Annotated in this window: 105 protein-coding genes and 2 pseudogenes (2 of these 107 only partly in view); 59 read left to right on the top strand and 48 right to left on the bottom strand. The window is 64.4% G+C overall.

What is annotated here, in order from left to right; all coding sequences use genetic code 11:
* The 8 genes from PMI20_RS17715 to PMI20_RS17680 form a co-directional block, all read left to right on the top strand.
* Positions 1-257 carry the 3' portion of an LLM class flavin-dependent oxidoreductase gene (locus PMI20_RS17715; RefSeq protein WP_007932823.1) on the top strand. Its footprint begins 1,162 nt before the window's first position, so 257 of the gene's 1,419 nt are visible here — the last part of the coding sequence; its start codon lies off the left edge, out of view; it ends in the stop codon at positions 255-257.
* A gap of 177 nt (positions 258-434) precedes the next feature.
* Positions 435-1,424: an AMP-binding protein gene (locus tag PMI20_RS17710; protein WP_007923896.1), complete on the top strand. Its 990-nt coding sequence runs from the start codon at positions 435-437 to the stop codon at positions 1,422-1,424.
* Positions 1,421-2,197: an ABC transporter ATP-binding protein gene (locus PMI20_RS17705; RefSeq protein ID WP_007923895.1), complete on the top strand. Its 777-nt coding sequence runs from the start codon at positions 1,421-1,423 to the stop codon at positions 2,195-2,197. The genes PMI20_RS17710 and PMI20_RS17705 overlap by 4 nt, the downstream gene beginning before the upstream one ends.
* A complete protein-coding gene (locus PMI20_RS17700) occupies positions 2,197-3,078 on the top strand; it encodes a branched-chain amino acid ABC transporter permease (protein ID WP_007923890.1) in 882 nt (293 codons plus the stop codon). The genes PMI20_RS17705 and PMI20_RS17700 overlap by 1 nt, the downstream gene beginning before the upstream one ends.
* 4 nt (positions 3,079-3,082) lie before the next feature.
* Positions 3,083-4,132, top strand: a complete 1,050-nt coding sequence (locus PMI20_RS17695; protein WP_007923888.1) for a branched-chain amino acid ABC transporter permease — start codon at positions 3,083-3,085, stop codon at positions 4,130-4,132.
* A 26-nt stretch (positions 4,133-4,158) separates the two neighbouring features.
* Positions 4,159-5,499 carry an ABC transporter substrate-binding protein gene (locus PMI20_RS17690; protein WP_007923886.1) on the top strand — a complete coding sequence of 447 codons (1,341 nt, stop codon included), beginning with the start codon at positions 4,159-4,161 and terminating at the stop codon, positions 5,497-5,499.
* A gap of 3 nt (positions 5,500-5,502) precedes the next feature.
* A complete protein-coding gene (locus PMI20_RS17685) occupies positions 5,503-6,270 on the top strand; it encodes an ABC transporter ATP-binding protein (protein ID WP_007923885.1) in 768 nt (255 codons plus the stop codon).
* A gap of 14 nt (positions 6,271-6,284) precedes the next feature.
* A complete protein-coding gene (locus PMI20_RS17680) occupies positions 6,285-7,721 on the top strand; it encodes an FAD/NAD(P)-binding protein (protein ID WP_007923884.1) in 1,437 nt (478 codons plus the stop codon).
* Positions 7,722-7,827: 106 nt separating this feature from the next.
* On the opposite strand, the gene PMI20_RS17675 is transcribed toward PMI20_RS17680, so the two are convergent.
* The 5 genes from PMI20_RS17675 to PMI20_RS17655 form a co-directional block, all read right to left on the bottom strand.
* Entirely contained in the window at positions 7,828-8,934 is a 1,107-nt protein-coding gene (locus PMI20_RS17675; protein WP_007923883.1) for a Gfo/Idh/MocA family protein, read from the bottom strand.
* Positions 8,935-9,131: 197 nt separating this feature from the next.
* Positions 9,132-12,863, bottom strand: coding sequence for an autotransporter domain-containing protein (locus PMI20_RS17670; protein ID WP_007923882.1), 3,732 nt, complete (start codon positions 12,861-12,863; stop codon positions 9,132-9,134).
* 502 nt (positions 12,864-13,365) lie between these two features.
* Positions 13,366-14,133, bottom strand: a complete 768-nt coding sequence (locus PMI20_RS17665) for an SDR family oxidoreductase (protein WP_007923881.1) — start codon at positions 14,131-14,133, stop codon at positions 13,366-13,368.
* A 37-nt stretch (positions 14,134-14,170) separates the two neighbouring features.
* A complete protein-coding gene (locus tag PMI20_RS17660; RefSeq protein ID WP_007923880.1) occupies positions 14,171-15,238 on the bottom strand; it encodes a phosphotransferase family protein in 1,068 nt (355 codons plus the stop codon).
* 282 nt (positions 15,239-15,520) lie between these two features.
* Entirely contained in the window at positions 15,521-16,471 is a 951-nt protein-coding gene (locus PMI20_RS17655) for a 2-hydroxyacid dehydrogenase (RefSeq protein ID WP_007923879.1), read from the bottom strand.
* A 646-nt stretch (positions 16,472-17,117) separates the two neighbouring features.
* Here PMI20_RS17655 and PMI20_RS17650 point away from each other — a divergent pair.
* The 5 genes from PMI20_RS17650 to PMI20_RS17630 all read left to right on the top strand — a co-directional run bounded on the left by PMI20_RS17650 (position 17,118) and on the right by PMI20_RS17630 (position 23,916).
* Positions 17,118-17,600: a formate dehydrogenase subunit gamma gene (locus PMI20_RS17650; RefSeq protein WP_007923877.1), complete on the top strand. Its 483-nt coding sequence runs from the start codon at positions 17,118-17,120 to the stop codon at positions 17,598-17,600.
* Positions 17,594-19,153: a formate dehydrogenase beta subunit gene (locus PMI20_RS17645; RefSeq protein ID WP_007923875.1), complete on the top strand. Its 1,560-nt coding sequence runs from the start codon at positions 17,594-17,596 to the stop codon at positions 19,151-19,153. The genes PMI20_RS17650 and PMI20_RS17645 overlap by 7 nt, the downstream gene beginning before the upstream one ends.
* Positions 19,150-22,026, top strand: coding sequence for a formate dehydrogenase subunit alpha (fdhF, locus tag PMI20_RS17640; protein ID WP_007923874.1), 2,877 nt, complete (start codon positions 19,150-19,152; stop codon positions 22,024-22,026). The genes PMI20_RS17645 and fdhF overlap by 4 nt, the downstream gene beginning before the upstream one ends.
* Positions 22,023-22,250 (top strand): formate dehydrogenase subunit delta, encoded by a 228-nt coding sequence (locus PMI20_RS17635; RefSeq protein ID WP_007923873.1) that lies wholly within the window; start codon positions 22,023-22,025, stop codon positions 22,248-22,250. The genes fdhF and PMI20_RS17635 overlap by 4 nt, the downstream gene beginning before the upstream one ends.
* Before the next feature lie 385 nt (positions 22,251-22,635).
* Positions 22,636-23,916: a serine/threonine transporter gene (locus tag PMI20_RS17630; protein WP_007923872.1), complete on the top strand. Its 1,281-nt coding sequence runs from the start codon at positions 22,636-22,638 to the stop codon at positions 23,914-23,916.
* Here the strand turns inward: PMI20_RS17630 and PMI20_RS17625 are convergent.
* From PMI20_RS17625 to acnB, 4 genes are all read right to left on the bottom strand, one after another.
* Positions 23,898-24,557, bottom strand: a complete 660-nt coding sequence (locus tag PMI20_RS17625; protein ID WP_007923871.1) for an acyl-homoserine-lactone synthase — start codon at positions 24,555-24,557, stop codon at positions 23,898-23,900. The two genes, PMI20_RS17630 and PMI20_RS17625, sit on opposite strands and share 19 nt — an antisense overlap.
* 30 nt (positions 24,558-24,587) lie before the next feature.
* Entirely contained in the window at positions 24,588-25,313 is a 726-nt protein-coding gene (locus PMI20_RS17620) for an autoinducer binding domain-containing protein (RefSeq protein ID WP_007923869.1), read from the bottom strand.
* A gap of 341 nt (positions 25,314-25,654) precedes the next feature.
* Complete coding sequence (locus PMI20_RS31000) at positions 25,655-25,924, bottom strand: hypothetical protein (protein WP_007923868.1); 270 nt, start codon at positions 25,922-25,924, stop codon at positions 25,655-25,657.
* Between the two features lie 359 nt (positions 25,925-26,283).
* A complete protein-coding gene (acnB, locus tag PMI20_RS17610; protein ID WP_007923866.1) occupies positions 26,284-28,884 on the bottom strand; it encodes a bifunctional aconitate hydratase 2/2-methylisocitrate dehydratase in 2,601 nt (866 codons plus the stop codon).
* A gap of 674 nt (positions 28,885-29,558) precedes the next feature.
* Here acnB and PMI20_RS17605 point away from each other — a divergent pair.
* A complete protein-coding gene (locus PMI20_RS17605) occupies positions 29,559-30,029 on the top strand; it encodes a DUF1289 domain-containing protein (protein ID WP_009043436.1) in 471 nt (156 codons plus the stop codon).
* Between the two features lie 116 nt (positions 30,030-30,145).
* On the opposite strand, the gene uspL is transcribed toward PMI20_RS17605, so the two are convergent.
* Complete coding sequence (gene uspL / locus PMI20_RS17600; protein WP_007923862.1) at positions 30,146-31,009, bottom strand: universal stress protein UspL; 864 nt, start codon at positions 31,007-31,009, stop codon at positions 30,146-30,148.
* 239 nt (positions 31,010-31,248) lie between these two features.
* On the opposite strand from uspL, the gene PMI20_RS17595 reads away from it, so the two are divergent.
* The 3 genes from PMI20_RS17595 to PMI20_RS17585 all read left to right on the top strand — a co-directional run bounded on the left by PMI20_RS17595 (position 31,249) and on the right by PMI20_RS17585 (position 34,009).
* Complete coding sequence (locus tag PMI20_RS17595; RefSeq protein ID WP_007923860.1) at positions 31,249-31,854, top strand: MiaE family protein; 606 nt, start codon at positions 31,249-31,251, stop codon at positions 31,852-31,854.
* 172 nt (positions 31,855-32,026) lie between these two features.
* Entirely contained in the window at positions 32,027-32,734 is a 708-nt protein-coding gene (locus tag PMI20_RS17590; protein ID WP_007923858.1) for a winged helix-turn-helix domain-containing protein, read from the top strand.
* The gene (locus tag PMI20_RS17585; RefSeq protein WP_284168414.1) at positions 32,735-34,009 is read left to right on the top strand and encodes an ATP-binding protein; all 1,275 of its coding nucleotides are present in this window, start codon (positions 32,735-32,737) and stop codon (positions 34,007-34,009) included. It begins immediately after the preceding gene.
* 44 nt (positions 34,010-34,053) lie between these two features.
* Here PMI20_RS17585 and PMI20_RS17580 read toward each other — a convergent pair whose 3' ends face one another.
* The 3 genes from PMI20_RS17580 to PMI20_RS17570 all read right to left on the bottom strand — a co-directional run bounded on the left by PMI20_RS17580 (position 34,054) and on the right by PMI20_RS17570 (position 35,728).
* Positions 34,054-34,869 (bottom strand): MipA/OmpV family protein, encoded by an 816-nt coding sequence (locus PMI20_RS17580; protein WP_007931245.1) that lies wholly within the window; start codon positions 34,867-34,869, stop codon positions 34,054-34,056.
* A gap of 5 nt (positions 34,870-34,874) precedes the next feature.
* Complete coding sequence (locus PMI20_RS17575; protein WP_007931247.1) at positions 34,875-35,120, bottom strand: hypothetical protein; 246 nt, start codon at positions 35,118-35,120, stop codon at positions 34,875-34,877.
* A 104-nt stretch (positions 35,121-35,224) separates the two neighbouring features.
* Entirely contained in the window at positions 35,225-35,728 is a 504-nt protein-coding gene (locus PMI20_RS17570; protein ID WP_007931248.1) for a GFA family protein, read from the bottom strand.
* A 147-nt stretch (positions 35,729-35,875) separates the two neighbouring features.
* Here PMI20_RS17570 and PMI20_RS17565 point away from each other — a divergent pair, with 147 nt between their 5' ends.
* Positions 35,876-36,166 (top strand): double zinc ribbon domain-containing protein, encoded by a 291-nt coding sequence (locus tag PMI20_RS17565; RefSeq protein ID WP_007931249.1) that lies wholly within the window; start codon positions 35,876-35,878, stop codon positions 36,164-36,166.
* Positions 36,167-36,173: 7 nt separating this feature from the next.
* Here the strand turns inward: PMI20_RS17565 and PMI20_RS17560 are convergent, their stop codons facing one another.
* Both PMI20_RS17560 and PMI20_RS17555 read right to left on the bottom strand, forming a co-directional pair.
* Positions 36,174-36,740: a GNAT family N-acetyltransferase gene (locus tag PMI20_RS17560; RefSeq protein ID WP_007931250.1), complete on the bottom strand. Its 567-nt coding sequence runs from the start codon at positions 36,738-36,740 to the stop codon at positions 36,174-36,176.
* 134 nt (positions 36,741-36,874) lie between these two features.
* A complete protein-coding gene (locus PMI20_RS17555) occupies positions 36,875-37,762 on the bottom strand; it encodes a LysR family transcriptional regulator (RefSeq protein WP_007931251.1) in 888 nt (295 codons plus the stop codon).
* A gap of 137 nt (positions 37,763-37,899) precedes the next feature.
* Between PMI20_RS17555 and PMI20_RS17550 the strand changes: the two genes are divergently transcribed.
* From PMI20_RS17550 to PMI20_RS17530, 5 genes are all read left to right on the top strand, one after another.
* Entirely contained in the window at positions 37,900-38,739 is an 840-nt protein-coding gene (locus PMI20_RS17550; protein ID WP_007931253.1) for an HTD2 family dehydratase, read from the top strand.
* Between the two features lie 40 nt (positions 38,740-38,779).
* Positions 38,780-39,943 carry an acyl-CoA dehydrogenase family protein gene (locus tag PMI20_RS17545; RefSeq protein ID WP_007931254.1) on the top strand — a complete coding sequence of 388 codons (1,164 nt, stop codon included), beginning with the start codon at positions 38,780-38,782 and terminating at the stop codon, positions 39,941-39,943.
* A gap of 10 nt (positions 39,944-39,953) precedes the next feature.
* Positions 39,954-41,303, top strand: a complete 1,350-nt coding sequence (locus tag PMI20_RS17540; protein ID WP_007931255.1) for an MmgE/PrpD family protein — start codon at positions 39,954-39,956, stop codon at positions 41,301-41,303.
* 20 nt (positions 41,304-41,323) lie between these two features.
* Positions 41,324-42,529, top strand: coding sequence for a CaiB/BaiF CoA transferase family protein (locus tag PMI20_RS17535; protein WP_007931256.1), 1,206 nt, complete (start codon positions 41,324-41,326; stop codon positions 42,527-42,529).
* 192 nt (positions 42,530-42,721) lie between these two features.
* Positions 42,722-43,537, top strand: coding sequence for an HpcH/HpaI aldolase/citrate lyase family protein (locus PMI20_RS17530; RefSeq protein WP_007931257.1), 816 nt, complete (start codon positions 42,722-42,724; stop codon positions 43,535-43,537).
* Between the two features lie 24 nt (positions 43,538-43,561).
* Here PMI20_RS17530 and PMI20_RS17525 read toward each other — a convergent pair whose 3' ends face one another.
* A complete protein-coding gene (locus PMI20_RS17525; RefSeq protein WP_007931258.1) occupies positions 43,562-44,215 on the bottom strand; it encodes a DUF2931 family protein in 654 nt (217 codons plus the stop codon).
* A complete protein-coding gene (locus tag PMI20_RS17520) occupies positions 44,215-45,804 on the bottom strand; it encodes a phospholipase effector Tle1 domain-containing protein (RefSeq protein ID WP_007931259.1) in 1,590 nt (529 codons plus the stop codon). The genes PMI20_RS17525 and PMI20_RS17520 overlap by 1 nt, the downstream gene beginning before the upstream one ends.
* Positions 45,805-46,056: 252 nt before the next feature.
* Between PMI20_RS17520 and dctP the strand changes: the two genes are divergently transcribed.
* From dctP to PMI20_RS17490, 6 genes are all read left to right on the top strand, one after another.
* The gene (gene dctP, locus PMI20_RS17515; RefSeq protein ID WP_007931260.1) at positions 46,057-47,046 is read left to right on the top strand and encodes a C4-dicarboxylate TRAP substrate-binding protein DctP; all 990 of its coding nucleotides are present in this window, start codon (positions 46,057-46,059) and stop codon (positions 47,044-47,046) included.
* 89 nt (positions 47,047-47,135) lie between these two features.
* On the top strand, positions 47,136-47,768 hold the full coding sequence (locus tag PMI20_RS17510; RefSeq protein WP_007931261.1) for a TRAP transporter small permease: 633 nt from the start codon (positions 47,136-47,138) through the stop codon (positions 47,766-47,768).
* Entirely contained in the window at positions 47,768-49,051 is a 1,284-nt protein-coding gene (dctM, locus tag PMI20_RS17505) for a C4-dicarboxylate TRAP transporter large permease protein DctM (protein WP_007931262.1), read from the top strand. The genes PMI20_RS17510 and dctM overlap by 1 nt, the downstream gene beginning before the upstream one ends.
* 187 nt (positions 49,052-49,238) lie before the next feature.
* Positions 49,239-50,126 carry a LysR substrate-binding domain-containing protein gene (locus tag PMI20_RS17500; protein ID WP_007931263.1) on the top strand — a complete coding sequence of 296 codons (888 nt, stop codon included), beginning with the start codon at positions 49,239-49,241 and terminating at the stop codon, positions 50,124-50,126.
* A gap of 101 nt (positions 50,127-50,227) precedes the next feature.
* The gene (gene aguA, locus PMI20_RS17495) at positions 50,228-51,352 is read left to right on the top strand and encodes an agmatine deiminase (protein WP_007931264.1); all 1,125 of its coding nucleotides are present in this window, start codon (positions 50,228-50,230) and stop codon (positions 51,350-51,352) included.
* Between the two features lie 2 nt (positions 51,353-51,354).
* Positions 51,355-52,452 (top strand): extracellular solute-binding protein, encoded by a 1,098-nt coding sequence (locus PMI20_RS17490; RefSeq protein ID WP_007931265.1) that lies wholly within the window; start codon positions 51,355-51,357, stop codon positions 52,450-52,452.
* On the opposite strand, the gene PMI20_RS17485 is transcribed toward PMI20_RS17490, so the two are convergent.
* The 4 genes from PMI20_RS17485 to PMI20_RS17470 all read right to left on the bottom strand — a co-directional run bounded on the left by PMI20_RS17485 (position 52,436) and on the right by PMI20_RS17470 (position 54,669).
* A complete protein-coding gene (locus PMI20_RS17485) occupies positions 52,436-52,708 on the bottom strand; it encodes an Ada metal-binding domain-containing protein (RefSeq protein ID WP_007931266.1) in 273 nt (90 codons plus the stop codon). The genes PMI20_RS17490 and PMI20_RS17485 overlap by 17 nt on opposite strands.
* A gap of 54 nt (positions 52,709-52,762) precedes the next feature.
* Positions 52,763-53,377, bottom strand: a complete 615-nt coding sequence (locus tag PMI20_RS17480) for a DNA-3-methyladenine glycosylase family protein (protein WP_007931267.1) — start codon at positions 53,375-53,377, stop codon at positions 52,763-52,765.
* Between the two features lie 87 nt (positions 53,378-53,464).
* Complete coding sequence (gene arsH / locus PMI20_RS17475) at positions 53,465-54,199, bottom strand: arsenical resistance protein ArsH (RefSeq protein ID WP_007931268.1); 735 nt, start codon at positions 54,197-54,199, stop codon at positions 53,465-53,467.
* On the bottom strand, positions 54,199-54,669 hold the full coding sequence (locus PMI20_RS17470; protein ID WP_007931269.1) for an arsenate reductase ArsC: 471 nt from the start codon (positions 54,667-54,669) through the stop codon (positions 54,199-54,201). Before PMI20_RS17470 ends, arsH begins: the two co-directional genes overlap by 1 nt.
* Before the next feature lie 300 nt (positions 54,670-54,969).
* Here PMI20_RS17470 and PMI20_RS17465 point away from each other — a divergent pair, with 300 nt between their 5' ends.
* Positions 54,970-55,680 (top strand): isoprenylcysteine carboxylmethyltransferase family protein, encoded by a 711-nt coding sequence (locus PMI20_RS17465; RefSeq protein ID WP_238543461.1) that lies wholly within the window; start codon positions 54,970-54,972, stop codon positions 55,678-55,680.
* Between the two features lie 54 nt (positions 55,681-55,734).
* On the opposite strand, the gene PMI20_RS17460 is transcribed toward PMI20_RS17465, so the two are convergent.
* The 7 genes from PMI20_RS17460 to PMI20_RS17430 all read right to left on the bottom strand — a co-directional run bounded on the left by PMI20_RS17460 (position 55,735) and on the right by PMI20_RS17430 (position 62,443).
* A complete protein-coding gene (locus PMI20_RS17460) occupies positions 55,735-56,070 on the bottom strand; it encodes a hypothetical protein (protein ID WP_007931271.1) in 336 nt (111 codons plus the stop codon).
* A 55-nt stretch (positions 56,071-56,125) separates the two neighbouring features.
* Complete coding sequence (locus tag PMI20_RS17455; protein WP_007931272.1) at positions 56,126-58,207, bottom strand: hypothetical protein; 2,082 nt, start codon at positions 58,205-58,207, stop codon at positions 56,126-56,128.
* Positions 58,200-58,967, bottom strand: coding sequence for a copper chaperone (locus PMI20_RS17450; protein WP_007931273.1), 768 nt, complete (start codon positions 58,965-58,967; stop codon positions 58,200-58,202). Before PMI20_RS17450 ends, PMI20_RS17455 begins: the two co-directional genes overlap by 8 nt.
* Positions 58,968-58,977: 10 nt before the next feature.
* Positions 58,978-60,462, bottom strand: coding sequence for a tyrosinase family protein (locus tag PMI20_RS17445; protein WP_007931274.1), 1,485 nt, complete (start codon positions 60,460-60,462; stop codon positions 58,978-58,980).
* A gap of 259 nt (positions 60,463-60,721) precedes the next feature.
* Positions 60,722-61,039, bottom strand: coding sequence for a DUF7693 family protein (locus tag PMI20_RS17440; RefSeq protein ID WP_037035901.1), 318 nt, complete (start codon positions 61,037-61,039; stop codon positions 60,722-60,724).
* A 190-nt stretch (positions 61,040-61,229) separates the two neighbouring features.
* On the bottom strand, positions 61,230-61,364 hold the full coding sequence (locus tag PMI20_RS17435; RefSeq protein WP_007931277.1) for a hypothetical protein: 135 nt from the start codon (positions 61,362-61,364) through the stop codon (positions 61,230-61,232).
* Positions 61,365-61,504: 140 nt separating this feature from the next.
* On the bottom strand, positions 61,505-62,443 hold the full coding sequence (locus tag PMI20_RS17430; protein ID WP_037035903.1) for an alpha/beta hydrolase: 939 nt from the start codon (positions 62,441-62,443) through the stop codon (positions 61,505-61,507).
* A 42-nt stretch (positions 62,444-62,485) separates the two neighbouring features.
* Between PMI20_RS17430 and PMI20_RS17425 the strand changes: the two genes are divergently transcribed.
* Together PMI20_RS17425 and PMI20_RS17420 are read left to right on the top strand one after the other, a co-directional pair.
* Positions 62,486-62,794: a hypothetical protein gene (locus PMI20_RS17425; RefSeq protein WP_284168385.1), complete on the top strand. Its 309-nt coding sequence runs from the start codon at positions 62,486-62,488 to the stop codon at positions 62,792-62,794.
* Between the two features lie 276 nt (positions 62,795-63,070).
* Entirely contained in the window at positions 63,071-64,402 is a 1,332-nt protein-coding gene (locus PMI20_RS17420) for an MFS transporter (RefSeq protein WP_007931280.1), read from the top strand.
* A gap of 3 nt (positions 64,403-64,405) precedes the next feature.
* On the opposite strand, the gene PMI20_RS17415 is transcribed toward PMI20_RS17420, so the two are convergent.
* Positions 64,406-65,308, bottom strand: a complete 903-nt coding sequence (locus tag PMI20_RS17415; RefSeq protein WP_007931282.1) for a LysR family transcriptional regulator — start codon at positions 65,306-65,308, stop codon at positions 64,406-64,408.
* A gap of 118 nt (positions 65,309-65,426) precedes the next feature.
* Between PMI20_RS17415 and mdlC the strand changes: the two genes are divergently transcribed.
* The 6 genes from mdlC (at position 65,427) to PMI20_RS17385 (ending at position 73,812) form a co-directional block, all read left to right on the top strand.
* Positions 65,427-67,013, top strand: coding sequence for a benzoylformate decarboxylase (gene mdlC / locus PMI20_RS17410; protein ID WP_007931284.1), 1,587 nt, complete (start codon positions 65,427-65,429; stop codon positions 67,011-67,013).
* Between the two features lie 92 nt (positions 67,014-67,105).
* Positions 67,106-68,539 (top strand): MFS transporter, encoded by a 1,434-nt coding sequence (locus PMI20_RS17405; protein WP_007931286.1) that lies wholly within the window; start codon positions 67,106-67,108, stop codon positions 68,537-68,539.
* 9 nt (positions 68,540-68,548) lie between these two features.
* Complete coding sequence (locus PMI20_RS17400; protein ID WP_007931295.1) at positions 68,549-69,487, top strand: ketopantoate reductase family protein; 939 nt, start codon at positions 68,549-68,551, stop codon at positions 69,485-69,487.
* Positions 69,488-69,562: 75 nt separating this feature from the next.
* Positions 69,563-71,038: an aldehyde dehydrogenase family protein gene (locus PMI20_RS17395; RefSeq protein WP_007931297.1), complete on the top strand. Its 1,476-nt coding sequence runs from the start codon at positions 69,563-69,565 to the stop codon at positions 71,036-71,038.
* Between the two features lie 131 nt (positions 71,039-71,169).
* Positions 71,170-72,423: an OprD family porin gene (locus tag PMI20_RS17390; protein ID WP_007931299.1), complete on the top strand. Its 1,254-nt coding sequence runs from the start codon at positions 71,170-71,172 to the stop codon at positions 72,421-72,423.
* Positions 72,424-73,098: 675 nt separating this feature from the next.
* On the top strand, positions 73,099-73,812 hold the full coding sequence (locus PMI20_RS17385; RefSeq protein WP_007932043.1) for a GntR family transcriptional regulator: 714 nt from the start codon (positions 73,099-73,101) through the stop codon (positions 73,810-73,812).
* 6 nt (positions 73,813-73,818) lie between these two features.
* Here the strand turns inward: PMI20_RS17385 and PMI20_RS17380 are convergent, their stop codons facing one another.
* The gene (locus tag PMI20_RS17380; protein WP_007932042.1) at positions 73,819-74,766 is read right to left on the bottom strand and encodes a PDR/VanB family oxidoreductase; all 948 of its coding nucleotides are present in this window, start codon (positions 74,764-74,766) and stop codon (positions 73,819-73,821) included.
* 132 nt (positions 74,767-74,898) lie between these two features.
* Positions 74,899-75,954, bottom strand: a complete 1,056-nt coding sequence (locus PMI20_RS17375; protein WP_007932041.1) for a Rieske 2Fe-2S domain-containing protein — start codon at positions 75,952-75,954, stop codon at positions 74,899-74,901.
* Between the two features lie 245 nt (positions 75,955-76,199).
* Here PMI20_RS17375 and PMI20_RS17370 point away from each other — a divergent pair.
* From PMI20_RS17370 to PMI20_RS30830, 4 genes and pseudogenes are all read left to right on the top strand, one after another.
* Positions 76,200-76,301, top strand: a pseudogene (locus PMI20_RS17370) (tautomerase family protein); the annotation flags it as partial.
* A gap of 105 nt (positions 76,302-76,406) precedes the next feature.
* Positions 76,407-77,501: an alpha/beta hydrolase gene (locus PMI20_RS17365; protein ID WP_007932040.1), complete on the top strand. Its 1,095-nt coding sequence runs from the start codon at positions 76,407-76,409 to the stop codon at positions 77,499-77,501.
* 56 nt (positions 77,502-77,557) lie between these two features.
* Entirely contained in the window at positions 77,558-78,604 is a 1,047-nt protein-coding gene (locus PMI20_RS17360) for an alpha/beta hydrolase (protein ID WP_007932039.1), read from the top strand.
* 53 nt (positions 78,605-78,657) lie between these two features.
* Positions 78,658-79,924: pseudogene (locus PMI20_RS30830) on the top strand ((R)-mandelonitrile lyase).
* Positions 79,925-79,944: 20 nt separating this feature from the next.
* Here the strand turns inward: PMI20_RS30830 and PMI20_RS17345 are convergent.
* From PMI20_RS17345 to PMI20_RS17315, 7 genes are all read right to left on the bottom strand, one after another.
* Positions 79,945-80,838: a LysR family transcriptional regulator gene (locus PMI20_RS17345; RefSeq protein WP_007932033.1), complete on the bottom strand. Its 894-nt coding sequence runs from the start codon at positions 80,836-80,838 to the stop codon at positions 79,945-79,947.
* 100 nt (positions 80,839-80,938) lie between these two features.
* Positions 80,939-81,619: a phytanoyl-CoA dioxygenase family protein gene (locus PMI20_RS17340; protein WP_007932031.1), complete on the bottom strand. Its 681-nt coding sequence runs from the start codon at positions 81,617-81,619 to the stop codon at positions 80,939-80,941.
* 5 nt (positions 81,620-81,624) lie between these two features.
* On the bottom strand, positions 81,625-82,698 hold the full coding sequence (locus tag PMI20_RS17335; protein ID WP_007932029.1) for an NAD(P)/FAD-dependent oxidoreductase: 1,074 nt from the start codon (positions 82,696-82,698) through the stop codon (positions 81,625-81,627).
* Positions 82,699-82,806: 108 nt separating this feature from the next.
* Positions 82,807-83,106 (bottom strand): hypothetical protein, encoded by a 300-nt coding sequence (locus tag PMI20_RS17330; RefSeq protein WP_007932027.1) that lies wholly within the window; start codon positions 83,104-83,106, stop codon positions 82,807-82,809.
* Between the two features lie 154 nt (positions 83,107-83,260).
* Complete coding sequence (locus PMI20_RS17325) at positions 83,261-83,662, bottom strand: GFA family protein (RefSeq protein WP_007932025.1); 402 nt, start codon at positions 83,660-83,662, stop codon at positions 83,261-83,263.
* Positions 83,663-83,913: 251 nt separating this feature from the next.
* Positions 83,914-84,522, bottom strand: coding sequence for a hypothetical protein (locus PMI20_RS17320; protein ID WP_007932023.1), 609 nt, complete (start codon positions 84,520-84,522; stop codon positions 83,914-83,916).
* A gap of 394 nt (positions 84,523-84,916) precedes the next feature.
* A complete protein-coding gene (locus PMI20_RS17315) occupies positions 84,917-85,453 on the bottom strand; it encodes a P-loop NTPase family protein (RefSeq protein ID WP_007932021.1) in 537 nt (178 codons plus the stop codon).
* A gap of 256 nt (positions 85,454-85,709) precedes the next feature.
* On the opposite strand from PMI20_RS17315, the gene PMI20_RS17310 reads away from it, so the two are divergent.
* Positions 85,710-86,054 (top strand): cupin domain-containing protein, encoded by a 345-nt coding sequence (locus tag PMI20_RS17310; RefSeq protein ID WP_007932019.1) that lies wholly within the window; start codon positions 85,710-85,712, stop codon positions 86,052-86,054.
* A gap of 55 nt (positions 86,055-86,109) precedes the next feature.
* Here PMI20_RS17310 and PMI20_RS17305 read toward each other — a convergent pair whose 3' ends face one another.
* Positions 86,110-86,595 carry a MaoC family dehydratase gene (locus tag PMI20_RS17305; protein WP_007932016.1) on the bottom strand — a complete coding sequence of 162 codons (486 nt, stop codon included), beginning with the start codon at positions 86,593-86,595 and terminating at the stop codon, positions 86,110-86,112.
* A gap of 75 nt (positions 86,596-86,670) precedes the next feature.
* Positions 86,671-87,288: a LysE family translocator gene (locus PMI20_RS17300; RefSeq protein WP_007932015.1), complete on the bottom strand. Its 618-nt coding sequence runs from the start codon at positions 87,286-87,288 to the stop codon at positions 86,671-86,673.
* 181 nt (positions 87,289-87,469) lie between these two features.
* On the opposite strand from PMI20_RS17300, the gene PMI20_RS17295 reads away from it, so the two are divergent.
* The 8 genes from PMI20_RS17295 (at position 87,470) to PMI20_RS17260 (ending at position 95,816) form a co-directional block, all read left to right on the top strand.
* Positions 87,470-87,922: an Lrp/AsnC family transcriptional regulator gene (locus PMI20_RS17295; protein ID WP_037036066.1), complete on the top strand. Its 453-nt coding sequence runs from the start codon at positions 87,470-87,472 to the stop codon at positions 87,920-87,922.
* A gap of 45 nt (positions 87,923-87,967) precedes the next feature.
* A complete protein-coding gene (locus PMI20_RS17290) occupies positions 87,968-88,429 on the top strand; it encodes an NUDIX hydrolase (protein ID WP_007932011.1) in 462 nt (153 codons plus the stop codon).
* A 148-nt stretch (positions 88,430-88,577) separates the two neighbouring features.
* Positions 88,578-88,919, top strand: coding sequence for a hypothetical protein (locus PMI20_RS17285; RefSeq protein ID WP_007932009.1), 342 nt, complete (start codon positions 88,578-88,580; stop codon positions 88,917-88,919).
* A gap of 100 nt (positions 88,920-89,019) precedes the next feature.
* The gene (locus tag PMI20_RS17280; RefSeq protein ID WP_007932007.1) at positions 89,020-90,276 is read left to right on the top strand and encodes a TolC family protein; all 1,257 of its coding nucleotides are present in this window, start codon (positions 89,020-89,022) and stop codon (positions 90,274-90,276) included.
* On the top strand, positions 90,273-91,745 hold the full coding sequence (locus PMI20_RS17275) for an efflux RND transporter periplasmic adaptor subunit (protein WP_007932005.1): 1,473 nt from the start codon (positions 90,273-90,275) through the stop codon (positions 91,743-91,745). The genes PMI20_RS17280 and PMI20_RS17275 overlap by 4 nt, the downstream gene beginning before the upstream one ends.
* Positions 91,742-94,897: an efflux RND transporter permease subunit gene (locus tag PMI20_RS17270; RefSeq protein ID WP_007932003.1), complete on the top strand. Its 3,156-nt coding sequence runs from the start codon at positions 91,742-91,744 to the stop codon at positions 94,895-94,897. Before PMI20_RS17275 ends, PMI20_RS17270 begins: the two co-directional genes overlap by 4 nt.
* Positions 94,894-95,259 (top strand): copper-binding protein, encoded by a 366-nt coding sequence (locus PMI20_RS17265; RefSeq protein WP_007932001.1) that lies wholly within the window; start codon positions 94,894-94,896, stop codon positions 95,257-95,259. Before PMI20_RS17270 ends, PMI20_RS17265 begins: the two co-directional genes overlap by 4 nt.
* Before the next feature lie 104 nt (positions 95,260-95,363).
* Positions 95,364-95,816 (top strand): hypothetical protein, encoded by a 453-nt coding sequence (locus PMI20_RS17260; protein WP_007931999.1) that lies wholly within the window; start codon positions 95,364-95,366, stop codon positions 95,814-95,816.
* 59 nt (positions 95,817-95,875) lie between these two features.
* Here PMI20_RS17260 and PMI20_RS17255 read toward each other — a convergent pair whose 3' ends face one another.
* Positions 95,876-97,627 (bottom strand): phospholipase D-like domain-containing protein, encoded by a 1,752-nt coding sequence (locus PMI20_RS17255; protein ID WP_007931997.1) that lies wholly within the window; start codon positions 97,625-97,627, stop codon positions 95,876-95,878.
* A 181-nt stretch (positions 97,628-97,808) separates the two neighbouring features.
* Between PMI20_RS17255 and PMI20_RS17250 the strand changes: the two genes are divergently transcribed.
* Positions 97,809-98,429, top strand: a complete 621-nt coding sequence (locus PMI20_RS17250) for a LysE family translocator (RefSeq protein WP_007931994.1) — start codon at positions 97,809-97,811, stop codon at positions 98,427-98,429.
* Between the two features lie 393 nt (positions 98,430-98,822).
* Here the strand turns inward: PMI20_RS17250 and PMI20_RS17240 are convergent, their stop codons facing one another.
* The 7 genes from PMI20_RS17240 to PMI20_RS17210 all read right to left on the bottom strand — a co-directional run bounded on the left by PMI20_RS17240 (position 98,823) and on the right by PMI20_RS17210 (position 106,380).
* Complete coding sequence (locus PMI20_RS17240) at positions 98,823-99,299, bottom strand: MarR family winged helix-turn-helix transcriptional regulator (protein WP_007931992.1); 477 nt, start codon at positions 99,297-99,299, stop codon at positions 98,823-98,825.
* Between the two features lie 347 nt (positions 99,300-99,646).
* The gene (locus PMI20_RS17235) at positions 99,647-100,411 is read right to left on the bottom strand and encodes a class II aldolase/adducin family protein (protein WP_007931990.1); all 765 of its coding nucleotides are present in this window, start codon (positions 100,409-100,411) and stop codon (positions 99,647-99,649) included.
* Positions 100,412-100,434: 23 nt separating this feature from the next.
* A complete protein-coding gene (locus tag PMI20_RS17230) occupies positions 100,435-101,421 on the bottom strand; it encodes a ketopantoate reductase family protein (protein WP_007931987.1) in 987 nt (328 codons plus the stop codon).
* Positions 101,422-101,502: 81 nt separating this feature from the next.
* Positions 101,503-102,297 carry an ABC transporter ATP-binding protein gene (locus tag PMI20_RS17225; RefSeq protein ID WP_007931985.1) on the bottom strand — a complete coding sequence of 265 codons (795 nt, stop codon included), beginning with the start codon at positions 102,295-102,297 and terminating at the stop codon, positions 101,503-101,505.
* Complete coding sequence (locus PMI20_RS17220) at positions 102,294-104,096, bottom strand: branched-chain amino acid ABC transporter ATP-binding protein/permease (protein ID WP_007931983.1); 1,803 nt, start codon at positions 104,094-104,096, stop codon at positions 102,294-102,296. The genes PMI20_RS17225 and PMI20_RS17220 overlap by 4 nt, the downstream gene beginning before the upstream one ends.
* Positions 104,093-105,124, bottom strand: a complete 1,032-nt coding sequence (locus PMI20_RS17215) for a branched-chain amino acid ABC transporter permease (protein ID WP_007931981.1) — start codon at positions 105,122-105,124, stop codon at positions 104,093-104,095. Before PMI20_RS17215 ends, PMI20_RS17220 begins: the two co-directional genes overlap by 4 nt.
* Before the next feature lie 107 nt (positions 105,125-105,231).
* Complete coding sequence (locus PMI20_RS17210; protein WP_007931979.1) at positions 105,232-106,380, bottom strand: ABC transporter substrate-binding protein; 1,149 nt, start codon at positions 106,378-106,380, stop codon at positions 105,232-105,234.
* Between the two features lie 790 nt (positions 106,381-107,170).
* On the opposite strand from PMI20_RS17210, the gene PMI20_RS17205 reads away from it, so the two are divergent.
* The 7 genes in view from PMI20_RS17205 to PMI20_RS17175 are tightly spaced (at most 47 nt apart) and all read left to right on the top strand, a layout consistent with a single transcriptional unit that may run on beyond the window.
* Positions 107,171-108,283 carry an amidase gene (locus PMI20_RS17205; protein ID WP_037036061.1) on the top strand — a complete coding sequence of 371 codons (1,113 nt, stop codon included), beginning with the start codon at positions 107,171-107,173 and terminating at the stop codon, positions 108,281-108,283.
* A 27-nt stretch (positions 108,284-108,310) separates the two neighbouring features.
* Positions 108,311-109,483 (top strand): acyl-CoA dehydrogenase family protein, encoded by a 1,173-nt coding sequence (locus PMI20_RS17200; RefSeq protein WP_007931976.1) that lies wholly within the window; start codon positions 108,311-108,313, stop codon positions 109,481-109,483.
* A 25-nt stretch (positions 109,484-109,508) separates the two neighbouring features.
* Positions 109,509-109,868: a hypothetical protein gene (locus tag PMI20_RS17195; RefSeq protein ID WP_007931975.1), complete on the top strand. Its 360-nt coding sequence runs from the start codon at positions 109,509-109,511 to the stop codon at positions 109,866-109,868.
* 16 nt (positions 109,869-109,884) lie between these two features.
* Entirely contained in the window at positions 109,885-110,415 is a 531-nt protein-coding gene (locus PMI20_RS17190; protein ID WP_007931973.1) for a nuclear transport factor 2 family protein, read from the top strand.
* A 47-nt stretch (positions 110,416-110,462) separates the two neighbouring features.
* On the top strand, positions 110,463-111,737 hold the full coding sequence (locus PMI20_RS17185) for an aromatic ring-hydroxylating oxygenase subunit alpha (protein ID WP_007931970.1): 1,275 nt from the start codon (positions 110,463-110,465) through the stop codon (positions 111,735-111,737).
* A gap of 19 nt (positions 111,738-111,756) precedes the next feature.
* On the top strand, positions 111,757-112,233 hold the full coding sequence (locus tag PMI20_RS17180) for an aromatic-ring-hydroxylating dioxygenase subunit beta (protein ID WP_037036083.1): 477 nt from the start codon (positions 111,757-111,759) through the stop codon (positions 112,231-112,233).
* A 10-nt stretch (positions 112,234-112,243) separates the two neighbouring features.
* On the top strand, positions 112,244-112,330 hold the 5' end (the start) of the coding sequence (locus PMI20_RS17175) for an SDR family NAD(P)-dependent oxidoreductase (protein WP_007931963.1). Its footprint extends 654 nt past the window's final position; the window shows 87 of its 741 coding nt (coding positions 1-87); it begins with the start codon at positions 112,244-112,246; its stop codon lies beyond the right edge, outside the window.

Below are 112,330 nucleotides of genomic sequence, written 5' to 3'. Positions count from 1 at the left end.
ACACCGATGTGGACGGCTTCAACCTGGCCTACGCGCTGACCCACGAGACCTTTGTCGATGCCGTCGAACTGCTGGTCCCCGAGTTGCAGAAGCGCGGCGTGTACAAGACCGAATACGCCCCCGGCACCTTGCGCGAGAAGCTGTTCGGCGCCGGGCCGCGCTTGCCGCAGAACCATCCGGGCAGCGCCTATCGCGACCTGGCGGCCTGGCATCGCCAGGAGCAGCAGGTGGCCTCCATCCGGATACCTGCCTTGTAGCCGCTGCCGAAGGCTGCGATCGACCGGAACGGTCGCGGCGATGTTGCTGACGCCGAAGCCCCTGCGGGGCTTATCGCAGCCTGCGGCAGCGGCTACAAAGGCGCAGTTGTCAGCTGCAAACCAAAAACCGGCCAGCGGACCACCGCACGCTTTTGCCCAAGGAATCGAGGTCAGTCCATGAGCGTGCATGAACTCAAGCGTTCGCCTCCGGCGGACGCGCGAACACCGGAAAACACTGTGCTGCTGCCCGCCGCCCTGGAGCTGTTGCAGCACTGGGCGCAGGTCAGCCCGCTGGCCAGCGCGTTGCGTCACAAGCGCCACGGCCATTGGTACAACTGGCGCTGGATCGATGCCGCGCGGGATGTCGAGCGCCTGGCCGACGGCCTGCGCCAACAGGGTTTCGACGAAGGCTCGCGACTGGCGTTGAGCGGCCTGTTCGAGCCCAACCTGCTGCTCCTGGCCCTGGCCGCGCAACGGGTGGGTGGTCAGGTGCTGACCCTGAGCGACGAACTTGACCCGCAAGCCCTGCGCCAGGCCCTGTGGAACCTGCGCCCCAGCCATGCCTTCGTGCATTCGCGCCAGCAGTTGCTGCGCTGGGTCGCCGCCGGCGAAAGCAGCATGGCCCCGCAATTGTTGATTGCCCATCAGGCTGTTCCGCGCCTGCCGGAAGGTTCGCGCCAGCCGGTGCTGGCCTTCGGCGACCTGCTCGGCAGCCGGGAAAAGCCCCAGCGCCAGAACCACTGGCGGCATCCGGCCCATGCCGCGCAGCTGTGGAGCGAGGAGGGCACACAATGGCCGGAGGGCCTGAGGGTCTTGCTGCACCAGTGGCTGCACAGCGGCCATAGCCTGGCCTTCCCGGAAAGCCGCGGTTCGGCCAGCCGCGACCGCCGCGATGTCGCCCCCAGCGGCCTGCTGCTCTCGGGCCCTTGCCTGCAACGCCTGGCCGACGACATCGAAAGCCGCCTGGCGCCCGTGGGCAGTTGGCGCCGCCGCCTGTGCGACTGGGCCATTGCCCAGCCGCACCGCCCCCTGCAACGGCTGCTGAAGAACCGGGTGCGCCGGCTCCTGGGGTTCCAGCGCCTGGATTACATCTGGCAGGCCCCCGGCAGCCCCTCGACACCTTCGGCGCCGGTGTGGCTGGCCGAATTCAAACGGAATATCGCATGAGCGCCGCCGACCCCATCCTGCAAGTCAATGCCATCTCCCTGTCGTTCAAGGGGGTGAAGGCGATCAACCAACTGTCCTTCGCGGTCGCGCGCGGCGAGATCTGCGCGCTGATCGGGCCCAACGGCGCCGGCAAGAGCTCCTTGCTCAATATCCTCAATGGCGTCTATCGCTTCGACGCCGGCTCGATTGTCTTCGATCGCGAAGCGTTCCAGCGCATCGACCCCTTGCAGGCCGCGCGCCGGGGTATCGGCCGGACTTTCCAGAACAATGCGCTGTTCAAGAAGATGAGCGTGATCGACAACCTGCTCAGCGGCCTGTCGCGGCACACCCGCGCCCGCTTTATCGAACAAGCCCTGGGGCTGCCCCGGGCGCGGCGTGAGGCCGAGGCCCATCGGCAGCTGGCCCAGGGCATTCTCGAGTTCCTCGAGTTGCAGGCGCAGCGCGATGTGCCGGTGGGCAACCTGTCCTACGGCCTGCAAAAGCGCGTCGAGCTGGGCCGGGCCCTGATCGCCGGGCCCAGCCTGTTGCTGCTGGACGAGCCCATGGCCGGGATGAACGCCGAGGAAAAACAGGACATGGCGCGTTTCATCGCCGACATCAATCGCGACCTCGGCACCACGGTGGTGCTGATCGAGCACGATATGAACGTGGTCATGGACCTGTCCGACCATGTGGTGGTGCTGGACTACGGGCGCAAGGTCGGCGACGGCACCCCGGCCGAAGTGCAGGCCGACCCCGAGGTGATCGCCGCCTACCTGGGGGCGGTGCACTGATGAGCTTTTTCTTCGAAACCCTGCTCGGCGGCCTGCTGGCCGGCACCCTGTATTCGCTGGTGGCCATCGGCTTCGTGCTGATCTACAAGGCCAGCGGCGTGTTCAATTTCGCCCAGGGCGCGATGTTGCTGCTCGCCGCGCTGACCTTCGTCAGCCTGCACGACCAGGGCGTGCCCTTTGTCCTGGCGCTGCTGGCGACGGTGCTGGTGATGATCGCCGGCGCCTGGCTGATTGAGCGGCTGGTGCTGCGGCCACTGGTCAATCGTTCGCAGATCACCCTGTTCATGGCCACCCTGGGCCTGTCGTTCATCATCGAAGGCCTGGCCCAGGGGCTGATGGGCTCCCAGGTCAGGGCGCTGGACCTGGGCATCGACGACGTGCCGCTGTTCCTCGGGCCGCTGATGCTCAGCCAGTTCGACCTGATCGCCGCGGCCACGGCGGTGGTGCTGGTGACGGTGCTGGCACTGCTGTTCAACAAGACCCGGATCGGCGTGTCGCTGCGGGCGGTGGCTGACGACACCACGGCCGCGCTGTCGATCGGCATCAACCTCAACCGCATCTGGCAGATCGTCTGGGCGGTGGCCGGCATCGTCGGGCTGGTGGCCGGGCTGCTCTGGGGCGCGCGGCAGGGCGTGCAGTTCTCGCTGTCGCTGGTGGTGCTCAAGGCTTTGCCGGTGCTGATCATCGGCGGCTTCACCTCGATCGGCGGGGCGATAGTCGGCGGGCTGATCGTCGGCGCCGCGGAGAATCTGGCCGAGGTCTACATCGGCCCGCTGATCGGCGGCGGCATCACCCCCTGGTTCGCCTATGTGCTGGCCCTGGCCTTCCTTTATATCCGTCCCGCCGGCCTGTTCGGCGAGCGCGCCATCGAGCGAGTCTGAACCCATGTCCATTCCCCTGACCCAGGCCACCGCGCCTGTGCTGTTGATCCCGCGCCGCCTGCCCTGGGGCCTGGGCGGCCTGCTGTTGCTGGCCCTGGTCGGCGTGCCCCTGGTGGGCAACGACTATTGGCTCAACGCCATTCTGATCCCGTTCCTGGTGCTGTCCCTGGCCGGGCTCGGCCTCAACCTGCTCACCGGCTACACCGGCCAGACCTCGGTCGGCGCCGCCGGCTTCATGGCGGTCGGGGCCTTCGCCACTTATGGCTTCCTGCTGCGCCTGCCGGAGCTGGGCCTGCCCCTGGCGCTGCTCGGCGGCGGCTTGATCAGCGCGGCGGTGGGCTGGCTGTTCGGCCTGCCCAGTTCGCGGATCAAGGGCTTCTACCTGATGGTCACCACCCTGGCGGCGCAATTCTTCCTGGAGTGGCTGTTCGTCAAGTTTCCCTGGTTCTACAACTACGGCTCCTCGGGGACCATTTCGGCGCCCCGGCTGAGCCTGTTCGGCCATGACCTCAATACCCCGGTCGGGCGTTACCTGCTGACCCTGGCCTGCGTGCTGCTGTTGACCTGGGTCGCGCTGAACCTGGTGCGCAGCCAGGTCGGGCGCAACTGGATGGCGATTCGCGACATGGACACCGCGGCGGCGGTGATCGGCATTCCGGTGGCGCGCTACAAGCGCCTGGCGTTCGCCGTCAGTTCCTTCTACCTGGGCATCGCCGGCGCCCTGTGGGCCTTCGCCTACCTGGGCACCGCCAGCGCCAGCAGCTTCGATATCAATCGCTCGTTCCAGATCCTGTTCATCATCATTATCGGCGGCATGGGCAGCGTGGCCGGCAACTTCGTCGGCGCGGCCTTTATCAACCTGCTGCCGATCCTGTTGAGCCACGCCGGGCAAGCCCTGGCGGGCGGTGCGGTGGATGCCGGGCAGTTGCAGAACCTGCAGAAAATCATCTTCGGCGTGCTGATCATCCTGTTCCTGATCAAGGAGCCGGAGGGCCTGGTCCGCCTGTTGGGCAATCTCCGTCAACGGCTGGGCCACTGGCCGCTGCGCTTCTGAATTCCACTCCTGAGTAGAGAGAAGATATGCGTGCATCCTTGAAACGTTCCCTGGCCGGCGTCGCGGTGGCGCTGGCGATCCTCGGCGGCGCGGCGCCCGTGGCGCAGGCCGCGGCGGACCAGCAGTTCTTTCCGCTGGCCACTTACCGGGTCGGCGCCTATGCCTCCAGCGGGGTGCAGGTGTGGGCCGGCATGATCGACTACCTGAACTACATCAATCAGGTGGAAGGCGGGATCAACGGGGTCAAGCTGGTCTGGCAGGAGTGCGAGACCGAGTGGACGGCGGAGAAGGGCATCGAGTGCTACGAGCGCTTCAAGAACGGCCTGGATGGCGCGCCGGTGGCGGTCTACCAGCCCAACGGCGCACCGGCGGCCTATGCCCTGAGCGAGCGCGCCGAGGTCGACAAGATCCCGCTGATCACCCTGGGTTACGGCCGTACCGAAGCCACCGACGGCACGGTGTTTCCCTATAACTTTCCGGTGATGCTGACTTTCTACAGCGAGGCGTCGACCCTGGTGAACTACATCGCCGAGCGCGAGGGCGGCTTCGACAAGCTCAAGGGCAAGAAGATCGCCACGGTCTACCACGATTCGGCCTATGGCCGGGAAACCCTCGGCCCGCTGAAGCTGCTGGCGCAGAAGTACGGCTTCGAGAACATCCAGATTCCGGTGGCCGATCCGGGTAACGAGCAGTCGGCGCAATGGCGCCAGGTGCGCCAGCAGAACCCCGACTGGGTGTTCCTGCGCACCTGGGGCGTCTCGACCCCGGTGGCGGTGAAGACCGCCGCGCGCTTCGGCTTCCCGGTGGACCACATCATCGGCGACATCTGGGCCAGCTCCAGCGAAGACGTATTGCCGGCCGGCGCGGCGGCCAAAGGCTATCTGGCGCTGACGCCTTATCCTGCGGGAAGCGATTTCGACATCCACCGGCGCCTCAAGCAACACATCCTCGACCAGGGCAAGAGCGACCTTGCGGACCTGAAGAACTTCGGCAGCGTGTACTACAACTCCGGGCTGGTGAACGCCGCGGTGGCGGTCGAGGCGATCCGCACCGCCCAGGGCAAGTTCGGCCAGCGCCCGCTCAATGGCGAAGAAGGCCGCTGGGGCCTGGAGCACCTGAACATCGACGACGCCCGGCTCAAGGACATGGGTTACCTGGGGTTGATGCAGAACCTCAAGCTGTCCTGCCGCGATCACGAGGGCGGCGGTTCGGCGCGGGTGCAGCAGTGGGACGGCGCCCACTGGACCCTGATCAGCGACTGGATCGCCGCCGACCGCGCCTTGCTGCGGCCGCTGATCGACGAGAAGTCAGCGGCCTTCGCCAAGGAGAAGAACCTCACGCCACGCAGCTGCACCGGGGATGAATGAAGCATGAGCCAGACCGCTCCGGCCGCCACGGCCGACGACCTGTTGCAGGTGCGCGATATCGAGGTGATCTACGACGGTGCGATTCTCGCGGTGGCCGGGGTCTCCCTGAGCGTGCCCGAGGGCGGCATAGTCGCCTTGCTGGGGGCCAACGGCGCCGGCAAGAGCACCAGCCTCAAGGCGATCTCCGGGCTGCTGCGCGCCGAGCGGGCCGAGGTCAGCCGTGGCTCGATCGCCTTTCTCGGCCAGGACAGCGCCGGCGTCGATCCCAGCCAGCGGGTGCGCCAGGGCATGGTCCATGTGCTGGAGGGGCGCCATGTGTTCCCGCAGTTGACGGTGGAGGACAACCTGCGCAGCGGCGGTTTTGTCCGTGGCTTGAGCCGCCGGGAACTGGCCGCCGACCTGGAGCGCATCTACGCCTGGTTCCCGCGCCTGAAGACCAGGCGCGGCACCCGCGCCGGCCTGACCTCGGGCGGCGAGCAGCAGATGGTCGCCCTCGGCCGCGCGCTGATGACCCGGCCGCGCCTGGTGCTGCTGGACGAGCCGTCCATGGGCCTGGCGCCGATCATCGTCCAGGAGATTTTCGAAATCGTCGCGCAACTCAATCGTGAGGCGCGGGTGAGCTTCCTGATCGCCGAACAAAACATTAATGTGGCGCTCAAGTACGCCTCCAGGGCCTACGTGCTCGACACCGGGCGCGTGGCCTGGTCCGGCACCACCGATGAACTGCTGGCCCGGGGCGATCTGCAGGACTTCTACCTAGGCAGGCACTGAACCGTGAGAACCCCATGAGCCAAACACCCAACGGACAGGCGAGCGGCGCCACCCGTGATGCCGATGTGCTGATCGTCGGCGGCGGCCTGAGTGGCGCCTTGCTCGCCGCCCAACTGCTGCGCCTGCCGGGCCGGCGCCAGGTGCTGGTGATCGAGCCGCGCAGCGAGCTGGGGCGCGGCGAGGCCTACAGCGCCGTCGAACTGGGCCATACCCTGAACGGCAACGCCGCGCGCATGAGCGTCGACCCGGACAACGCCGATGACCTGACTCAATGGCTGAGCGATTACATCGCCGCCGGCGGCTGGCCGGAATCGAAGCAGCAGCCTGTGCCCATCAGTGAGCTGTTTCCTCCGCGCGGAATCTTCGGCCTGTATGTCCAGCAGCGGCTGGCCGAGGCCCAGGCGATGGGCGCCTCGCAGGGCTCGACGGTGGCGCATGTGCGCGCCGAGGTGGTGGACTTGCAGGCCGACGCCGAGGGCGCCTGGCTGACCCTCAACGACGGCCAGCAACTACGCGGCGCCTTTGCCGTGCTGGCCACCGGCATGTTCCCGGCGGCGCGTACGCCACAGACCGAATCCAGCGGCCTCAATGCCGCCGCGCTGGACCCCTGGGACGTTTCGGCCATGAGCCGGCTCGACCCGCAGGCCACGGTGCTGATCATTGGCTCCGGGCTGACCATGGTCGACGCCGTGGTGTCCCTGGAGCAGGCCGGGCATCGCGGGCCGATCGAGGTGTTCTCGCGCCACGGCCTGTTGCCCCATGTGCGGCGCCAGCCACCGGCCTGGGTCGACTTCCTCGCCGAGGATCCCAGCCTGCGCAGCCCGCGCCAGTTGCTGCGCGAGCTGCGGCGGCAATGTCGCCAGGCCCTGGCGGATGGCGTGGACTGGCAGGCGCCGCTGGACACGGTGCGTGCCCATATCGGGCGCTTGTGGAGCCAGGCCACGGACGTGCAGCGCCGGCAGTTCGTGTGCCATGTGCGGCCGTGGTGGGAAAGCCATCACCACCGTTCGCCGCCGCTGAGCGCCGAGCTGGTGGCGCGTTTGCACGGGGAAGGGCGGTTGCGCATCCAGGCGGCCTCGTTCAAGGGCCTGGAGCCTTCGGCGGATGGGCGCCTGGCGATTGGCATCCGTCGCCGCGGCGAAGCGCAAACCCGCTGGGTCGCGGGGGATGCGCTGATCAACTCCAGCGGCATCGAATACGACTGGCGCCGGGTCGCCCGACCGTTGCCGCAGCAACTGCTGGCCCGTGGCCTGATCACGCCGGGGCCGCTGGCCCTGGGGATTTGGGCCGACGGCGGTGGCGCGGTGGTGGATGCCGAAGGGCAGGTTGCCCGCCGGCTGTTCGCCATGGGCCCGCCGTTGCGCGGCATGTGGTGGGAAAGCACCGCGGTGACCGATGTGGCCAGCCAGGCCAAGGCTCTGGCCGCACGCCTAGCGGCATTACCCTTGTAGCCGCTGCCGCAGGCTGCGAACGGCTGCACAGCAGACGCCGCGATCCTGAGGCCGCCAAGCAAGGTCCTGCGGACCTTTTCGCAGCTTCGCCTTGGCTCAGCAGCGGCTACAGGGTCACCCAGCGCTGTTCGGCGGCGGCAAGGCGAATCGCCGCTGCCAGGCGCTCGACCTGCCAGGCCTCGGCGAAATCCGTTCCGTCTTGTCCCTGGCCGCTAAGCGCCATGATCAGCTCATGGACCTCCAGGGTCTTGAGCTCGTTGTAGCCCAGTTGATGCCCCGGGGCCGGGCTGAAGGCGGCGTAGCCGGGCAGGGCAGGCCCGGCCAGCAGGCGCTGGAAGCCGCTATCACCGGCACGGTACAGGCGCAGTTCATTGAGACGTTCCTGGTCGAAGGCCAGGGTGCCGCGGGTGCCGCTGATCTCGAAACTCAGGTGGTTCTTGTAGCCGTGCTTGAGCCAGCTGCTGCTGAACGTACCGCGGGCACCGCTGGCGAAACGCAGCAGGGCATGGGTCTGGTCGTCCACGGCGATCGGGCGCTGCTCCTGGTTGCCGGCGCTGGCCGGGCGTTGGTGGTGCACGGTCTGGCTGTCGGCGCAGACCGCCTCGACCTCGCCCAGCAGATAACGCGCCATGGCCAGCAGATGGCTGCCCAGGTCGGCCAGGGCGCCACCGGCGTGCTGCGGATCGCAGCGCCAGGAGAAGGGCGAGGCCGGGTCGGCCATGAAGTCTTCGCTGAACTCGCCCTGGAAGCTGACGATCTGCCCCAGTTCGCCGCTGTCGATCAGCGCCTTGGCCTGCACGATCATCGGGTTGTGCTGGTAGTTGTAGCCGACCCGGGTGACTACCCCGGCGGCCTGGGCCGCGTGCTGCATTTGCTGCGCCTGTTCGACGCTGACCGCCAGGGGCTTCTCGCAGTACACCGCCTTGCCGGCCTTCAGGGCGGCCATGGCCATGGGGAAGTGCAGGTGATTGGGCGTGGTGATCGCCACCAGGTCGACCCTGGGGTCGTCGATCAGCCGTTGCCAGTCGCCGTGTGCCCGGGCGAACCCCCAGGCCGCGGCGCAACGTTCGGCGCGCTGGCGGTCGGCATCGGCCAGCGCCGCCAGGTGCAGGCGCACCGGCAACTCGAACACCGCGCTGACATTACGGAACGCCAACGCATGGGCCCGGCCCATGAAGCCCGTGCCGATCAAGCCTATTCCCAGTTCACCCATCGCCGACCCCTTGCAGAATTGTTGTTGTAAGGAGTGCTCTTTATGGAATAAAAATTCCGTAATTGCAATCTATGGAATAAATTTTCAGCAGCGCGCCGCTGCTGCTCGGCAACCCGGCCGGTAAAAGCCGAAGGGCGCAAATAAAAAAGGGTGCAATGAACAGTCATTGCACCCATGGGCCGATCACCTGAGCAGGGTCAGAACTGGAAGGTGAACCCCAGGTTGACCGAGCTGCCACCGCCATGACCGGACACCAGCCCGGTGTAGTTCAGCGACACCAGGGTGTCTTTGCTCATGGCCATTTCCGCAGCGGCCTTGACCACCGCGCCATCGCGAGACACCGGCACGCCGTTCACCGCAAAGGCCGCCGCACTGCCAGCAAATTGCAATGAGGTTTCACGATCCAGGTCGCCGTACTGGTGTTCCCAGCCCAGCTCGCCACGCAAGGTCACCGAGCGGGTGGCGCTCACCGGCAATTGCGTATGACCTCGCAGGCCAAGGGTCGAGAGCGTGGCGTCCTGGCTTTGCTTGCTGCCATGCAAAGCTGCTGCACCGCCGCGTTCCTTGAACGAGTCGTTCTGGAAGTTGATGTAGCTGAGGTTGGCGAAGGGCTCGAAAGCCGCCCACCGGGTGTAGCCGATTTCGCCGAACACCTGATCGGTACGCGCGTTGTAGTTGGCTTTTTCATGGCTCGACTGGTTGCCGTACACCACGTCACGGGAAGTGTCGAAGCGGTGCCAGGTGGTGGCTCCGCCGAGGCGCAGGGCGATGCTGTCGAAACGTTTGCCGCCATAGATCGACAGGTGATAGTTGTCGCTGTCGGCGGAAGTCCTGGAGGCGCCGTTCAGATCGGTCCTGGTGTAGCCGGTTGCCGCACCGACGCGCCAGCCATCGCCGACGTCGGTGTCCAGGCCGAGCAGGACGCCGGTGGTGGAAGTGCTGTAGCGCGTGGCGTTGTGATCGGCGTCGACTTGCCTGTGGCCGCCGAGCAATTGCACCCAGCCACCATTGCTGCTGGCCTGGATATCCATATCGGTATCCAGGACCTGAGCCTGTTGCAGGCGGCCGTTGACTGCGTCGCGCAGGTAACGGCTGTCAGCGATCTGCGCAGCGGCGATGTCGGAGTGCACCTGGCCATCGAGCTGGTTGAAGGCTTGTCGCGCCAGTTCCGCCGAGTCGGAGGCCAGGATGCTCTCGTACACCGGATTACCTGCGCTCAATGTGTCGATGGCGCTGGCGACGGCACGCTCGTTACGGGTCAAGGCTACGCTGGCGAACGCGGTCTGGTTGCGGTAGATGCCCAGGTTCAGCTGGTTCGGCTGGTAGTTCAGGCGGGTGTCGAGGAACAAGAAACTGGGGGCGACGGAAGCGAACTGGCCGTTGATACCCTGGCTGGCGCTGAGGATGTTGAACTGCTGGCCCAGGTAGCTGCTGGCCTGGGCCGCAGACAGCAGGTTGGGGCTGTTTTCCATGGAGAGGGTGACCTGTCCGCCGTTGAGAGTAGCCACGCCCGTGCTCTGGATAGTGTCGGTCTGCCCGTTGGCGGCGACTTCCACCGCGTACACCGAACCCGGGTTGAACGTGACGTCGCCGGTGTGCAGGGTGCCGACCGAATGGCCGGGGGCCACGGTACCGCCGTTGTTCACCAGCAGGGTGCCGATGCTGCCGTTACCCGCCAGGGTGCCGCCGATACGGGTGACCACCTGGTTATTGGCATCGACGGTGCCCACGGCGCTGCCATCGACCGTCACGCTGGAGGTCAATCTGCCGTCCACCGAGAGCTTGCCGCCACGGACCCAGGTACTGCCCGAATAGCTGCTCTGGCCGTCGAGTACCAGTTCCCCATCCCCGGACTTTGTCAGGCTGCCGACATAGGTCTGGCCGGTCAGCGGGTCCAGGCCTCGGGTCAGCGTTGCCTGCTCCCGGGCCATGCCGATCTGGTACTGGAATTGATCGTCCGCCGAGGCCCCGGCCGGTAGACCGTTGACCCAACCTTTGTGCTGCTTGATCGCGCTCCAGGTGGCCTGTTCAGCGGCGTCTTCGCTGCGTCGGGCACGGATCGCTTCGTCGGAGATGTCGTTGGCCCAGATATCGCGGGTGCCGGTGGGCAGCGCCACGGCCAGTGCACCGACGAACTGTCCCGGGCCCTGCATGGCCTTTTTCAGGTTGGACAGGCCCCAGCCGTTGACCACGCCTGGCACCTGCGGGGTGCCGGGAGCAGCGTCGTGCACCGGTTGCAGGTTGTCGTAGGTGCGTCCGCCCGTCCGGTCGCCGACCGGGGTGTCGGGGCCGTCCGGGGTTTGCAGGGTGGAGGTGGTCAGCAAGACATCGCGGGCCTGGCTCGCGGTCATGTAGGGAAAGCGCTGGATCACCAGGGCCAGGGCGCCGGAAACGCTGGGGGCGGCCGCCGAGGTGCCATTGGCGTTGGGGATGATCTCGCCTTCCGGTCCTGCGGACGGAATGCCGGAAACCCCCATGACGCACCACCACTTGGAGGTGCCGCAGCGGTTGTAGACCTGGGCGCCGCTCTCGTCATAACCGGTGATGGACAGCCACTTGGATTCCAGGTCCGGCTTGAAATAGGGGAGGTTGGCGTTGGTATCCGGGTTGGCGCCATGGCTGTCGTTGCCGGCGGAGATGATCTGGATGAACGAGTACTGCCGGCCGGCGTCGGCCATGGCATCCATCCAGGTCTTCTGGCCCGCGTGGGCTTTGTCCCAGAACGGTCGGTAGGCGGCGGTCATGTCCCTGAGGATATCCTCCGGGCTGTCGCCGACAGTGCCGAAGTGGTTCTCTACCTCATTACGCGAGTTCTGCCCCCAGCTCTGGTTGACGATCGACACTTTTTTCGCCGCCAGCGCATCGTAGCTGGCCATGAAGGCGTTGTAGTCGAGGTCGTTGGAGCCTTGATAACGGTCGTTGTCGCTGCCGCCGGTGTTGGCCACGAACAGATTGGCGTCGAAAGCGATGCCGTGCATGCCGGTACCATTGCGACTGGCCGCCAGTACTCCGGACATTTCCGTGCCGTGGCCGTCGTTGAAGCTTGGGTCGTACTCACCCGCAATACTGAAGTGCTCACCTTTGTGGAACTCGCCGGCAGGCACCTCCAACCGATAGCGCGGATGGGTTGCGTAGTATTCGCCGGTAGAGGTGACTGCCTGCACACGGTTTTCGCCTGCGGCGTTCTTGCCCTGGAACTCCGAATGTTCACTGAGGATGCCCGAGTCCAGCACGCCGACGTTTACCCCTTTCCCGGTGATACCCAGGGCATAGGCGTAATAGGCGTTGGTCCGGTCCAGGCCGGAGTTGACCTGGGCTTCCGGAGTCTTCCAGGTTTGCGCGTTATTGCTCCAGTTGCCAGTTGCGGCGGACCATGACTGTCCGGCATTGAGTTGTTTGTGCAGGTCCGTGGCCACGCCCGGCTCTATATAGGTATAAGGTTGGGCCGCCGGCAGGTTGGCAATGATTGCTTGGGCGAAGTCGAATATGTTCTGGGTATAACGGCCGGAGTTGCTGAACAGGCGGCTTTTATAGCGATCCAGATTGTTGTTGTAATCAAGTGGCTTGCTCGTATCGCCGAGCATTGCACTGATCGACAGGTTTTCCGCCTGCAACTCGTAGTTCTGCTGGAGCAACGAGTCGAACTTTGTCGATTGTGCGGCAAACTCTTTGGCTGCCAGGTCCAGGGTATTGCCTACACCAAAACGCAAGTTGGTATTCACGGCGGTACCCGGCGCGAATGACGCAGCGGCGTTCCTGAACGCAGCCTCCAAGACCTGGGGTGTATAGGGCGAGCCGGTGGGCGGATTATCTGCCAGAGCCATCTGGCCCTGACCCAGCCACAAGGCGATGGCCATTGCGACAGGGCTCAGGGAAGCTGGTTTTAAACGGTTGCTGCGTTTGCCTGAATCGATACCTGCTACGTCCATGTTTCTTTTCCTTGAGATATGTCCTTGGTCGAAACTGATGTTTCGATCTCTTGTAATAGGCAGGGTTTAAATGACGGGCTGAAACAAAGGTGCTGTTTAGAAGCACGTGATGTATTTATTGTTTTTACTGAGCAATAGCGAGTTCAGTCTCGGTTATCGTTACTGTTCGCTTGATACTCACTAGGTGGTACATATTAGGAAGTCGACAATCAACGAATGGTCAGTTGTTGATCCCCAAGTTGTTTTTCTTTAAGACACACATCAACCTCCGCTGTTTTCAAACAATGGTTTTTCATATGAGTGGTGTTGCAGAAAAATAACTGCGAGAGGGTTATAGCATGACAAATGAGCTTGTAACAAAATATTTATAGAGTGCTACGAGCTTGATACCAGAACTGTGACAGGTTTGGTTTTCTGTTTGAGAAAGGTTGGGGGCGAGGTGTGGGTGCCGGGCAATAAAAAGGCAGCCCGCAGGCTGCCTTTGTTGTACGGCGAAGGTCGATCAGGACAGGAAACCGCCGTCCACATTCAGCGATACGCCCGTGGTGTAGCTCGAGGCGTCGCTGGCCAGGTAGAGCACGGCGCCGGCCATTTCGCTCGGGTCGGCCACGCGCTTGAGGGGGATCTGCGCCAGGGCGGTCTTGAGGATGGCGTCGTTCTTCACCAGCGCCGAGGCGAACTTGGTGTCGGTCAGGCCCGGCAGCAGGGCGTTGCAGCGGATGCCGAACTGCGCGCATTCCTTGGCGAAGACCTTGGTCATGTTGATCACCGCGGCCTTGGTCACCGAGTAGATGCCCTGGAAGATGCCGGGGGACACGCCGTTGATCGAGGCCACGTTGATGATGCTGCCGCCGCCGTTGTCGCGCATCAGCTTGCCGGCTTCCACCGACATGAAGAAGTAGCCGCGGATGTTCACGTCGACGGTCTTCTGGAAGGCGCCCAGGTCAGTGTCCAGCACGTTGCAGAACTGCGGGTTGGTGGCGGCGTTGTTGACCAGGATGTCCAGGCGCCCGAACTGTTCGCGGATGCCGGCGAACACCTGGCTGATCTGCTCCATCTCGCCGATATGGCAGGCGATGGCGGTGGCCTTGCCGCCGGCGGCGACAATGGCGTCGGCCACATGCTGGCAGCCTTCGAGCTTACGGCTCGAGACGATCACATGGGCGCCTTGCTGGGCCAGTAGCTTGGCGATGGCTTCACCGATGCCGCGGCTGGCGCCGGAGACGAAAGCGATCTTGCCGTCGAGGTCGAACAACTGAGTCTTGGACATGGTTTTTCCTTATTGTGTGCCTGGCGCGTCGGGACGATCAGAGGCTGGATTTCTTGATGACTTGCAGGCTCATCTGCTCCAGCAACTTGTTCATGTGAATGAACTGCGCGAAGCGTTTGTCCTGGGTCTGGCCATGGAAGAAGCGGTAGTAGATCTGTTGCACGATGCCGGCCAGGCGGAACAGGCCGTAGGTGTAGTAGAAGTCGAAATTGCCGATCTGGATGCCGGCGCGTTCGGCGTAATAGTCGACGAACTGCTGGCGGCTCAGCATGCCCGGGGCGTTGCTCGGCTGGCGGCGCATCAGTTGCACCGGCGCCGGGTCGCTGGCTTCGATCCAGTAGGCCAGGGTGTTGCCCAGGTCCATCAGCGGATCGCCGAGGGTGGTCAGTTCCCAGTCCAGCACGCCGATGATCTGCATCGGGTTGGCCGGGTCGAGGATCACGTTGTCGAAGCGGTAGTCGTTGTGCACGATGCTGGAGGTCGGGTGATCGGCCGGCATCTTGTCGTTGAGCCAGGCCTTGACCGCTTCCCACTTGGGCGCATCCGGGGTCAGGGCTTTCTCGTAGCGGTCGCTCCAGCCCTTGATCTGGCGTTGCACGTAACCTTCGGGCTTGCCCAGGTCGCTCAGGCCGCAGGCCTTGTAGTCGACACGGTGCAGCTCGACGAACTTGTCGATGAAGCTCTTGCACAGGGCCTCGGTCCTGGCCGCGTCGAAACCCAGCTCCGGCGGCAGGTCGGAGCGCAGGATGATGCCCTTGACCCGCTCCATCACATAGAACTCGGCGCCGATCACCGATTCGTCGGTGCAGTGCACATAGGCTTTCGGGCAATACGGAAAGCCGTCCTTGAGCTGGTTGAGGATGCGGTATTCGCGGCCCATGTCGTGGGCCGACTTGGCCTTGTGGCCGAAGGGCGGGCGGCGCAGGACGAATTCCTGTCCCGGGTATTCCAGCAGGTAGGTCAGGTTCGAAGCACCGCCCGGAAACTGGCTGATCTGCGGGGTGCCGGTCAGGCCCGGAATATGCGCCTTGAGGTACGGATCGATCAGGTTGGCATCGAGTTCCTCGCCGGAGCGAGTACGGGTGGACTGGTCAGTAAGCGCCATGCTTATCCCTTCTGCTTATTCTGGAGGCCAGAGATTATTGGCTAATCTAATGCGCCCACCTGAGCGCCACAATCGCCGCAGGCCTTTATAGGTGAGCGTGTTGCCGGGCAATCATTGCTTTTGATACAAGCGTTTGAATGGGCCCGGCTTCACTCTAGTCCAGTTCGCCGGGCCTGAATGAGCATTTCGACCGGAGCGGCGCACGGCGCTGTTTCTGCCTAGCGCCGAAGGCGCCCAGCGCGGGGCATGGTCTGCGTAGCGTCTGTGGCCACGGCGCCTGATTCAGTTCGGGGCAGGCAGGGCGATGGGGGTCAACAGCGGCTGGCCGCTGAAGTGGGCGACGAGGTTCTTGCCCACCAGCTCCACCGTGGCCTGGGTCGCTTCCGGCGACAGCCCGGCGACGTGGGGTGTCAGCACCACATTGTTCAGGGTCTTCAAGGCATCCGGCACCCGCGGTTCGTCGTCGAATACGTCCAGGGCCGCGCCGGCGATGCTGCGTTGCTCCAGGGCCTGCAGCAGGTCGGCGCTGTTCACCACGCTGGCGCGGGCGATGTTCACCAGGAAACCCTCCGGCCCCAGGGCCTGCAGCACGGCTTTGTCGATCAGCTGGCGAGTGCCTATGCCGCCAGGCGTGGCGACCACCAGGAAGTCCGAGTGCCGCGCCAGTTCGGTCGGGGTCGGGCAGAAACTGTAGGGCACGTCGCTGCGGATCTGCCGGTTGTGGTAGCTGACGCTCATGTCGAAGCCATTGGCGCAGCGTTTGGCGATGGCCAGGCCGACGGCGCCGAGGCCGAGGACACCCAGGCGCTTGCCGGCCAGGGAAGGGCGCATGACTTTCGGCCATTCGCCGCGCCGCACGGCGGCATCGGCACGGGGAATGTCACGCACCAGGGACAGCAACAGGGCCATGGCGTGGTCGGCCACCGACGAGGCGTTGACCCCGGCGCCGTTGCTCACCGCTATGCCACGGTTGCTCGCCGCCTGCAGGTCGACCTGCTCGTAGCCGGCGCCGATCACACAGATGATTTCCAGGTGCGGCAAGGCAGCGATTTCTTCGGCGCTCAGGCCCAGCGGACCACGGGTGAGCACCGCGTTGATCTGCCCGGCATGGGCCTTGATGGCGGCCGCTCGTTCGCTGGGCGTCGGCGCGAGGATCAGGTGGAAGCCCTGGTTTTCCAGAATCCACAGGTAGTCATTGATGGTTTCGACGAGGACCAGAACGGTGGCGGGCATGCGTGTCTCCTGAAGGACTGAAGAGGGACGGACGGCGTACGGCGCAGCGATGGCAACCGGCGTACGGCTCAGGGAGCTGCTGTACCGTGATAAACCACTCAAGGGCTCAAGATTGCGGATTGCAGGGCGCTTTGGCAAGGCGCGGTCGCGGGTTTTTCCCGCGACCGCGGCCTGGAAAGCGTCGCCGCCCTCGAGGGCCTGATCGCCAGCAAGCTTGGCTCCTACAGAAGCAGCGGCGATCACGGTCTTGCGCCTGACATGGCTTCTGTAGAAGTGGCCGGGCGAGGGCGCCGAAGGCCTGGTGCCGCTTTTTGCAGCGCTGCATCAGCGAGCCGGGCGGGCGGGTAATCGGTGGGGCTTGTGGACTACGCTGAGCTTGCTTGAGTGTCTTGAACGGGGGAGGGTCAGCGCTCCCGACCAGCAGGTCGCTTTCAGGACACGATGGGTCGCCTGGGTGCAATCGCCGGACCATGGCGATGGGCAAGCTTCCAGGATGCCCCGGACCCGGTGCGCCAAGACACTTGGCCGGAGAGCAAGAATGGCGACCGAGGATCCACGCCTCCGTGACGTGGCCGGGCGCTGCAGCCGAAGACTCCGGACGGCTACCGCTATGTAGCGATGTCGTTCGAGATGCCGAGGTACGTTTATGTCTGATGACACGCTTCACCTGCCTCTGATTCACAGCGTGTTGGAGCGCGAAAAGGACACTCCCGGTGCCTTGTTGCCCATTCTCCACGCCATTCAGGACGGTTGCGGGTACATTCCCGACACCGCCATCCCCGAGATCGCCCATGCCCTCAACCTCAGCCTGGCTGAAGTGCACGGCGTGATCAGCTTCTACCACGATTTCCGTACCACGCCGCCCGCGCGCCATACCCTGCGCCTGTGCCGGGCCGAGTCCTGCCAGAGCCGGGGCGCCGAACGCCTGGCTGCGCAACTGCGCGAACAACTGTTGCTGGACGACCATGGCACCACGGCCGACGGCAGTATCAACCTGCGACCGGTCTATTGCCTGGGGGCCTGCGCCTGTTCGCCGGCCCTGGAACTGGACGGCGAGCTGCACGCCCGGATCACCCCCGAGCGCCTGCGCCAGCTGGTGAGTGGCTGCCTGGAGGATGGCGCATGCTGAAGCTCTATATCCCCCGCGATTCGGTGGCCCGTGCCGTGGGCGCGGACAAGGTGGCCGTGGCGCTGGTGCGTGAGGCCGAACGTCGACAACTGCCGTTGGAGCTGCGCCGCACCAGCTCCCGTGGCCTCTATTGGCTGGAGCCGCTGCTGGAGCTGGACAGCGCCGACGGCCGCCTGGGTTTCGGCCCCCTCACTCCGGAGGACGTGCCGAGCCTGCTCGACGCCCTGGCGGGCGACCCCGGCAGCCACCCGTTGGCCCTGGGGCCGGTGGAGCAGATCCCTTATCTGCAGAGCCAGCAGCGCCTGCTGTTCGCTCGGGCCGGCATCACTCAACCGCTGTCCCTGGACGACTACCGCGCCCAGGGCGGTTTCCGGGGCCTGGCCCGGGCCATCCAGATGGAGGGCGCGCAGGTGGTCGCCAGCGTGCTCGACTCCGGCCTGCGCGGTCGGGGGGGCGCGGCCTTTCCGGCGGGGATCAAGTGGCGCACCGTGCGCGAAGCCGCGGGAGCCCAGAAATACGTGGTCTGTAACGCCGATGAAGGCGACTCCGGCACCTTCGCCGACCGCATGCTGATGGAAGGCGACCCCTTCCTGCTGATCGAAGGCATGATCATCGCCGGTATCGCGGTGGGGGCCAGCAAGGGCTATATCTACGTGCGCTCGGAATACCCGGACGCCATCGGCACCCTGAACGAGGCCCTGCGCATCGCCCGCGAAGCCGGTTACCTGGGGGCGAACGTCGGCGGTAGTGGCCGTCCCTTCGACCTGGACGTGCGGGTAGGGGCCGGTGCCTACATCTGCGGTGAGGAAACGGCGTTGCTGGAATCCCTCGAGGGCAAGCGCGGCACGGTTCGCGCCAAGCCGCCGCTGCCGGCCCTGCAGGGCCTGTTCGGCTTGCCAACGCTGGTGCACAACGTGCTGACCCTGGCTTCGGTGCCGATCATCCTGGAGAAGGGCGCGTCGTTCTATCGCGACTTCGGCATGGGGCGTTCCCTGGGCACCATGCCGTTCCAGCTGGCCGGCAACGTCCGCCAGGCGGGCCTGGTGGAACGCGCCTTCGGCCTGAGCCTGCGCGAGCTGGTGGAAGGTTATGGCGGCGGTACCGCCAGCGGCCGGCCACTGAAGGCGGCGCAAGTGGGCGGGCCGCTGGGGGCCTGGGTGCCCCCCGCGCAGTTCGATACGCCGCTGGACTACGAGGCGTTCGCCGCCATGGGCGCGATGCTCGGCCACGGTGGCGTGGTGGTTGCCGACGACAGCCTGGACATGGCCCACATGGCCCGTTTCGCCTTGCAGTTCTGCGCCGAGGAGTCCTGCGGCAAGTGCACGCCGTGCCGGATCGGCTCGACCCGTGGGGTGGAGGTGGTGGACCGCTTGATCGCCAGCACCGACGCCGCTGCCCGTGAGGAACAGGCGCTGCTGCTGCAAGACCTCTGCGACACCCTGCAATACGGCTCGCTCTGTGCCCTGGGCGGGATGACTTCCTACCCCGTCGCCAGCGCCCTCAAGCACTTTCCCGCCGACTTCGGTCTGGCGACCACGGAGGCCGACCAATGATCAATATCTTCGACCCTACCAGTGATATCGACCTCGGCACCCCGGCCCGCGAAAGCGCGGTACAGGTCAGCCTGACCATTGACGGCCGCGAGATCAGCGTCGCTTCCGGCACCTCGGTGATGCGCGCCGCGGCCTTGCTCGGCACCACTATCCCCAAACTCTGCGCCACCGACAGCCTGGAAGCCTTCGGCTCCTGCCGCATGTGCCTGGTGGAGATCGAGGGCATGCGCGGCTATCCGGCCTCCTGCACTACGCCTGTGACCGAGGGCATGGTCGTCCACACCCAGACTTCCAAACTCGCCAGCCTGCGGCGCAACGTGATGGAGCTGTACATCTCCGACCACCCGCTGGACTGCCTGACCTGCTCGGCCAACGGCAACTGCGAGTTGCAGACGGTGGCGGGGCAGGTGGGCCTGCGGGAAGTGCGCTACGGCTACGAGGGCGCCAACCACCTGGACGAACAGAAGGACGTCTCCAACCCCTATTTCGACTACGACCCGAGCAAGTGCATCGTCTGCAACCGCTGCGTGCGTGCCTGCGAGGAAACCCAGGGCACCTTTGCCCTGACCATCAGCGGGCGCGGCTTCGATTCCCGGGTGGCGGCGGCCGGCGGCGACAATTTCCTCGACTCCGAGTGCGTGTCCTGCGGCGCCTGCGTGCAGGCCTGCCCGACCGCCACCCTGATGGAAAAGAGCGTGGTGGAAATCGGCCAGCCCGAGCGCAGCGTCATCACCACCTGCGCCTACTGCGGCGTGGGCTGCTCTTTCCGCGCGGAAATGAAAGGCGAGCAACTGGTGCGCATGGTCCCGGACAAGAACGGCCAGGCCAACCACGGCCATTCCTGCGTCAAGGGCCGCTTCGCCTGGGGCTACGCCACCCACCCGGACCGCATCACCAAGCCGATGATCCGCAAGCACATCAGCGATCCGTGGCAGGAAGTCAGCTGGGAAGAGGCGGTCACCTACGCGGCCAGCGAGTTGCGCCGCATCCAGCTGAAATACGGGCGCGACTCGATTGGCGGCATCACCTCCAGCCGTTGCACCAACGAAGAGACGTACCTGGTGCAGAAGCTGGTGCGCACCGCTTTTGGCAACAACAACGTCGACACCTGCGCCCGGGTCTGCCATTCGCCCACCGGCTACGGCCTCAAGCAGACGCTGGGCGAATCCGCCGGCACCCAGAGTTTCGACTCGGTGATGCAGGCCGACGTCATCCTGGTGATGGGCGCCAACCCTACCGACGCGCACCCGGTATTCGGCTCCCAGCTCAAACGCCGCCTGCGCCAGGGCGCGCGGCTGATCGTCATCGACCCACGGCGCATCGACCTGGTGGATTCGCCCCATGCCCGCGCCGACCTGCATTTGCAGCTGCGTCCGGGCACCAACGTGGCGATGCTCAACGCATTGGCCCATGTGATTGTCACCGAGGGCCTGGTCAACCAGCCTTTCGTCGATCAGCGCTGCGAAGCGGCGGACTTCGCCCGCTGGCGCGATTTCGTCAGCCTGGCGGAGAATTCCCCCGAGGTCCTGGGGCCGATCTGCGGCGTGCCCGCCAGGCAGATCCGCGACGCCGCGCGGCTTTACGCCACCGGTGGCAACGCGGCCATCTACTACGGCCTGGGCGTCACCGAGCACAGCCAGGGCAGCACCTCGGTGATGGGCATCGCCAACCTGGCGATGGTCACCGGCAACATCGGCCGCGAAGGTGTCGGGGTCAACCCGCTGCGCGGGCAGAACAACGTCCAGGGCTCCTGCGACATGGGGTCCTTCCCCCACGAGCTGCCTGGCTATCGGCATATTTCCAACGAGGCGGTGCGCGCCGAGTTCGAACGGGCCTGGAACGTGACCCTGCAACCCGACCCGGGCCTGCGCATCCCCAATATGTTCGAGGCGGCCCTGGACGGCACCTTCAAGGCGCTCTACTGCCAGGGTGAGGACATTGCCCAGAGCGACCCCAACACCCAGCATGTGACCGCGGCCCTGACGGCCATGGAGTGCGTGGTGGTGCAGGACATCTTCCTCAACGAGACGGCCAAGTTCGCCCATGTGTTCCTGCCGGGCAGCTCCTTCCTCGAGAAGGACGGCACCTTCACCAACGCCGAGCGCCGTATCTCGCGGGTGCGCAAGGTGATGGAGCCGCTGGCCGGCAAGGCCGACTGGGAGGCCACCATCGCCCTGGCCGAGGCCCTGGGCTACAAAATGCAGTACAACCACCCATCGGAGATCATGGATGAGATCGCGCGCCTGACGCCGACCTTCCACCGCGTCAGCTACACCGAGCTGGACCGGCACGGCAGCCTGCAATGGCCGTGCAACGATGCCGCGCCGGACGGCACGCCGACCATGCACATCGATGAATTCGTGCGCGGCAAGGGCCGCTTCATGCTCACCGGCTACGTGCCCACCGAGGAGAAGGTCAACAGCCGCTACCCGTTGCTGCTGACCACCGGGCGCATCCTCAGCCAGTACAACGTCGGCGCCCAGACCCGGCGCACCGACAACGTGGCCTGGCACGAGGAGGACCGCCTGGAAATCCACCCGACCGACGCCGAGAACCGCGGCATCGTCGATGGCGACTGGGTCGGCATCGGCAGTCGCGCCGGGCAGACAGTGCTGCGGGCCAGGGTCAGCGAGCGGGTGGCGCCGGGAGTGGTCTACACCACCTTCCACTTCCCGGAATCGGGCGCCAACGTGATCACCACCGACAACTCCGACTGGGCCACCAACTGCCCGGAATACAAGGTGACGGCGGTAGAGGTGGTGCGGGTCAACCAGCCTTCCGAATGGCAGAAGCGTTATCAGGCGTTCAGTGATGAACAGGGGCGCCTGCTGCGGGAGCGTCGTCACGCCGAGAAAGCCGAGGTGCGCCGATGAGCAGCGAAAGCCTGATCAAGATGGCCAACCAGATTGCCCAGTTCTTCGCCAGCGAACCGGACAAGGCCCAGGCAGTGCGTAGTGTGCGTCAGCACCTGAAAAGCTTCTGGACGCCGGCCATGCGCAGAGAGTTGACCGCCTGGGAGGTGACACACCCCGGCGCGGTGCTGCACCCCCTGGTGCAGGCGGCGTTGAAGGAAGAGGAAGCGCAAGGGCAGACCTAGCGTTTGCCGATGGCGGGCACACCTTGACCGGACCGCCTCGTTGCAGCTAACCAGAAGCCAGGGCCTTGCCCTGGCTTCTGTGTTTGATGGGCACACCTGCTGTCTTCAGGGGCATGCCGATGGGGATGATGATCCGCGCGCCCGGCACGCAGGCCAGCCGAAACCCGGGGCCAGCGCTTGCCACAGATCAATGAAACCTTGTGCCTGACCCCGCAAAACCGCGCTCCAGACATCTGCACCGGCAAACCGTTCCTCAGCTAAGTCTTTGCTTCTGGTGAGTAATCCCGGACAATCGCGCCCCTGTTTCGGCGAGGGCTCTGTCTGTCGGGTACTCCGACGCGCCCTGGCCGAGTGGCAAATGACCGGAATGTGGAGATCCCACCGGATGAATGATCAGGCCAACAGCGTTGATCAACGCTTTGAAGCGGCAGCCCCAGCGACCCTAGCTAGCTGGAATCGCCAAGACACTACCTGGATGCTGGGCCTGTTCGGCACCGCCATCGGCGCGGGCACCCTGTTTTTACCGATCAACGCCGGCCTGGGCGGCTTCTGGCCGCTGCTGGTCCTGGCGCTGCTGGCCTTTCCGATGACCTTCTTCGCCCACCGTGGCCTGACCCGCTTCGTGCTTTCCGGGCGTGACGGCGCGGACATCACCGAAGTGGTGGAAGAGCATTTCGGGATCAAGGCCGGCGCCCTGATCACCTTGCTGTACTTCTTCGCCATCTTCCCGATCCTGTTGATCTACAGCGTGGCCCTGACCAACACTGTGGGCAGCTTCATGGAGCACCAGTTGCACATCATGCCGCCGCCGCGCGCCGTGCTGTCGCTGGTGCTGATCCTCGGCCTGCTGGCCGTGGTGCGCTGCGGCGAGCAGGTGATCGTCAAGGCCATGAGCCTGATGGTCTACCCGTTCATCGTCGCCTTGCTGTTCCTCGCCGTGTTCCTGATTCCGCACTGGAACGGCGGCATCCTCAGCACCGCCAGTACCCTGCCTGAACCTTCGGCGTTCCTGCACACCCTGTGGCTGGCGATCCCGGTCATGGTGTTCTCGTTCAACCACTCGCCGATCATCTCGGCCTTCGCCGTGGACCAGAAGCGCCGGTATGGCGCCCACGCCGAAGAGCGCAGCTCGCAGATCCTGTCCCGCGCCCACCTGCTGATGGTGGCGATGGTGCTGTTCTTCGTCTTCAGCTGCGTGCTGACCCTGTCGCCGGCCCAACTGGCCGAGGCCAAGGCGCAGAACCTGTCGATCCTGTCGTACCTGGCCAACCACTTCAGCAACCCGACCATCGCCTTCGCCGCGCCGTTGATCGCGTTCGTGGCCATCGCCAAGTCGTTCCTGGGCCACTACATCGGCGCCAGCGAAGGCCTCAAGGGGCTGATCGTGAAAAGCGGCCGCCGCCCGGGCGCCAAGGCCCTGGACCGCATGACCGCGGCCTTCATGCTGGTGGTGTGCTGGATAGTCGCCACGCTCAACCCGAGCATCCTCGGGATGATCGAAACCCTGGGCGGCCCGATCATCGCGGCCATCCTGTTCCTGATGCCGATGTACGCCATCCGCAAAGTGCCGGCCATGGCCCGCTACCGCGGCCAGGCCTCCAACGTGTTCGTCACCCTGGTCGGCCTGGTGGCCATCACCGCGCTGGTCTACTCCCTGAGCGCCTGACCCGCCGGCGGCCCACCGCGCGTTGGCGGTGGGTTGCCGCGCAGAAATGCCTGATTCAGCGAAGCCACGGCCGCTGACTGCGTATAAAGCGCGGCGCGGCCGTTTTTCTGGTAAGCCGCAAAGTCCAGGGCCAGCAAGTGGTCGCGGTTGACCCGTTGTGGCTGGCCGAGCCGGGTCAGCGCCACGCCATGGCGCAGGAAATAACGCTCCAGCGCCGGCGTGGTCACCGCCACCACCGAGTTCGCCCCCAGGGTCCAGGCGGTGTGCAGGGTGTGCCAGAACACCCGCATCGGCAGCTTGCCGCCTTCCAGCGCCGAGGCGGCGAAACGCGAGATTTCCCAGGTGTCGTGCTGCCGTGGCAAGGGCCGGTCGCAGAGAAAACCGAACACGTCCGCCAGCAGATAGGGCTGGGTGGTCGGCAGCAGCCGGGCGCAGCCGTGGATCTTTTCCTCGCTGTCCAGCGCCAGGGTGTAGCGGGTGTCGGCGTGGTCGAACTGATCGAGCTCCTGCCCGCACTGGCTGGCGCTGGAGGGCAGTCGCCAACCCAATTGCTTGATGAAGACCGCATGGCGATAGCGGCCCAGGTCGTCGCGCAGGGCCGGCGAAAGCTGGCTTTCATGCCGTGAAATCACAGTGATCATGGGGCGATATCCTTATCGTCGGGTGAAGCGTCAGATCAGCCCCAGGACGGCGGCGTAGGCGGCGGCCAGGGTTTTGTTGGCCGCGCCGAACTTCTTCTGGATGACCTTGAGGTGGAAATTCACGGTATTCACCGAGATGCCCAGGATCAGGGCGATTTCCCCAGAACTCTTGCCGTCGGCCGTCCATTGCAGGATTTCCCGCTCGCGCGCGCTCAGCTCCAGCTGTTCGGCCAGGCTGCTGGGGTGCCCGAGTTCGCCGAGGCGCACGGTCGCCAGTTCGATGATGCAGCGCAGGCGCAGGCGGATTTCTTCCAGTTCCACGGCGCTGATCGCCGTGCATTCACGGGCCACCGACAACACGCTCAGGGCGCTGTCGGGCGTGTGGATGGGCAAGGTGGCGCCCACCCGCAAGCCACATTCCCGGGCCTCGCCCCACAACACCGAGCCTTTGCCGAACAAGGCGTCGCTCCAGACCACCATTTCCGTGGAGCGCAGGCCGTTGAGGATCGTCGGGTCGATCGCGGCGTAGTTCTGTTGCTGGTAACGCTCCACCCAGGCTTGCGGATAAGAGCCATAGATGTCGATTTTCGGGCGGGTGAAGGGGATCGAATGCCTGACTCCGTAAGCGTAAAAATCAAACCCCAGGGACCGGACCTCCCGTTCCAGCAGCGCAAAGACCTGTGCGCTCTCCTGTTGCTTGAGCATCTCCATGCGCAGGTCGTTCCACCAGTGCATGAAATCCTGTCGTTTCTCCATGGCGTTCGCCTTGATTCCTTGCACGTCAGGGAATCTAGTCCAGGGCAATACGCTGTCAACATTCATGAAATTCATAGAAAACCCCGCAGTTGCCCTGATCCGGCGCCTTGCACCAGGGCACCCGGGTGCGGGGCCGGCAATTGGGGCGGTGGTAGGCGTGGAGGGGGCTCATGGCCAAGGCTGGCTTGCGGTGCTATGTCACTGTGTGGCGGGGTGCCGCAAAGGCACTGGCCAGGCCGATAAGGGCAAAAGACGTCCCCGGCAAAACCGCTGGCGAGCATGCGCATAACTCTTTTCCTTGAGTGTTCTGGCCGTCTCTGGCCAAGGGGCAGGGGACAGCTTCAGGCAAAGCGCAGGCGGGTGATGGGTTCCACAGCGGTGGCTGGCTTGCGGGCTGCGCGGGCGCTCGGCAGCAACTGGGCGAGCAGGGCGCGATGCGCGCTGTTGGCGGCGGTTCTCGATTCCAGGTCGAGAAAATGCCCGCTGCCCTCGATCACCGCGAAGCTGCGATCGCGCACATGAGTCTTGCGCTGCGGGTCGTTGCCCGGTTGTTCGACGTGCCCGGGGTAGTCGTTGAGCGCGTTCTCGATCACACAATGGTTACGCCACATAGCACACCTCCATTTGTTGCTTTTGACGGGGCGAAAGAATCCGCGGCAACTGAGATCCAGCTGTCGTGCGCGGAATGTTTTTATAGTCGTGTGAGCGCTTCGAACGATCGGCGCGGGTTGACAGCTGTCATCCCAAGGCCGTGGCAAGCAGGCAGCGTTCGACATTCGGGCGAGCGTCGGGCGCCGTTGGCAGTGGCGTGATTTTTAGCAAGGGCGAGGGAGGGCTAACAACTACCAGATCTGGTAGGTAAAGACGCCTGGCGTTCTGCCGCCAGAGCGACTAGCGAGCGGATCGCCGGGATAAAAAAAACGCCGCGTATCGTCGTGGGATACGCGGCGTTCTTCATTGCCTTGCAGCCTTAGGCTTGAACCACCGGAATCTTGGCGTTCGCGGCAGCCTCACGGAACTCGGCGATCTGGTCGAAGCTCAGGTAGCGGTACACGTCCGCTGCCATGCTGTCGATCTTGCCGGCGTATTCCATGTACTCCTCGACGGTCGGCAGGCGACCCAGGATGGACGCAACGGACGCCAGCTCGGCCGAAGCCAGGTAGACGTTCGCGCCGTCACCCAGACGGTTCGGGAAGTTACGGGTCGAAGTCGAAACCACGGTGGAGTTCGGCTCGACGCGGGCCTGGTTACCCATGCACAGCGAGCAGCCCGGCATTTCCATGCGCGCGCCAGCCTTGCCGTAGATGCCGTAGTAGCCTTCTTCGGTCAGCTGGTGAGCGTCCATCTTGGTCGGCGGCGACAGCCACAGACGGGTTGGCAGCTGGCCCTTGACCTGATCCAGCAGCTTGCCGGCAGCGCGGAAGTGACCGATGTTGGTCATGCAGGAACCGATGAACACTTCGTCGATCTTCTCGCCAGCGACGCTGGAGAGCAGGCGAGCATCGTCCGGGTCGTTCGGCGCGCAGAGCACAGGCTCCTTGACGTCGGCCAGGTCGATCTCGATGACTTCGGCGTATTCGGCGTCCTTGTCGGCTTCCAGCAGCTCAGGGTTGGCCAGCCAGGCTTCCATCGCCTGGGCGCGACGCTCCAGGGTACGGGCATCGCCGTAGCCTTCGCCGATCATCCAGCGCAGCAGGGTGATGTTCGACTGCAGGTATTCGGCGATCGACTCTTTGGACAGCTTGATGGTGCAACCGGCAGCCGAACGTTCGGCCGAGGCGTCGGACAGTTCGAAGGCTTGCTCGACGGTCAGGGTTTCCAGACCTTCGATCTCCAGGATGCGGCCGGAGAAGGCGTTCTTCTTGCCTTTCTTCTCGACGGTCAGCAGGCCTTTCTGGATCGCGTAGTAAGGGATCGCATGAACCAGGTCACGCAGGGTGACGCCGGGCTGCAGCTTGCCCTTGAAACGGACCAGGATCGATTCCGGCATGTCCAGCGGCATGACGCCAGTGGCGGCGGCGAAGGCCACCAGGCCGGAACCGGCCGGGAACGAGATGCCGATCGGGAAACGGGTGTGGGAGTCGCCACCGGTGCCGACGGTGTCTGGCAGCAGCATGCGGTTCAGCCAGCTGTGGATGATGCCGTCGCCCGGACGCAGGGACACGCCGCCACGGGTCATGATGAAGTCAGGCAGGGTGTGGTGGGTGGTGACGTCGATCGGCTTCGGATAGGCCGCGGTGTGGCAGAACGACTGCATCACCAGATCGGTGGAGAAGCCCAGGCAAGCCAGGTCCTTCAGTTCGTCACGGGTCATCGGGCCAGTGGTGTCCTGGGAGCCGACGGTGGTCATCTTCGGTTCGCAGTAGGTGCCTGGACGCACGCCAGTCACGCCGCACGCCTTGCCGACCATTTTCTGCGCCAGGGTGAAGCCCTTGGTGCTTTCGGCCGGCGCTTCCGGCTTCTTGAACAGGTCCGAAGGCGGCAGGCCCAGTTCGGTACGGGCCTTCTCGGTCAGGCCACGGCCGATGATCAGCGGGATACGGCCGCCGGCACGGACTTCGTCGAGCAGGACCGGGGTCTTCATTTCGAAGGTGGCCAGGACTTCGTCGCTGTTGTGCTTGGTGACTTTACCGGCGTGCGGGTACAGGTCGATCACGTCGCCCATGTTCATCTTCGACACGTCGAATTCGATCGGCAGGGCGCCGGCGTCTTCCATGGTGTTGTAGAAGATCGGTGCGATCTTGCTGCCGAAGCAGAAGCCGCCTGCGCGCTTGTTCGGCACGTAAGGAACGTCGTCGCCGAAGAACCACAGCACGGAGTTGGTTGCCGATTTACGGGACGAACCGGTGCCGACCACGTCGCCGACGTAGGCGATCGGGAAGCCCTGGCCGCGCATTTCCTCGATCTGCTTCATCGGGCCGGTCTTGCCTTGCTCGTCCGGAACGATGCCGTCACGGGCCATTTTCAGCATGGCCAGGGCGTGCAGCGGGATGTCAGGACGGGACCAGGCATCCGGGGCTGGGGACAGGTCGTCGGTGTTGGTTTCGCCCGTCACCTTGAACACGCGCAGGCTGATCTTGTCGGCCAGTACCGGGCGGTTCTTGAACCACTCGCCGTCGGCCCAGGATTGCAGTACGCCCTGGGCGTGAACGTTGCCGTTCTTGGCTTTTTCCGCGACGTCGTGGAAGGCATCGAACATCAGCAGGGTGTGCTTGAGCTGTGCGGCCGCGACCGGCGCCAGCTCGGCGTCGTCCAGCAGTTCGACCAGGGTCACGATGTTGTAGCCGCCCTGCATGGTGCCCAGCAGTTCAACGGCGCGCTTCTTGTCCAGCAGAGGGGATTTGGCTTCGCCTTTGGCCAGCGCGGAGAGGAAACCGGCCTTCACATAGGCGGCTTCGTCGACTCCTGGCGGAACGCGATTGGTGATCAGGTCAACGAGGAAGGCTTCTTCGCCAGCGGGGGGATTCTTCAGCAGCTCGACCAGGCCTGCAGTTTGTTCGGCGTTTAGCGGCTGGGGAACGATACCCAGGGCTGCACGCTCTTCGATATGTTTGCGGTAGGCTTCAAGCACAGTATTACCCTCATCAGTGGTCCCAAATGGGTGTCCGGGACGCTCATCCCGAAATTGCCGTACTCATGCGCTGCGTGACGTTGTGGGTCGCTTAGCCAGAATTACCGGCAATTCCTTACAGAAGCTGCTTTCAAAGTTTTACGCCTGCAGAACGGGAGCTGATGAGGGTTGGCGCTGGGCTTTCCCCGCTGGAAAGACCCATCGCCAACACCGCTCTGAAGGAACGACTGTGCTCGTGACGCTTTGAAAACAGCTTCTAACGGACATTGGCGCCTAAAAAGGCTGGCTGATTCTACGGCAAAAAAAAAATTAAGGTAAGGCAGGGTCTATTGGACTTTGGTGGCGAGCCGCGTTGCTGGGCCAACGTGTGCGAGGCAAGGCGCGGGATGCCGCCAATGGTTGTTCCCTTGGCAAATCCCGCAACGCAGCCTCGCGCACGTTGGCACGCAACCCGAAGGGACGGGGCCCGCTTGGTGCAGGGCTGCGTTGCTCGGAACTTATTTGGAACAACCAAACTGCGTTCCTCGCGCCTTGCCCTGCACCAAGCGGGCATCCGTCGCGGCCGCCACCAAAGTCCAATAGACCCTGATGCCCCGAAGTTTGAGGGGTGATCAATGTTAGACAAAGGGCTAACATGCGGGCCTGTTTCGCTTTTTTCCGCCAATTGCCTACTTATGCCCAATCAGACCATCAAGACCCCCTGCGTCGGCCTTTGCTCCACTGTCTACGGTGACCTGGTGTGCCGTGGCTGCAAGCGTTTCCACCACGAAGTGATCCACTGGAACGGCTACAACGAGGAAGAAAAGCACGCGGTGTGGCTGCGTCTCGAGCAATTGTTGGTGCAGGTGATGGCGGCCAAGCTGGAAGTCTTCGACCCCCAGCGGCTGCGCGAGCAGCTGGAGCAGCGCAAGATCCGCTTCGTGCCGCACCAGTCAGAATATTGCTGGGCCTATCAGCTGATCGCCCGCGGGGCGCGGGTGATCAACCAGCTGGAAGCCTATGGGATGGTGTTGCTGCCGGAGTTTCGCGACTGGGAACTGCCGGAATTGCGCGATGCCATCGATCGGGAGTTTTTCCTCCTGTCGGAAGCGCACTACCAGCGTTATATCGCCCCGGGGTTCCTCAAGGACGCCTTTGGCGCCTGACCGCTAAAAGCATCGCGGGCAAGCCTCGCTCCTACAGAAGCACACATTCATCTGTAGGAGCGAGCGGGCGGCGATCCGACTTGCCCGCGATAGCGTTTTCTCTGCTAACCCATCCCTCAATGCTTGCCGGCCACCTCTTCCAGGTGGTCCATGATGTCCTCCGGCTTGAGCACCAGCACGTCGCTTTCCAGGGCATCGAGCACCACTTCCGCGGTATTGCCGATCAGCGCCCCGGAAATCCCGGTGCGCGCCACGGTGCCGATGATGGTCAGCGCCGCCTGCAGCTCATGGGCGGTGTGCGGGATCAGCACGTCCGCCGGGCCTTCCTCTATATGCAGGTGGGTATCGTCGATGTCGAACTCGGCCTGGAACGCCTTGCACTGCTCGCGGTAGCGCGCCTCGATGGTTTCCTTGAGCTGGAACACCGGGTCGGACGCCGACAGCATCGGCGACGGATGGGCGCTGATCACATGCAACTGCGCCTTGGCCAGGCTGGCGATGTCGAAACCATGGTCGATGATGCTGGCATGCAGGGTACGGTGCTCGCCGTCGGTGTTGCCGACATCGATGGCCGCCAGGATCACGCCGCCGGTCCAGGGCTTGGCGGTTTTCACCAGCAGCACCGGGCTTGGGCAATAGCGCAGCAGTTTCCAGTCGGCGGGGGTGAGCAGGGCCTTTTTCAGCGGGTTGTCGGCAAAGTGCTGCTTGATCACCAGGCCACAGCCTTCGGCCTGCTGCACGTCGATGATGGTGCTGTGCAGGCTGTCGTTCCAGGCCTGCTCGGTGGTCACGCTGTAGCCCTCGCTCAGCAGGCTGCTCTTGAGCACGCTCAACAGCGCCGAATGCTCGTGCTTCTTGTCGCACACCAGCAGGTGCAGATGGGCCTGGGTCACCCCGGCGATCAGCTTGGCGCGCTTGAGCGCGAGGCTTTCGGAATGCTCGGGCTCGATGACCACCAGGATGCTGCGGATGGCTTGCATGGTCGGGATCTCCAGAGAGGGATGAAGGCTATGTTGCACAACTATAGTTGCTGCGCGTCGCTGTGGCTGTTGACGCACATCAAGCGCCGCGGCTGGTGGTCTGTGGCGCGACCGGTATAATCGGCGCCCTTCGCCGTGAACCCTTATGCCGTGAGCCCCATGTTATCGATCCCTGAAGTCGCCACCGTCCTGCCTTGCGCGCTCATTTCCTTGAAGGCTGCCCTGAAGGACGAACGACCATGAACCTGCCGGAAATTCACGAGTTCCTCGGCTGCCCCACGCCGGATGCCTGGGTCCAGGCGGCCCTGGCGGATCAGGAAACCCTGCTGATCGACCACAAGAACTGCGAGTTCAAGGCGGCCAGCACGGCCCTGAGCCTGATCGCCAAGTACCACTCCCATGTCGACCTGATCAACATGATGTCGCGCCTGGCCCGGGAAGAGCTGGTGCACCACGAACAGGTCATGCGCCTGATGAAACGGCGCAAGATCGAACTGCGCCAGTTGTCGGCCGGGCGTTATGCCTCGGGCCTGCGCAAGGTGGTGCGCAGCCACGAACCGGTGAAGCTGGTGGACACCCTGGTGGTCGGCGCCTTTATCGAGGCCCGCAGCTGCGAGCGTTTCGAGGCGCTGGTGCCGCACCTGGACGAAGAACTGGGCAAGTTCTACTTCGGCCTGCTGAAAAGCGAGGCCCGGCACTTCCAGGGTTACCTGAAGCTGGCCTATCAGTACGGCGACGCCAAGGACATCGCCCAGGTGATCGAGAAGGTGCGCGCCGCCGAGCGCGAACTGATCGAGTCGCCGGACGTGGAGTTCCGCTTCCACAGCGGCGTGCCTACTCTGTAAAACGGCCCAAGTCGGTTCAAAACTACGGGCAAATTGTAAAAAACTCTTAAAAGCATGAAACATCATTGAAAACCGGCCATCTGGGCCGGTTTTTGCTGTCTGCCCTGGTCTCAGACTTATCCGATGCCGCCTATAATGCGCGCCCCAATTGTGCGCACTCAGACTGGTATTTATGGATAACCCGGGTCTTGGCAAAGTATTGCTGGTGGAAGATGACGAGAAGCTCGCTGGGCTGATCGCGCACTTCCTGTCCCAACACGGTTTCGAGGTCCTGACGGTACATCGTGGCGATGTGGCGCTGGCGGCCTTTCTCGAGTTCAAGCCGAAAATCGTCGTCCTCGACCTGATGCTGCCGGGCCAGAGCGGCCTGCACGTGTGCCGGGAGATCCGCAACGTGGCGGACACGCCCATCGTCATTCTCACCGCCAAGGAAGACGACCTGGACCATATCCTCGGTCTTGAGTCCGGCGCCGACGACTACGTGATCAAACCGATCAAGCCGCCGGTGCTGCTGGCCCGCCTGCGCGCCCTGCAACGGCGCCAGGTGCCGGAGCCGACGGTGCGCGGCGCGCTGGAGTTCGGCAGCCTGACCCTCGACCGCAGTTGCCGGGAAGTGCGCCTGGCCGGCGAGCTGATCGAGTTGACCACCATGGAGTTCGAGCTGCTGTGGCTGCTGGCCAGCTCGGCGGGCAAAATCCTCTCCCGCGACGACATCCTCAACCGCATGCGCGGCATCGCCTTCGACGGCCTCAATCGCAGCGTCGATGTCTACATCAGCAAGCTGCGCGGCAAACTCCAGGACAACCCTCGCGAGCCGGTGTGCATCAAGACCATCTGGGGCAAGGGCTATCTGTTCAATCCGTTCGCGTGGGAGCTCTAGATGCTGCGGCTGTTTCTGCGTCTGTACCTCATTCTGGCGCTGGGGCTGGCGGTGGCCATCTGGGCGGTCAACTACACCTTTTCCGAGCTGTTGCCGGACGCCAACGAAACCTACAACCGCGAGGCCATGCGCGGGCCGGGATACAGCCTGGTCAACCAACTGTCGCCGGTCACGGGAGCGGCGCGCGAGCAGCGGCTGGCCGAGCTGCAACAACACTACGGCATGCGTCTGAGGCTGTTGCAGGCGGATGAGCTGGACCTGTCCGAGCGCGAACGCCAGCTGCTGGCCGAGAACAAACTGGTGGTGCGCGGCGACTTCAGCGAGTTCATCGCCAACCTCGACGGCGGCCCGCAGTTGCTGAGCATCCGCCTGCCGGAAGAGCCCAAGTGGCTGTATTTCTGGGCCTATGCCTTTCTCGGGGCCAGCCTGGCGCTGGTCCTGTATTTCTGGGTACGCCCGCATTGGCGCGACTTGGAGCTGATCCGCCTGGCGGCCCAGCGCTTCGGCAATAACGACCTGGGCTCGCGCATCCGCCTGCCGCGGCGCTCCAACGTGCGCGACCTGGCGCAGCACTTCAACCAGATGGCCAGCCGCATCGAAGGCCTGATCGCCAATCAGCGCGAGCTGACCAACGCGGTGTCCCATGAATTGCGCACACCCATCGCCCGCTTGTCGTTCGAACTCGACCAGCTCAAGCAGTCCGACCCGCGGCAGAACCGCGAGCTGATCGCCGACATGTACGCCGACCTCGGCGAGCTGGAGGAAATGGTTTCCGAACTGCTGACCTACGCCAGCCTGGAACACGGCGCCACGGTGATCAACCGCGAGACCATCCAGGCCCGCAACTGGCTCGACAGCGTGGTCGGCAGTGTCGCCCTGGAGGCGGAGGCGGCGGGGGTGCAGATGGCGATCCGGGCCTGTGAGGTCGAGTACATCAGCATCGAACCGCGGTTCATGGCGCGGGCGGTGATCAACCTGCTGCGCAATGCCATTCGCTACGCCGAACGGCGCGTCGAGGTGTCCCTGGTGCAGGTCGGGCAGGGCTATGAGGTCCAGGTCAACGACGACGGCCCGGGCGTGCCGGTGGAAGGGCGGGCGAAGATCTTCGAGCCGTTCTCCCGACTCGACGCCAGCCGCGACCGCCGCACCGGCGGCTTCGGCCTCGGCCTGGCGCTGGTGCGGCGGGTATCGCAGTCCCACGGCGGCCAGGTCGAGGTGACGGATTCGCAATGGGGCGGTGCGTCGTTTCGCATGACCTGGGCGCAGCTCGAATAGCCCAGGCAGCTTGCGCGCGATAACGTCAGAACGGCCAACACCGCTTAAAAGCTGTACTCCAGCGTGGTCGCCAGCGACGTCTGCAGCCGCCGCTCGACAATCGGGCTGTCCGCCGCCTCCCGCCCCAGGTACTGCAGCGCCAGCACCGTCGATACGTTCATCTGTTCACTGACCGGCACGGTCCAGGTCAGGTCGCCGCCCCGGCTGAGAAAACCACCCTTGGGCCGATAGGCGCCGAAGCGGGTCCTGCCAGCCTGGGCGTTGCTGACGCCATACCAGGTGCGCAGGTAGTCGCCGTCGCCGAACTGGCTGTTGAGGCTGCCCTCGAGGCGCCCGTACCGGCCCTCATACAGCGTGCTGCCGATGCTCAGTTGCAGGTGGTTGTAGGCCGAGCCGGTGTCCGGGTCGTCGTTCTTCTTCAGCGCATGCTGCAGCGTGGCCCCGAGCTCCACGGTGCCCAGGGTGTAGCCCAGGTGGGCGCCAAACTGCGCGCGGGACTTGATCGAGCCCATGCCGGCCAGATGGTCCGAGCCCTTGTAGCCGTGCTTGCGGTCCTTGCGTGCTTCGCTGGGGCCGACCCAGGTGCTGAACGCCAGGTCGCCCCATTCATTGCCCCAGCCAAGGCCCTGTTCGGTGTTGAGAAACACCCCGTAGGGGCTGACGATTTCGCCGCCCAGGATCGGGACGACGCTGTGTTCGTCGCTGCCGCTGTAGCGCGGCAGGCTGGCCACGCCGGTTTGCAGCTGGTACTGCCAGTCCGCGGCGTAGAGCGGGCCGCAGGGCGTCAGCAGGCACAGCGAAGCCAGAGGTAGCGACGCAAGGGACAGGCACAAGGTTTTCGGACGGATCGAGGTCTTCATCGCGGCTAGAAACTCAGCAGGGTGTGGGAGTGGTCGTTGGGAGTGGAATAGGAACTGCCCAGGCCATCGCGCGGGTGCTGGGCGACCTTGCGCGCCGGGGCGACAGGGGCCGGCTTGGCGCGGAGGGCGGTCTTGGGTGGCGTGGCGATTTCAGGCGGCGGTTCGACGCTGGGCTTCGGGGGCGGCGTGCCCTGGCAGCTGAGGCCGCCGAGCAGCACACCAATGAAGAGCGTGAAGAATCGACCGTACATGGCGCACCCGTGGGGAAATGGATGCGCTCATGCTAGGGACGCGGGTGCGGGCAATCTTTGGCAGCTTTGTCGCAAAACTGTCAAAGACTGTGAATGCCCGGCGCTTAGCGTTGCAGGTCCAGGCGTTCATGCCGCTCATGTCTTTCATGCCACTGGGCGATAGATTCCTCGGGGGAGTGGGCGAATTGCAGGTCGTGGGGGTGCCAGTCGATTTCCACCCAGGACGCCCTGGAGTCGAGCATCAGGTGGGTGTGTTCCGGCGGTATCGGCAACGGCGTGTCGATGGCCGAGGCGAAGGGATGGATCAGCTCCGGCCACTCTGGGCTGAACAGCCACAACCCGGAGCTGCAGCGGCTGCAGAAATGCCGTTCGGCGCTGCTGCGCCGGGCACGTTTGCCGGGTTCCCTGAGCAGCGCGTGGTAGATCGAGATGTGCTGGCGGCCGCGGACTTTCAGGCTGGCGGCGTCGCCGCCGAGGTTGATCGCATACCCGCCGCCGCCCTGGGTCTTGCGGCAGATCGAGCAGTAGCAGCGTTGATAGGGGTAAGGGTGGGCGCTGTCCAGGCTGAAGTGGACAGCGCCGCAATGGCAGGAACCTTCGAGTTGCATGACGACCTCCGACGATCCATGGGCTATGACCGTCAGCCTAGCCGCTGTCGGCTGGAGCGTTCGCCATGGGCGCTGGTCGGCGCCGGGTTGACCCTATAGCTACTTCAGGCTTTTTACTGTCGACTCTCTTTATCAGGAGTGATCGACATGAGCTTTTTCGAACGTTTGCTGGGCGGTCATCGTGGCCGTGGGCATGGCGGCTCCCAGGGCGGGCACCAGGGTGACAGGCATGGCGGCGGGCATGGCCGGCACTCCGGTGGCGCAGCGCCGCTCGCGGGCGGCCCGCTGTGTCCGGACTGCGGGGCGAGCAACGCGGCCAAGGCGCGTTTTTGCCAGCAGTGCGGGACCTCGTTGCAGCCCGCCGCGTGCCGCCAGTGCGGCAACACGCTGGCCGCCGGCGCGCGGTTTTGCGCCCAGTGTGGCGGGGCGGCGGGCTGAGGCCGGCCTACAGCGCCAGGTGGTAACGGACCTGGGTCGCGTCGTCCGGGTCGATGGCGCGGTGGAAACCCAGGGTCGCGGCGAGTTCGCGCATGCGGTGATTGGCCGGGCAATCCAGGGAGTACATCTGCTTGAAGCCCTGGCCCTTGGCCCGGTCGACCAGATGGTGCATCAGCAAGGCGTCCAGGCCCTTGTGCTGCCATTCGTCGGCCACGGTGACGGCGAACTCACAGGTGTCCGCGTCGGTGCCGATGGTGGCATAGCGGCTGATGCCGATTTCCCGCAGCGAGCCGTTGTCGTGGACCAGGGCCACGTAAGCCACGCGCTCGCAGCCATCGACATCCATCAACTGGCTGAGCAGGGCCTCGCCGACTTCCTTCACTTCGCCCAGGAAGCGGTGGTGCCGGGTGGTCGGCGAAAGGTTCTCGATAAAGGCCTTTTCCCGCTCGCGGTCTTCGGCGCGCAACGGGCGGATCAGCACCGGGCTGCCGTCGTTGAGGGCGTCTATCCAGTGTTCGCCTTTGTACCGGGCGAAGGCGGCCAGGGCAGGCGTGTGGAGGGCGGTGCTGGTCATGGGCAAGTCTCCGTGAAGGTGCAGAGGTTTGCCTGAACATTCACACCTGTCAGGCGCCGGGCCCTTGATTCAGGTCAACGGGCGGCGGTGTCGCAGAGGGTTTTGCGCCAGGAGGCAGATTGGCCTCCGAGCGATCAGGCCTCGGGCATCAGGGTGGCGATCAGCGCCCGCACGGTGCCGGGCAGGGCCTCCAGCTCACGGACAATGATGCTGCGCTCGCGCACCGCCCAGGCCTCGTCGAGTTTCACCGTCACCAGCTGCATGGTGCGGCTGTGCCGGATCGCGGCCGATTCGGGAATGATGCCGATGCCCACGCCGGCCTCGACCATGCGGCAGATCGCTTCGAAGCTCGACACCTGGATCCGCAGCGACAGCTGCTTGCCGGTGCGCTCCACGTGTTCGCGCAAAAAACTCAGCAAGGTGCTGCCTTCGTGCAGGCCGATGTGCTGGTAGGCCAGGGTCTGCTCCAGGGTCACCGCTGGCTGCGTCGCCAGCGGGTGGTCGACCGGCAGGATCAGCACCAGGTGGTCGGTGCTGAAATGCAGGACTTGCAGGCCACTGGCTTCCACCGGGCCGGCGATGATGCCCATGTCGGCGGTGCCGTCGAGCACGCCACGCACGATGTCGCGGGACAGGCGTTCCTGCAGGTCCACCGTGACCCCCGGGCGTTTCGACAGAAAGCCGGCGAGGATCTCCGGGAGGAATTCGGTCACCGCCGTGGTGTTGGCGAAGATGCGCATATGCCCGGTGGAATCGCCGCCGTACTGGGTGAACTCGCTTTTCAGGTAATCCACCTGGCGCATGATCAGCCGCGCATGCTGCAACAGCCGCTCGCCGGCCGGGGTGACTTCGACGCCGCGGCTGTCGCGGTACAGCAGGCGGGTCTCGAGCTGGCTTTCCAGGGCCTTGATCCGCGCGCTGGCCGCCGCCGGCGAAAGAAAGGCGCGCTTGGCGCCCTGGGTCAGGCTCGGCGATTCGGCGATATGGATAAACAGGCGCAGGTCGGCCAGGTCGAAATGCATGGGCGGGCTCCTGGAGTGAAGAGGGGGCAAAGCGGCGTTCAGCATAACCGAACGCCGGTTTATTGAAATGCAAATTCTCAGAACGCACAGCGGCTTGCATGATCGGGCTCACCACCACCGCAACAGGACCCGACCCGATGAGCGTGACCGACCCCAGCGCCTGGACAGGCCGTAGCCAGCAAGCCCGAGACCTGCTCAGCGACAACCTGCTCAAGCGCATCGCCGCGACCTTCGGCGAACCCGTGCCGGCCCCTGGCGAGGCCTTGCCGCCGCTGTGGCAATGGTGCTTTTTCCAGGAACCCCTGGCCGAAAGCGCCCTGGGTGGCGACGGCCATCCGGCCCGTGGCGGCTTCCTGCCGCCGGCGGCCAATCGCAACCGCATGTGGGCCGGTGGCCGGCTGGAGTTCTTCGAGCCGTTGCGCGCCGGGTTCGAGGCGCAGTGCGTGTCGACCATCAGCCAGGTCGAGGAAAAGACCGGGCGCACCGGCGCGCTGCTGTTCGTCACGGTGCGCCATGAGTATTCCCAGGACGGTCGCCTGGCGATTCGCGAGGAACAGGACATCGTCTACCGCGAACCGACCCCGCCCAAGCAGGCCAGCGGCGAGCCGCTGATCCAGGGCGACTGGCGCGAAACCGTCGAGCCCAGCCCGACCCTGCTGTTCCGCTACAGCGCCGTGACCTTCAACGGCCATCGCATCCACTACGACTTTCCCTATGTCACCGCGACCGAAGGTTATCCGGGGCTGGTGGTCCACGGCCCATTGATCGCCACCCTCAGCCTGCGCGCTTTCTGCCGCGCCCACCCTGGAGCCCGGCTGCGGCGGTTTTCTTATCGCGGCCTGCGGCCCTTGATCGCGCCGCAGCCGTTCGAGGTCGGCGGGCACATCGTCCGCCCCGGCGTCGCCGAGCTCTGGGCCGGCAACGACGCCGGCCTGGCCCAGCGCGGCGAAGTGCTGTTCGACGCCATCCCGGAATGACCCCATCCCAGCACAATAACCACAGGCGGAGAGCCGTTCGATGAACCCCAACAGCAATGAAGAATTGAATGCCATCCGTGAAGGCGTGCGGGCCCTGTGCGCCGAGTTCGATGCCGCCTACTGGCGCAAGATCGATGAAGAAAAAGGTTTCCCGGAACGCTTCGTCAAGGCCCTGACCGACGCCGGCTGGCTGGCGGCGATGATCCCGGCCGAATACGGCGGCTCGGGCCTGGGCCTGGCCGAAGCCTCGGTGATCCTGGAGGAGGTGAACCGCTGCGGCGGCAACTCCGGCACCGTGCACGGGCAGATGTACAACATGTTCACCCTGCTGCGGCACGGCAGCGAAGCGCAGAAGCGTTTCTACCTGCCAAAGCTCGCCAGCGGCGAACTGCGCCTGCAATCGATGGGCGTCACCGAGCCTACCACCGGCACCGACACCACCAAGATCAAGACCACCGCGATCAAGCATGGCGACAAGTACCTGATCAACGGGCAGAAGGTGTGGATCTCGCGGATCCAGCATTCCGACCTGATGATCCTGCTGGCGCGCACTACGCCGCTGGCCGAGGTCAAGAAGAAATCCGAAGGCATGTCGATCTTCCTGGTCGACCTGCGCGAGGCCATCGGCCACGGCCTGACCGTGCAGCCGATCGCCAACATGGTCAACCACGAGACCAACGAGCTGTTCTTCGACAACCTGGAAATCCCCGCCGATAGCCTGATCGGCGAGGAGGGCAAGGGCTTCAAGTACATCCTCGACGGCCTCAACGCCGAGCGCACGCTGATTGCCGCCGAGTGCATCGGCGACGGCCGCTGGTTTATCGAAAAGGCCAGCCAGTACGCCCGCGACCGCGTGGTGTTCGGCCGGCCCATCGGGCAGAACCAGGGCGTGCAGTTCCCCATCGCCGAAGCCCATGTCGAGATCGAGGCCGCCGACCTGATGCGCTGGCGCGCCTGCGAGGAATACGACAGCGGCCTTAACGCCGGGGCCAGCGCCAACATGGCCAAGTACCTGGCGGCCAAGGCCTCGTGGGAGGCGGCCAACGCCTGCCTGCAGACCCACGGCGGTTTCGGCTTCGCCTGCGAATACGACGTCGAGCGCAAGTTCCGCGAGACCCGCCTGTACCAGGTGGCGCCGATCTCCACCAACCTGATCCTGTCCTATGTGGCCGAGCATCTGCTCGAACTGCCGCGCAGCTTCTGAGGAACCGAGCATGAGCCATACCCAAGCCTTGGCCGGGTTCCTTGCCGGCCTGAGTTACCCGCAGTTGCCCGACAGCGTGCTGGCGCGCACCGAAGAGCTGTTCCTCGACTGGCTCGGCTCGGCGCTGGCCAGCCAGGGCGCGCATCCGATCCCGTTGTTCGAGCGTTACGCCCAGCAGATGGGCCCGGCCGATGGTCCGGCGCGGATCCTGGTCAACGGCCGCGGCAGCTCGGCCTATTTCGCCGCCCTGGTGAACGCCGCGTGTTCCCATCTGGTGGAGCAGGACGACCTGCACAACAGCTCGGTGCTGCACCCGGCCACCGTGGTGTTCCCGGCCGCGTTGGCGGCGGCCCAGGACCTGGGCAAGTCCGGCCAGGAACTGCTGCTGGCGGCGGTGGCCGGCTACGAGGCGGGGATTCGCATTGGCGAGTTCATGGGCCGTTCCCATTACCGGATCTTCCACACCACGGCCACCGTCGGCACCCTCGCGGCGGCGGTGGCGGTGGGCAAGTTGATGGACTTCGACCAGGTGCAGTTCATCAATCTGCTGGGCAGCGCCGGGACCCAGGCTGCCGGCCTCTGGGAGTTTTTGCGCGACGCCGCGGACTCCAAGCAGCTGCACACGGCCAAGGCCGCGGCCGACGGACTGCTCGCCGCCTACCTGACCCGCGACGGGCTGAGCGGCGCGCGCAATATTCTCGAAGGCGAGCAGGGCATGGCCGCGGGCATGTCCTGGGATGCCGAGCCGGTGCGCCTGTCCGACCGTCTGGGCAGTCGCTGGGCCTTGCTGGAAACCTCGTTCAAGTTCCACGCCTCCTGCCGCCATACCCACCCGGCCGCCGACGCCTTGCTGGCGCTGATGCAGCGCGAAGGCCTCAGCCATGAGCAGATCGCTAGCGTGGAAACCCGCGTGCACCAGGGTGCCATCGATGTGCTGGGGCGGGTGAGCGTGCCGCAGACCGTGCACCAGGCCAAGTTCTCCATGGGCACCGTGCTCGGCCTGATCGCCGTGCATGGCAAGGCCGGGCTGCCGGAGTTCCAGGAGCTGGCGCTGAACGACCCGGCGGTGGCGGCGTTTCGCGACAAGGTGTCGATGGTCCTCGACCCCGAGGTCGATCGTGCCTATCCGCAGCGTTGGCTGGGCCGTGTAGTGGTCAGCACCGACGATGGCCGCACCCTGCACGGTGCCATCGACGAGCCCAAGGGCGATCTGGGCAATGGCCTGTCGCGGGCCGAGCTGGCGGACAAGTTCCAGCGCCTGCTGCGCTTCTCCGGCGCGCGTACCCCGGAGCAGGGCGCGGCCCTGATCCGCCAGGTGTGGAACCTGCGCGACACCGCGCAATTGAACGAATTGCTCTGAGCCCGCCCCGAGGACGCCTTATGACACTCAATACCGCACAACCCCGGCCGCTGGACGGCATCACCGTGGTCAGCCTGGAACACGCCATCGCCGCGCCGTTCTGCACCCGCCAACTGGCCGACCTGGGCGCCCGGGTGATCAAGGTCGAGCGCCCCGGCAGCGGCGATTTTGCCCGTGGCTACGACGAGCGCGTGCGCGGCCTGGCCTCGCATTTCGTCTGGACCAACCGTTCCAAGGAAAGCCTGACCCTGGACCTCAAGCAGGACGCCGCCGGCGACATTCTTGAACGCCTGCTGGCCCAGGCCGACGTGCTGGTGCAGAACCTCGCGCCGGACGCGGCGGCGCGCATGGGCCTGTCGTTCGAGGCGCTGCATGAACGCTTTCCGCGGCTGATCGTCTGCGACATTTCCGGTTATGGCGAGGGCGGCCCTTATGAGAAGAAAAAGGCCTACGACTTGCTGATCCAGAGCGAGGGCGGGTTCCTGTCGGTGACCGGCGGCCCGGGCGAGGAGCAACTGGCCAAGGCCGGCTGCTCGATCGCCGACATCGCCGCCGGCATGTACGCCTACAGCGGCATCCTCTCGGCGCTGTTGCTGCGCGGCAGGACCGGGCAGGGCAGCCGCATCGACGTGAGCATGCTGGAAAGCCTGGTGGAGTGGATGGGCTACCCGATGTACTACGCCTTCGACGGCGCGCCGCCACCGCCCCGGGCCGGCGCGGCGCACTCGACCATTTACCCCTACGGGCCGTTCCCGGCGGGGGATGGCGGCACGGTGATGCTCGGCCTGCAGAACGAGCGCGAATGGGCGGCGTTCTGCGACAAGGTGCTGCTGATGCCGGAGCTGGCCGGTGACGAACGCTTCTCGGCCAACTTCAAGCGCTCGGCCAATCGCGAGGCGCTGCGGCAGATCATCGTCGACAGCTTCGCCCGGCTGACGGTGGAGGCGGTGATCGAGCGGCTGGAGCAGGCGCAGATCGCCAGCGCCCGGGTCAACGACATGCAGGGCGTGTGGCAGCACCCGCAGCTCAAGGCCCGCGACGGCTGGCGCGAGGTCGACAGCCCGGCCGGCAAGCTGCCGTCGCTGCTGCCGCCGGCGCGCAATGCCGCGTTCGAGCCGCGCATGGACGGCGTTCCCGGGCTGGGCCAGCACAGCGGCGCGATCCTCGCCGAACTGGGCCTGTCCAGCGATGCCATCGAGCAGTTGCAGACCAATGGCGTGATCTGAAACCCCTCGTTCCTGCAGGGGCTGGCACGGATAGGTCCGTTGACGTGGGTGGCCTCTGTAGGAGCCAAGCTTGCTGGCGAAGGGGCCCTTGAGATCGGCATCGCCCTCAAGGGCCTCTCGCGGGCAAGCATGCGCCGTCAAGGCACAGATAATCCGGTCCGCGGACCCCGCATCACTTACAAGGAATTCAACATGTCCAACCCTATTGTCCGCTCCGCCTTGTTCGTCCCGGGCAGCCGTCCCGAGCGTTTCGGCAAGGCCCTGGCCAGCGGCGCCGACGTGGTGATCGTCGACTTCGAGGACGCCGTGGAAGAGCCGCTCAAGCGCCAGGCCCGGGACAACCTCGGCCAGTACCTCAACAGCCAGCCCCAGGCGCGGCTGTGGGTGCGGGTCAATGCCCCGGAACATGCCGAACATGCCGCCGACCTGGGGTTCTGCAAAGCCCAGGCCGGGGTGGTCGGCATCCTGCTGCCCAAGGTCGAAAGCGCCGCCCAGGTGGCGACCGTGGCGGCCACCGGCAAGCAGATCTGGCCGATCATCGAAAGCGCGCGCGGGCTCTTGGCTTTGGCGGAAATCGCCCGGGCTCCTGCGGTGCAGCGCCTGTCTTTCGGCGGCCTGGACCTGGCACTGGACCTCAACCTGTGCAGCGGTTCGGCGGCGGCGCAGTTCGCCCTCGACCAGGCGCGGCTGGCGCTGATCCTGCACTCGCGCGCCGCCGGCCTGGTGCCGCCATTGGATGGCGTGCACCCGGCCATCGACGACCCCGAAGGTTTGCGCCAGTCCATTCGCCACGCCTATGAAATGGGTTTTGCCGGCGCCTTGTGCATCCACCCGAAACAGGTGCCGGTGATCCACCAGGCCCTGGCCCCCAGCTCCGAAGACCTGGCCTGGGCGCAACGGGTGGTGGACGCCGGCAGCCACGGCGCCGGCGCCTACCAGATCGACGGCCAGATGGTCGACGCGCCAGTGCTGCTGCGGGCCCAGCGCTTGTTGGCGCTGAGTCCCTGAATACTGCAATCGCGCAGGAGCGCGTTACCAACTGCCATAGGGAATGCCGTATTGCTCTATGTAGCGTTTGGAGTTTTCGGACAGGGGGTAATAGTGGCCGTTGGATTTGCCCAGGTGTGGGCCCAGTGGCTCGATTTCACCCTGGGCGCGGGCGACTTTGACCGGGTGATGGCATTCGTCCCTGACCCAGACTTGTACGATGCCGCCAGGAGCGAGGCCTAAATAGACCGATGCCATATAGCGGGCAGTCTGGTGCGGAGTTTCCGGGCAGCGTCGATTCGTCGAGGTGGTCATGATTTTCCGGGCTTCTTCCGGGATATCTATCCATGCTCGATAAGTTTGGGGTTCCACGACCGATTGCCAGCGCACGAAAATGCGTTTGGGTAGGTCTGCGCCTACTACCGACTTACCGTTGCCTCCAACTCCACCACTCCATCCTCTGGCCCACTCTTTGTCGTAACCCATATCACCGCCCGCAGCGGAGCCGCCACCAGTACGACGGAATAGCTTGCCGTTGATATCTTCAACAGCGCTGTCTTCGACCCAGACCTCCATGTAGAACGGCTCGATGAAGCCAAGCTCCCACCAAGGATCTTTGGGATCGTGTTTTCCGGAAAGCGGATCAACGTGGCAACCAATTAACAGCAGTGTGCCCAGCAGGGCGATGAATATTCTCATTACCAAAGCGTCCAGTCAGGTACGTGAGGATGTTGCACACGCACGGCATCCACCGTGGGGGCGTTGATATAGACAACTTTAAGGCTGCCGCCGTGTTGTTTACCTAACGGGTGATTCCAGTGGGCCGAGAGATGGATATAACGCAGCTTGAGCAGGGTCTCCTCGGCCGGCGTCGTACTGTAATCACCGGCGACAAATCTGTCACAAAGGGCTTGAAGCTCTTGCGGGATGGCGTAGTCCGGATCCTGTTCGTCGATGACCTTGAAGCGCACGCCATTCTGCTTGGCCAGTTCATACATGACGCGTAGATACACCCTCGATAACCTGTTGCTTATAGAGCGCTTGAGCTGCAGGCCGGCATATACCCGTTTTCTGCGGGGGGCGAGGCGGTCCTGGAGATCCTGGGGCAACAGCATCGGCTCCGGCGTGATGATTTCCAGCCATTGTGCAGGCCAGCCCTTGGCCCGCCAGCGTGATTTTGCCTGTACCGTGTCCCGGTAAATCGAGGTCTGGGTCACCTCGGTATTAATGGGCACCTCCAGCGCCTGCATCGGACTGATCAGTACACATTCCTGAGCATCATCCAGATAACCGCCGCCGATATCCGAATGGGCGCCGGGCAAGGCGATTTCCACATGGTCGGGACTGACCCGGCTCAGGGCAAAGTTGGCCCGGTACTCGTCGCGGGCGACCAGTTGCACCACCGAGCGAAAGTAGCGGCGGTCGAGGTGCAGCTTGATACCTGGGGCAATGGCGCTGCGCACGTTGCCCAGATTGCCCAGCCCGGCAACCGACGGCACCGTATCGAACAGACCAATAAAGCCCATGTCTACGTCGTGGCCGTACTGTCGGTTGAAGCGGGGGCTGAAGGCACTGGAGTAGTCGTGGAGAATTAGCTCGAGTGGTCCGAGCCAGCGCACGACTTCATTGGCAAAGTGCCGGGCTGCCGCCGCACCTCGGCTAAAGCCGAAGGCATCGAAGGTCAGAGAAGTGATTTCGCTTTCGGGATTATCTTCGTGGGCTTCACGGATACGTTCCTTGATCGCACGAAATGCTTTCTGCACGCACCCTGAGATTCCTGTGTCGCCACGCCCTGTACCCGAGGTGAGCAGGCTGTCTTTTTCACCGGCCTGTGTGCCGATGCCATCAATATAGATTGAGCGATAGGCGCGCTTTTGCAGTTCCTCACCCTCTACTTTCCGGTTGGAATAGTACAAGTCACTCAACCGCTTAACATTGCTCACCCCATTCCCATAACTACTCTGCGGATCGCTCATATACGGCTTGCAACTGCCATCGATATCCCTGGCTTCAATGGCATGCTGCGCGCCGCAAACCTGGCCCATGGCCGAGTTGCCGGCATTGTTTCCGGTGCCGTCGAAGAACACGCCAATGCGCAGCGCCACCTGGGTTTTTGCCGGCGGTGGGGTGGGTTCCTTGGCGTACTTCTCGTACTGCGCCCAGAGCTGTTCGCCGTAGCTGGGCTGTGCGGTTTCGGCGGTGCGTTCGGCGGGTGGTTGGTTGGGGCTCTGATTGGGAATGGCGGGCCGTAGAAGGCGGGGCATCGGCCCGGGTCCGTTGTTGGCCATGGGTGGTCCTGGTGCGGTCGAAGAGGGTGCTGGAGACCGTACCGGGAAGGGCGGAGGATGGATTTAGGAGGAATCTGCAACAGGCTCGGTTGCGGCTGATTCCATCGTAGGGGGGATGGAACTTCAGGCGCCTATCGCCGGTAGCGCCCGGCGTTCGGCCCAGGCGAACGCAGGTATCAAAAATTCAAAATTCTCAATACGCGTGCCCTTAGGCACTCTGCGATCAACCACAACAATAAGAAGGTGAAGTCCATGTTCAAGCTCTCCCGGGCGTTGTTCTGTGCCGCCGCATTGCTGGGCGCCGGTCTTGCGCAGGCCGCCGACCCTATCGTGATCAAGTTCGCCCACGTGGTGGCGGAAAACACCCCCAAGGGCCAGGGCGCCCTGCTGTTCAAGAAGCTGGCCGAGGAACGCCTGCCGGGCCGGGTCAAGGTCGAGGTGTATCCGAACTCCTCGCTGTTCGGCGACGGCAAGGAAATGGAGGCGCTGCTGCTGGGCGACGTGCAGTTGCTCGCGCCGTCCCTGGCCAAGTTCGAGCAGTACACCAAGAAGGTGCAGATCTACGACCTGCCATTCCTGTTCGACAACCTCGCCGCCGTCGACCGCTTCCAGCACGCCGAGGGCAAGCAGCTGCTGACCGCCATGCAGGACAAGGGCATCCTTGGCCTGGCCTATTGGCACAACGGCCTCAAGCAGCTGTCGGCCAACAAGAAGCTGGTGGAACCCAAGGACGCCCGAGGCCTGAAGTTCCGCGTGCAGGCTTCCAGCGTGCTTGAGGAGCAGTTCAAGGCGGTGCGCGCCAACCCGCGCAAGATGAGCTTCGCCGAGGTCTACCAGGGCCTGCAGACCGGCGTGGTCAACGGCACCGAGAACACCTGGTCGAACTATGAAAGCCAGAAGGTCCACGAGGTGCAGAAGTACTTCACCGAGACCGACCACGGCCTGATCGACTACATGGTGATCACCAACGCCAAGTTCTGGACCGGCCTGCCGGCGGATGTGCGCGGCGAGCTGGAAAAAATCATGGCCGAGGTCTCGGTGGAAGTGAACAAGCAGGCCGAAGCCCTGAACCAGACGTCCCGGCAGAAGATCATCGACGCCAAGACCAGCGAGATCGTCGCCCTGACTCCCGAGCAGCGCAACGAGTGGCGCGAGGCCATGCGCCCGGTGTGGAAGAAGTTCGAGGGCGATATCGGCGCCGACCTGATCCAGGCCGCCGAAGCCGCCAACCAGGCGCAATAACCACCTGCATCCCGGCCGCTGCGCTCGCAGCGGCCCATCGGCAGCCGCTATCGGGCTGCACTCCACTGGCACTTTCGCGGAGAACCTCAATGCACAGGCTGAGGCGGTTCTGGGAACATTTTGAAGAGGCGTTCATCGCCTTCCTGCTGGCGGCCATGACGCTGGTGACTTTCGTCTACGTGGTGCTCAACAACCTCTACCCGCTGTTCTACGCCATCGGCGATGCCTGGGAAGGGGGCAGCGCGCTGTTCCTGGGGATCGGCGACTTCCTCATGGAACTGGCCCAGGACATGGTCTGGAGCGTGGCGCTGACCAAGATGCTGTTTGGCTGGCTGATCTTCTTCGGCATTTCCTACGGCGTGCGCACCGCCGGGCACCTGGGGGTGGACGCGCTGGTCAAGCTGGCCTCGCGCCCGGCCCAGCGCCTGCTGGCGGTGATCGCCTGCCTGTGCTGCATGGTCTACGCCGGGCTGTTCATGGTCGCCAGCTTCAAGTGGTTGATGGCGCTGATCCAGGCCGGCATCGAAGCCGAGGACCTGGACCAGTTCGGCATCCACCTGTCGCACATCGCGATGATCGTGCCCTTCGGTTTTGCCCTGGTGCTGATCCGCTACCTGGAAATCATGTGGCGCATCCTCATGCGCGGGCAGATCAACCTGGGCCTGGCCGATGAGGCGGCCGAGGCCAGCAAGCTTGCCAGTCACCACGAGGATCAGCACTGATGGCCATTCTCTGCCTGTTTCTGATGCTGTTCGTGTTCATGTTCCTCGGCGTGCCGATCGCCATTTCCCTGGGCCTGGCCGGCGCCACGTCGATCCTGCTGTTCAGCCCGGACTCCCTGAGCTCCCTGGCGATCAAGCTGTTCGAAACCTCCGAAGCCTATACCTTGCTGGCGATCCCGTTCTTCCTGCTGTCCGGGGCCTTCATGACCACCGGCGGGGTGGCGCAGCGCCTGATCGATTTCGCCAACGCCTGCGTCGGGCATATCCGTGGCGGCCTGGCGATTGCCGCGGTGCTGGCGTGCATGCTGTTCGCCGCGCTGTCCGGTTCGTCGCCGGCGACCGTGGCGGCGGTGGGTTCGATCGCGGTGGCCGGCATGGTGCGTTCCGGTTACCCACGGGAGTTCGGCGCCGGGATCATCTGCAACGCCGGGACCCTGGGCATCCTGATCCCACCATCGATCGTGATGGTGGTGTACTCGGCGGCCACCGAAACCTCGGTCGGCAAGCTGTTCATGGCGGGTGTGGTGCCGGGGCTGCTGCTGGGCGTGATCCTGATGGTGGTGATCTACATCGTCGCGCGGATCAAGAAGCTGCCGGCGCAACCGCGGGTGTCGTTCCGCCAATGGCTGAGCACCGCGCGCCGCGCCTTCTGGGGCCTGCTGTTGCTGGTGATCATCCTCGGCGGCATCTACAGCGGCCTGTTCACCCCGACCGAGGCGGCGGCGGTGGCGGCGGTGTATTCGGCCTTCGTCGCGCTGTTCGTCTACAAGGACATGCGCCTGCGCGACTGCCCGAAAGTGCTGGTGGAGTCGGGCCGGCTGTCGATCATGCTGATGTTCATCATCGCCAACGCCATGCTCTTCGCCCATGTGCTGACCACCGAGCAGATCCCGCAGCAGATCACCACCTTCGTCATGGACGCCGGGCTGTCGCCCATCGGCTTCCTGCTGATGGTCAACGTGGTGCTGCTGGTGGCGGGCAGTTTCATGGAGCCTTCGGCCATCGTGCTGATCCTGGCGCCGATCTTCTTCCCGATCGCCATGAAGCTGGGTATCGACCCGATCCACCTGGGGATTGTCATGGTGGTCAACATGGAGATCGGCCTGGTGCATCCGCCGGTGGGCCTGAACCTGTTCGTCACCTCGGCGGTGACCGGCCTGACACTCGGCCAGACCATCCGCGCGGCGTTGCCGTGGCTGATGATCCTGCTGGCGTTCCTGATCCTGGTGACCTACGTGCCGTTCATTTCCCTGGCGCTGCCGAACTGGCTGGGGATGAACTGACGCAACGCCTTTACTTGGAGGAGAGGCGGTTTGCACGATCCTTGCGGGCGCCAGCTTGCTGGCGATGGGGCCTTGAGATGTGCAGCGCTCTTGCGGGCTTATCGCAGGCAAGCCTCGCTCCTACGGGGCGCTGGACGCTGGCGCTGCGTCGCGGCAGCATGGACGCCTTCATTTCGGGGGCTTGGATATGCGACGTCTGCCTTCCCTGGCGGCATTACGGACTTTCGAGTGCGCGGCGCGGCATGCGCATTTTGGTCGGGCGGCGGCTGAGCTGTGCGTCACCGACAGCGCGGTGAGCCATCAGATCCGCCAGCTCGAAGAGCAACTCGGGGTGTCGTTGTTCGTCCGCGAGGGCCGGCAGATCCGCCCGACCCCGGCGGCCGGGCGGCTGATGCAGAGCCTGCAGCAGGCTTTCGAGCTGATCGGCGAAGCCTGCGACGAGCTGCGCGATCCGTCTTCCCTGGCGGTGCTGCGCCTGGCGGTGACCGCCGAGCTGGCGCAGAAATGGCTGATGAGCCGGCTGGCGGACTTTTCCGCGCGTTACCCGCATATCACCCTGCATCTCTATGAACAGCCGATCGACGCCAGCGTGCCGGGCGAGGACATCGACCTGGCGATCACCTACGGCAGCGGCCCGCAGGACAGCAGCGCCTACTTCGTGCGGCCGTTGCCGACCCTGCAGTTCTTCCCGGTGTGCAGCCCCGGGCTGTTCAACCAGGGCAACTTGAAAAGCCCGCGGGACCTGGCCCGCCATTGCCTGTTGCACGACGATCAGGACGGCAAGACCTGGACCGCCTGGCTGACCAGCCACGCCGGCGATTTGCGCCCGGCGCGCCAGCTGTATTTCGCCCACGCCGGGCTGGCGCTGGAAGCAGCGGCGCAAGGGCAGGGCGTGGCCATGGGCGATAACCTGACGGCCCAGGAAGACCTGCTCAATGGCCGACTGGTGCGGCCCTTCAACGCCGCCAGCATGACCGCCCTGGGGCAGTACGCCCTAGTGTGCGAGCGGGTGCGCCTGGAGCGCCCGGCGCTGATGCAGTTGCTGGACTGGTTCAGCGATCAGTTGAGCGATTGATGAGTTGAATTCAACTGTCGCGCAATATTCATCGTTGGTGCCTTGACCCGGCGCGGCGCTAGTTTGGTGGCCATTCCCCAGCACCGACGAGGTTTGCCCCCATGGCCCGATTGCTCGACACCACTCCTAAACACGATGGTTTCCGCCTGCCCGGCGAATTCGAAACCAAGGCCGGTTGCTGGCTCGGCTGGCCGGAGCGCACCGACGTCTGGCGCAATGGCGCCAAGCCGGCGCAGAAGGTCTGGGTGCGGATCGTTACCGCGATTGCCCAGAGCGAACCGGTCACCGTCTGTGCTTCCGCCGCCCAGTTCGCCAATGCCCGCCGGCTGTTGCCGCCGCAGGTGCGGGTGGTGGAAATGACCTGCAACGACACCTGGTTCCGCGACAGCGGGCCGTGCTTCGTGGTCAATGACCAGAGCGGCGAAGTGCGCGGCGTCGATTTCGAGTTCAACGCCTATGGCGGCCTCGACGGCGGCCTGTATTACCCCTGGGACAAGGACGACCAGATCGCCAGCAAGATCCTCGAGATCGAAAACTTCGACCGCTACCGCGCGCCGCTGATTGCCGAGCTGGGCGGCATCCAGAGCGATGGCCAGGGCAGTCTCCTCACCACCGAGCAGTGCCTGCTCAACCGCAATCGCAACCAGCACCTGGGCAAGGCCGAGGTCACCCGGCGCCTCACCGACTACCTGGGCGCGGAGCAGGTGATCTGGCTGCCGCGCGGCTGCAAGTTCGACGAGACCGACGGCCATGTCGACGACCTGGCGTGTTTCGTGCGCCCCGGCGAAGTGGTGCTGCAATGGACCGACAACCGCGACGACCCGCAGTGGGAAATCTACCAGGAGGCCTACGATATCCTGCGCAGCACCCGCGACAGCCGTGGCCGCGAGCTGGTGGTGCACAAGCTGCCGCAGCCCGACGTGCTGGAATGGACCGCCGCCGAAGCCGAAGGCCTGGACCAGCTGGACAGCACCCATGCGCGCCAGGCCGGCACGCGGATCTGTGCCTCGTACATCAACTACTACGCCGGCAACAGCGCGATCGTGGTGCCGCTGTTCGGCGACCGTAACGACAAAACGGCGTTGGCCACCCTGGCCGAACTCTTCCCCCGGCACCGCATCGTCGGCATCGACAATTCTCGGGAAATTCTCCTCGGCGGCGGCAACGTCGCCTGCATCACCATGCCGCAATACGCGGCTCCCCGGCGCACCGGCGAAGAGGGCTGAACATGAACCTGCACAGGCTGGGCGGCGCATTGCTGCTGGTGCTGGCGCCGTTGTGCGCCCAGGCGGCCGACGAGGCCGAACCCACGGTCAATCTGTATATCTGGGGCGAGTACCTGGCCCCGGACACCCTGGACAACTTCGAGCGCCAGACCGGCATCCGCGTGGTGGTCGATCACTTCGATTCCCTGGAGACCGTGGAGACCAAGCTGCTCACCGGGCGCAGCGGCTACGACCTGGTGCTGACCGCCGGCCAGCACCTGTCCCGGGCCATCGCCAGCGGCGCGCTCCAGCCGCTGGACAAGCAGCACCTGCCGCACCTGGCCGGGGTCGGCGAGGAGTTCCGCCAGCATATGGCGGTGTTCGACCCGGGCAACCGTTATGCCGGGATCTATGCCTGGGGCACCACCGGTGTCGGTTATCAGGAGCAGGCGGTCAGCCAGCGCCTGGCCGATGCGCCGCGGGACAGCTGGGCGATGCTGTTCGATCCGGCGGTGGTGGCGAAATTCGCCGACTGCGGGGTCAGCCTGCTCAACGATCCCAACGAGGTGTTCGCCGCGGTGATGAAGTACCTGGGCCTGGACATCAACCGGCAGAACCTCGACGACTTGAAACTCGCCGAGCAGCAACTGGCGAAGATCCGGCCCTATATCCGCTACTTCGACAACGACCTGAACATCAGCGACCTGGCCAACGGCAACACCTGCGTGGCCATGTCGTGGAACGGCAACGTGGCGATCGCCGCCGGGCAGGCCGAGGCGGCGCACAAGCCCTTCACCTTGCGCTATCGCATCCCCAGGGAGGGCACGCTGATCTGGTTCGACGCCATGGTCATCCCCAAGGACGCCCCCCACCCCGAGGCCGGGCTGGCGTTGATGGATTACCTGATGACCCCGCAGGTGATCGCGCCGATCACCGACACCATCCATTACGCCAATGCCATCAGCGCCGCGGATGCCCTGGTCGATCCGGCGATTCGCAACGACCCAGGCACCTACCCGACCCCCGAGGTGCGGGCCTCGCTGTACAGCAAGAACGACAACGGCAAGGCCTTCAACCGTGCGTTGATCCGCGCCTTCAGCCGCCTCAAGTCGGGGCTGTGAGCGCGCGCCAGGCGGCGTAGGCTTGCGGCAGGCAGCGGGCGCAGGGTCGATAACCGGCGCTGCGGGCGCTGGCCTCGTCGGCAAAGAACACCCGCTGGCGGACATAACCGCCACGGGCGATGGCGCGCAGGGCGGCCGGGCAATCCAGCCGTCCGTAGATCCGGCTGCCACGGTGGCCGCCGAGGGTGCCCGGTTGTTCGCTGAGAAAGGTGTTGCCCTGGGCATCGAGCAAAACCCAGCTTTTTTCGGTGTTCATCCGTCCCTCCTGTAGCCGCTGTACCTGCCTGCACCTGCGCGATGAACACACCCGTCAGCGCGCCGGCACCCGCCACAGATACCAGGCCGCCACCGTGCGATGCGGGCGCAAGGACAGGCCGATCTCGATCATCTGCCTGCGGGTCGGCTGCTGCTCCAGACCCTTCAGGCGCCGGTAGCCCTCGCGCACGCCGAAGTCGTCGGCGGGCAGGATGTCCAGGCGTTCCAGGCTGTAGATCAGCAGCATCTCCACGGTCCAGCGACCGATGCCGCGCAGGCGGGTCAAGCGCGCGATCAGCGCCTCGTCGTCCATGGCCAGGGCCACCTGGTAATCCGGCACCACGCCGCTCAGGGTCGCCTCGGCGATGCCTCGGATAGTGGCGATCTTGCCGGCGGAAAAACCACAGGCGCGCAATGCCTCGAAATCGGTGGCGAGGATCTGCTCGGGGGAGGGGAAGGTTTGCCCATACAACCCCAGGAAGCGCCCGAGAATCGCATCGCCGGCGCGAGCGTGCAGTTGCTGATAGGCAATCGCCCGCACCAGCGCCTCGCAGGGTTCGCGGGCCGGCTTGGCCTGGTGCAGGCAAGGGCCGACCGCCTCGACGTGACGAGCCCAGTCGGGGTCGAGCCCGGCCAGAAAGGCGCGGGCCTCAAGAAACGGATCGGGCATGGAGAGTCCTGGATCAAGGGCGTTGCCAGAGATTAACCAGCAATGCCTGGCGCTGCACTCGGTCTCTTGCGCTGGAATTCCGTGAACCTAGATCGAACGCTGATTGACCCGGCTGGACAGCGCCGCGGCGCTTTCCTTGCGTTCCGAGTAGCGGTCCACCAGCAGGTCGGCGCGGCCGCGCAGGAGCAGGGTGAACTTCATCAGTTCTTCCATCACATCCACCACCCGGTCGTAGAAGGGCGAGGCCTTCATGCGGTCGTCGTCATCGAATTCGAGAAAGGCCTTGGGCACCGAGGACTGGTTGGGGAGGGTGAACATGCGCATCCAGCGGCCCAGTACGCGCAGCTGGTTGACCGTGTTGAACGACTGCGAGCCGCCGCAGACCTGCATCACCGCCAGGGTCTTGCCCTGGGTCGGGCGTACCGCGCCGAGGGTCAGGGGGATCCAGTCGATCTGCGCCTTGAACACCGCCGACATGGCGCCGTGGCGTTCCGGCGAGCACCAGACCTGGCCCTCGGACCACAGCACCCGTTCGCGCAGTTCCCGGACCTTGGGGTGGTCCACCGGCGCATCGTCCGGCAGGGGCAGGCCGCTGGGGTCGAAGATGTAGGTTTCGGCGCCGAGGAACTCGAGAATGCGCGCCGCTTCCCGGGTCAGCAGGCGGCTGAACGAGCGCTCGCGGGTGGAGCCGTAGAGCAGCAGGATGCGCGGTTTGTGCGCGGCTGTCGCCGGGGTCTCCAGATGCTCCGGCGCCAAGGCTTGCAGCAGTTCAAGGTCAAGGGCGGACAGTGGTTCTTCGCTGGGCTTGCGGTCGTCGTTCATCACAGCGCTCCGATGCGGTCGAGGGCATTCTTCAGCTCGGCGGGTGAAAGGTGGTCGAGGTCCAGGGCGAAGAAGGCGGCGAAACGCTGGCGGATTTTCTGCACGGTTTGCTCGAAGGCGGCCTGGATTGCCTGCTCATCGCCCTGGACCTCGGAAGGGTCCTCCAGCCCCCAGTGGCTTTTCAGCGCCGGGCCGAAATACACCGGGCAGGGCTCGCCACTGGCCTTGTCGCAGACGGTGATGACGATATCGGGTGGGCTGTCGGCGAAGACCTCCGAACCTTTGCTGTACAGGCCGGCGGTGCTGACACCGGCCTGTTCCAGGGTGACCAGGGCGCGGGCGTTGAGCGTGCCGCCGGGGAAGCTGCCCGAACTCACCGCCTGGTGAGCGGCCGGCGCCAGATGGTTGAACAGGGCTTCGCAAAGAACGCTGCGGCAGCTGTTGGCGGTGCACATGAAGAGGATTTTCATCGGGGCTTCCGGGCAGAGGGGGGAGCCATGACGTTAAACAGTCACGGGCTTGAATATATGGTTATTCGAATATACGGATGTGAAAGAGCGTTGCCAAGCTGCCGATAGGGGGGAGCGACCGAGCGCAGTTGCGCGTCTCGGTGCTGGATTGGGCAGGGGGGCTGCGCCTGTGTTCTATGCTTCGGGTTCGGCGCAGGCCGAAGATGCCCGGCCCATCCAGGACGCTCGCCGGGCTTGGCTGCATCCAATGCCGATCTCTTGAAGCGCGATACCGTCGCCTCTCGCCAAAGGGAGAAACGTATGCAAAACCCTTCCACACCTCGGGATCCGGACCCGATGTCGCGCCGCACGGCCATCGCCTATGGGATCGGCCTGCCGCTGGCGCTGCTGGGATTGATTTTCCTGCCGGCCGGCACGCTCGCCTGGTGGCCCGGCTGGATCTTCCTCGCCGTCATGACCCTGGGCTTTGGCGTTTCGGCCCTGGTGCTCGCCCGGGTCAATCCGGTGATCTACCGCGCGCGCAGCCGGGTCCAGGCGGGCACCCAAAGCTGGGACAAAAAACTGCTGGCGCTCATCCTGCCGGCGATGGCGGCCGTGCTGCCGGTCGCCGCACTCGATGCCGGGCGGCTGCATGGCTCGGCTGTTCCGGCCTGGATGGTGCTGGCGGGTTATCTGGCGGTGCTGGCGGGCATCGCGGTGACCGGCTGGGCGCAGGCGGTGAACCCGTTCTTCGAGCCGGGTGTGCGCATCCAGTCTGAGCGGCACCAGCGGGTCATCGATAGCGGGCCCTACCGTTGCGTGCGGCATCCCGGATATCTCGCCGCGCTGGGCCTGTTCTTCGGCATGGCGCTGGCGCTGGGTTCGTTCTGGGCGCTGGTTCCCGCGGCGCTGGCTGCGGCGCTGCTGGTCCTGCGCACGTCATGGGAGGACCAGCTGTTGCAGGCCGAGTTGCCCGGTTATGCCGACTATTGCCAGCGGGTGCGCTGGCGCTTGGTTCCCGGCCTCTGGTGAGCCTCGGGAGCGATAACGCCCGGACGAAATGGCGCTGGCGCAGAAGCCGCTTTGCTACAGCAGCTGGTCGATCAGCACCGCGTTGCTGTAGATCAGGCTGCCATCGCTGGCTCGGTGCCCCACCAGGTGGAACTGGCCGCGACCGTGCTGCAAATAGACGCGCATCCGGCAGTCGGACAGGGGGCTGTACCCCTCGGGCATGATCAGCTCCATGGTGTCCATGTCGACGTCGACCATGGCCTCCTGTTCATGGGTTTTCTGCAGGCGTTCCTCGGCTTCTTCCAGGCGCAGGTGCAGGGGGCCATCGACGTAGAAATGGATCTCTCCCAGCGGCGTGGATTTTTGCCCATCGCTGGCCTTGCACCAGCCTTCGATTGTCAGGGCGCTCATGACGAGACCTCCAGTGTGAATGACAGGGCGTGGCGCGGCCCCATTCTCAATGCCATCACTGTTCAGACCGTTGCGAGGGTCGGTTCGTTTCCTTGGCGGGTACCTGGCGGGCTACCGCGGGTCGCGTCAGGTCTTCCCGGGCCGATGATCGCAGGTGCCAGGCTTTTGCCAGCTTGCGCGCCACCTTGCCCGGCAGCACCGTGGATCCGCTGTGCCGCACCAATCTGGCATGCTCGGCCAGCCCTTCGACCAGTGCGGCCCATTCCGGCCGCGGGTCGTTGACATAGTCCCAGCCCAGCCCCAGCCAGGGGCAACGCCCGCCGATCCAGGCCTGCACCGCGGGTGTCGCGCGCCGGACATAATCAGGGGCCTTGGCCGCCTTGGGTCGCAGCGCGCGCGCCTTGACGGCCGGTATCTGCAAGCGTGGGGTGCCGTCTGCCTCCTGGGTCACCCGCATGGCCCCGAGCAAGGCAATGTCGAAAGGCACCGGCTGGTCCTGGGCGGCATAAAAATACGCCAGGCGCCGGATGCTGTCGTAGTCGGCCACGGCGCGGTACAGGTAGGCGCAGATCACACCCAGCATGGGGTCGGCATGCTTTTTATGGCACACGCCAGCGGCGAACTGGTCGATGTCTTCGGCCTGTAGCCGGCCAGCGGCGAAATCGTCGATCGCGCCGAGCATCGCCAGGTATCTGTCGGGGGCCTTGGGCATTCCATAGGCCTGGAAAATATCGCCGAGGGGGCTGGGCATCACCACGGCGTACTGACCCGCATAAGGCACCACCGGGGTGAAGGTGCCATCGGCCAGCGCCACCAGGACCGGCATCCCCTGGGGATCGCTGGTGGCGCGGAACGTTTCGAACCGCGAGGTGCTGTCCAGTCGCTCGATCGGGTTACGGGACAAGAGCTTCGCGCCCTCGCCGTAGACGATCAGGTTGGCCTCGCCGGGGTCGCCGATCTGTTTCATCCGGCGGCGAACCTCGGTGGCCGCAGACTTGCGCATATCGGCGGCGGCATCCGCTTCCAGGCGCTGGACCAGCGCCTTGACCTTCTGTTTCTTCTCGGGAAAACGCGGGCTCTGCTGGCGGAGCACCACCAGATCCTGCAGCAGCTCCTTGCTGGAGTCGGGAATGCTGATCATCTGGTCGGCGGGAACCGCCAGGTCGTGCTGCTTGAGCCCGAAATCGGCGCCGAGCATGCGCTCGCGAAAGGCCGCGTCGCTGTGTACCCGCTCCAGATTGTGCTCGGCGGAATCCGTCGGGCCGCCCGCCGGGGCCGGGCCCATGGTGGCGGCGTTGCCCGCGGCCGGCCAGGGCTGCAACCCGGCGGGGCCCGGCAACGGCTGGGCGGTGTTGTAGAGCACGGCCGGTTCCGGATCGACCAGGCATTGCGGGTTGAGCTTGAGGCGATACTCTTTCGCCCGCTCGGTGGTGCGCGAGCGCACGCACATGCCGAGGGTCGCGGTGGTGATCAGGCCATTGCTGATGGCGGTCGGCTCGATGCCCCACAGCGCATCGGCGATCACCCCGGAGAACACGCATTTTCCCGGAGCGCCGGACATCGGTTCGGACACCATGTAACCCAGCTGCCCGTCCTGGCAGGCGGCCAGGCGATCGAACCTGGGGTTTTCCACTTGCGTGCCTTGCACGACGATTCCGCGCACCGCATCCAGTCGCGTCAGGTCGAGATTCTTCGGTGCCTCGCGGCAGGCATCGGTAATCAGGGTGATGCGCTGCACGCCGTGCAGCAGCAGTTCGGTGTAGAACGAGTCGGCCAGGACGCGGTACTTCTGGCGCAGCGAATCGCTGAACAGCCAGGAGATCGAGCCGATATTCGCGTCGGTCAGGCCGTGGCCGCAAAACGCCAGGATCAATTGCTCGACCACTTCGGCGCCCGAGGGAAACAGCTCATCCACCGCTTGTTGCACCCGTTCGCGGGTGACCGGATTGCCCTGGCCGTCTATCGGGCCGTCGTCGACGATCCTGACGTTGTCGGCGCCGAAGCCCGAGCGCAGCGCCCAGTCGCCGATCGAACGGGCGGCGAGCACGGCGCCGTCCAGGTAGGCGAAGCGCAGTGTCTGGTTTGGCAACGGCGTCAGCGTGCTCACGCCGATCGCCAGGCAGGTCCGTCTAGTCATGGGAGTGCGCCACCTTGCGCGTAGTCAGGAGCCAGAGATCGAGTCGGGGGAGCATCACCGGCCAGTGCCAGCGCGGCCGATCGCCCGGTGCCAGGCGTTCGACCAGCATGATGGCCCCGGCCACCAGCATCAGTGGAATGTGCCAGGCCCCGCCCAGCAGCGGCACCAGCATCCAGGCCCAGCATGAGGCGATGCACCAGGCGCCGTGGCTTGCGCCGAAGACCAGGCAATCGCGGTCGGCGGCCCAGCCGAAGAGGCTGATCCGGCGCATGCGGTGGCCACGGTTGAGCGCCGCGCGTTGCCACGGGCTGGCACTCCACAGCAGGGCAACCAGCAGCGCCGTGGCCAGCGCCGCGTCGGCGACACTCAGTTGCAGCAACAAGGCGAGCACCATCAGCAGCGGTCCGGCGGCCAGCCATAAGGCGCTGTAGCCGAGCAGGAAGCCGAGCGCCGCGCGAATGCGCCGGCGCGGCAGGCTGGAGCGCCAGACATGCATGAGTGGCATTGCCAGCAGCGGCGGCATCATCGCCAGCAGCATCAGGGCCCAGTCGGCCAGCATGCGCTGCGCCGGGTTCAGGGCCAGCTCGGCCTCCAGCACGGTGGGCCAACTGGCAACGATGGACAGCGCGGAACCGCAGAAGGCGGGCAGGGTGCTGTGCCCGGCGGTGTAGAGACACAGGGCCAGGCCCAGCCCGGCCGTCGCGAACAGCAACGGCCAGGGCGCCCGGGTGAAGCTGAGCAAGACCGGTCCGGGTTGCATGGGGCGTTACTCAGCTGACGATACCGCTGCGCTTGAGCACGCTGATCCGCTCCACGGTCACCGGTTTATCCGCCGATACCTGCTCGCCTGGGACCAGGGTCACCCGCAGATAGTCGGGATCGAAATCGCCGGCATCGGTCAGCCGCTGGGCCAGGTCGGTGATGTCGATCGTATAGCCGAGCCCGTGGCCGCCATGGCCACCGTCCGGCCGCGAGGCGACGTTCAGCCCGAACAGCGTCAGGCTGCCGGCATGGCACTCGGGATGCTGCTGCGGATCGCTGTCTTTCGGCAGGTTGATGTACACCGCAAGCTGCGGCGAGGGCGCGGAGCCGCGCACCGATTCCAGCGCCAGGTAGAGCCGGGTCACCGGCTGGCCCAGGTCCGTCGCGCCCATCGCGGCGATGCCGGTGCTGGTGGCCTGGCGGTCGAGGTCGACCTGGGTGCGCACCGGCGCGCCGCCGACCGTGACCACCGAACGGTTGGCACCGATCGGTTCGATGTTCTGTTGTTCCGGCGCACCCATCTTGACCCGTGTCACGGCCTCTACTCCTGGTTTCACGCCCGTGCCGATGCTCAAGTCGGCATAGCGCGGGTGCAATTTGCCATCCTTCAATGTGTCGCGGCCGGTGAATTTCATGCCAGGGTCACTGCCACCGACCGTCGGCATGATGAAGCGGCGGTCGGCCGGACCGTCGAGCCAGCGCGGATCGCGGACCATGGTTTTGCCCGGGGTGTTCATCCAGGCCTCCCAGAGCCGGTCGACGTTGCAATGGTGCAACCAGAAGATCGGGTCCAGGGCGGCGAGGTACGGGTCGGCCATGAAGCCTTCGCCCCCGCCGATCAGGCGATGCACGGTGTTGTGCGGGTTGTTCTCCAGGTCGCCGGTCCAGCGGGCGAACTGGGCGAAATTGCCGGTGACCCCGCCGCCGAAGCCGATGCTGCCGTCATTGCCGACCTGGAAATCGTTCTCCTGCATCGCCGCCAGGCTGAAGGCATCGAGGGAGTTCGGCCGCAGCGTGGTAAAGCCCTGCCGGCGAGGGTATTTCTTCAGCGGGTTGGGACTGCCGTCAGGCAGGGTGTCCGCCAGGAATGCCTCCGGGGCCCGCCGCGCATCCGGGTTTTTGCTATTGAGGTAGTTCCAGTACGGCAGCGCCCAGTCGTCGCCCGTCAGTTCCTTGACCTTGGCCGCGACAATCGCCTCGAAGGCCGCCAGGTAACCGCGGTGCCAGGACAGGAAGTACCAGCTGCCGTGCTGGCACTGGCTGCCGTAGGTAAAGTTGGTCAGGTCCTTGGGCACCGGGTCGGAATCGCCCAGGACATTCACCTCGACCCACAGCTGCCGATCGAAGCCGTGGATGGCGCCGAGGAACTTCCAGCTGTTGCGGTTGGTGATCGGTAGTTTGTCCAGCTCGCGCATGGCCAGCGCGTAGTTGAGCAAGACCTTGTTGTTCCATCCGGAGCCGAGTGTTGCCACATCCTGTCGGATCGTGTTCATGAATGCACCTTCCTTGCAGCATCAGGCCAGGTGACGCGTATGGCGCCACACCCCTCGCAATCCTTTGCCGCTGGCGACTTCATGTTCACGGCGGAACTGCGCTCATGAGGCCCGCAGTGCCGGTGCGCGCCTCGTCGAAAATGAGTATAGAGGCCTGGCAAAAACGCCATGGCCGATTCCCATTATCCCGATGAACGACACGGGTTCCGGGGGCTTGGGCGGACGGACGGGGGATTGGCCCGGGTGTAATGAAGGTGGGTCACAACGCCTGCAGCAGGCGCTGCAACTGCTGGTGTTCCCAGATGCTCAGCAGTTTGAGCGGGTCGGTGCCGTAGCGCTGCCAGGCGTCGAGCGTTTCGACCCGGCCATCCGGCGAGCGGCATTGCTCGCAGTGGCTCAGGGTCTGGCCATGGTTGACCAGGGTCAGGGTCCAGCCTTCGATGTCGAGCCGCACTTGCCAGCTATCGTCCGCCAGCAAAACGCGGTGGCTCGATGGACCCAGGGTGCGGGTGCCGAGGGCCAGTTCTCTGAGCACCTGGCAGATTTCGCGGGCGGTGAGGGTGGGGGTGGCTGGCATGGGACGGTCTCGGGCATGGGCGGCGGCTATTTTGCCATTGTTGCCGGCCGGCATCAGGCGGAATGACTGATGCCCTGGGCTGAAAAAAATGCCCGTATCGCGCGATACGGGCATTTTCCATGGGTCTCCACCTGATCCAGGCGGGGCCGGCCGGGAGGCCACCAGCGGTATTCAGGGGCGGGGGCAAGGCTTACTTGGCGGACTTTCGCACACTGGACGAGCGCCAGGCCTTTTCTTCCCCGGGATGCTGCAGGGTCAGGTAGGCCCTCACGCCCAGTCCCGCCAGACAAAAGACCATGCCTGCGATGAATTGAAATGTAGTCATGACATGCCTCCAAAACAATCAACAGGAGACCATCTCATTTAAGCGCTGCCTGGGCCAGCCGGAGTTGTTACAGGTTGTCTAAGGACGAGCTCATCCGGCTGATGCAGGAGGGCGTAACGGCAACGGTGCCGGTTCGTGGTTCAACTGGTCGGCACGCGGGCCGGTTCCGCGGTGGCGATCTTCGCCGGCCGGGCATGCAACAAAATGTTCAGGGCCTGGCGGTAGCGCTCGCCGGCCAGGCGCATGCTGTTGTTGTGGGTGGCTCCGGGAACCAGCAGCAGTTGCTTGGGCTGTTGCGCGGCGTCGAACAATTGCTGGCTGAAGCGCGCCGGCACGTAGCGGTCGTCCAGGCCGTGGACGATCAGCAGCGGCATGCCGATATGGGCGATCTTGTCGAGGGAGTCGAACTTCTGCGACAGCAGCCAGCGCACCGGCAGCGAGGTATTGCCCAGCTCGGCGGCGATAGCGGCCAGGGAGGTGAACGAGGATTCGACGATCAAGCCGCGGGCTGGAATCGGCGCGCCGTCGCTGGCCGCCTGTTGCCCCAGTTGCGCGGCCAGTTCCACCGCCACCGCGCCGCCCAGGGAATGGCCGTAGATCAGGCGTTTGCCGGCGTCGGGTTGCAGCCTTTGCAATTGCTCCCAGGCGATCCGCGCGTCCTCATAGACGCTGGTTTCCGACGGTGGCTCGCCCAGGCTCTGGCCGAAGCCGCGATAGTCGATGGCCAGCACCGAGAACCCCAGGGCGTGCAGTTGCTCGATGCGGAACAGCTGCCCGGTGAGGTTCCAGCGCACCCCATGCAGATAAAGGACGGCCGGCGCATCGGCCCGCTGGGCCGGCCACCACCAGGCATGAATGTTCTGCTCGGGCTTGAGGCTGTCGCCCTTGAACTGCAGTTCGCGTACTCCGGCCGGCAGGCCGCGATACCAACTGGCATTGCCCGGCTCGACGCGAAACACCAGTTCGCGCTCCTTGTGCTCCAGCACCTGGCAGCCCACCGGCAGGCCTATCAACAGGGCAGCCATGCCAAGCAGCGACCACCAGCGAGGTCGCCAGCGCGAGAAGAATGAGGAGGACATGGGCTGTGGCACCGCGTACGGATAAAAACCGCGTTTTAGCAGATGTCCCACCGGCGCAATAATCATTTCGCCAATCCGTGGCCGGGGATGCTTTACAAAATGTGGCGGCTGACCCGGGGCAGGGCGTTGAAAGATAAGGTCACAGCCCTTGAGGCGGATTGTCAGTCCATTGATGAAAAGCTGAGCATCTGCCTTCAGGGTTTTGATTTATTGGATCCATTATTTCTGGGGCCTGTAGCCATTCACGGCCACAGGATCCTCAACAGTCTGCGCCTTTTGAGTCTGGTCGATAATCGCCCGCAAATATCAGTCAATGGCTGTTTAGTTAAGTCATTGATTTTCGTCTTTTAAATAAAAGTACCTGAGCATTTCTCCAGGTATTTCAGCCAATTTTCCATGGACTCCATGGATTTCACCTCTTGTTAATGGATCCACTGGATGGTTGATTAGCCACCTGGCGATGGCGGGTCCCTCCCGACCGTCCCCCGATAAAAACTACAAGAAGGGTCTCGTCATGAATGGCTTATCAAGGGCGCGGAACCGCCTGGGTTCCGTCCGCCGTCTGTCTGTGTGCATGCCGCTGTTTTCCCTCTCGCCGTCGCCGGTAGGCGCCGTGGAGGTGCGTTCATGACGCTCGACCTGAAGAGCCGCGTGGACAGCGGCCCGATGAGTTCCTTCCAATGCCTGGCCATCGGCATCTGCATGGTCTTGAACATGATCGACGGTTTCGACGTGCTGGTGATGGCCTTCACCGCGGCCTCGGTGTCGGCCGAATGGGGGCTGAACGGGGCGCAGGTCGGCCTGTTGCTCAGCGCCGGATTGTTCGGCATGGCGGCGGGTTCGCTGTTTATCGCGCCCTGGGCCGATCGGTTTGGCAGGCGCCCATTGATCCTGTTCTGCCTGGCGCTGTCCGGGCTCGGCATGCTGCTCTCGGCCCTGAGCCAGACACCCCTGCAACTGGCGCTGCTGCGCGGCCTGACGGGCCTCGGTATCGGCGGCATCCTGGCCAGCAGCAACGTGATCGCCAGCGAGTATTCGAGCAAGCGCTGGCGCGGCCTGGCGGTCAGCCTGCAATCCACCGGTTATGCCCTGGGCGCCACCCTGGGCGGGCTGTTGGCGGTGTGGTTATTGGGCCATTGGGGCTGGCGCTCGGTGTTCCTGTTCGGCGGCGCGGTGACCTGGCTGGTGATTCCCCTGGTGCTGCTGTGGCTGCCCGAATCCCTGGACTTCCTGCTTGCCCGCCGCCCGGCCAATGCCCTGGTGCGGGTCAATCGCCTGGCCCGACGCCTGGAGCAGCCTGAGCTTGAACAGTTGCCGCCAGAGGTGCCCAGGCAAGCCGGCGCGCCCAGTGGTTTCGGCCAGTTGCTGGCGCCGGCCATGCGCCGCACCACCTTGCTGATCTGGCTGCTGTTTTTCCTGGTGATGTTCGGCTTCTACTTCGTCATGAGCTGGACCCCGAAACTGCTGGTGGCCGCCGGGCTGTCGGCGCAGCAGGGGATCACCGGCGGGGTGCTGCTCAGCGTCGGCGGGATCTTCGGCGCGGCGCTGGTCGGCGGCCTGGCCTCGCGCTGGCCGCTGGGCCGGGTGCTGGCGCTGTTCATGCTGATCACCGCCGGCCTGCTGGTGCTGTTTGTCGGCTCGGCCTCGTCGATTGGCGCGGCGCTTGGCCTGGGGCTGCTGATCGGGCTGTTTGCCAACGGTTGCGTTGCCGGCCTCTACGCGCTGTCGCCGGTGGTCTACGACGCCTCGGTGCGTGCCACGGGCGTCGGCTGGGGCATCGGCATCGGCCGCATCGGCGCGATTCTCTCCCCGACCGTGGCCGGCTTCCTGCTGGATGGCGGCTGGCAGCCGCTGCATCTGTACGGGGTGTTTGCCAGCGTGTTCGTGATCGCCGCCGGCTGCCTGTTGCTGCTCAAGCCCGCCCGGGCCCAGGCGCAGCCGGCGATGGTCGGGGCCTAGCCACTAGTGATGGCTCTGGCCGCTGATGATGGCGTCGGCGATGGTGTCGCAGAACCAGCGCAGGGCGGCGGAGCTGTCGCTGTTGGGGTGCCAGTTCAGGGACACGGCGAACTCGGCCACCGGGAACGGCAGTTCGAGCATCTTCAGCTCGCCCTCGTGGATGAACAGCCGGGCGATCTGCGCCGGCAGCACCGCCAAGAGGTCGGTGCCGGGAATGATTTTCGGCAGCACCGAGAAGTGCGGCACATGCAGGCTGATGCGCCGTTCCACGTGCATGTTTTTCAGCACGTCTTCGACATTGCCGTGGCCGGTGGTGCGGGTTACGGCGACGTGCCGTTCGGCGAGGAACTGTTCGAGGCTCAACTGCTGGTCGATGCGCGGATGGCCGGTGCTCAGCAGGCACACATAACGCTCGTGCATCAGCACCCGGCTGCGCACGCCGGGGACCGGCTGGCGGCAGATCGCGGCATCGACCTTGCCGCTGGCCAGCCATTCGCCGACCTGGTCCACCTGCAGCGGCAGGACCTCGACTTCGGCCAGCGGCGCGTCCTGGTTCAGGCGCGCCAGGATCAGCGGCAGGAAGCCGATTTCGCCGAGGTCGGAGAGGGCGATGCGAAAGCGCCGCTCGGTGCTCGCCGGGTCGAACTGGCGGCAGCTCTGCACGGTGCTTTCGATGCGGGTCAGGGATTCGCGCAAGGGGCCGTACAGCTGCTCGGCGACAAAGGTCGGCTGGATGCCGTCGCGGGTGCGGCTGAACAGGGCGTCGTCGAACAGCTCGCGCAGGCGCGCCAGGCCATAGCTGACCGAGGGCTGGGTGACGAACAGACGCTCGGCCGCCAGGGTCACGCTGCGGGCTTCGTAAAGGGTGACGAAGGTGCGGATCAGGTTCAGATCGATGTGGCTCATACCGCCTCTGCTGCCGTTATGAACATAGATAGGTTTTATTTTTGATAGAGATAGTATCGATTTGATCAATTTTGTAGCGGCTGCAAGAGTAACCCGAAACCTAACAACAAGGGTCCTTATGAAAACCGTTCACTCTGCGTCCTACGAGATTCTTCGCGAGCAAGGCCTGACCACTATCTTCGGCAATCCTGGCTCCAACGAGCTGCCGTTTCTCAAGGGGTTTCCCGAGGACTTCCGCTACATCCTCGGCCTGCACGAAGGCGCGGTGGTCGGCATGGCCGACGGTTACGCCCTGGCCACCGGCAAGCCGACCTTCGTCAACCTGCATGCCGCCGCCGGCACCGGCAACGGCATGGGCGCGCTGACCAATGCCTGGTACTCCCACAGCCCGCTGGTGATCACCGCCGGCCAGCAGGTGCGCTCGATGGTCGGCGTGGAAGCGATGCTGGCCAATGTCGATGCGGCGCAGCTGCCCAAGCCCCTGGTCAAGTGGAGCCATGAGCCGGCCTCGGCCCAGGACGTGCCGCGCACCCTGAGCCAGGCGATCCATATGGCCAGCCTGGCGCCACGCGGGCCGGTGTACGTGTCGATTCCCTATGACGACTGGGCCTGCGCGGCGCCGGCCGGGGTCGAGCATCTGGCGCGGCGCCAGGTGGCCAGCGCCGGCCTGCCTTCGGCAGCGCAACTGCAAGCGCTGGCCGAGCGCCTGGCGGCGGCACGTAGCCCGGTGCTGGTGCTCGGCCCGGATGTCGACGGCAGCGGCAGCAACGGCCTGGCGGTGCAACTGGCGGAAAAACTGCGGATGCCGGCCTGGGTCGCGCCTTCCGCTTCGCGTTGCCCGTTTCCCACCCGCCACCCGTGTTTCCGTGGTGTGCTGCCGGCGGCCATCGCCGGGATCAGCCGCTGCCTGGCCGAGCACGATTTGATCCTGGTGGTGGGCGCCCCGGTGTTCCGTTACCACCAATACGCTCCGGGCGATTACCTGCCGGCGGACTGTGAGCTGGTGCACCTGACCTGCGACCCGGGCGAGGCAGCGCGGGCGCCCATGGGCGATGCGCTGGTGGGCGATATCGCCCTGACCCTCGAAGCCCTGGTCGAGGTGCTGGCACAGAGCGAACGGCCGCTGCCGAGCGCCTTGCCGCTGCCGGCGCCGGTGCGCGAGGAGGGCGGCCTGCTGCGCCCGGAAACGGTGTTCGACCTGATCAACCAGCTGGCGCCGCGGGACGCGATCTACGTCAAGGAGTCCACCTCCACCGTGAGCGCGTTCTGGCAGCGGGTGGAGATGAGCCAGCCCGGCAGCTATTTCTTTCCCGCCGCCGGCGGCCTGGGTTTCGGCTTGCCGGCCGCGGTCGGCGTGCAACTGGCGACGCCCGGGCGGCGGGTGGTGGCGATCATCGGCGACGGCTCGGCCAACTACGGCATCACCGCGCTGTGGACCGCTGCCCAGTACGGTATCCCGGTGGTGTTCATCATCCTCAAGAACGGCACCTACGGCGCGCTGCGCTGGTTCGCCGATGTGCTGCAGGTCAGCGATGCGCCGGGGCTGGACGTTCCCGGCCTGGACTTCTGCGCCATCGGCCAGGGTTATGGCGTGCATTCGGTGCATGCCGCGACCCGCGCCGAGTTCGCCGCCGCCTTCAGCGCGGCCCTGGCCGGCAATCGTCCGGTATTGATCGAGGTGCCGACCCTGACCATCGAGCCCTGATTCTCAAAGTCCGGGCTCCCGGCGCCGGGCAGAAGATCCGGCAATGCCAAGCGCGCCTTGCGCGCACACCACAACAATAAAAAGAGGTGGCTATGAACACGACTTCGGTCAGTGAAGTGATGGAGGCTGGGCCCCTGCGGTCGAGCCCGGTTTCCGGCAGTGCCGATATCGGCACCTTGCTCGACGACGGGCCCTATACCGGGATGCAGAAGATCGTGGTGTTGCTGGCCGCGCTGTCGATCGTGATGGACGGTTTCGACGGCCAGCTCATCGGGTTCGCCATACCGCTGATGATCAAGGAATGGGGGATCACCCGCGAGGCCTTCGCCCCCGCGGTGGCCGCCGGGCTGATCGGCATGGGCATCGGCAGTGCCTGCGCCGGGCTGTTCGCCGATCGTTTCGGCCGGCGCATGGCGGTCATCGCCAGCGTGATCCTGTTCGGCACTGCGACCTGCGCCATTGGCCTGGCGCCGGATGCCCTGACGGTGGCGGCGCTGCGCTTTATCGCCGGGCTCGGCATCGGTGGCGCGCTGCCCAGCGCCACCACCATGACCGCCGAGTTCACCCCGGCGCGCCGGCGTACCCTGGCGGTTACGGCAACCATCGTCTGTGTGCCCCTGGGCGGGATGCTGGCGGGGTTGTTCGCCTCCCACGTACTGCCGCTGTATGGCTGGCGCACGCTGTTCTTTATCGGCGGCAGCCTGCCCATCGTCCTGGGCCTGTTGCTGCTGGCGACGCTGCCGGAGTCGCCACGCTTCCTGGCGCGCCGGCCGCAGCGTTGGGGCGAGTTGACTGCGCTGCTGGGGCGCATGGGCCGGCCCATGCCCGAGGGCGTGCGCTACACCGATGCGCTGGAGCAGAAGAGCGAGCAGCAGGGCGGCTTCCGTGCCTTGTTCGCCCCCGGCTACGGGCGCGATACCGTGGCGGTCTGGGTGGCGTTCTTCATGTGCCTGACCGCGGTCTACAGCGCCTTCAGCTGGCTGCCGACCATGCTCTTGTCCGAAGGCTTGTCGCTGGCGGTGGCCGGTTCGGGCCTTACCGCCTACAACCTGGGCGGGGTGATCGGCGCGCTGCTCTGCGCGGTCGCCATGACGCGCTGGGGCTCGTTCTGGCCGCTGCTGATCTGCTGCGCGGGCGGCGCGGCCAGTGCCTTCGCCATGCAGGCCGTGGACGTCAACCAGAACACCAGCCTGCTGATCTTCGGCTTTGGCGTGCACGGCCTGTTCGTCAACGCCGTGCAGTCCACCCTCTATGCGCTGTGCGCCTTTATCTATCCCACCGCGGTGCGCGCCACCGGCACCGCATCGGCCCTGGCTTTCGGGCGCATGGGCGCGATTCTCAGCGCCTTCGTCGGCGCCACGGTGATCACCCAGGGCGGCGCCCATGGTTACCTGACGTTGCTGGGGACGGTGATGGTGCTGGCGCTGATCGCCCTGGTGCTGGTGCGCCGACATATTCCCCGGCGGGCGCCTGGATTGACCCGGGCCCACAAAGAGAGCCTCGCCGATCAACCCTCACAGCCATAAGGAGGTTCGATGAACATCAGCATTCTCGGGGCGGGCGCCATGGGCTCGCTGTTCGGCGGCCTGCTGGCGGAAAGCGGGCAGAGCGTCACGCTGCTGGACATCAACGACACGCACCTGGAGGCGATCCGCCGCCAGGGCTTGCGCCTGGACACCGACGATGGCGACCGGTGCATTGGCGGCCTGAGCGCCTGCCGGCCGGAGCAGGTGACGGGCCAGCCCGACCTGCTGCTGGTCTTCACCAAGGCCCAGCACACCGACAGCGCGCTGCGCAGTATTGCCGGCCATATCGGCGAGCACACGCGGGTGCTGACCTTGCAGAACGGCCTGGGCAACGCCGAAGCGTTGTGCCGTCACGTCGTCCCGCAGCAGGTGATGATCGGCATGACCACCTGGCCCGCCGACATGGCCGGGCCGGCCCATGTCCGCTCCCATGGCCAGGGCGTGGTCCGGCTGCTGTCGCTGGAGGGCGTCGAGCGCCAGGCCAGCACCCAGGTTGCCGCGGTGCTGGAGGTGGCGGGGTTGCACTGCGCGGTGGACCCGCAGGTCTGGACCTCGATCTGGGAGAAGGTGGCGTTCAACGCGGCCTTGAACAGCCTGTGCGCCGTCACCGGCTGCACCGTGGGGCAACTGGATGCCGTGCCGCAAGGCCCGGCGCTGGCCCGGGCCATCGTGCTGGAGGTGCTCGGCGTCGCGCAGTCGGTGGGGGTGGCCACGGATGCGCGGCGCTGCCTGGACAGCGTGGCCTATGCCATCGCCCACCACCGGGCGCACAAGCCGTCCATGTTGCAAGACGTGCTGGCCGGCCGGCCCACGGAAGTCGGCGCGATCAATGGCGAGGTCCTGGCCAGGGCGCGCCAGGCCGGCATCGCTGTGCCGCACACCGAAACCCTGCTGGGGCTGCTGCGCCTGATCGAGGCGCGAGCAGCCACCGGAGGCAGTCATGCATAGCCATGCCAACCCGGTTCGGCACCCTGAGCCACGAGCCCATTTTTCCTGTGAATCCTGTCCTCAAGGAGCTTTGTCATGAGTGAGTCCACAGCTGTCTACAGCGATCTGCACCTGCAACCCATCGCCGGGGAATGGCGCGCCGGCGCAGCCGGTAAAACCCTGGCGGTGAGCAACCCGTTCGACGGCGCGCTGTTGCTGGAAGTGGCCCAGGCCAACCGCGCCGACCTGGATGCCGCCTATGCCAAGGCCGCTGCGGTGCAGCCGCAGTGGGCGGCGCTCGGGCCGTCGGCGCGGGCGGCGGTGCTGCATCAGGTGGTGGCGGTGTTCGACCGGCGCCGCGAGGAGATCGTCGACTGGATCATTCGCGAGTCCGGCAGCACCCGGCTCAAGGCGCAGCTGGAGTGGGGCGCGGCGCGGGCCATCGCCCTGGAGTCGGCGTCGTTCCCGGCGCGGGTCCACGGCCGCATTCTCGAGTCCGATGTGCCGGGCAAGGAGAGCCGGGTCTACCGCAGCGCCCTGGGGGTGGTCGGGGTCATCAGCCCGTGGAACTTCCCGCTGCACCTGACCCAGCGCTCGATCGCCCCGGCGCTGGCCCTGGGCAACGCAGTGGTGGTCAAGCCGGCCAGCGATACGCCGGTGTGTGGCGGCCTGCTGCTGGCGAAGATCTTCGAGGAGGCCGGCCTGCCGGCGGGCGTGCTCAGCGTAGTGGTGGGGGCGGGCAGCGAGATCGGCGATGCCTTTGTCGAGCACCCGGTGCCCTCGCTGATCACCTTCACCGGCTCCACCCCGGTCGGCCGCGGTATCGGCCGGATCGCCAGCGGTGGCGCGCACCTCAAGCACGTGGCCCTGGAGCTGGGCGGCAACAGCCCGTTCGCGGTCCTGGCCGACGCCGATCTTGAACAGGCGGTGAGCGCGGCGGTGTTCGGCAAGTTCCTGCACCAGGGGCAGATCTGCATGGCGGTCAACCGGATCATTGTCGACGACAGCCTCTACGACGCCTTCGCCGCGCGCTTCGTCGAGCGGGTCAAGGGGCTCAAGGTCGGCGATCCGCAATCGATCGAGACGGTGATCGGCCCGGTGATCAATGCGCGGCAGTTGCAGGGCCTGCGGGAGAAGATCGAGCTGGCCCGCCGCGAAGGCGCCGAGCCGCTCTACGAGGGCGGGGCCCAGGGCAACCTGCTGGCGCCCCATGTCTACGGCGAGGTCACAGTCGACATGGACCTGGCGCGCAATGAAATCTTCGGTCCGCTGGTGGGGCTGCTGCGCGCCCGGGACGAGGCCCACGCCCTGGAGCTGGCCAACGCCAGCGAATTCGGCCTGTCCAGCGCGGTGTTCAGCCGCAACCTGGAGCGCGGGGTGAACTTCGCCCGGCGGATTCGCGCGGGCATGACCCATATCAACGACATCCCGGTGAACGACGAGGCCAACGCGCCCTTCGGTGGGGAAAAGAACTCGGGGCTCGGGCGCTTCAACGGCGACTGGGCGATCGACGAATTCACCCGCGATCACTGGATCAGCGTGCAGCACTCGGCGCGTCGTTATCCCTTCTGATGCCTTGAGCTGAGGATATCGCCCGGCCTTTCCCAAAAGAGAGACCGGGCATTTTTGCAGCCGATAAGAGGCGGGCCTGGAGTGGCCTGTCGGGGAACGGCTGCGCCTATGCAAAGCGGAGAACAATAATAATGAACACCCCTCACTGCATCCTCGCGCGCTCGCTGGCCGCGGCTTCATTGGCACTGGGCACGGGCCTGCCGGCCTGGGCCGAAGACAGCGGTTTTTTCAAAGACGCCAAGACTGACCTGGTGCTGCGTAACTATTACTTCAATCGGGATTTTCGCGATCCGGGGGCGGCCAAGAGCAAGGTCGAGGAATGGGCCCAGGGTTTTATCCTCAAGTTCAATTCCGGCTACACCCCGGGCGTCGTCGGGTTCGGCCTGGACGGCATTGCCATGTTCGGCGTCAAGCTCGACAGCGGGCGCGGTACCAGTGGTTCGGAGCTGCTGCCGGTACATGACGACGGGCGCGCGGCGGACAACTACGGCCGCGCCGGCGTGGCGGCGAAAATGCGCATTTCCGCCACTGAGCTGAAGGTCGGCGAGTTGCTGCCGGACATCCCGCTGCTGCGTTATGACGATGGCCGGCTGCTGCCGCAGACCTTCCGTGGGGCGATGCTCGACTCGCGGGAAATCACCGGGCTGGGGTTGCAGGCCGGGCAGTACCGTTCGGTGAGCCTGCGCAACTCCTCGGACATGCAGGACCTCTCGGCCTGGGCCGCGCCCGGGGTCACGTCGGATGGCTTCACCTATGCCGGCGCCGAGTACCGCTTCAACCAGCAGCGCACCTTGATCGGCGCCTGGCATGCGCAACTGGAAGACATCTACCAGCAGAGCTACTTCAACCTGCTGCACAAGCAGCCGGTGGGCGACTGGGTGCTGGGGGCGAACCTCGGTTACTTCATCGACAAGGATGACGGCCAGGCGCGCATCGGCGAGATCCGGAGCCGTACCGCCTATGCCTTGCTCTCGGCCTCCACCGCTGGCCATACCCTGTACCTGGGCTTGCAGAAGGTCAGTGGCGACAGCCCGTGGATGTCGGTGTACGGCAGCAGCGGCCGGACCCTGGGCAACGATATGTTCAACGGTAACTTCAGCAACGCCGACGAGCGTTCCTGGCAGGTGCGTTATGACTATAACTTCGCCGCTATGGGCGTGCCGGGGTTGTTGGCCATGGTGCGCTATGGGCATGGCGAGAATGCGACGACCAAGGCCGGGAGCAATGGCAAGGAGTGGGAGCGGGATACGGAGGTGGGGTATACCTTTCAGAGTGGCAGCCTGAAGAACCTCAGTGTGCGGGTGAATAACGCCACTAACCGGCGCAGTTTCAACAGTGACTTTGATCAGACTCGGGTGATTGTGAGTTATCCGTTGTCGTTTTGAGTTTTGCGGCGTTGTCGCGGGTGGGAGCGGTCGGTCGATGCTCGAATTGCTCGCGATGGCGGTGGTGGTTTCGCTGTCTGTTTTGGACGGGGTACATATCCGTTTCTGCGGTAACGGCCACTTAGGGTTTCGCCCTTACGGCGACTCACTTTTTTCAAACGCCAAAAAAGTAAGCAAAAACGCTTTGCCCCACCACTCGGTGCCTCGCCTAGGCTCGGCATGCCCGAACGAAGGCATTGATCCGTGGGCCGCCGCCACAGGCCATCCATGGCCTGGGGCGGCTAACCCGGCATCCCTGCCGGGTTACCCACGGCTCAATGCCTGCGTTCGGCCATCGTGGTTAACGGGGCTTTCGGATCAAAAGCCAAAGCAAGAGCAGAGCAAGACGGCGGCCTGCCGGCCGGCCTGGGGGTGGGTGTGTTTCCTGTAGCCGCTGCCGAGCCTGCGAGGCTGCGATCGACCCCGAAGGGGGCGCACGGTCTAGAGATCGCTGAAGGCCTGCGGCCTTATCGCAGCCTGCGGCAGCGGCTACAGGGGAGGTGTGTTTTCCGTAGGAGCGAGGCTTGCCCGCGATGAGGCCTGTGAGGTCGCCACCGTCGGCACGCCGCTATCCGCATGCCGCCGGCGCAAGGCTTGCGGTACTATGGCCGCCCACGTTTTCTGGAAGTTGCCTGGATGAGTAAGCCCGGTCAATTGGTGCTGGTCGCGTTGCGCAAGATGATCGCCTCGGGCGAGCTGGCGGCCGGTGAACGGCTGATGGAGATTCCGACCGCGGAGTTGTTCGGGGTGTCGCGGATGCCGGTGCGCATGGCGTTCCGTACCCTGGAGCAGGAAGGCCTGCTGGTGCGGTTTGGCGGGCGGGGGTTCCAGGTGCGTTCGGTGAGTGCCGAGGACATCGCCGGCGCGGTCGAGGTGCGGGGTGTGCTCGAAGGGCTGGCGGCGCGCCAGACCGCCGAGCGCGGCTTGTCGGAGGCGGCGCGGGCGGCCCTGGAGTTGTGCCTGGCCCAGGGCGACCAATTGTTTGCCAAGGGTTATGTGACCGAGGACGACCTGGAGGTCTATCACGACCTCAACATGCGTTTTCACCAGGTGATTGTCGAAGGCAGCCACAACCCGGCGATCGCCGATGCCCTGGCGCGCAACGATCATCTGCCGTTTGCCTCGGTGACCGCGCTGGCGGTGGATCGCCAGGACATGGCCCGCGAATACCGGCGCTTCAACTACGCCCATATGCAGCACCATTCGGTGTTCGACGCCCTGGTCAATCGCCAGGGCGCGCGGGCCGAGGCGATCATGCGCGAGCATGCCAACGCGACCCTGCGTTATGCCGAGATCTTCAGCAGCGCAGCGGCGGACGAGCGGATGAAGGTCATCCTCCGCCCCGCCTGACTCCCTTCAGATATCCAGCACCAGCAGCGGCGTTTTCGAGCGCGAGCAGCAGGGGGTGAACTGGTCGTTGCGCGCCTGCTCGTCCTCGGTGAGGAACAGGTCGCGGTGCTCCGGCACGCCCTCCAGTACCCGGGTCAGGCAGGTGCCGCAAATCCCTTGTTCGCAGGACATGGCAATGTCGATGCCATGGCTTTCCAGGACCTGCACCACGCTCTTGTCCGCAGGCACCTCGAAGACCTGGCCGCTGCTGGCGACCTTGACCGAGAAGCTGCCGTCGGCGCGGGTATCGACGGGGGCGGCGAAGTACTCGCGGTGCAGGCAGTCCTCCCGCCAGCCCGCGGCCTTGGCCGTGTCCAGCACGTGCTGCATAAAGCCGCCGGGACCACACACATATAGATGAACGTCGTTGTGAGGCGCGGCCAGGACCTTGGTCGCGTCCAGCGCCGTCTCGGGTTCCTGGTCGAAATGCAGGAACACCCGCTCGGCGAAGGATGAATCGCGCAGGCGTTGGACAAAGGCCGCGCGCTCGCTGGAGCGGGCGCAGTAATGCAGCTCGAAATCGGCACCGCTGTGGGCCAGGCGCTCGGCCATGCACAGGATCGGGGTGATGCCGATGCCGCCGGCGAACAGCAGGCTGCGCCGGGCTTCATGGGCCAACGCAAACAGGTTGCGCGGCTCGCTGATGTGCAGCCGCGTGCCGGGGTGGATCTGCTCGTGCATGGCCAGCGAGCCGCCGCGGGAGGCCGGGTCCTTGAGCACGCCGATCAGGTAGCGATGGCGTTCTTCGGGGTGATTGCACAGGGAGTATTGGCGGATCAAGCCGCCGGGCAGGTGCACATCGATATGCGCGCCGGCGCTGAAGCCCGGCAGCGGGCGCTCATCGGCACTGGCCAGCTCGTAGCTGCAGATGTCCTGGGCTTCGTCGTTACGGGATACCACCACCACATCGATCATCGTCGGTCCTCCGAGTGCTGCCGCCCGGGGCGGTCACTTCTGTTTCTTTTCTTGGGTAAAAGGCTGGGTAAAAGGCTGGGGAAAGGGCAGGGCGCGGCACCGGTGCACTGCCGGCGTAGCGCCGCGCAGTGCTCAGGCCGTGGCGATCAGTTGTGCTTCGCCGGCGCGTTCTTGGGCGATCAGGCGCTCCAGGACCCGTCGCGATTGCACGCCGCCGGCGTCGATATTCAGCTTGAGCAGGTTGCGCGTGGGGTGGGCCAGCAGGTTCTGTTGCTGGCGTTCGAGCATCTCCAGGTCTTCGCTGAAAATCTTGCCCTGGCCCTCGCGAATGCTCGCGGTCAGCGCCTCGTCCTGTGGGTTGAAGTTGCGCGCCATGCCCCAGAAGTACCAGATCGAGGTGTCGCTCTGCGGGGTGATGAAGTCGACCACTATGCTCGATGCCTTGGACTGCGCCGGCGCGTTGTAGCCGCCTTGGCCGGCGTGGGCCACGCCGACTTCGATCAGCACATGGCTGGGCGGGGTGAAGCGGCAGATCTGCCAGCGGTCCACCGGCACGTCGTCGGCCAGGCCGTTGCCGCGCAGGGCCATGCGCCAGAACGGCGGGGCCATGATGTTTTGCATATGCCGCGCGGTGACCACCTCATCACCCTCGACCCTGGTGGTCGGCGGCGCCTCGTCGATTTCCTTCTGGCCGATGCTGGAGGCGTGGACGTAGGTTTCGTGGGTCAGGTCCATCAGGTTGTCGATCATCAGCCGGTAGTCGCACTGGATATGGAACAGCCCGCCACCGTAGGCCCACTCATCGCTGACCGCCCATTCCAGGTGATGGATCAGCGCCGGATCGGCCAACGCCTGATCGCCGGGCCAGACCCAGATAAAGCCGTAGCGCTCGACCACGGCAAAGGTCTTGTTGCACGGGAAACCACGTACCCGTTGTCCGGGCATTGCCACGGTCTTGCCATCGCAGCCCATCACCAGTCCGTGATAACCGCACACCAGGTTGCCGCTTTCCACATACCCCAACGACAGCGGCGCGCCGCGATGGGGGCAGAAGTCCTCGAGCGCTGCGACCCGGCCTTCCAGGCCACGGTAAAACACCATCTTCTCCCCACAGATCTGTCGGCCCAGGGGCTTGTCGGCGATTTCATCGGGGGTGCAGGCAACGTACCAAGTGTTCTTGGGGTACATGGAGGGCTCTCCTGGGGAGTGATTGTTTTTATTTAATGGATCCATTAGAGAGGCTGTGGTGTTTGAGTGTCAACGATAAGATCCAGGTTAAAGGTTGATTTATGGGCGATTATCGGACTGATAGCTGTTGCTTTTGTTTTTAATGGATCCATTGGTAAGTGTTGTTAAACACCCCCCAATGACAGAAAAAACGCCAGCGATGAAGGCGGGATGTCGCCGTTCGTCGACCCGAGCTGGCGAGCGTGCGGCTGGGCCGGGCGCCAGGCATCGATGCCGAGGATGTGATGGTGGTGATTACCACCACTGATGCAGAGGAATGGTCGTTTGGCGGTGGGCGGGGCAATTAGTCTACCTATGCGTTTCTGGTATCAGTTCTATCCAATCCGTGCCATTTATCAATCAATGGCCGAGGGGTAAGTTGGGGGTCTGCGATTTCCAATCGAGAGCCCTTCATGACCCAGCACCTGATCCGCAAGTACATGCCCGCCGCCGCCAGGGCGGGCACCCTCTGTTTTGCCCTGTGCAGCGGCGCGGTTGTTGAGGCGAGCGAGCGCGGTCCGTTGGTGATCGAGGATCAGGGCAGCCTGATCGCGGGCGGTGGCGTGCGCACTCAGCCGGGCACCTTCGATCCCTACAACCCGATGAATCCCAATGGCCAGACCTACCACGGCGACCATGTGTATGCCTTCTACCAGAAGCCGGTTAACGCGCGCCCGCTGCCGATTGTCATGTGGCACGGCGCGGGGCAGTCGGCGAAGTCCTGGGAGACCACGGCCGATGGGCGTGAAGGTTTCCAGAACATCTTCCTGCGTCGCGGTTTTTCCACCTACCTGATCGACCAGCCGCGCCGTGGCGATGCGGGGCGCAGCCTGGTCGAAGCGACGATCAAACCGGTGGCGGACGAGCAGTTGTGGTTCAACCAGTTCCGCATCGGCCTGTGGCCCGAGACCTTCGCGGGCAGCCAGTTCCCGCCGGGGCGGGCGGCGCAGGAGCAGTTCTTCCGTTCGATGACCCCCAACACCGGCCCTTACGACATCGAGGTGGTGTCCGATGGCGTGTCGGCGCTGCTGGAGAAGACCGGCCCGGCCATTCTGTTCACCCATTCCCAGGGGGGCGGGCCGGGCTGGCTGACGGCGATCAAGAGCCGCAACGTGCGGGCCATCGTCGCGTTCGAGCCGGGCAGCAGCTTCGTGTTTCCCGAGGGCGAGGCGCCGGCGCCGATTCCCAGCGCGTTCGACACCGTCGCCGCGCAGGTCGTGAGCCAGGCGCAGTTCGAGGCGCTGACGCGCATTCCTATCCTGATCCTCTATGGCGACAACATCCCCGCCCAGCCGGTGCGTTTGCCGGCCCAGGACAGCTGGCGCGCCCGGCTCGAGATGGCGCGCCTGTGGCGCGACGCGGTGAACCGGCATGGCGGTGACGCCCGGCTGATCCACTTGCCGGAGATCGGGATCAAGGGCAACAGCCACTTTCCGTTCTCGGACCTCAACAATGTCGAGATCGCGGACCTGGTTTCGAGGTTTCTTGCAGAAAAGTCTCTGGATTGACTATGGGCACGGCGGCTGGCTGCCGTGTTCTTCAAAAGCAGGGCAGGAGTATTCAAATGAAGCAAACGCTGAAGGCCACGCTCATGGCCGCGATGGTCGGGATGTCGGCCGCCGAGGCCGCGGACTACAAGCAGAATCCGTTCACCCTGGTCTACGAGGGCGCGATCAGCAAGAACGAGCCGGGCAAGGTCAACATCCATCCGGTCAGCTACAAGCTCAATGGCCTGGACATCTCCGCCAACGTCTACACCCCGGCGAACTATGACCCGGCGAAGCAATACCCGGTCGTGGTGGTGGCGCACCCCAATGGCGGGGTCAAGGAGCAGGTCGCCGGCCTGTATGCCCAGCGCCTGGCCGACCAGGGCTACATCACCATCGCCGCGGATGCGGCGTATCAGGGCGCCAGTGGCGGCCAGCCGCGCAGCGTGGACAAGCCCGCGTACCGCATCGAGGACATCCATGGCATGGCGGATTTCATCGCCGGCTATCCCGGCGTCGATAACACGCGCCTGGGCCTGCTTGGCATCTGCGGCGGCGGTGGTTATTCGTTGGCCGCGGCGCAAACCGACAAACGCTTCAAGTCGATTGCGACGGTGAGCCTGTTCAACTCCGGGCGGGTTCGCCGCAATGGCTACAACGACTCGCAACTGGACAGCATCCAGCAACGCCTGCAGCAGGCTTCGGCGGCCCGTGCCCAGGAAGCGGCCGGCGGCGAAGTGCTGTATTCGGGGGATGCCAACCTGACCGACGAACAGATCGCCCAATTGCCCTTCGCGCTGTATCGGCAGGGCTACGAGTACTACTGGAAAACCCACGCGCACCCCAACTCGACCTTCAAATACACCACCAGCAGCCTGCTGGACCTGATGCGCTTCGACGCCACCCAGCAGATCGAACTGATCCGACAACCCTTGCTGATGATCGCCGGCAGCAAGGCCGACAGCCTCTACATGACCGAGGATGCGTTCGCCAAGGCCACCGGTACCCAGGACAAGGAGCTGTTCAAGATCGACGGCGCCACCCATATCGAAACCTACTGGGTGCCCCAGTATGTGGACGCGGCCATCAGCAAGCTGACGGCGTTCTACGCCAGGACGCTGTGATCGCCGCAACGGCTCGTCATTTCAATAGGCTCGACCAACGAGGAATTCTCATCATGAACAAGACCCTGTTGGGGCTCGCGGTATGCGCCGCGGCGCCCTTGGCTGACGCGGCCGGCCAGGCTGAAAACCCCGGCGAGCCTTTCGCCACCCAGCAGATCAGTCGTGCAGGTAGCCAGACTTCGGTCGCGGGCCCGGAGGATTACTTTTCCGGGCGGGTACGCGTCGATCCGCTGTTTCCCGCCAGCAGCCCGATCAATGCCTCCGGCGCCTACGTGACCTTCGAGCCGGGCGCGCGCTCGGCCTGGCATACCCATCCCGCGGGGCAGCGCCTGGTGGTGGTTTCCGGCGTGGGCCTGACGCAGGAGTGGGGCAAGCCGGTGCAGGAAATCCATCCGGGCGACGTGATCGTCTGCCCGCCGGGCGTCAAGCACTGGCACGGAGCCGCGGCGACGAGCGCCATGACCCATCTGGCGGTGACCGGCGCGGTGGATGGCAAGAGCGTGCAATGGCTGGAGAAAGTCAGCGATGACCAATACAACGCCCGTTAAGCGGTGCAGGCCCGGAGGGATGACAGTGGCCTTCGCGCTGCTGAGCCTGAACCTGACGATGACGACGAGCCACGCCGCGCAGAACCCTAGGGAGCCTCAAGCCATGTCCTCCGTACCCACTGCTTCCGAGACGCTGTCCCACAAGCAGCAGGCCATCCCGTTGATCGCGGCGGCCATGGCCACCAGCAATATGCCGCGGCTCAATGCCGCCTTGAACCAGGGGCTGGATGCCGGGCTGACCGTCAGCGAGGCCAGGGAAATCCTGGTGCAGCTCTATGCCTACGCCGGCTTTCCGCGCAGCCTCAATGCCCTTGGCGAGCTGATGAAAGTGCTCGAGGCGCGCAAGCAACGCGGCATCGAGGACGTTCCGGGGCGTGAGCCCAGCGCCGGCATTCCCACGGGCGATGAGCTGCTGGCGGCGGGCAAGGCCAACCAGACACGGATTTCCGGCGCGCCGGTCCAGGGGCCGCTGTTCGACTTCGCCCCGGTGATCAACCAGTACCTGCAGGCCCATCTGTTCGGCGACATCTTCGAGCGCGACAACCTGGACTGGCAAAGTCGTGAGCTGGCCACGGTCGGCGCGTTGGCCGCCACCCCCGGCGCGGAGCCGCAACTGCGCTCGCACATGGCCGCCAGCATCAGAGTAGGGCTGAGCGTCGGGCAACTGCGGCAACTGGTCCGGGTGCTGGCCGAGCAGGGCGAGGCCGATGCCGCCAAGCGGGCCGGCGAGGCGTTGGAAAAACACCTGGCGGCAAGCGCCGGGCGGCCATGAGGCGGCCCCCGCTCAGGGCATCAGTTCGCGTAACGCAGGGCGTCGCGCAGCAGGGTGAAGGCCGGTGAGCTCTGGCGCCGGCTGGGGTAGTAGAGGTGGTAGCCGGAGAAGGGTTCGCACCAGTCCGCCAGCACGCGAATCAAGCGACCTTGCTCGACATGGGCCAGCACCAGGTCTTCCGGCATGTAGGCCAGCCCCAGCCCCTTGAGGGCGGCGTCCAGGCGCATGGCGATGTTGTTGAACACCAGCTGGCCCTCGACCCGCACCTTCAGTGCCTGGCCCTTTTTCTCGAACTCCCAGGAGAAGATCCCGCCGTAGGTCGGCATGCGCAGGTTGATGCAGTTGTGCTGCATCAGGTCGCTCGGCACTTTTGGCTTGGGGTAGCGGGCGAAGTATTCCGGGGAGCCAATCACGGCCATCCGCATGTCGGGGCCGATGCGCACCGCGATCATGTCCTTGGCCACCTGCTCGCCCAGGCGCACGCCGGCGTCGAAGCCTTCCGCGACGATATCGGTCAGGCCGTAGTCGACGATAATCTCGATGTTGAGGTCGGGATGCTCGGGCAGCAGTTTCTCCAGCGCCGGTTGCAGGACCGTGATCGCCGAATGCTCGCCAGCGGTGATGCGCAGTTTGCCCGCCGGCTTATCGCGGAACTTGCTGAGCAAGGCCAGCTCGTCGTTGATTTCCTCGAACCGGGGGGAGACCACCCGCAGCAGGTGTTCGCCGGCTTCGGTGGGGGAGACGCTGCGGGTGGTGCGCGCCAGCAGCCTGACGCCCAGGCGTTCTTCCAATTGGCGCATGGCCCGGCTCAAGGCCGGCTGCGACATGCCGAGCCTGGCGGCGGCGCGGGTGAAGCTGCGCTCCTGGGCCACGGCGGCGAAGATCGCGAGCAGGTCGTAGCTTTCAGTGGTCATTTATCCGCCCCCGTTATGAACGATGGGGGATTATGCCATCCGATATGGGCAATCGTTCAGCACTTCATGGCACTTGAGGGGAGGCGCGGCGGCGAGCGGACTAGACCCGGCCGAGGGCAAAGTCCGCCGGATCGAAGCGCTCGGTGGTGTCCATCCGGATATTGCGCAGGCCCAGGGTTTCCAGGTGCGACGCATAGAGCGGTTCGGAAAAATAGCTGATCAGCAGCGAGCGACGGCGTGCGCCGCTCGGGTTCAGGCAGCCCGCGTGCAGCAGATCGACATCGAACACCAGGATGTCCCCGGCGGAGCCTGAAAGCTGCACCGACCGCGACTCGTCGGTGAAGTCCAGTGGTGGCTCTCCCGGCCCGGGGCGATGGCTGCCGGGGACGATACGGGTGGCGCCGTTCCCGGGGCCATAGTCGTCGAAAAAAGCCAGGGCGTTGGCTATGTCGCCTGGCCGTTGGGCCGACAAGTCGCGGTGCAGCTGCTGCTGACCGCCACCGGCAAGGGGCTCGCGACCTTCCACCTGGGAGAGGAAGAAGCGTTCCCCGATCAACTCGCCCACCACCGCCAGCACCTGCGGCAGGCGACACACCGCCTGAACCGTCGAATCCGCGTCCAGCAGCGAATGGCGCCAGTCCATGCCACGGGGCACAGGCCATTGGTTCGACGGCATCACGCCCGCGTCGAACACGGCACGCAGCTCACCCAGCCACTCGGCCGGGATCGCTTGGCGCAGCAGCACGTAACCCTCTCGATGGAGTTGCTCGCGGTCGGTCATGGTCCCTATGCCTGGAAAAATCGCCCGGGACGGCAGAGGGCAAGGGCAGGGGATGCCGTGTCGTCGATGATCTCCTCGCTGGCCAGGCGGCCGACTATCGCCGCCAGCGTGACGCCAGGGTGCATCGCACACACATACACATCGCCGATATCGGGCAGATAGCCGATGATGGGCATGCCATCGACCGGCATGGGCCTGAGCCCGACACAGGCCCATTCCGGCTCTATGGAGGTAACCCCATGGAGTTCGTTCTGGATGGCCTTGGCGGTTCGTAGCGCTATCGCGGCGGGTTGGTTTTCCAGCGTGTCGTCCAGGTAGTCTTCCGCCGCCAGCAGCGTGCCGTCCGGGCCTTGCCGCACTTCCATTTCCGGGCTGGAGATAAGGGTGCGCACGAGGTCGGGTTGTGAGGCGTAGCGGATCAATATGGCTGGGGAGGCCGCTATTGGCAGGGGCAGGTTCAGCAGCTCGGTCAGTTGCTTGATGCCCGTCCCGGCGGCCAGCACGACAACGTCGGCCTCGATACGGCCCCTTGCGGTTGTGACGCCCGTCACCCGCGCACCCTGGGTGGTAAAGCCGAGCACCCGCGTCTGGGTGAGCACCTGCGCGCCATGAGCCTGGGCGCCGGCGATCAACGCCTGGGTTGCTTGCACGGCGTCCAGCGCGCCTTCTTCGGCGGCGTACATGGCCTGCTGCGGGGGATGCTTGAGGTTTGGCTCGAGGTCGAGGATCTGTGAGCGCGACAGTTGGGTTGCCGAAGGCGGGTGACCCGAGGCGTGCAGCGCTTCACTCGGGTTTGTGCCGTAAGACAGGGCACCGGTCCAGCGCACCTTCAGGCCAGGCAGCTCGGTTTCGAGCCTGCGGTATTCCTGGATCGCCGCACCGCGCAATGAGGCGATGGGATCGGGCCCGTCGTGGGCGGTGTTGATCCAGGCGAATGAGCGTCCCGTCACCCCGGACGCTATATCTTCAGCCTCCACCAGAATGACCTTCGCGCCTCTGCCCGCCAGGTGATACGCCAGGGACGCGCCCACTATGCCCGCGCCAATGACCACGACGCGTTTGTTTACCGCGTTCCCCATATCAACCTCCATGTTGTCGACCTGATGAGGGTAGGGCATCCAGATAAACGAATACCCTGAGAACCGAGCGGCCTGCTTCGCAAGCTCCCTGTTATTTTTTTTGCACTGCTATTTTTTGCACTCCGCCAACACCACTTTGCAAGTGCCGGGCGTGCCGCCGGAGCGGCCGGCATAACGGATGCAGTTATTCAGGGATTTCTGGCGCGCCATGCCCAGGGTGGAACCCCAAGCCAGGCCACCCTCGCCGGAAGTGGGCAGCGCTTTGGCGTAACAGTTCGAGCCGATGCTGGCGGTCGAATAACGATACTTGGCGGCTTTGCTTGAACATCCCGCGATCAGCGCCAGGTTGATGGCGAGCAGGGAAAACAGGATCCATGACGAGTATGGGCGTACTGCTGTTCTGGTCATTCCGGTTCCCCTGTATCAAGACGGTAGAGGCGTGTTCGCAGTGCTGTTCTATTCAGCTTAGAGGGTATCGCGCCTGGCCCTGGGGCCGTCTGGCGGAGTGGATGCGTTTGGGTGTGCCTTGCGTCGGTTGCCATCCGTGTTTGCCTTATCGCAGTCATGGTTCTTGCGGCCAATTGTCCTGGATTTCGTACCACGAAGCCTTGAACGCCACCTGAATGTGTTTCTGTTTATCCGCGGTGAAGGGCGTATCCAGAGTGCCCAGGGCGATCGAGATCCAGTCGGCGTATTCGCCCTGGCCTCTGGACCAGAACAGCGACGAACCGCACTGGCCGCAAAACTGGCGCAGCACCGTTTCGGACGATCGATAGGACTGGAGGTTCCCGGCGCCCTGCACGATGCGCAGATCGCTGCGCAACACACTGCCATAGCTGGCGAATGCCGCTCCATGGCTTTTCCGGCACTGGCGGCAATGGCAGTGGGAAAGCGCCTTGGGGCGCGACGAGAGCTGGTATTTGACGGCACCGCAAAGGCAGCAGCCCTGGAAGGTGTCAGTCATTTAAGGGCGCACCTTGAAACGGAAGGGCGCCCATTTAAGCAGTCGGTGTCGGGGATGTCGAACGGCTGACTATTGCTGTTCGTTAACACTGGCTTTCGCCCAGAAGCGACGCTCGCCACTGGCTGCTCGAAGCCGAGAGAGTGTAAAAGCGCTTCCTCGAACCCTTGTTGTGATTCCTGAGGGTTTCATAGTAAGGATTGCCCGTGAAGCGCTTTATTCAAGGTGTTAGGCGCCACTTGTCAGCATAAGGCTCAAGGCGCCCGGGCAAGTAGAGTCAGCCACAGGGCAATACCGAAATCGCCCCTGATCGTATTGCGACTGCCCGCGACACTTGCATAACCGTAGTCCTTGGCCAGAGCAAAAAGCGCTTCCGGACTTACGTTGCCGCCAAAAACAGAAATTGCATTTGAAAATGCTTGCGCAGGAAAGAATATTCTTCCGAACCAGGATGCTCTCACGCCTGCAATCTCCAGGATTACATCCTCATTTGCGGCAGCAAGTTCGTTAATACTGCGATCAGAGACCGACTCTAGACCTGTATCAAGGCTTTTCCCTCTCAGGGCGAGTACGGACGCACCGTATATATGATTGGTAAGCTGGCCGAACTTTCTGCCCGGAACTTTAAAGGTGGAAAACTCCTTGCTTTTCTTGTAGATCAGCTGCGCAACTTGGTAATCCAACTCGAATGCTTCTGAAACCGCAGAAAGATCAGTGCGATTTATCGGGAAGATGAATCCAAAATAAGCATCCCTGGTCGCATCGATTTTCTCATGAAGATGCCTCGCCTTTTCCTTGTATAGCAATTCAACGTCTTCGCACGTCACGCTACTCAAGTGAACAACATCCAATGATCTGTTCATAGCAATTCCCTTCGACTATCCCGAGAGATGATATATAGCTAACGATTGAACTCAGGGGCGGGCTTTAGCTCGTCCCTGCGAACGAAGCGAGCAATTTAAGCGCATGGTTATGTTTTTTATTAACGATCAAGTTCCTCCGTGAAAGTGATTGCGAATGTATTACGTATAGTTCGAAAATGGCGTTTCATAATATCGATGTGCGTTTATTTATATAGCCAATCCCTCCAAGGGGGCCGCAAGGGCTATTCCCTCCTTTGGCAAGTCAAATGTTGAATCGTCCCTGATTTCCTGGGCACCAGCGAACGATTGCAAAGGGTGGTAAGCCGTCAGGCGTGACTGGCCGCTATCGGCTGCGGGTTCAACCGGGCGTGGTGCCGGGAGGGCGACCCCGCATTCACTCCAGGCAGGCTTCAGGCGTCGCCGGCAGGCTATCGAGAAACGCCGCAATCTGCCGGCGGCCGCGCAAGTGCAGCGTGGGAATCTGCGGACCTATGGCCAGGCGTACCGCCTCGATACCCGGGCGGTAGCCGCGATCGAAAGTCCATACGAAGCGCAGGAAGGTCAGGAATGCCCGATCGAGCTTTTCCGTGCAGCCTGCGGCAAGGTCAGGCCGGGGACGGTTCATGATGCTGCGTATGATCACCCGGGTGAAACAGGTGAGCCGTGGCGTATCGAGCCAGATGATCAGGTCGGCATGGGGCAGGCGAAGGTCGAAGGTCCGTCGGGCATAGTTGCCTTCACACACCCAGGCAGCCGGTGCGAGCGCCGCGCGGACCCGTTCGCGGAACTGCTCGGCGTCGGGTTCGACCCAGCCGGGCTCCCAGAACAGCGTGTCCAGGTGGAGCACAGGCAGGTTCCGGCGCTTGCCGAGGGCACGGGCGAGGGTGGACTTGCCGCTCCCGGCATTACCCAGAATTACAATCCGTTGCATGGGCGCTTCCTGTCGCGAAAAAAGCCGGCGATTGTGCAGGTTTTGCATCGCCAGTTAAAGGCGAATAGTTGGGCCGACCGCACCGGGAATGGAATGTGTGTTGCCAGTGTGGGGCCTGAAGCCGAGAGCAGGATGTCGATCCATCCTGGTCCCCATTGAACGCCTGCTTCCGACCCTTTGTCGCCTGTCGGCAGCTCTCTCCTTTTAGGGGTGTCTACTGCTAGTGAGGCCCTGTAGGTACAGGGAGGAGAGCAGCATGAGCAATGAACAGGTGGCACCGGAAACCAAAGGGGTTGCAGTGCAGGTACTGGCAACCATTGACCTGGGTCCCGAAATCGAGGGCATGGCCGGGCGCCAACTCAGAATGCGCCTGGTGACCATCGAGCCTGGAGGCGTATTCGGGCCAATCCACAACCATAAAGACCGGCCAGGCGTCGTCTACATACTGGAAGGCACCATCACTGACCATCGCGATGGCGGCGACACGGACTATGGCCCGGGAGTGGGGTGGCCCGAGGATCGGGACACCACGCACTGGCTTGAGAACAAAGGGCCGATTCCGGCGCGGGAGATTTCGGTCGATATTATCCGGCAAGAGTGAGCCCGGGCCGAACATCGATACGGGCGAGCCAGACGCGCGGTTCGCCCAACGCCCATCATTCCCCCGCACCCGCCGCGCCATTGGTCGGGTCGCCCTCGGCCAGCATGCGCATCAGGATTTCCCGCTCCTTCGGCCCTGGCACCAGGCCGCTGGTCTGGCCTTCCAGGACGATGATGCCGTTGTCGTTGGTCATGCTGATGGCCGCCGTAGCCCGGCCTTGTTCGTCTAGCGCCTGGATGACCCAGTGGCAAGTGATGGTGTCGCCGGCATACACCGGCTGCTTGAACTGGAAGCTCATGGCCGAGGCCAGCCAGCCGATCTGTCCGCCGATTTCGGTGAGCAGGCTGGCGGTCAGCAGGCCATGGGAAACCGGTGCCCTGAAGCGCCGGGCCGCGGCGAACTCGGCATCGAAATGCACCGGGTTGTAGTCGCGGGACAGCGTGGCGAAGCCCTGGATATCCGCCTCTGAAAAACAGCGGGAGAGGGTGAAGCGGTCGCCTGCCTGAAGCCCTTCGGTGGCGCGCTGTCGGAAGCTTTTCATTGCGGTTCCTGGTCCTTTTGCGTATTCGGGGGAGTGCGGTTTCGAGCCTTTTGGATACCCGTGGAACATACCGGTTCAGCGCAGGATCTGCTCGATGAACAGCAGCACGGCGATGATGATCATCAGCGCCCCCGAGAGGCGGCTGACCGCTTGCGCGGCCACCGGGCGCGTCTGCAACACGGCGCGGGAAGCAAAGCCCACCAGCAGGTAGATCACCGCGCAGCTGAAGGCATGCAGCAGCCCCAGCGCGACGATTTGCAGCGGCACCGGCCAGGCGGCCAGCGGGTCGGTGAATTGTGGCAGCAAGGCCAGGAACAGCAGGAACACCTTGGGGTTGAGGCCACTGACGCAGGCGCCCTTGAGGGTCCAGCGAGCCCAGGACGCAGAGGCTTGGGCCTCCCCGGCGCGGGGCACGGACGGGTTGCGCAGCATATTGATGCCCAGCCAGAGCAGATAGCCAGCCCCGCCAAGGGTCAGCAGCGAGAGGGCCAGGGGATTGCTGGCGATCAGCCCGCCGACCCCGGCGGCCACTATCAGCGTCGCCAGCAGATGCCCGATCAACAGGCCGGCCACCGCGGGTATCACCACTCGCCCGAACAGGCCGGCCGATATCGCGTAGGCCCAATCCGCCCCGGGGGTGATCACAAATAGAAACGACACCGCCCAGAACGCCGCGAAAATACTCAGGCTCATGGCCGTCTTGCCTTGTGCTGCTGGGCGAATGCTGTTTCTGGGCTGTCGACGGTGGTGTTAATCGGGGAGGGCATGCTTCTTTCTCGCAAAGATCAGGTTTGCGGAAAGATTAATGGAGTGCGGTGAGAATATTTTCTCTATTATTCCAGTCCGAATAAAGTTTTGGGGTAGATCCTTCCAGATGGACAGAGTTGATCAGAAGATTCTTGCCGAGCTGCAGGCGGACGGGCGTTTGTCGGTGACCGAGCTGGCGGAACGGGTCGGCCTCAGCCTGTCGCCGTGCCATCGTCGCGTGCGGGCGCTGGAGGAGTCGGGGGTGATCCAGGGCTATCGCGCCCAGTTGTCGCCCAGCGCCCTGGGCCTGACGTTTTCGGCGATGGTGTTTGCCACGCTGCGCGAGGGCGATCACCAGGCGGTGGCCGCCTTCGAAGCGGCGCTGCTGCCGATCCCGCAGGTCGTCGAGGCGCAACGGCTGTTTGGCGAGCCGGATTACCTGCTGCACGTCATCACCCGCGACCTGCCGGCCTTCCAGCAGCTTTACGATGACCGCCTGTCCAAGCTGCCCAACGTTCAGCGCCTGACCTCGACCCTGGTGATGAAACGGGTGATTCAGGACCGCTCGCTGCCGTTGTGAGACGCGTCGACGCATACATCAGAACAACACTTCAGGGAGATACCGATGCGTGAACGAAAATCGGCAAGATTGCTGGTCATCAACCCTTCGCGAAAGGTCCTGCTGTTCCGCTTCCTGCACAAGGAAGGGGCGCTGGCGGGGGATGACTATTGGGCCACGCCCGGTGGCGGGCTTGAAGGAGACGAAACCTTCCAGGTCGCGGCGATTCGTGAACTGCACGAGGAAACCGGTATTCAGGTCTGCGCGGTGGGAGAGCCGGTGGCCGATCGCCGGTTTCCCATGCAACTGCCCAGCGGCGAGTGGGTCACCTCGGTCGAGCAGTATTTTGTGGTGCACGCGCCAGACCAGCCGCTCTCTCGTGCAGGCTGGACCTCGTCCGAGGCCCAGGTGATGGCCGATCATCATTGGTGGTCCGCCGATGATCTGCGAGCCACCGAGGCCACCGTCTGGCCGCAAACGCTGGTGCACATGCTGGAAGACGCGGGGGTGTTCGAGCCGTCCTTGTAGCGATTTTTCCGCGCCCTAATCCTGGCTTAATCCTGGTCCGTTGATATCATGCGCAGCCGGTTTTTTCGGCGGCCGGTTTATGCCATCGGTCCAAGGGCAAGAGCGGTTTTCCACCACTCGGTTTTTTTTATCGCTAAACTCCAGACCCATGAAACGCTACCTGCGGTTTTGTCTTGTGTTCCTGATCAGCCTGGCGCTTCCCCTCAGCGGGATGGCGGGCGCTCAGGCGCCGACCGAACCCTGCCCGATGAAGTCCATGGGCATGGCGATGATGGACGGCATGGGCATGGATTGCTGCAATGACCTGAAAAGCCCCGTCGAACACGGCAAGCCCTGCAAGCCGGGCCAGGAATGCAAGACGGGCGGCATGTTGCAGGTCTCGATCGTCAAACCGCCTGTCACCGTGTCCGGCCCCGTTGTCCTGTCCATCCCCAACGATTTCCTGCCCGCGCAAAGCCCTTCCGGGGTGTGGCGACCGCCCCGCGTCTGATTCCTGTACCGCTCTGAATTCCATCCCGCGTTAGCGGGAGGGCGTAGCCGTGCGCCTGCCTTGAAAAGGCGCGCGGTGGATCATCACAGGAATCGTCAACATGAATCCCAAGTGCTATCGCACAGGCTGGCCCCTCGTGGCCGGGCTGGCGGCAAGCGTGCTGGCATTGCCGAGCCTCGCTGGCGCGCTGACGCTCGATGAAGCGTTGCGTCTGGCGGAAAACACGGCGCCGTCGCTGAGCGCGCAAGACGCGAAAATCCAGGCCGCCAGCAGCGCTGCCATCCCCGCCGGCGAACTGCCGGATCCCAAATTGCTGTTGGGCGTGCAGAACTTTCCCATTGGCGGTTCGGATCGCTGGAGCCTTGAGCAGGATTCCATGACCATGCAAATGGTCGGGGTCCGCCAGGAAATGCCCAATAGCGACAAGCGCAAAGCCCGCGTCGAGGTTGCCGATGCGGCCGTCGAGCGTGCCACCGCCGAGCGCCGGGTGGAGCGACTGAACGTACGCCAGTCCACCGCCCTGGCCTGGATCGGCAGCTATTCGGTGGAGCGTAAGGAGGTGCTGCTCCAGGACCTGTACAAGGAAAACCGTCTGCTGGGCGACACCGTCCGCGCGCAGATTGCCGCTGGCCGCGGGTTACCGGCGGATGCGGTGACGCCCAGGCAGGAAGCCGCGCAACTGGCGGAGCGCGAGGATGAGCTGGTCAGCCAGCGGGCCCAGGCCCGGGCCGCGCTCAAGCGCTGGATCGGCACCGCCGCCAACGACCGGCCCGAGGGACGCCTGCCGGCGTGGCCGATGGATGGCTTGGGCTACTCGCACAGCCTGCAACACCACCCTGAACTGGCTGCGTTTGTGCCCATGACCCGCGAAGCGCAAGCCAAGGTTCATGAAGCCGAGGCAGATAAACAGTCGGACTGGAGCTGGGAGCTGGACTATCAGCGCCGTGGCCGTGAGTTCGGCGATATGGTCAGCGTGCAGTTCTCCTGGGACTTGCCGCTGTTTCCCGGCTCGCGCCAGAACCCCAGGATCGCCGCCAGGCAGGCCGAGCTGAGCCAGCTGCAGGCCGAGCGCGAAGCCATGTCACGGGAGCACGCCCAGCAACTGGAAGCGCAACTGGCCGACTATGAACGCCTGGACCGCGCGGTGCGCCGCAACCAGCAAACCCTGGTGCCGCTGGCCCGGGAAAAGGTCGACCTGAGCCTGGCCAGTTATCGGGCCGGCAAGGGCGATCTGGCGGCGGTGGTCGCCGCCCGCCGCGAATTGATCGAAGCCCGCCTCAAGCAGATCGATATCGAGGAACAGCGTGCCCTGACCAACGCTCGCCTGTATTTCGCCTACGGAGAGACCGCGCCATGAATTCGCCGATCTGGAAAGTTGCTTCAATTGTCAGCGTCGCGCTCGCCTTGGGTGTGGCGGGCGGTTATTGGCTGGCCCGACCACGCCTCAACGAAGCGCCGGAGGTCGCAGTCGGGCAGGAGGCATCGGCCGAGCCCAAGGCGCTGTACTGGTACGACCCGATGTACCCGCAGCAGAAGTTCGACAAGCCGGGCAAGTCGCCGTACATGGACATGCCACTGACCCCGCGGTATGCCGACGGCCAGGGAGCCCAGGGGGATGGCGCGGCGGTGCGCATCGACCCGAGCCTGACCCAGAACTTCGGCCTGCGCCTGGCCACCGTCACGCGCGGGGTATTTGCCAGCAGCGTCGATGCAGTCGGTGTGCTGGCGTTCAACGAGCGCGAGGTGGCGGTCATTCAGCCGCGCACCGCGGGTTTTGTCGAGCGGGTGTATGCGCGGGCCCCGGGGGATCTGCTCAAGGCCAACGCGGCCCTGGCGGATATCCTGGTGCCGGAATGGGCGGCGGCCCAGGAAGAGTTCCTCGCCCTCAAGGCCAGTGGCGATGCCGGTTTACTCGCGGCCGCCCGCCAGCGCTTGCGTCTTAGCGGGATGCCGGCGGCCTTGATCGCCCAGGTCGAGCGCAGTGGCAAGGTCCAGCCGGACCTGACGTTGAGCAGCCCCATCGGCGGTGTATTGCAAGAGCTGAATGTCCGCCAGGGAATGACCGTGGCCGCCGGCGAGACCCTGGCCCGGGTCAACGGCTTGAACAGTGTCTGGCTGGCCGTGGCGGTTCCGGAGTCGCAGGCTGGCTCGCTCGTCACCGGGCAGGTGGCCGAGGCCAGTCTTCCGGCTTTCCCGGGGGAGGTCTTCGCGGGGCGGGTCGACGCGATCCTTCCGGATGCCAATGCCGATAGCCGTACGCTTCGCGTGCGGGTCGAGTTGGCCAACCCGCAGGGTCGACTGCGGCCAGGCATGAGCGCCCGGGTCAGCCTCAAGCGTTCGACGCAGCAACCGCTGTTGTGGGTGCCCAGCGAGGCGGTGATTCGCACCGGCCGCCGGGCCCTGGTGATGCTCGCCGAAGAGGGCGGGCACTATCGCCCGGTGGAGGTGCAGCCAGGGCCGGACAACGCTGGCCAGACGGCCATCTTCAACGGCCTGGAGGAGGGGCAGCAAGTGGTGGCTTCCGGGCAATTCTTGCTGGACTCGGAAGCCAGCCTCAAGGGCATTGTCGCCGCTTCGTTGCAAGCCCCGGCAGTTGCCTTGCATGAAGCCCAGGGGCAGATCCTGGCCATCGACAGCCAGAACGTCACGCTCGCCCATGGTCCCTTCAAGACCCTGGGCATGCCCGCCATGACCATGACCTTTCCTCTGGCCAATCCTGGCCTGACGCAGGGCCTCAAGGTGGGCGACAAGGTGCGGGTGGCGCTGAGCCAGAGCGACAACGGCCTGCGTGTCGAACGCCTGGAAAAAGCGGGGAGCCAGCCATGATCGCAGCCGTGATTCGTTGGTCGGTGGCCAATCGTTTTCTGGTGTTGCTGGCGACGCTGTTCGTCAGCGCCTGGGGTGTCTGGTCGGTGCAGAGCACGCCGGTCGATGCGCTGCCGGACCTGTCGGATGTGCAGGTGATCATCCGCACGCCCTATGCGGGGCAGGCACCGCAGATCGTCGAGAACCAGGTGACCTATCCGCTGGCCACCACCATGCTTTCGGTGCCTGGGGCCAAGATCGTGCGCGGGTATTCGTTCTTCGGCGACAGCTTTGTCTATGTGTTGTTCGAAGACGGCACCGACCTGTACTGGGCCCGTTCGCGGGTGCTGGAGTACCTGAGCCAGGTCCAGAGTCGCTTGCCGGCCAGTGCCAAGCCGGCGCTGGGGCCGGATGCCACCGGGGTTGGCTGGATTTTCCAGTACGCCCTGGTGGACCGCAGCGGCGGGCATGACCTGGCGCAACTGCGCGCGCTGCAGGACTGGTTCCTCAAGTTCGAGCTCAAGACCCTGCCGAACGTGGCGGAAGTCGCCACGGTGGGCGGTATGGTCAAGCAGTACCAGGTGCTGCTCGATCCGCTGAAACTGGCCAGCCTCGGTATCACCCAGGCCGAGGTCGGCGCGGCGATCGGCAAGGCCAACCAGGAAACCGGTGGCGCGGTGCTGGAGATGGCGGAGACGGAGTTCATGGTGCGCGCTTCCGGTTACCTGAAGACCCTCGATGATTTCCGCGCCATTCCACTCAAGCTGACGGCGGGCGGGGTGCCGGTGACCCTGGGGGAGGTCGCGACGATTCAGCTCGGCCCGGAAATGCGCCGCGGCATCGGCGAACTCGACGGCGAGGGCGAAGCGGTGGGCGGCGTGGTGATTCTGCGCAGCGGCAAGAACGCCCGGGAAACCATCGCGGCGGTCAAGACCCGGCTCGACGAGCTGAAACGCAGCCTGCCGGCGGGGGTGGAAATCGTCACCACCTACGACCGCAGCAAGCTGATCGACCGCGCGGTGAGCAACCTCGGCCACAAGTTGCTGGAGGAGTTCATCGTCGTGGCGCTGGTGTGCGGGATCTTCCTCTGGCACCTGCGTTCCTCCCTGGTGGCGATCATCTCCTTGCCGATCGGGGTGTTGATCGCCTTTGTGGTGATGCGGCACCAGGGGCTCAACGCCAACATCATGTCCCTGGGCGGGATCGCCATCGCGATCGGGGCCATGGTCGATGCGGCGGTGGTGATGATCGAGAACGCCCACAAGAAGCTCGAGGCCTGGCACCAGGCCCATCCCGGGCAAACCCTGCAAGGCGAGCCGCGCTGGCAGGTGATCACCGAGGCGGCGATCGAGGTCGGGCCAGCGCTGTTCTTCTGCCTGTTGATCATCACCCTGTCGTTCATCCCGGTGTTCACCCTGGAGGCCCAGGAAGGGCGGTTGTTCGGCCCGCTGGCGTTTACCAAGACCTACGCCATGGCCGCGGCGGCAGGGCTGTCGGTGACCCTGGTCCCGGTGTTGATGGGTTACTGGATTCGCGGGCGGATTCCCAACGAGCAGCAGAACCCGCTGAACCGCTGGTTGATCGGTATCTATGAACCGGCCCTGGAGGCGGTATTGCGCAGGCCCCGGGCGACCTTGCTGGTGGCCTTGCTGGTGTTCCTCAGCGCGCTATGGCCGATCTCGCGTCTAGGGGGAGAGTTCCTGCCGCCGCTGGACGAAGGCGACCTGCTGTACATGCCGTCGGCGCTGCCGGGGCTGTCGGCGCAGAAGGCCGCGCAACTGCTGCAACAGACCGACCGGCTGATCAAGACCGTGCCGGAGGTCGAGCATGTCTTTGGCAAGGCCGGCCGCGCGGAAAGCGCCACCGACCCGGCGCCCCTGGAGATGTTCGAAACCACTATCCAGTTCAAGCCCCACGAACAGTGGCGCCCGGGCATGACCCCGGAGAAACTGGTGGCGGAGCTGGACCGGGTGGTGCGGGTCCCGGGGTTGACCAATATCTGGATTCCGCCGATCCGCAACCGTGTGGACATGCTCGCCACTGGCATCAAGAGCCCGATCGGGGTCAAGGTGGCCGGCAGCGATCTGCGGCAGATCGATGCCGTGACCCAGGCCGTCGAGCGGGTGGCCAGGAACGTGCCCGGGGTCAGTTCGGCGCTGGCCGAACGCTTGACGGGTGGTCGTTATATCGATGTGGACATCGACCGCCAGGCGGCCGCGCGCTACGGCCTGAATATCGCCGACGTGCAGTCGATCGTCAGCGGTGCCATTGGCGGTGAAAACATCGGCGAGACCATTGAAGGGCTGGCCCGCTTCCCGATCAGCCTGCGTTACCCCCGTGACTGGCGGGACTCGCTGGGGGCTCTGGAGCAGTTGCCGATCTACACCCCGCTGGGCAGCCAGATCACCCTCGGCACCGTGGCCAAGGTCAAGGTCAGCGAGGGTCCACCGATGCTCAAGAGCGAAAACGCCCGGCCTTCGGGCTGGGTGTATGTCGATGTGCGGGGGCGGGATATTGCCTCCGTGGTCGCCGACCTGCGTCGGGCGGTGAGCGAGCAGGTCCAGCTGCAGCCGGGCATGAGCCTGAGCTACTCCGGGCAGTTCGAGTTTCTCGAGCGGGCCAACGCCCGGCTCAAGCTGCTGGTCCCGGCCACCCTGCTGATCATCTTCGTGCTGCTGTACCTGACCTTCACCCGCTTCGACGAAGCCTTGCTGATCATGGCCACGTTGCCGTTCGCCCTGACGGGCGGGGCGTGGTTCCTCTATTGGCTGGGCTTCAACCTGTCGGTGGCCACCGGTGTCGGCTTTATCGCCCTGGCCGGGGTGTCCGCCGAGTTCGGCGTGATCATGCTGCTGTACCTGAAGAACGCCTGGGCCGAGCGCGAGGAATCCGCCGAGCGTACCGAGGCTGGGTTGCTCGCGGCGATTCGCGAAGGCGCGGTGCAGCGCGTGCGTCCCAAGGCCATGACCGTGGCGGTGATCATCGCCGGCCTGCTGCCGATCCTGCTGGGCAGCGGCACCGGCAGCGAAGTGATGAGCCGCATCGCCGCGCCCATGGTCGGCGGCATGCTCACCGCGCCCCTGTTGTCCCTGTTCGTCATACCGGCGGCCTATCGCCTGATGCGCCGCCGGCACCTTCGCGCTGTCTCCATCACACAAGGAAAAAACCTATGAAACTGATCCAGATCGTTATCGCTGGCACCCTGGCCGCGCTGTCCCTTGCCGCCCACGCGCAGGACATGCCCGGCATGAAAATGGATGGCATGAAAATGGACGACATGAACGGCATGCAGATGAAGCAGGAAGCCCGACAGGTTCAACAGGCCAGTGCCGAGGGCACGATCAAGGCCATCGATGCCGCGAAGCAGCGGGTGACCATCGCCCACGGCGCCGTCCCCGCCGTGCAATGGCCGTCGATGACCATGACCTTCGCCGCGACCACAGAGCAGTTGGCGGGACTGGCGATTGGCGACCGGGTGACCTTCGCATTCCGCCTGGACGGCGGCGCGGCCACTATCGTTTCCATCAGGAAATAAAACCACTAGGCCGGCATGCGCAGGCATGCCGGCCTCACGCTCATTGTTCACAACGGCGCCGTCGGCTCGTTCCTCTCTCTACCAACCATTAGAGGGAACGCCCGATGAGAAACACCGAACTCAGCCACATCATCCTCAGTGACCACTCGCGCATCGAGGCCGCCATCAGTACCGGCGCGGCCTGGGAAGTCTGGTTCCAGGTCGAGTTTCTTCTGCTGCTGCGTGCAGCGCATCTGTCGACCGCTCGCGAAATACCCTATCCACCGCCGAACCAGGCCTTGCACCTCGATCTGCTTGCCCAACAGGGTGTCGAGAGTTATGCCATCGAGGTGAAAGTCGAGAGCGCCACCAACGCTGGCAACAAACTGTTGGCGGAAACCTGCAAGGACATCGAGAAAATCGCCAAATACACCGAGCCTGTCGAGGCCCGCTGGGTGGTTTCCCTGGCCTATAGCGACGTGGCCAAACACTCGTTGCGCGGTTTCACGGAGGAGAACAGCGGCCATGCCATCTACAACGAGGCCGGTTCGATCGGCTGCATGATCTTCTCGGTTTGACCCGCGCGGGCGCCAGCAGGGCATGAAGCCTTCCTGGCGCCTTTCGACAGGTCGCGCCCTTAGTGAGAGAACAACTGCCGGTCGCCCTGTTTCTGTGAGCCTGCGACGTAGTACGCCTCGAACCAGGCGGGCTGGCCGGAGATCGCCGTGGGTTTTTTCAGCAACAGTGGCGGTGGCTGCTTCCCCTGGGTCTCATCGGCGCTGCTGAAGGCCTTTTGCATCACGCTGCGAAAGTGCAGGTGATCGAATATCAGCAGGGCCTGGATGGCATAGACCACGGCGATTTTCTGGTCCTCGATCAGGACCAGGTGATCGCCGTTTTTTTCTTCCCCCGAAATGGACAGGTTCGAGGAACCGGTGAAGACCTTGGCGCTCGGCAGGTTGAAATCGGTGACGACAAACTTGTTGTGCACCGAAATGCCGGTGCCGCCGGACCACTCGCTGCGAAAAGGTTCCGGTGCGTACTTGGCGAGATAGGCGAAATCCACCTCGGCCGAGGTGCCATCGGGCTTGATCACATCCATGCCCGAGGCCTTGTCGGTCACGCCATAGTTGAACACCGGGCGCTTGTAGAGGCGGCTGATCGACTCGTACAGGGGGCCGCTGGTGATCTGATTGAGGAAGGCGATGTTGAACAGCACCGAGCGGCTGGCCTGGTCGATCGCGCCGCCTATCGGGCTGAGCGACAGGTCGCTGCCGCTGTGTGGCGAGAAACAGAAATGCAGGCGCGGGCCGGCGGTCGTTGCGGTGCCGGTTTCGATCACGTGCCATTTCTGCGCCAGGTCGCTGGCCTCGAAGTTTTTCGGATCGCTGAAGCTGGCGTCGAAGACCCGGCCGAACAGGTCCGCTACCTCGAGGTGCTTGAACAACAGCGCATTGTTGTTCTGCACATAACAGCCGCGGAAGCTGAAGTTGGTGGAGCCGCACAGCACCTGGTAAGGCTTGCCGTTGCGCCGGGCGATCAGCACCTTGTGATGCTGCAGGCCATGGAAGTGGCTGCGTCGAACCCGGTCCGCGCCGGCCGAGGCCAGCAGGCGGCTGGCGGCCCGGGTCTCGCAGCTGTCGGGGGCGGCGTGATCGCCGGCGTCGTCGATAATGATGCGCAGGCGACTACCCAGCGCCTCCAGTCTGGCGAGGATGTCCGGTTCGTTGAAGTCGTAGGCGAAGACATCGAGGGTGGTGTCCGGCTGCCGCAGGACTTCATCCAGCACCGCGAAAATCATCGACACCGCCTCGAAGCCGAGCCACTGGTACATGGCCGTCTCGGTCTTCGGGTGGTCGAGCCCGTCCTTGGTTTTCGATGGAATCAGGCTCTTGCCATACACATCGACCTTGACGCCCGCGGGCACCCGGTCGCGGAAGGCCTGCGAGGAGGTAAAGCCCCGGGTGAAACCAATGTCGAGGATGCCTTCGTAGCTGATGGGGTCGAGGTCGATCGCCAGTTCGATGGCCGTGCCGGAAACCAGCTGGCCGTCGTTGGCCATGTGCATCATCCGGCCCCGGTAGGTGAAGGTGCCTTGGTCGACCTCATGGGGGACGTGAACCCAGCGAAACTTCTGGAAGGGCGCTTCCAGCGAGGAATACTTGCGCTGGCCATCGACCGCGCTGTGGGTTGGCTCGTCGTAGGCGAAGGCGATGCGGTTGGGCAGGGGCTTGAACACGTCGGTGCCGGGGAACCTGCATTCGATGGCAAAGCCCACGAGGTCCGCGGGAGGACTCTCGACATCGAAACCGATCAGGCACATGCGTTCGCCGCGCCACAGTTTCATGGTGAAACCATCGAGCGTCTGGGTGTTGTAGAAATCGGCCATGGGGGCGCTCCTTGCGCGGGGGGACGAGTCAAGCCGGGGCTGGATGTGTGCAGCGTAGAACAGCGCGGCGGGCGGTGGCGGTTTTAGCACGGGCCGGGTCGCGGGGGCGGGTTGTATTGCGCCCCGATGCTCTTATATGTTGCAAGCCCGACCCGTTCGACTCCTTGCAGAGAAGCCCTCGATGAACCTCGCCACCCTGTTGCTGTTTCTCCCGGCCTGCTTCGCCCTGAACATGGCGCCCGGGCCCAACAACCTGTTGTCGGTCAGGAACGCGACGGCCTACGGTTTTCGCACCTCCTGCCTGGCGGGTGCCGGGCGACTGGCCGCGTTCGCCCTGATGATCGCCCTGGCCTCGGCCGGGCTGGCAGTGGTGCTGCAAGCCTCGGAACTGCTGTTCTATGCGATCAAGATCCTGGGCGCGGCGTACCTGCTGTACCTGGCGTATCAGCTCTGGAGCGCCGACACCCAGGCCGAAACCGAAAAAAAGACCGCGCCCCTGGAGCTGGCCGCGCTGGCCCGGCAGGAGTTCCTGGTGGCCATCGGCAACCCCAAGGCGATCCTGATCTTCACCGCCTTCCTGCCGCAATTCGTCGACCCCGCGGCCCCGGTCCCCGGCCAGTTCCTGGTGCTCGGCGCCTTGTTCCTGCTGCTGGAATGGATAGCCATCAGCGCCTACGCCTGCATGGGCCTGCACATGCGCCGCTGGTTCGCCGAGCCGCGCGGCAAGAAGATCTTCAACCGCTGCTGCGCGGCGTTGTTGTCGGCGGCGGCTTCGGTGTTGCTGTTGGCGCGGCGGGCTTGAGTTGTCCGTAGATGTGCGTGCTCTTGCCGGGGGCCGTTGACGTCGTCTTCCAGCGTGATGGTTGGCACTTTGAACGATACGCAGATCGCTTCGCAGCACCTGCCCTAAGGGGCGAATGCCACCCATGGCTTTTACGGCGCTGGCTGCAATGGCCAGTGGGAAAGCGCTTTGGGGCCGGACGAGCGCTGGTATTCAATGGCGCCGCACAGGCAGTTGCCCTGCAAGGTGTCAGTCATTCAAGGGCGCACCTTGAAGCGCAAGGGCGCTCATATAAACGGCCGGTGTTGGGGAGGTAGAAGGGCTGGTTTCGGCCGTGGATTCAATCGGCCGATGCAGCGGATTGGCCATAAGCGGGTACTCAAGCTACGGGCCTGGCGTTTTGCTCGCTGCGGTTCAGTCTTCCGGCAGGTTATTGAATATTTTTTCCAGGGTTCCGTTCAGTTTGGTGATCTGGGCCTCGGTCAGGCCTTTGAAACTGGTGCGGAAGATATCGCTGGTGCAGTGCTGGACTTCTTCGATGGTATGGCGGCCGATATCGGTGAGGGAGACCTGAGTCACGCGCCCATCGCTGGCGCTAGTGTTGGTCTCCACCAGGCCATCGGCTTTCATGCGATAGACAATTTTGGTGATGGTCGAGAGCTTTGCGATGGCATGGATGGAGATTTCCGAAATGCTTGATTCGCCATTTTCCTTGAGGATGAACAGAATCCGCCAGCGCGGGATATCCATATCGATTTTTTTCAGCGCTTTCTCCATGGCCATGGAGTAGCGGCCATGCAGGCGAGCCAGCCAGTAGAAGGGAAAATCTTCTTTCTTGAAGTCTTCACTGGCGGGGTTGTATCGGCTCAGGCGCTTTTTCGGGGTGGTCATAAAGGTTGGCGTAGTCTTTCTGGTGAGCTGGGTTGATAGCGGGCGCCATTGTCGCGCCGCACGCAGCAAAAAACCAGCAGACAGGTCACAGCGTGCCTTGGGCAAGGCCTTCAGGTCGGACGCTCGTGTGTGAGGTTTTGACGAAAGTGTCGGCCACCCTTGATCGGCTAAAACAGGGTGGGTAGGAGTGCGAAGGCCGGGGTACGGTTGAGCATGCAGAGCCGCGCCTGGGGCTGTTCGGCGCTGCTGCGAATCGCAGGTGCGAGCCCGCTGATTGGCTCGATCGATTCCGTCAGGCGGCTGGCCGCCTGACGGACCCTTGAACCAGCCACTGAGCGCTCTCGCGATTACCAGCGCGGGCCGAGTTCGGCGCACATTTTGCGAACCATGGCGTCGAAGAATTTCACCGCGAAACCGCTGTCCCGAATGAGCATGGCCGTGAGTTCGGCGCACTTGCGGCTGATCGCCTCCGGCAGCGGATTGTCTTCACCGCCCAAGGCGCCGGCCTGGCACTGGATTTCGGCGGCGCGCTGCACCGTCCACAACAGGAAGAACGCCTTGGCGATACTGCTTTCGCCGACGGCAATGCCGTGGTTGCGCAGCACCAGAATGTGCTTGTCGCCGAGGCTGTCGATCATTCGGGTTTTTTCGTCATCAAACAGCGTGATGCCTTCGAAGGTGTGGTAGCCGATCCGACCGTAGAGTTGCGCCCCATAAAAGTCGTTATGAGCAAAACCGGCCTTTTTCATGACAATCGCCGAAATCGGCGTGGTGTGCGTGTGGATCAGGCACTGAATATCTGCGCGCGCACCGTGCACTGCGCTGTGCAGGGCGAAGCCGGCAGGGTTGCCGTCATAGGGCGAGTCTTCGAGCTTCTTGCCGTGCAGGTCGACCTTGAGCAGGTTGGCCGGCGTCACTTCGGTGTAATTCAGGCCGAACGGGTTGACCAGATAGTGGTGCGCCGGGCCGGGCAGGCGTGCGGAAATATGGTTGAAGATGGTCTCGGTCCAGCCAAAGAAATCCACCAGGTGGTAGCAATGCGCAAGTTGCACGCGCAGTGCCCATTCTTCGTCGCTGCACGTCTGGGGTGTTGCCAATGGGGTCTGTTCCATGTCGATGTCCTGGTTGTAGTGAGTCAGTGACGGGCCTGTTCGCCGCGAAAGCGTGCCAGGGCAATGAGGTGGCGAGTGATGGGCATCGGGATCGCCATGCCATCGGCCAGCTCCAGCACCGCATCGCCGATGGCGGCCAGCTCCAGAGGGCGGCCTTTCTCATAGTCCTGCAGCATTGAGGTGCGCACGGCGCCCATGCCGGCGCCGAGTTCGAGAAAGGTCCTTGGATCGATGCTCACGCGCGCGCCATAAGCGGCGGCCGTCAGCAGGGCTTCGTGCAGACAACTGCTGACCAGGTCGCGGAGCTCCGGCAGGCTGTAAAGCTGCTCGAGGGTGGCGCCGGTAATCACCGAGAGCGGGTTGGAGGTGAGGTTGGCGATGATCTTGGTCCACAGGTTGTCGCGGATGCGGTCGGTGGCTCGCGCTTCTATTCCGACACTTTCAATCAGTGCGCGCACACGCTCCAGGCGCGGGCTGAGACGGTTGTCGGGTTCGCCGAAAATCATCAGGTGCGGGGTGCGCGATTCGGCCACGGCGCTGGCCGGGCAGTGTGCGGTGATGAACACTACGCAGCCGATCACGTGACGCAGATCCAAGGTCCGGCTGAGAATCGACTGCGGATCGACCGCGTTCACCTGTTGCCCCGCGTAGCGTCCACCCTCGCCGTGGAAGTACCACCACGGCACGCCGTTGACCACCGGGATCACCACCGTCTCGGCAGTCATCATCGGTTGCAACTGCGGCAGCAGGGTGGCCAGGGCTTGTGCCTTGGCGCAGAGAAAAATCAGGTCTTGCTCGCCGAGGCTGGCGGCGTCGTCGCTGGCGTCGACCCGTACATGGTGGTGGCCGTCCAGGTCGTTCAGGTGGATGCCGTCACGGCGGATGGCGCTCAGGGTTTCTCCTCTGGCCAGTACCTTGACCATGTGGCCGCTAGCAGCCAGACGTGCTGCCAGGGTGCAGCCGATAGCACCGGCACCGGCGATGCCAATGCGTAGGGGGATAGCGTTCATCGCGACTCCAGATGTTCAAAGGCCGGATAAGACCGTGCTCGACGCGTCCGGCGCCCTTCGGTCGCCGGGGCAGGGCAGCCGTCAGTTGGCGAGCATTTCCTGGTGCTTGCTGGCCAGGCCCAGATAGGCTTCGATCACGCGCGGATCGTCGGCCAGTTGCTGCGCCGGGCCCTGTATGGCGATCTGGCCGGTTTCCAGCACATAGGCGTAATCGGCCACCCGCAGGGCGGCGCGCGCGTTCTGCTCCACCAGCAGAATCGATACCCCTTGCTCGCGCAGGGCGGTAATGATCCGGAAAATCTCCCGGGTAATCAGCGGCGCCAGGCCCAGGCTCGGTTCGTCGAGCATCAGGAGCTTGGGCTTGGCCATCAGTGCCCGACCCACGGCGAGCATTTGTCGTTCACCGCCAGACAATGTCGCTGCCAGTTGTTCACGGCGCTCCCAGAGACGCGGGAACAGCTCATAGATTTCGGCCAGCGTCTCGCTGTAGCGCCGGTCGCCCCGGCGATGGCGCTGGAAGGCGCCGAGCAGCAAGTTGTCGGCCACGCTCATGCTGGTGAACAGCTCGCGTTTTTCCGGCACCAGTCCCAGGCCCCGTGAGACCATCACTTCCACTTCCGGCAAGGCTTCCAGGCTGCCATCGAAATGAACCTGCCCCCGGGAGCCAAGCACGCCCATGATTGCCGAAAGCAGGGTGGTCTTGCCGGCGCCATTGGGGCCAATCACCGTCACGATCTGGCCCTTGCCCACCGTCAGGCTGGCGTCGCTCAGCGCTTCGACTTTGCCATAGGCCACGTTCAGGTCCTTGATCTCCAGCACGGCGTCGTCGACCTGGTTGCGCTGTGTGAGGTGCGGTTCCACTTGCATGTTCATCATTCGGCTCCTCCCAGATAGGCTTCCAGTACCGCGGGATCCTTCTGTACGTCTTCAGGCAATCCCTGGGCGATCCGCTGGCCGAACTCCATGACCACCACGCGGTCGACCAGGCCCATGACGAAGTCCATGTCGTGCTCGACCAGCAGGATCGCCATGCCTTCGCTGCGCAGGCGGCTGAGCAGGACGCCCAGGGCTTCCTTTTCTTTCAGACGCAGGCCGGCCGCGGGTTCGTCGAGCAGCAGCAGGTACGGGGCGGCGCACAAGGCGCGGGCAACTTCCAGAATCCGTTGTTGGCCCAGGGCCAGGCTCCCGGCCTCTTCATACAGGTAGTCGCCGAGGCCCACGCGCTCCAGTTGATGCCTGGCTTCGCCGAGCAACCGGGCTTCCTCGCGACGATCCAGGTGCAGGGCCGCCGACAGCACGCCTTGCTTGCCACGCAAATGCGCGCCAATGGCGACGTTCTCCAGCACGCTCATGTTGCCCAGCAGTTTCACGTGCTGGAAGGTGCGGCTCATGCCCATGCGTGCCACTTGCCGGGCATTCAGGCCATTGATCTTCTGGCCCATGAACAGCACATCGCCGCTGCTCGGTGTGTCGACACCGGATAGTTGGTTGAACAGGGTGCTTTTGCCGGCGCCGTTGGGGCCGATCAGCGCGAGGATTTCGCCGGAGCGGATTTCCAGGCTCATGTCGTTGTTGGCCACCAGCCCGCCGAAGCGTTTGGTCACATGCCGCGCTTCAAGGACTCGTTCGCCATGTTCAGGCCGTCGCCGATGTGCCAGCGGCACAGCCGGGGCGTCGGTGCTGTGGACCTGGCGGCGTACCTTGGCGCGGGCCGGTATCAGGCGCGCCAGCAATGGCCAGAGACCGGCGGGCGCACGCTGCATGAGGACCACGATCAGAATGCCGAACACGATGATTTCGTAGTTGCCGGTATGCCCCAGCAGAGCCGGCAACCAGTCCTGCAACCACTGCTTGAGCAGGGTCAGGATGCCCGCGCCGAGCAGGGCGCCCCAGACGCTGCCGACACCGCCGATCAAGGCCATGAACAGGTAGTCGATGCCCATGTTCAAACCGAATGGCGTCGGATTGACGAAGCGTTGGGTGTGGGCATAGAGCCAGCCGGAAATCGCCGCGAACACCGCGGAAATGATGAAGATCACCATCTTCGAACGGAAGGTGTCGACGCCCATCGATTCGGCCATTGCCTGGCCACCCTTGAGGGCGCGGATGGCGCGGCCTTCGCGAGAGTCGAGGAGGTTCTGGGTGATGACGATCGCCAGCAACAGCAGGGCCCAGATCAGGTAGAAAATGTTCTCGCCCTTGTCCAGCTTCAGGCCGAACAACGAGATCGACGGCAGGCCACCGACGCCGGTATGGCCGCCCAGAGATTCCAGGGTGCCGAACAGGTAGTACAGCGAAAGCCCCCAGGCAATCGTCCCTAGCGGCAGGTAATGCCCGGACAGCTTGAGCGTCAGCGCGCCGAGAATCAGCGCGACCGAAGCGGTGAGCACCACGCCCACCAGCAGCGTCAGCCAGGGTGACGTTCCGGCCCAGGCCAGCCAGGCCGGCAATTGTTCGGCGGTGGTCAGGTAGGCCGAGGTGTAGGCACCGAGCCCGACGAACGCGGCCTGGCCGAAACTGGTCATGCCGCCGACGCCTGTGAGCAGCACCAGCCCCAGCACCACCATGGCGTACATGCCGATGTAGTTGAGCAGGGTGACGTAGTAGGGGGGCAACAGCAGCGGCGCAATGCCCACCGCCAGCAACAAGGCAAGTAACAGGTAGCGCGAATTCATTCTTCTTCCTCCACATGACGACGGGTGAATGAACGCCAAAGCAGGAACGGAATAATCAGCGTGAACACGATGATTTCTTTATAGGTGCTGGCCCAGAACATGGAGAAGGCTTCGATCAGGCCCACCGCCAGGGCGCCGAGTGCGGCGACCGGATAGCTGACCAGCCCGCCAATGATCGCCCCGACGAAACCTTTGAGGCTGATGACGAAACCGGAGTCGAAGTACAGTGTGGTGATCGGCGCGATCAGGATCCCCGAAAGCGTGCCGATCAGCGCGGCGAGCAGGAAGGTCGACTTGCCCGCAAGCGTCGGGGAAATCCCCATCAGCCGGGCACCCATGCGGTTGATCGCGGTGGCACGCAAGGCCTTGCCATAAAGCGTGCGCTCGAAGAACAGGTACAAACCGACGATCAGCCCCAGGGACACGGTCAGGACCCAGAGGGTCTGGCTATTGAAGGTCACCGGACCGAGTTCCAGCCCGGCTTCGGAGAAGGGCCTGGTGCGGGCGCCTTCGGGGCCGTACAGCAATAGCGCCATACCGGTCATGCTGACGTGCACGGCGATCGACACAATCAGCAGGACCAGCGAACTGGCCGAGGCGATCGGTTGGAACACCAGGCGGTAGATTTGCGGCCCCAATGGTACCACCAGCGCCAGCGTCAGCAGCGCCTGGACCGCCATCGGCAACTCGGCCAATGGCAAGGTGTTGATCAGCACCGCCAGCAGCCCCGCGTAGCCGAGCTTGAAGAGAATGCGTACGGCAAGCCGAAGGCTCGCACGTGCCGCCCCCCACAGGTCGAGCGCGCAATCGATCAGTGTCAGGCCGAGTAGCAGCCAGACCAGGGCCGTCGGGTGGCCGTTCTGCAACGTGGCCATGGTCAAGGCGCCGTAGGTCACGAATTCACCCAGGGGGATCAACAGGATCCGGGTCACGGTGAACACCAGAAGGATCGACAGGGCCAACAGCGCATAGATCGCGCCATTGGTCATGCCGTCCTGGCCCAGCAGCATGGCTATCTGGAAATTCATAATGAGAGCTCTTGTCTACAGATTGAATATCAGGCCCGCGTGCAGGTGCGGATCGCCTCGTCGGCAATCGAGCGGGGCGTGCGGCGGGCCGTGCAACCAGGCTTCGATCAATGGTCTTGCAGCAGCATCCAGGTGCCGTTCTTGACCACGATCAATTCGCGGCCGCGTTCGTCAAAGCCGCTGTGGTCTTGCGGTGTCATGTTGTAAACACCCTGGGTGCCGGCCAGTTCGTGGCTTTGCTCGAGTGCATCGCGCAGGGCCGCGCGAAACTCGGGAGTTCCGGGTGCGCCTTTCTTGGCTGCAATCGGGATTGCCTGCTGTAGCAGCAAGCCGGCGTCGAAGGTGTTCCCGCCGAAGGTCGCCGGTTTGCTGCCATTGAGCTTTTCGTAGGCCGTGGTGTAGTCGCTGGCGATTTTCTTCGAGGGGTGGCTGTCCGGGATTTCATCGATTACGAGCATCAGGCTGGCAGCCAGAATGGTGCCTTCGACCTTTTTTCCGCCCAGCTTGAGGAAGTCCGGCAGTGCCGCGCCGTGGGTCTGGTAGATCTGCCCGCGATAGCCCTGATCGAACAGTGTGGTCTGCGGCATCACCGCCGAGCTGCCGGGCGCGGCGACCAGTACCGCGTCGGGACGGCTGGCGAGTATTTTCAGGCTCTGCCCGGTGACGGATGTGTCCTGGCGCTGGAAGCGCTCGTTGGCCACGACCTTGATGTTGTGCTGCGCCGCCAGGCCGCTCACAACCTTGGCCCAGTTCTCGCCATAAGGGTCACCGGTGCCGATGAAGCCGAGTGTCTTCACGCCCTTCTTGGCCATGTGTTCGAACAGCGCCTTGGCGATCAGGTCATCGTTCTGCGTGGTCTTGAATACCCATTTCTTCTGCTCGGTCATCGGCAGCACCACCGCGGCGGTGCCAACCGGGGCCAGCAGCGGCACGCCAGCTTCGGCGACGAACTGGATCACACCCATGGCATTGGGCGAGCCGCTCGGGCCGATGATGGCGTCGACATTTTCTTCGTCGATCAACTTCTTCAGCGCCTTCACCGTAGCGCTCGGGTCGCTCGCATCATCCAGAGAAATGTACTTCACCGCCTGATCGCCAGCCTGGGCCGGCAGCAGGGGGATAGTGTTTTTCTGGGGTAGCCCGACCAGTGCGATCGGCCCGGTGGAGGAGGTAATGACCCCGACTTTCACATCTGCCTGGGCGGCAGCGCAGACGGCACTCAACAACAACGTGGACACGGCTTTTCTGAAAAGCATGACTTTCTCCGAAGAGTTGCAACGCGGCAAAAGGCTAATGGTCAGCCGCCCCGACCACGACGTGGTGCGAGTACGGCCCAAGGTACGGCCCTGTTTTTTTGGGCGAACTGCTGCGACACCCCTGGGGCGTTATCGAGCCATTGAGGTGGCGCTCGACCATGAGCTATCGATCGAAGGCGATGAGGGCAAAAGCAGGTTGCATGCCAGAAATTTTTTGGTGCAGGGCGCAAACCCGTCATGGCGATACCCGGAGCGGGCAGTGTCGAGGCGATCCTGCCAAGGCCTTCCGGCGGTCTGTCACAGGGGCATCTGGAAGGCGGATAAAACCGGCACCACACCATGCTGGGCAAGGCTTTGATCTGGATCAATAAAGGCCTTGATCGACCCCGAAAACCAAGAATTTGAACACTGAAAAATCAGTGTTTTTTTATGTTTTTTAAGTGGTTTTTTTCACGGTTTTATTTTTTTGTTTTTGGGTTTTCTGACGGAAGAGTCAACTCGATATTTTTCAAATGTTTTGTTGTTAATCGTTATTGATATGTAGTTAACGTATTGATTTATAAGAGTAAATATTATGTTTTTCGATTTTTCCTATCTCTGTGCCGGTGTTACCAAACTGCACGTCACTGGTGCGAAAAGTGAAAATATGCACCGAAAATACACATCTTTTTATTTGGTAAAATTCAATTGACATTTCACGTAATTATTATGATTTTAGATTTAAGCGTTCACCCAGGCTTTCATGCCGAGGGCATCCGTTCTGGCGATACACAAAGAGCAGGTAAAGAGCATGTCGATCGTTGTCCAGGATTTAGCTTTAGGGGGAGATGGCCTTTCGGTCATGGTGAAGGACACCATCGATATCGCGGGCTATCCGACCCGTGCTTCAAGCAACGCACTGGTCGATGCTCCGGCGGCCGGCGAGCATGCCCAAGTGGTCCGGGCGCTCCTGGGTGCGGGCTGCCGGATCACCGGCAAAACCAGCCTGCATGAACTGGCTTTCGGGACTACCGGCCTCAACGCCTGGACGGGCACGGCAGCCAATCCGCGCTACCCGGGCTATATACCGGGTGGCTCCTCCAGCGGTTCGGCGGCGGCGGTGGCGGGCGGGCTTTGCGACTTCGCGCTGGGCACCGATACCGGGGGCTCGGTACGGATTCCCGCGGCGTGCTGCGGGGTTTTCGGCCTCAAGCCTACCTTTGGCCGGATCAGTCGCCAGGGTGTCATGCCGACGCACAGCACCCTCGATTGCGTAGGCCCCCTGGCGCGGGATATGGATCGCTTGATCGAAGCGATGGGCATCATCGATCCCACGTTCGCCCCCGTCCCGCTGCCCGAGCATCTTGCTATCGGCGTAGTCGCGGTGGAGGTCCACGAACAGATTCAGGCGGTGGTTAACCAGGCGCTGGGGCGTTCGCACTTCAAGCTGCTTGAGCAGACGCTGCCTGGTATGTCCGCAGCGTATGGCGCCGGGATGGCGATCATCAACGCCGAAACCTGGGCCGCGTGCGGTCATCTGTTGCAAACCGGCCGGGTCGGCAGCGATGTCGCCGACCGTTTGCGCGCAGCCAGCCTGACCACGGCCAAGTTCGTTGAAGAAGCCGAAATCACCCGTCGCGCGTTTACCGCAGAAGTGGACGCAGCCCTGGCGATCACCCCAATCCTGGCCATGCCGACCATGCCCGACTTCCCATTGCGGGTCGTCGATGCGGCCGACACTCGCGCCGCCCTGGGCATGACCTCACTGGTGCGCGCTTTCAATCTTTCCGGTCATCCGGCTCTGAGCATTCCTCTGGAAAGCGCTTCGGGGCTCCCGATAGGCCTGCAACTCATTGCCGCCCATGGCGCGGACGAACTGCTGTGTGCAGTCGCCCGCGAGCTGGTCCGGCGCCTGGAAGAGTAAATCGTCATGCTTACTATGGAGAAACCCATGACTGCGCCAAGCGAGCTGAATCACCAGCGCCGTGTGCCGATCACGGCGAATGAAGCCTTTCAGAATCTGTTGGTCGAGATTCGCACGCGTGCCCGGAATGAAGAATTCGACCAGCAAAAATGCATCTCGCAGGATGTCATCGAACAGTTCCGCACGCTCGGCGTCTATCGTGCCCTGGTGCCCAAGCGCTTCGGCGGTGACGAGCGCTCACCGGCCGAGTTTTGCCAGATGGTCGAGGACATCTCCATCGCCGATGGGTCCGCCGGCTGGGTCGCCAGCTTCGGCATGAGCCCGGTTTATCTGGCGGCGCTACCGCTGGAAACCCTGCAGAAAATCTACGCCGACTCGCCTGACGTGGTATTCGCCGGCGGGATCTTCCCACCGCAGCCCGCGCCATTTGTCGAAGGTGGCCTGGAGGTGAACGGGCGCTGGAAATTTTCCAGCGGCTGCATGGGGGCGTCGCTGATCGGGGTGGGCATCAGCCCGAAGAACGGCGAGATGCTCGGCCTTCCACGGCTGGCGGTGATGCCTCGGGAAAAGGTGCGGATCGAGCAAACCTGGAACGTCGTCGGCCTGGTCGGCACCGGCAGCCATGACGTCGTCGTCGAAGGCGTCGTGGTGCCTGAGGAGTGGACGTTCGTTCGCGGCGGTCCTTCGAGTCTTGACGAGCCGTTTTTCCGCTATCCGTCCCTGTCGTTCGCCACTCAGGTCTTGTCGGTGGTCGGCCTGGGCGTTGCGCGCGCTGCCCTCGACGAGTTGAGTGGCATGGCCAGTGGCCGAATCTCCGTGACCGGTGCGCCGTCATTGTCCGACCGGCCGCTGGCTCAGGTCGAAATGGCCAAGGCCGAAGCGGCGCTGCGCGCTGCGCGGTCGTGGTTCTACCAGGCGATCGACGATGCCTGGGCCAGCGTCCTGGCCGGCGATCCGGTGAGTGTCGAGCAGACCAATATGCTGCGCTTGTCCTCGACCCATGCCACTCGTGTCTCGGCCGATGTAGCGCGCACCGCGCAAATGCTTTCGGGTATGAGCGGGGTGTACCGTACCAGCCCCCTGTCGCGCTTCGTCAACGACACCCAGGTCATTACCCAGCACGCCTTCATGGGCGACATGACTTACCAGAACGCCGGCGCGATTTTCTTCGGCAATAAGCCGCTGCCGGGCTACCTGTAATTTTCCCTACTGATTGGTGAACCCCATGACCGATAAAAAATCCCTGCGAGTCCTGTTCTGCATCGGCATCAACCAGAACTTCTTCGATGCTCCGCGTCCCGAGGCGCTGGAGGTATGGGCCGCGTTCGGCGTCATGTGGAACGGCATCGCCGATCTGCCTGGCGTGACCGTGCTGGGCAACATGGACGATGACCAGAGCATGGTCGGCCCCTCCGCCGGTTGGCCCTGGACCACGTATCTGCTGGCCGATGTGCCGGACATCGAAACCGTCCACGCCGCCTGCAATCTGTTTCGCACCACGGAGGTCGGCGATGGCCCCTACAAACTTTGGAAGTACTGCAAGGTCGAGGCCCGTACCGGTCGCGAACTGATCATCCAGCGCTGAATCGAGAGCAGTCGCCATGTCATCACAAGAGCATTTGCGCGCACTGGAGCAGCGGCTCCAACAGCTGGAAAGCGAGAACGCCATTCGCGCCTGCATGAACCGCTACATGTTCCTGTGCGATGAACTGGGCGTGGGCTCCCCCCTCGAGGAACTGGCCGCTCTGTTCACGGCGCAGGCGATCTGGGAAGGCAAGGGAGCCAGGTACCAGAACAGCTTCGGCGGTTACCGCGGGCGTGAGGCGATCAAAGCGATGTTTGCGACCTACATGGTCGAACCTGCGCACTTTTCGCTGAACGTGCATTTCCTGACCTCGGAGCTGATCCGGGTCAGCGGCGAGACCGCGGATGCCAGTTGGGTGATGTTGCAGGCCTCGACCTTTGCCTCGGGTGCCTCGCACCTCAACAGCGCTCGCCTCAGCGTGCGGTTCGCCCAGGAACAGGGGCAGTGGCGCATGGCGCACTTTCAGACCGAGAACCTGTTCAGTCGCCCGGTCGATACCTGGAATAGCGCCGCCCACCTGCCCGTACCTGGCCAATCCGGGGAGTGACACCCGGAATTCTTGAAGTCGGCGACGCCTGCCGACGAGGAGTGATCGTGAATAACCTGATAAACACCGTAACGCTGGACGCCAGCCCCTCCGACCTGGTTCTGCATGACCGTGTTCACACGTCGATGTACACCGATGGCAAGCTCTTCGAGCAGGAGCTGGACAAGATTTTCTACAGCACCTGGATCTGGGTCGCGCATGCCAGCGAGATTCCCGATTCCGGCAGCTACAAGAGCACTTACGTCGGCAAGCAGCCGGTAATCGTCGTACGCGACCGCAAGAAAGACGTGCATGTGTTGCTCAATCGCTGCCGCCATCGTGGCGCAACGGTGTGCGAACACAAGAAGGGCAAGACCAACAGTTTCGTCTGCCCTTATCACGGCTGGAGCTACGCCCTGGATGGCAGCCTGCGTGGTGTGCCGCACCCGGAAAGTTACGGCGATTGCCTGGAAAAGGCCGACTTGCCTTTGGTCGGCCTGCGTGTCGAGCAATACAACGGCATGATCTTCGCCACCTTCAAGGATGATATCGAGCCCCTCGTCGATTTCCTCGGCCCGGCGAAGAAGTGGATTGACCTGTTCATGAAGCAGGGCGCCGGTTACCCGGTCAAGGTGGGAGGCGAGCATCGCTTCCGCTTCCCCGGCAACTGGAAAATCCAGCTGGAAAACACCACCGATGCCTATCACTTCCCGCTGGTGCACAAGTCGTTCCTGTCGTCCGTGGATGAACAGACGCTGGAGCTGTTCGATTTCGTCAAAGGGCCGGGCTACGTCGAAGACCTCGGCAACGGCCACAGCGTGATGGTGATGATCCCCGACCTGGTCGATCTGGAGGCCAATCTCGATTTGCCGATCCCGGCGCGCTTTGAGGATCTGGCCGCGCAACTGCGCGCCGAAGGCCAGGACGAGGAATCGGTCCGCCGTATCGTACGCGCGGTAGGCGGTTCGGGCTTCAACCTCAACCTGTTCCCGAACGTCGCTTGTTCCATGGCGTTCTTCCGGGTGCTGCAACCCATCGCAGTGGACGAAACCGAAATCCATCACGCGGTGATCACCATGGACGGTGGCCCGGCCGTGGCCAACCGTTATCGCCTGCGCCTGCATGAGCACTTCCAGGGCCCGATGGGGTTTGGCACGCCGGACGATTCCGAGGCATGGGAGCGCGTACAGCGCGGCGCCAGTGCCGGCACCGATCTGTGGATCATGCTCAATCGCGGCCTGCCGGGCGAAAAGGAGTCGGAAGACGGGCGGGTGAGCGATGTGAGTGCCGAGACCGGCATGCGCGCTGGCTACCAGCAGTGGAAAAAGATGATGTCGGCCTGAGTCGATGGAGAACACCATGATCAATCTGCAATTGCTCAACCAGGTCAGCGCTTTCATTTGGCAGGAAGCGGACATGCTCGATCACGGCGATTTTGTCGAATGGCTCGATCTGTGGACCGAGAACGCGACTTACATCATCCCGATCGATCCGCTGGAAACCGATTTCGAGAACACCCTGAACTACGCCTACGACGATCACCACATGCGTCAGTTGCGCGTGGCCCGATTGACCAGCGGCGAGTCGATTTCGACCACCCCGCGGGCGCGCACCGTGCGCAGTCAGTCGCGCTTTCGCCTGTTGTCGGATCGAGACGGGGTGGTCACCGTGCGTTGCGCACAGAACCTGCGCGAGTTCCGCAAGGATGTGCTCAAGCAGTACACCGCCGATGTCACATTCGAGCTGGTGCTCAGCGGTGACAGTTTCAAGATCCAGCGCAAGCTGATTCAACTGATCAACTCCACCGATACCCTCGCGGGTATCGGTTACATCCTCTGAGGACGCTGCCATGACACAGGTTGCATTGGTCACCGGAGCGGCCCAGGGGCTGGGCAGGAGCATTGCCGAGCAACTGCTGAACAGCGGCTACCGGGTC

Source organism: Pseudomonas sp. GM17 (genome assembly GCF_000282175.2).
GTDB lineage: Bacteria > Pseudomonadota > Gammaproteobacteria > Pseudomonadales > Pseudomonadaceae > Aquipseudomonas > Aquipseudomonas chlororaphis.
Note: the sequence above shows the minus strand (reverse complement) of the source record. Positions and strands in the feature narration are given on the sequence as shown.

Excerpts from the sequence above, each read along its gene's own strand:
- arsH (WP_007931268.1), bottom strand. The coding sequence starts at position 54,199 with ATGAACGACGACCGCAAGCCCAGCGAAGAACCACTGTCCGCCCTTGAC.
- PMI20_RS17335 (WP_007932029.1), bottom strand. The coding sequence starts at position 82,698 with ATGGGGAACGCGGTAAACAAACGCGTCGTGGTCATTGGCGCGGGCATA.
- mdlC (WP_007931284.1), top strand. The coding sequence starts at position 65,427 with ATGAAAACCGTTCACTCTGCGTCCTACGAGATTCTTCGCGAGCAAGGC.
- PMI20_RS17345 (WP_007932033.1), bottom strand. The coding sequence starts at position 80,838 with ATGACCACTGAAAGCTACGACCTGCTCGCGATCTTCGCCGCCGTGGCC.
- PMI20_RS17210 (WP_007931979.1), bottom strand. The coding sequence starts at position 106,380 with ATGCTTTTCAGAAAAGCCGTGTCCACGTTGTTGTTGAGTGCCGTCTGC.
- PMI20_RS17500 (WP_007931263.1), top strand. The coding sequence starts at position 49,239 with ATGCGACGTCTGCCTTCCCTGGCGGCATTACGGACTTTCGAGTGCGCG.
- PMI20_RS17365 (WP_007932040.1), top strand. The coding sequence starts at position 76,407 with ATGACCCAGCACCTGATCCGCAAGTACATGCCCGCCGCCGCCAGGGCG.
- PMI20_RS17535 (WP_007931256.1), top strand. The coding sequence starts at position 41,324 with ATGACACTCAATACCGCACAACCCCGGCCGCTGGACGGCATCACCGTG.
- PMI20_RS17435 (WP_007931277.1), bottom strand. The coding sequence starts at position 61,364 with ATGACTACATTTCAATTCATCGCAGGCATGGTCTTTTGTCTGGCGGGA.
- PMI20_RS17525 (WP_007931258.1), bottom strand. The coding sequence starts at position 44,215 with ATGAGAATATTCATCGCCCTGCTGGGCACACTGCTGTTAATTGGTTGC.
- PMI20_RS17415 (WP_007931282.1), bottom strand. The coding sequence starts at position 65,308 with ATGAGCCACATCGATCTGAACCTGATCCGCACCTTCGTCACCCTTTAC.
- PMI20_RS17620 (WP_007923869.1), bottom strand. The coding sequence starts at position 25,313 with ATGGAGAAACGACAGGATTTCATGCACTGGTGGAACGACCTGCGCATG.
- PMI20_RS17695 (WP_007923888.1), top strand. The coding sequence starts at position 3,083 with ATGTCCATTCCCCTGACCCAGGCCACCGCGCCTGTGCTGTTGATCCCG.
- PMI20_RS17225 (WP_007931985.1), bottom strand. The coding sequence starts at position 102,297 with ATGATGAACATGCAAGTGGAACCGCACCTCACACAGCGCAACCAGGTC.
- PMI20_RS17265 (WP_007932001.1), top strand. The coding sequence starts at position 94,894 with ATGAAACTGATCCAGATCGTTATCGCTGGCACCCTGGCCGCGCTGTCC.
- dctM (WP_007931262.1), top strand. The coding sequence starts at position 47,768 with ATGGCCATTCTCTGCCTGTTTCTGATGCTGTTCGTGTTCATGTTCCTC.
- PMI20_RS17295 (WP_037036066.1), top strand. The coding sequence starts at position 87,470 with ATGGACAGAGTTGATCAGAAGATTCTTGCCGAGCTGCAGGCGGACGGG.
- PMI20_RS17270 (WP_007932003.1), top strand. The coding sequence starts at position 91,742 with ATGATCGCAGCCGTGATTCGTTGGTCGGTGGCCAATCGTTTTCTGGTG.
- aguA (WP_007931264.1), top strand. The coding sequence starts at position 50,228 with ATGGCCCGATTGCTCGACACCACTCCTAAACACGATGGTTTCCGCCTG.
- PMI20_RS17300 (WP_007932015.1), bottom strand. The coding sequence starts at position 87,288 with ATGAGCCTGAGTATTTTCGCGGCGTTCTGGGCGGTGTCGTTTCTATTT.
- PMI20_RS17405 (WP_007931286.1), top strand. The coding sequence starts at position 67,106 with ATGAACACGACTTCGGTCAGTGAAGTGATGGAGGCTGGGCCCCTGCGG.
- PMI20_RS17650 (WP_007923877.1), top strand. The coding sequence starts at position 17,118 with ATGTCTGATGACACGCTTCACCTGCCTCTGATTCACAGCGTGTTGGAG.
- PMI20_RS17320 (WP_007932023.1), bottom strand. The coding sequence starts at position 84,522 with ATGAACAGATCATTGGATGTTGTTCACTTGAGTAGCGTGACGTGCGAA.
- PMI20_RS17665 (WP_007923881.1), bottom strand. The coding sequence starts at position 14,133 with ATGTCCAAGACTCAGTTGTTCGACCTCGACGGCAAGATCGCTTTCGTC.
- PMI20_RS17390 (WP_007931299.1), top strand. The coding sequence starts at position 71,170 with ATGAACACCCCTCACTGCATCCTCGCGCGCTCGCTGGCCGCGGCTTCA.
- PMI20_RS17565 (WP_007931249.1), top strand. The coding sequence starts at position 35,876 with ATGAGCTTTTTCGAACGTTTGCTGGGCGGTCATCGTGGCCGTGGGCAT.
- PMI20_RS17285 (WP_007932009.1), top strand. The coding sequence starts at position 88,578 with ATGAAACGCTACCTGCGGTTTTGTCTTGTGTTCCTGATCAGCCTGGCG.
- PMI20_RS17445 (WP_007931274.1), bottom strand. The coding sequence starts at position 60,462 with ATGAACACGATCCGACAGGATGTGGCAACACTCGGCTCCGGATGGAAC.
- PMI20_RS17710 (WP_007923896.1), top strand. The coding sequence starts at position 435 with ATGAGCGTGCATGAACTCAAGCGTTCGCCTCCGGCGGACGCGCGAACA.
- PMI20_RS17570 (WP_007931248.1), bottom strand. The coding sequence starts at position 35,728 with ATGCAACTCGAAGGTTCCTGCCATTGCGGCGCTGTCCACTTCAGCCTG.
- PMI20_RS17555 (WP_007931251.1), bottom strand. The coding sequence starts at position 37,762 with ATGCATTTCGACCTGGCCGACCTGCGCCTGTTTATCCATATCGCCGAA.
- uspL (WP_007923862.1), bottom strand. The coding sequence starts at position 31,009 with ATGCAAGCCATCCGCAGCATCCTGGTGGTCATCGAGCCCGAGCATTCC.
- PMI20_RS17580 (WP_007931245.1), bottom strand. The coding sequence starts at position 34,869 with ATGAAGACCTCGATCCGTCCGAAAACCTTGTGCCTGTCCCTTGCGTCG.
- PMI20_RS17190 (WP_007931973.1), top strand. The coding sequence starts at position 109,885 with ATGTCATCACAAGAGCATTTGCGCGCACTGGAGCAGCGGCTCCAACAG.
- PMI20_RS17360 (WP_007932039.1), top strand. The coding sequence starts at position 77,558 with ATGAAGCAAACGCTGAAGGCCACGCTCATGGCCGCGATGGTCGGGATG.
- PMI20_RS17220 (WP_007931983.1), bottom strand. The coding sequence starts at position 104,096 with ATGAATTCGCGCTACCTGTTACTTGCCTTGTTGCTGGCGGTGGGCATT.
- PMI20_RS17540 (WP_007931255.1), top strand. The coding sequence starts at position 39,954 with ATGAGCCATACCCAAGCCTTGGCCGGGTTCCTTGCCGGCCTGAGTTAC.
- PMI20_RS17685 (WP_007923885.1), top strand. The coding sequence starts at position 5,503 with ATGAGCCAGACCGCTCCGGCCGCCACGGCCGACGACCTGTTGCAGGTG.
- fdhF (WP_007923874.1), top strand. The coding sequence starts at position 19,150 with ATGATCAATATCTTCGACCCTACCAGTGATATCGACCTCGGCACCCCG.
- PMI20_RS17635 (WP_007923873.1), top strand. The coding sequence starts at position 22,023 with ATGAGCAGCGAAAGCCTGATCAAGATGGCCAACCAGATTGCCCAGTTC.
- PMI20_RS17230 (WP_007931987.1), bottom strand. The coding sequence starts at position 101,421 with ATGAACGCTATCCCCCTACGCATTGGCATCGCCGGTGCCGGTGCTATC.
- PMI20_RS17680 (WP_007923884.1), top strand. The coding sequence starts at position 6,285 with ATGAGCCAAACACCCAACGGACAGGCGAGCGGCGCCACCCGTGATGCC.
- PMI20_RS31000 (WP_007923868.1), bottom strand. The coding sequence starts at position 25,924 with ATGTGGCGTAACCATTGTGTGATCGAGAACGCGCTCAACGACTACCCC.
- PMI20_RS17690 (WP_007923886.1), top strand. The coding sequence starts at position 4,159 with ATGCGTGCATCCTTGAAACGTTCCCTGGCCGGCGTCGCGGTGGCGCTG.
- PMI20_RS17440 (WP_037035901.1), bottom strand. The coding sequence starts at position 61,039 with ATGCCAGCCACCCCCACCCTCACCGCCCGCGAAATCTGCCAGGTGCTC.
- PMI20_RS17460 (WP_007931271.1), bottom strand. The coding sequence starts at position 56,070 with ATGAGCGCCCTGACAATCGAAGGCTGGTGCAAGGCCAGCGATGGGCAA.
- PMI20_RS17645 (WP_007923875.1), top strand. The coding sequence starts at position 17,594 with ATGCTGAAGCTCTATATCCCCCGCGATTCGGTGGCCCGTGCCGTGGGC.
- PMI20_RS17670 (WP_007923882.1), bottom strand. The coding sequence starts at position 12,863 with ATGGACGTAGCAGGTATCGATTCAGGCAAACGCAGCAACCGTTTAAAA.
- PMI20_RS17450 (WP_007931273.1), bottom strand. The coding sequence starts at position 58,967 with ATGCAACCCGGACCGGTCTTGCTCAGCTTCACCCGGGCGCCCTGGCCG.
- PMI20_RS17545 (WP_007931254.1), top strand. The coding sequence starts at position 38,780 with ATGAACCCCAACAGCAATGAAGAATTGAATGCCATCCGTGAAGGCGTG.
- PMI20_RS17240 (WP_007931992.1), bottom strand. The coding sequence starts at position 99,299 with ATGACCACCCCGAAAAAGCGCCTGAGCCGATACAACCCCGCCAGTGAA.
- PMI20_RS17280 (WP_007932007.1), top strand. The coding sequence starts at position 89,020 with ATGAATCCCAAGTGCTATCGCACAGGCTGGCCCCTCGTGGCCGGGCTG.
- PMI20_RS17605 (WP_009043436.1), top strand. The coding sequence starts at position 29,559 with ATGCCCAATCAGACCATCAAGACCCCCTGCGTCGGCCTTTGCTCCACT.
- PMI20_RS17385 (WP_007932043.1), top strand. The coding sequence starts at position 73,099 with ATGAGTAAGCCCGGTCAATTGGTGCTGGTCGCGTTGCGCAAGATGATC.
- PMI20_RS17465 (WP_238543461.1), top strand. The coding sequence starts at position 54,970 with ATGCAAAACCCTTCCACACCTCGGGATCCGGACCCGATGTCGCGCCGC.
- PMI20_RS17395 (WP_007931297.1), top strand. The coding sequence starts at position 69,563 with ATGAGTGAGTCCACAGCTGTCTACAGCGATCTGCACCTGCAACCCATC.
- PMI20_RS17400 (WP_007931295.1), top strand. The coding sequence starts at position 68,549 with ATGAACATCAGCATTCTCGGGGCGGGCGCCATGGGCTCGCTGTTCGGC.
- PMI20_RS17625 (WP_007923871.1), bottom strand. The coding sequence starts at position 24,557 with ATGATCACTGTGATTTCACGGCATGAAAGCCAGCTTTCGCCGGCCCTG.
- PMI20_RS17455 (WP_007931272.1), bottom strand. The coding sequence starts at position 58,207 with ATGACTAGACGGACCTGCCTGGCGATCGGCGTGAGCACGCTGACGCCG.
- PMI20_RS17430 (WP_037035903.1), bottom strand. The coding sequence starts at position 62,443 with ATGTCCTCCTCATTCTTCTCGCGCTGGCGACCTCGCTGGTGGTCGCTG.
- PMI20_RS17470 (WP_007931269.1), bottom strand. The coding sequence starts at position 54,669 with ATGAAAATCCTCTTCATGTGCACCGCCAACAGCTGCCGCAGCGTTCTT.
- PMI20_RS17310 (WP_007932019.1), top strand. The coding sequence starts at position 85,710 with ATGAGCAATGAACAGGTGGCACCGGAAACCAAAGGGGTTGCAGTGCAG.
- PMI20_RS17200 (WP_007931976.1), top strand. The coding sequence starts at position 108,311 with ATGACTGCGCCAAGCGAGCTGAATCACCAGCGCCGTGTGCCGATCACG.
- PMI20_RS17550 (WP_007931253.1), top strand. The coding sequence starts at position 37,900 with ATGAGCGTGACCGACCCCAGCGCCTGGACAGGCCGTAGCCAGCAAGCC.
- PMI20_RS17700 (WP_007923890.1), top strand. The coding sequence starts at position 2,197 with ATGAGCTTTTTCTTCGAAACCCTGCTCGGCGGCCTGCTGGCCGGCACC.
- PMI20_RS17655 (WP_007923879.1), bottom strand. The coding sequence starts at position 16,471 with ATGCCCGCCACCGTTCTGGTCCTCGTCGAAACCATCAATGACTACCTG.
- PMI20_RS17480 (WP_007931267.1), bottom strand. The coding sequence starts at position 53,377 with ATGCCCGATCCGTTTCTTGAGGCCCGCGCCTTTCTGGCCGGGCTCGAC.
- PMI20_RS17585 (WP_284168414.1), top strand. The coding sequence starts at position 32,735 with ATGCTGCGGCTGTTTCTGCGTCTGTACCTCATTCTGGCGCTGGGGCTG.
- PMI20_RS17705 (WP_007923895.1), top strand. The coding sequence starts at position 1,421 with ATGAGCGCCGCCGACCCCATCCTGCAAGTCAATGCCATCTCCCTGTCG.
- PMI20_RS17530 (WP_007931257.1), top strand. The coding sequence starts at position 42,722 with ATGTCCAACCCTATTGTCCGCTCCGCCTTGTTCGTCCCGGGCAGCCGT.
- PMI20_RS17195 (WP_007931975.1), top strand. The coding sequence starts at position 109,509 with ATGACCGATAAAAAATCCCTGCGAGTCCTGTTCTGCATCGGCATCAAC.
- PMI20_RS17330 (WP_007932027.1), bottom strand. The coding sequence starts at position 83,106 with ATGACCAGAACAGCAGTACGCCCATACTCGTCATGGATCCTGTTTTCC.
- PMI20_RS17215 (WP_007931981.1), bottom strand. The coding sequence starts at position 105,124 with ATGAATTTCCAGATAGCCATGCTGCTGGGCCAGGACGGCATGACCAAT.
- PMI20_RS17560 (WP_007931250.1), bottom strand. The coding sequence starts at position 36,740 with ATGACCAGCACCGCCCTCCACACGCCTGCCCTGGCCGCCTTCGCCCGG.
- PMI20_RS17305 (WP_007932016.1), bottom strand. The coding sequence starts at position 86,595 with ATGAAAAGCTTCCGACAGCGCGCCACCGAAGGGCTTCAGGCAGGCGAC.
- PMI20_RS17315 (WP_007932021.1), bottom strand. The coding sequence starts at position 85,453 with ATGCAACGGATTGTAATTCTGGGTAATGCCGGGAGCGGCAAGTCCACC.
- PMI20_RS17510 (WP_007931261.1), top strand. The coding sequence starts at position 47,136 with ATGCACAGGCTGAGGCGGTTCTGGGAACATTTTGAAGAGGCGTTCATC.
- PMI20_RS17425 (WP_284168385.1), top strand. The coding sequence starts at position 62,486 with ATGTCCCACCGGCGCAATAATCATTTCGCCAATCCGTGGCCGGGGATG.
- PMI20_RS17205 (WP_037036061.1), top strand. The coding sequence starts at position 107,171 with ATGTCGATCGTTGTCCAGGATTTAGCTTTAGGGGGAGATGGCCTTTCG.
- PMI20_RS17250 (WP_007931994.1), top strand. The coding sequence starts at position 97,809 with ATGAACCTCGCCACCCTGTTGCTGTTTCTCCCGGCCTGCTTCGCCCTG.
- PMI20_RS17375 (WP_007932041.1), bottom strand. The coding sequence starts at position 75,954 with ATGTACCCCAAGAACACTTGGTACGTTGCCTGCACCCCCGATGAAATC.
- PMI20_RS17340 (WP_007932031.1), bottom strand. The coding sequence starts at position 81,619 with ATGACCGACCGCGAGCAACTCCATCGAGAGGGTTACGTGCTGCTGCGC.
- PMI20_RS17660 (WP_007923880.1), bottom strand. The coding sequence starts at position 15,238 with ATGGCGCTTACTGACCAGTCCACCCGTACTCGCTCCGGCGAGGAACTC.
- PMI20_RS17260 (WP_007931999.1), top strand. The coding sequence starts at position 95,364 with ATGAGAAACACCGAACTCAGCCACATCATCCTCAGTGACCACTCGCGC.
- dctP (WP_007931260.1), top strand. The coding sequence starts at position 46,057 with ATGTTCAAGCTCTCCCGGGCGTTGTTCTGTGCCGCCGCATTGCTGGGC.
- PMI20_RS17325 (WP_007932025.1), bottom strand. The coding sequence starts at position 83,662 with ATGACTGACACCTTCCAGGGCTGCTGCCTTTGCGGTGCCGTCAAATAC.
- PMI20_RS17290 (WP_007932011.1), top strand. The coding sequence starts at position 87,968 with ATGCGTGAACGAAAATCGGCAAGATTGCTGGTCATCAACCCTTCGCGA.
- PMI20_RS17520 (WP_007931259.1), bottom strand. The coding sequence starts at position 45,804 with ATGGCCAACAACGGACCCGGGCCGATGCCCCGCCTTCTACGGCCCGCC.
- PMI20_RS17590 (WP_007923858.1), top strand. The coding sequence starts at position 32,027 with ATGGATAACCCGGGTCTTGGCAAAGTATTGCTGGTGGAAGATGACGAG.
- PMI20_RS17630 (WP_007923872.1), top strand. The coding sequence starts at position 22,636 with ATGAATGATCAGGCCAACAGCGTTGATCAACGCTTTGAAGCGGCAGCC.
- PMI20_RS17595 (WP_007923860.1), top strand. The coding sequence starts at position 31,249 with ATGAACCTGCCGGAAATTCACGAGTTCCTCGGCTGCCCCACGCCGGAT.
- PMI20_RS17675 (WP_007923883.1), bottom strand. The coding sequence starts at position 8,934 with ATGGGTGAACTGGGAATAGGCTTGATCGGCACGGGCTTCATGGGCCGG.
- PMI20_RS17485 (WP_007931266.1), bottom strand. The coding sequence starts at position 52,708 with ATGAACACCGAAAAAAGCTGGGTTTTGCTCGATGCCCAGGGCAACACC.
- PMI20_RS17235 (WP_007931990.1), bottom strand. The coding sequence starts at position 100,411 with ATGGAACAGACCCCATTGGCAACACCCCAGACGTGCAGCGACGAAGAA.
- PMI20_RS17575 (WP_007931247.1), bottom strand. The coding sequence starts at position 35,120 with ATGTACGGTCGATTCTTCACGCTCTTCATTGGTGTGCTGCTCGGCGGC.
- PMI20_RS17420 (WP_007931280.1), top strand. The coding sequence starts at position 63,071 with ATGACGCTCGACCTGAAGAGCCGCGTGGACAGCGGCCCGATGAGTTCC.
- PMI20_RS17380 (WP_007932042.1), bottom strand. The coding sequence starts at position 74,766 with ATGATCGATGTGGTGGTGGTATCCCGTAACGACGAAGCCCAGGACATC.
- PMI20_RS17490 (WP_007931265.1), top strand. The coding sequence starts at position 51,355 with ATGAACCTGCACAGGCTGGGCGGCGCATTGCTGCTGGTGCTGGCGCCG.
- PMI20_RS17255 (WP_007931997.1), bottom strand. The coding sequence starts at position 97,627 with ATGGCCGATTTCTACAACACCCAGACGCTCGATGGTTTCACCATGAAA.
- PMI20_RS17275 (WP_007932005.1), top strand. The coding sequence starts at position 90,273 with ATGAATTCGCCGATCTGGAAAGTTGCTTCAATTGTCAGCGTCGCGCTC.